The following is a 96,839-nucleotide window of genomic DNA, read 5'->3' as shown; positions in this document are numbered from 1 at the left end:
CTAAGGACGCGCAGAGTTAATGACAGTATCACTAACTTTAAATAAGTGGCGCGCTCAGGAGGATTCGAACCTCCGACCGCCTGGTTCGTAGCCAGGTACTCTATCCAGCTGAGCTATGAGCGCGCAAGATGTGAATTACATCACAAAAATTTTATTTCTGAACAAAAAAATTGACTCATGATCAATAAATGGCGGTGAGGGAGGGATTCGAACCCTCGATACGGCTATAAACCGTATACTCCCTTAGCAGGGGAGCGCCTTCGGCCTCTCGGCCACCTCACCGCATTTTCACATTCAATCTTACGAAAGAATATGGCGCGTCCTGGAGGATTCGAACCTCCGACCGCCTGGTTCGTAGCCAGGTACTCTATCCAGCTGAGCTAAGGACGCACATTGTTCTTTATTTGGATGCTAAACCAAATAAGCAAGAATGGCGGTGAGGGAGGGATTCGAACCCTCGATACGGCTATAAACCGTATACTCCCTTAGCAGGGGAGCGCCTTCGGCCTCTCGGCCACCTCACCGTCTTGCGGAGGCACATATTACTTTTTACCAAAAATATGTCAAACACTTTCTTGGTAAAAGCGACAAAAATCAAATCAACCGTTGGCTATTTAATCAAAGCGCTGTGAAATTAAACTTTTCTGTCATATCAGTGACTTCAAAGCATAAAAAAGGCCAGCAAAATTCGCTAGCCTTCCTTGTGATAATTAGTAGTTGCTAGGTGCAACACTACCATTACCTTTTTCAGCTTGAATGCGCATGTAGATTTCTTCACGGTGGACAGAAACCTCTTTCGGTGCATTCACACCGATACGCACTTGGTTACCTTTTACACCAAGAACTGTTACTGTCACTTCATCACCGATCATTAGTGTTTCGCCAACGCGGCGAGTCAAAATTAGCATTCTTTGCTCCTTGAGTAATCTCTGTATTATATTGCAACTGCGCTATTATCCACTAAAAGTTATATTTTCGTAAACTATCTATTAGTGCGCTCTCACCCTAAAGAGACATGTTTTAGGTGAAAAGCTAATAGCTCATCTGACGTTATATAGGCCTCATGTAAAATATTGGCTGCCTTATCAACATGTTGTGGCTGCATAACTAGCATTAACGATTGTTTATCAACCGAAAGGAAACTCACTTCGATCCCTTGTCCTGCAAGTAATTCACATGAGCGTTCAACTAATTCCTGAGCTAGTAAACCTACCGTGGTCAATAAACTAACGGGTTCACTATTACGGATTTTGTCATTGAAAACCAGAGCTAATTTAGCACAAGCGTCTCGTTTTATAATGACACCTGTCCATTCTGCCTCTTCGATCACACTCCACACTTCCACACCGAGCATTTGGCACTGCTTGGCTAAACTCGGGAAATGATCATGTTGCACAGTAATAAGCGCCATATCGCGTTGAATCGCAATGCCACATACTGCTTTATGACACTGCTCACCTTTGATTAGACTGCCTGCGTTTACATCAAAAGTAGACAATACGCGTAAAGGAACTTCATTTTCCCACGCATATTGCACACAAGGTAAATGCAGAACTTTAGCGCCTTTACGTGCCATTTCTTCCATTGACGGGAAATCAACGATCTCTAATTTTTGAGCCGTTGCAACCACACGTGGATCACATGTGTAAACGCCATCCACATCAGTGAATATTTGACACTCATCGGCTTTAAGAGCTCCCGCTAACGTCACAGCACTAGTGTCAGAACCTCCACGTCCTAAAGTGGTGATATCCCCATTCTCATTCACACCCTGAAAACCCGCTACCACCACAATATGATCTTGTGCCAGCAACTCGGTAATCGTTCGAGTATCAATCATTTTAATCGTCGCGTCATTGTGTTGATTATCGGTCACAATGTTCGCTTGAGCTCCGGTTAGTGAGCGAGCTGAATAGCCTAATTTATTGAGTGTCATCGCTAATAGCGCCATAGACACTTGCTCACCAGCAGAGAGCAAAACATCAAGTTCCCTTGCAGTTGGTACACTATCGATTTGTTGTGCTAAGCCCAACAGTCGATTGGTTTCTCCTGACATTGCAGAAACAACTACAACCACTTGATTACCATCATTCTTCGCCTTAATGATGTGTTCAGCGACGGTATGGATTCGTTCTATTGAACCCACCGAGGTTCCGCCAAACTTTTGCACGATAAGGGGCTTTTTCACCTATCTTCACCTTCCCAAGACCAAAGTCTCATTAGGACCAAATCGAAAGCAGAGCACTATGTTGAGTATCGATTCAGTAGTTACAAAAACAAAACCAAGCAGATAACTGGCTCGTATCCTATTGCGCCAATTAGACCACTTGGTTTGGTAAATAAAATTACGCCCAATCAAAAAACAGTGATTGAGCGTGACTTATTACAGCGGTTTATAGATGCTCAGCAATCCAAGCATCTACGGAAGCTAAAGCGCTAGGCAAGGCATTAACATCCGTACCTCCCGCTTGAGCCATATCCGGACGGCCGCCACCTTTACCACCCACTTGCAAGGCAACCATATTGACCAGCTCCCCTGCTTTAACTTTAGCAGTAAGATCTTTGGTCACACCCGCAATCAAACCCACTTTATCATCAGCCACATTACCCAGCATGATAATGCCACTGCCTAACTGATTTTTTAGCTCATCAACCATACCACGCAGCGCTTTGTTATCAGCGCCATTAAGTTGAGCAACTAGCACTTTCACACCCGCAATTTCTTTTACATTGCTGATCAGATTGGCACTTTCTTTCGCTGCAAGTTTATCTTTTAACTGCTGCAACTCTTTTTCCAAAGATTTCGCTTTAGCCGCCATTTCAGCCACTTTGACTTCATATTGAGCCTGCTGTTGATCCAATAGATCCAGCGCACCTTCACCCGTCACCGCTTCAATACGACGAATGCCAGCGGCAATACCGCCTTCAGAAACTATTTTGAATAGGCCGATGTCACCGGTGTTACTTGCGTGAATACCACCACACAGTTCGGTTGAGAAATCCCCCATCGACAATACACGAACTTCATCGTCGTATTTTTCACCAAACAGTGCCATAGCACCTTTGGCTTTTGCCGCTTCGATGTCCATAATATTGGTTTCAATCGTGTGGTTACGGCGAATTTGCGCGTTCACTAGACGTTCCACTTCTTTTAGCTCTACGGGCGTCATTGCTTCTAAATGAGAGAAGTCAAAACGCAAGCTTTCCGCTTTTACCAATGAGCCTTTTTGCGCCACGTGCGAACCTAATACTTGGCGAAGTGCAGCATGCAACAAATGTGTGGCGGAGTGGTTCAGTGAAATTGCAGCGCGGCGCTTAGCATCAACAATGGCTTTCGCTTCATCGCCTTTGGCGAGTACGCCCTCGATGAGTTCACCGTGATGAGCAATGGCGTTGCCGAGTTTTTGTGTATCTTCAACTTTAAACAAGCCCGTGGCCGTTTGAATAACACCCGCATCGCCACATTGACCACCGGATTCAGCGTAGAAAGGTGTTTCGCCCAAGATCAAAATCGCTTTATCACCCGCAGATAGAGTGTCAACTTCATTGCCGTCAACAAACATAGCGGCAATGCGGCTCTCGCCTTTTGTCGCGCTGTAGCCACAGAAAGCGGTATTGGTATCAACTTTAATGATTGCATTGTAGTCAGTGCCAAATTGGCCCGCTTCACGCGCTCGTTGACGCTGCTCTTCCATCGCTTTTTCGAAACCTAGTTCGTCAATGGTCAGCTCACGTTCACGTGCAACATCATTAGTTAAATCAGCCGGAAAACCGTAGGTATCGTAAAGTTTAAAGACAGTTTCACCATCCAGTACGCTACCCTCTAAATTATCGAGTGCATCATTGAGGATCGCCATACCGCGTTCAAGAGTGCGACCGAAGTTCTCTTCTTCAATGCGCAGCACTTTTTCTACAAGCGCTTGCTGCTTTTTCAGTTCTTCACCAGCCGTTCCCATCACTTGTGCTAATGGGCCAACCAATTTGTGGAAGAAGGCACCTTGTGCGCCCAATTTATTACCATGACGCACCGCTCGACGAATAATCCGACGCAGTACATAGCCACGGCCTTCATTCGATGGCATCACACCATCCACAATCAAGAAAGCACAAGAACGGATGTGATCAGCAACAACGCGTAGCGATTGATTGGAAAGATCGTCATAACCCGTTACATCAGCAGCGGCTTTAATCAAGGCTTGAAACACATCAATTTCATAGTTTGAGTGAACACCCTGCATGATCGCAGAAATACGTTCAATACCCATACCAGTATCAACGGAAGGTTTTGGAAGTGGCTCCATCGTGCCATCGGCATGACGGTTAAACTGCATGAATACGTTGTTCCAAATTTCAATGAAACGATCGCCATCTTCCTCTGCCGAACCTGGAGGACCACCCCAGATATGATCGCCATGATCGTAGAAAATTTCAGTACAAGGGCCACACGGACCCGTGTCACCCATTTGCCAGAAGTTGTCTGACTCATAAGCTTTACCACCCGGTTTATCGCCAATGCGAATAATGCGCTCAGCCGGAATGCCTACTTTTTTGTTCCAGATATCAAATGCTTCATCATCGGTTTCATACACGGTAACCAGTAGACGATCAGCGGGCAACTTGAGTGTTACAGTAAGAAACTCCCACGCGTATGCGATAGCGTCTTCTTTGAAGTAATCGCCAAAGCTGAAGTTACCCAACATTTCAAAAAAGGTATGGTGACGAGCGGTAAAACCAACGTTTTCCAGATCGTTATGCTTACCACCAGCTCGCACACAACGTTGCGCCGTTGTTGCACGTGTATAAGCACGCTTTTCTAAACCAAGAAAACAATCTTTAAATTGGTTCATTCCTGCATTTGTGAACAACAGGGTTGGGTCATTAGCGGGGACTAATGATGAACTATCAACAATTTGGTGTCCTTTACTTTCAAAGAACGAGAGGAACGCGCGGCGAACCTCATCAGTGCTCATAAACATGCAGCTCTTCCTGAAATACTCAAGTTAGAATTTTGCGTTATTGTAAAGCATGGACAAGAGTTCGACTAGTTTTCTTATAGAAAAGGCATGGCAGGAAATAAATTGCGGATCAGACGAAGAGTTAAGCTTCCGATGATGATAAAGCGTAGCTAATTTGCTCGAAGCTAAAACCTCGATACTGCAAAAAACGCACTTGTTTGGCATGTTCTTTTGAACCTTTTTCTGCTGGTTCTCTGAATTTTTTTTCAGCCACCGCTTTTGCCAATTCAAACCAATCTTGAGGCTCTTGATGTAAAGCGGTTTCAATATCATCGCTACTGACTCTTTTTTGGCTCAGCTCTTGTCGAATACGCCGCTCACCATGACCTTTAGTGACATGTTGTCTTATTTGACTTGCGGCATAGCGCAGTTCATCCAAATAATGGTTCTCAAGGCAGTAACTCATTGTTTGGACGATAATTTCCGTATCATACCCTTTACTAATGAGCTTTTGCTGTAGCTCATGCTCGCTATGATCTCGTCGGCTCAGTAATTGCAATGCGCACTCTTTGCACGATAACGTCGATTTGAATTTAGAGGAATACATACTGTCCCTATTGGTCATGGATAAAACAAAGCCCTGCATTGCAGGGCTTTGTTGAAATATAAACGTGGAGAATATTACAACTCTTCTTCTTGAGGCATTTCGCTCAAAATAGGTTCTTCAACAATTAACTCGGCTGGATTGAGCAGCATTTCACGTAACTTAGTATCAAGAGCCGTAGCTGCAGCTGGATTCTCTCTCAAGAATTTACAGGCGTTTGCTTTACCTTGACCAATTTTATCACCGTTATAGCTATACCAAGCACCCGCTTTCTCAACCAATTTATGTTTCACGCCAAGATCAACCAATTCACCTTCACGGTTAAAACCTTGTCCGTAAAGAATTTGAGTATCCGCTTGTTTAAAGGGAGCCGCGATTTTGTTCTTAACCACTTTAATACGCGTTTCGTTACCCACGACTTCGTCACCCTCTTTAATAGAGCCTGTACGACGAATATCTAAACGAACTGAAGCGTAGAATTTAAGGGCATTACCACCTGTTGTGGTTTCAGGGTTACCAAACATCACACCAATTTTCATACGGATCTGGTTAATGAAGATGCACATGCAGTTGGACTGTTTTAGGTTACCCGTTAACTTACGCATCGCTTGAGAAAGCATACGTGCTTGCAAGCCCATGTGGCTATCGCCCATTTCACCTTCAATTTCAGCTTTTGGTGTTAGTGCAGCCACTGAGTCAATGACGATAACATCAATGGCACCAGAACGAGCCAAGGCATCACAAATTTCAAGCGCTTGTTCACCCGTATCAGGTTGTGAAACCAACAGCTCATCGATGTTTACACCCAGTTTTTTAGCATAAATTGGGTCAAGGGCATGTTCTGCATCGATAAAAGCACAGGTTTTACCCACTCGTTGTGCTGCTGCGATCAATTCCAGCGTTAACGTTGTTTTTCCTGATGATTCAGGGCCGTAGACTTCCACGATACGTCCCATTGGTAAACCGCCAGCACCCAATGCAATATCCAAAGAAAGTGAACCGGTAGAAATGGTTTCAACATCCATTGTACGGTTGTCACCAAGGCGCATGATCGAACCTTTACCAAATTGCTTTTCAATTTGACCCAGTGCTGCGGCTAACGCCTTCTGTTTATTTTCGTCCATTACTTTCTCCAAACTGTCGCTGTGGGTAGCGGCTCGTTAAATTTTTTATCGACTCTTTAGTCGCCAATTGGGGTTAATTATACTGTTGATTCATACAGTGTCTATAGCTGTGTCGAAAAAATTTCGACTAGGTTCAATTTGGCTGCGATAAAAAGTGACTCACCACTTGTAATGCATGAGTAATCGCCTGCTTGCGCACCTGCGCGCGATCGCCTTTAAAACAAAGCGTCTCAGCACGTTCCCAGCCTTGTTTAGAAGCCCATGCAAAGCATACGCTTCCCACTGGTTTTTCTGCGCTACCGCCGTCAGGACCAGCAATACCACTGATCGCTACACCAATAGTGGCTTGGGAATGCAAAAGTGCTCCTTGTACCATTTCGCGCACCACGGGTTCTGAAACCGCGCCAAAATCCACCAGTGTCTGTGCTTTGACACCGAGCATCTCTTGTTTAGCAAGATTACTGTAGGTCACAAACGATCGTTCAAACCAAGCCGAACTTCCTGCAACCTCGGTAAGTGCAAATGCCACACCACCGCCAGTGCATGATTCAGCACTGGTGAGGATCTCTTTTTGTGCTAACAATTGCTGACCTAATTGTTCACTTAATGCAAAAATCGCTTTCATTACGCTCTCTCCAAAGCCACGTTATCTTGCTTGAACCTTTATAGCAGATTGAATCTCCAGAAAACAGAATGGGCACGCAAGCGTACCCATTCTGAATCGTTCGTCCGTTGTATTTAGATCTCAAACATTAAACTATCTGCGTCTAAGAATGGCCAACGAATGGTGTGCGGAGTGCTGCTCTCCCCACCAAAAAAGTAGCCCACTTGTGGTGTAGCAAAGGTTTTGTCGCCTCGTGTGAGTGGTTGTTCACTCAATGCTCTATGGGTTAATTTTGCTTCCCATAATTGCTCACTCTCCCAGCCGACTGGCGCGAGTTCCACTCGCACTTCCGCGCCAACAGGATTGACAGAGACCACTTCAAAAGGCAATGAAGCTTGGCTATTTTGTTTGTTCGATAGGCTCAACTCATGGCTGCGCACATACAACTTCCCTGATTGATTAATCGCGTGATCTTTCGGCGGTAAGATAAACGATTGACCATTGACCCACTGCTCGTTATTCCAGTTGGCTTGGAAGACATTCACATTGCCAAAAAAATCAAAGACAAAGCGACTGTTCGGTTGAGCATAAAGCTGCACTGGCGAGTCGATCTGTTCGATGCGGCCATTGCTCATCACGACCACGCGATCAGAGAGTTCAAGTGCTTCATCTTGATCGTGGGTGACAAATACGCTCGTAAAACCGAGCTCTTCGTGCAAGCTGCGCAACCAGCGGCGCAATTCTTTACGCACTTTGGCATCCAGTGCGCCAAAAGGCTCATCCAGCAGTAGCACTTCCGGCTTTGTTGCAAGAGCGCGAGCCAAGGCGATGCGCTGCTTTTGCCCGCCGGACAGTTGTTCAGGATAGCGCTCAGCTAAATGGCCAAGTTGCACAATATCCAATAGCTGTTTGACTCTTTTGGTGATTTCCGCCGCCGCTGGTCTATGACGGCGATCCATCACTTGCAAACCAAACGCGACATTGTCAGCCACCGTCATATGACGAAAAAGTGCGTAGTTTTGAAACACAAAGCCAACTCGGCGCTCGCGAACGTGGACATGAGTCACATCGCGATCTCTAAAATGAATCGTTCCGCTATCAGCACCTTCAAGGCCGGCAATAATGCGCAACAAAGTGGTTTTGCCTGAGCCTGAAGGACCAAGTAAGCCAATCATCTCGCCATCATCAATCTGTAACGAGAGCGGAGAGAGCGCTTGAAATTGACCAAATTGTTTGGAAATGTTGTCTAAACGTATACTCATACCGTCTCTTGCTCTCTGTTCGTTTTTGTCTGATTGTTGTGTTGACGCCATTCAACATAAGCTTTAAAAACTAGGGTTAATAATGCAATGAAAGCCAATAGCGAGGCGCTAGCAAACGCCGCTTCCGATTGATAATCTTCATACAGTAGCTGCACGTGTAGTGGTAAGGTATTGGTTTCACCACGAATATTGCCCGACACAACCGCTACTGCGCCAAATTCACCAATGGCACGCGCATTGGTTAAGATGACACCGTAAATCAGTGCCCACTTTATATTTGGTAAGGTGACGCGACGAAACAGTTGCCACCAAGATGCCCCCAAAATAACCGCCGCTTCTTCATCCGATCGGCCTTGCTGCTGCATCAGCGGGATCAGCTCACGCGCGACAAACGGGCAAGTCACAAAAACCGTGACCAATAAAATTCCCGGCCAAGCAAACATCACTTGCAGATCGCGCTCAAACAACCACTCACCTAACCAGCCGCTGCTGCCGTAAAGCAGTAAATACAGAAGGCCTGCAACAACCGGTGATACGGCAAACGGAATATCAATTAAAGTGGTTAATATTTTTCTACCCGGAAATTCAAAACGAGTCACAGCCCAAGCCAATAACACGCCAAACACTAAGTTAATTGGCACCGTGAGTAGCGCAACTAACAGTGTTAAACCAATGGCATGACGCGTATCGGGTTCAATTAAATGACTAATATAAGTCGATAAACCACTGGCAAAGGCTTGTTTGAAAATGCTCACTAGCGGGATAATCAGCAACAATGCAACCCAAAACAGCGCAAAGCCAATCAAACTCCACTTCACCCAAGGTGCTTCTCCGACTCGTAACGGTTGATGTGCTTTCATCATCGGTTCCTTAACGTCCATGAATTCGACGCAGGTATGCGCCTTGCCATAGATTGATCAGTAGTAGCAGCGATAACGATGCCATCAATACTACCGAGGCAATGGCACTCGCCGCCGGAAAATCAAATTCTTGTAAGCGTACAAAAATCATTAATGAGGTAATTTCACTGACGTAAGGCATATTGCCCGCAATGAAAATCACTGCACCAAACTCGCCCAAGCTACGCGTAAATGAGAGTGCAATACCAACCAATAGTGCTGGACGAATCGAAGGCATGATCACTTTCCAAAATACGGCGCTGTCTGATGCGCCTAACGTCATACCCGCTTCTTCCTCTTCTTTGGAGATCTCCTCCAAGACGGGTTGTACCGTGCGCACCACAAACGGAATACTGGTAAACGCCATCGCGACAACAATCCCCAAGGGGGTATAAGCCACTTTAATTCCAAGCTCGCCAAGTACGCTGCCCACCCAGCCATTGGATGAGTAAAGCGTCGCCAACGTGATGCCTGCAACGGCGGTAGGCAAAGCAAACGGTAAATCGACTAAAGCATCAAGAATACGTTTGCCATAAAAATCATAACGAACCAGCACCCAAGCGAGCAATAATCCTAGCAAGCCATTAAACAATGAGGCGATGAGTGCCGCGCCCACCGTTACTTTGTAACTGGCCAGTACACGAGGGTCCGCCACCACCTGCCAATACTCGGTGAGCGACATTTGGCTCGTCTGCATAATCAAACCACTGGCGGGCAATAGCAGCACTAAGCTGACAAAAAACAGCGAAGTACCGAGGCTAATACCAAATCCGGGTAGCACCCTTTTATGGCGTGGGCGAGATAAAGAAGCGGTGAAGGAATGGCTCATAAACCCTCGAAACAAAACGGATGCGTAAGAAAACCACCCACACTCAGCGCAGGTGGCGATGACGAATTAACGACGTTGAAGTTGGTCAAGCTTCGCGCCATTGGCAAAATGAAGTTTCATGGCACTTTCCCACCCGCCAGCAATGCTCTCAACTGTTAGCAATTCAACTTCAGGGAAGCAATCAGCAAATTCTGCGTTCACTTTTTCATCATGAACGCGGTAATTAAACCCAGCCAGCAAACGTTGCGCTTCTTCACTGTACAGATAAGCAAGATATTCGTTGGCTACCTCAAGCGTGCCTTTACGCTTGGCATTTTTTTCCACCACGGCCACGGGAAACTCGGCCAAGATAGAGGTCTTAGGCACCACTACTTGATATTCATCCACGCCATACTGCTGACGAATATTGTTCACTTCAGATTCAAACGTAATCAGCACATCGCCAATGCCACGTTCAACAAACGAAGTAGTCGCACCACGGCCGCCAGTATCAAATACCGCTACATTAGATAAAAATTGTTTGAGGAATTGATCCTGCTCGGCTTGGTTTTCTTTGCCAAAAGTCTTTTGTGCATAACCGACCGCGGCCAAATAGGTATAACGTGCATTACCTGAGGTTTTAGGATTGGGGAATACAGAAGCCACATCAGCTTTAGCGAGATCGCCCCAATCTTGAATATTTTTTGGATTCCCCTTGCGCACTAAAAATGCGGTCGTGGAATAGTAAGGTGAGCTTGCATTGGGCAATTTTTCTTGCCAATTAGCATCGATAAGCTTGCCGCGATCGTGCAGCGCCTGAACATCCGTTACCTGATTGAATGTCACTACATCGGCGGCTAACCCCTGCAAAATTGAGCGAGCTTGCGCAGATGACCCACCGTGCGACTGTTTGATCTCCACTGTTTGGCCTGTCTTTTGTTGCCAGTGTTTTTCAAACACTGGGTTATAAGAAGCAAACAGCTCGCGAGCGATGTCGTACGATGAGTTGAGAATGGTTTGATCCGCGGCCGAAACATTCAACGATCCTACGGCTAATAAGCTGGCTAAGGCTGACTTGATGAACTTCATATATTGCTACTCCCTAATCACTACGGCCAAAATGGCGTCCTTGGCAATTAGAGTATGAGGAAAATGAATTATAACAAAGAGGATAACTAGAACTTTTTGGAATAAACTCTAGCAATAAATTGTATGCCAATTACCAGCACGACTTTATAGTAGTGTTCGGTAAGGTGGATACGTCATCTTACTCTTCCGACTAAAAAATTAAGGACAACATGATGGCGGACTTTCCAACGATTGAAGCATATGTCGGGCAAACGCCTTTAGTTCGCTTGCAGCGACTGGCGGCTCACACCTCAAGCACCGTATTGGTCAAGCTAGAAGGCAATAACCCAGCAGGTTCAGTCAAAGATCGCCCAGCGCTCAATATGATAGTGCAAGCAGAGCGTCGCCAAGAGCTCCAACCGGGCGATACCATCATTGAAGCGACCAGCGGCAACACGGGTATTGCGCTGGCAATGGCGGCCGCCATCAAAGGCTACAAAATGATTTTAATCATGCCAGATAATGCCACCCAAGAGCGTAAAGACGCGATGAAAGCGTATGGTTGTGAGCTCATTTTAGTCAGCAAAGAGCAAGGCATGGAAGGAGCGCGCGATTTAGCATTAAAAATGCAAAGTGAAGGTAAAGGAAAAGTACTCGATCAATTCAATAACCCCGACAACCCGCAAGCTCATTTCGATTCTACTGGCCCAGAAATTTGGCAACAAAGCCACGGGGAAATCACCCACTTTGTCTCAAGTATGGGCACAACGGGCACCATCATGGGCACTTCTCGCTATCTAAAAACGCAAAATCCAGAGATAAGCATTGTCGGTTTACAACCAGCAGAAGGCAGTGCAATTCCGGGCATTCGCCGCTGGCCTCAAGCTTATTTACCCGGTATTTTTGAATCATCACGTGTTGATGTGGTACTCGATATCGAAGAGCAAGATGCCATCAATACGGCTCGTGCTTTGGCAACCCAAGAAGGCATTTGCGCTGGCGTCAGCTCTGGAGGCGCCGTTTTCGCTGCGTTACAAATCGCGCAACAAAATCCAGGAGCGGTGGTCGTCGCCATCATTTGCGATCGAGGCGATCGTTATCTCTCATCCGGTCTTTTTTCTTAGATCAAATCTCCACCCCAACGGGCTAATCAGTGCTGACGCGCTCATCACTCTTTAGCCCTTGGCTTTGCTTCCACATCAGCATCCCTTGATTGCTCAGCAATAGCGAAGTTTGTTATCCTCTCCAACTATTTAATTAAATGCATGTTCTGACGATTCTTTCTAACTCATGTCAGAGCTAAGGCCGCTGCCATTCCTGTAGGGTGGTCATTTTCACAGTCAGCCATTGATAATCGAGTGACGAATAACATGAGCAAATCCAGCGCATCTTCCGCCGAGTCTTCACCACAGCACACCCCGATGATGCGGCAATATCTGCAATTGAAAGCCGAAAACCCCGATATTCTGCTCTTTTATCGGATGGGCGATTTCTACGAGCTGTTTTACGATGACGCTAAACGCGCATCGCAATTGCTGGAAATATCACTCACCAAACGCGGTGCTTCTGCGGGTGAGCCTATTCCAATGGCGGGCGTTCCCTATCACGCCGTGGAAGGTTACTTAGCGAAATTGGTACAGCAGGGCGAATCCGTCGCGATTTGTGAACAAATTGGCGATCCTGCCACCAGCAAAGGCCCCGTTGAGCGTAAAGTGGTGCGGATTATCACGCCCGGTACGGTCACGGATGAAGCCTTGCTCTCTGAGCGAGTCGATAACTTAATTGCTGCCATCTACCACCACGATGGTCGCTTTGGCTACGCAACCTTAGACATCACTTCAGGGCGCTTCCAACTGAGTGAGCCAGAAACCGAAGAGGCGATGGCCGCCGAACTGCAACGCACCGCACCACGCGAACTGCTCTTCCCTGAAGATTTCACGCCAGTCACTTTAATGGGCAACCGCAAAGGAAACCGTCGCCGCCCTATTTGGGAATTTGAGTTAGAGACAGCAAAACAGCAGTTGAACCAACAATTTGGTACGCGTGATTTGGTCGGTTTTGGCGTAGAACAGGCTAAACTGGGCTTATGCGCCGCTGGCTGCTTGATTCAATACGTGAAAGATACGCAGCGCACTGCACTGCCTCATATTCGTTCACTGACGTTTGATCGCCAAGATCACTCAGTGATCTTAGATGCCGCCACGCGCCGTAATTTAGAGATCACGCAGAACTTGTCCGGTGGCTTTGATAACACCTTAGCGGAAGTGCTCGATCATTGCGCCACCCCAATGGGCAGCCGCATGCTCAAACGCTGGTTACACCAACCGATGCGCTGTATTGATACGCTGAATCAACGCCTTGATGCGATCGGCGAGTTGAAACAGCTTGCTCTGTTTAGTGAATTACAACCTGTGCTGAAACAGATTGGCGATATTGAACGTATTCTTGCTCGTTTGGCATTGCGTTCCGCTCGCCCAAGAGACTTAGCACGCCTGCGACATGCGATGCAGCAATTGCCGCAGCTCAGTGAAATACTGCAACCCTTATCGCAACCCCACTTAGTTCAGTTAACTCATCATGTACAGCCATTGGATGAGCTGTGCACACTGCTTGAGCGAGCAATCAAAGACAACCCACCAGTTGTGATTCGTGATGGTGGCGTGATTGCCGATGGCTACAGCGCCGAACTGGATGAATGGCGTGATTTAGCCAACGGCGCAACCGAATACTTGAATAAATTAGAAGCTGAAGAGCGCGAACGTCACGGCATTGATACGCTAAAAGTCGGCTACAACGCGATTCACGGTTTCTACATTCAAGTCAGCCGTGGCCAGAGTCACCTTGTTCCTCCCCACTATGTACGCCGCCAAACGCTGAAAAATGCCGAGCGTTATATTATTGCCGAGCTAAAAGCGCATGAAGATAAAGTGCTCAACTCGAAATCAAAAGCACTGGCAGTGGAAAAGCAGCTTTGGGAAGAGTTATTTGACTTATTGTTGCCTCATTTAGAGCAGATGCAAAACCTTGCATCTTCGCTATCGCAGCTCGATGTGTTGCAAAACCTTGCCGAGCGCGCTGAAAGCTTAGATTACTGTCGCCCGACCTTAAGTAAAGAGCCAGCGATCCATATCCAAGCTGGCCGTCACCCTGTCGTTGAGCAAGTGATGAATGAACCCTTCATTGCCAACCCAATTGAGCTCAATCCGCAACGAAAAATGTTGATCATTACCGGGCCTAACATGGGCGGTAAATCGACCTACATGCGCCAAACTGCATTGATTACTTTATTAGCGCATATCGGTTGCTATGTGCCAGCAGAAGCAGCACACATCGGTTCGATTGACCGCATCTTCACCCGCATTGGTGCATCGGACGATCTCGCCTCTGGTCGCTCTACTTTCATGGTTGAAATGACCGAAACTGCCAACATTTTGCATAATGCGACACAAAATAGCTTGGTATTGATGGATGAAATTGGCCGCGGCACCAGTACCTATGATGGGTTATCATTGGCTTGGGCAAGTGCACAATGGCTCGCAAGCCAAATTGGCGCGCTAACGCTATTTGCCACTCATTATTTTGAACTGACCGAGCTGCCAAACCAGCTACCTCACTTAGCCAACGTGCATTTAGATGCCGTGGAACATGGCGATAGCATTGCCTTTATGCATGCGGTTCAAGAAGGAGCGGCAAGTAAATCTTACGGCCTAGCAGTGGCAGGTCTTGCTGGCGTGCCTAAAACAGTGATCAAAAACGCGCGCGCTAAACTGTCGCAGCTTGAATTACTAAGCCAGCAACAACCTAATAGCAGTAAAAGCTCAACTGTAGATATTGCTAATCAACTCAGTTTGATCCCAGACCCAAGCGAAGTCGAACAGGCATTAGCAGCTATTGATCCTGACGATCTAACGCCTCGCCAAGCGTTAGAAGCACTTTATCGCTTGAAGAAACTAATGTAACAATCTGATATTAAAAATAAAAAAGGCATCGATTTTAAGTCGGTGCCTTTTGTGCTTTTATGCAATAGTTTTATAAATCAACGGTTTTATAAATCAATGGTTTTATGAATCAAGGTCTTGTTGAACCAACCTTTAGTCGTATTCAACATTAAACAGCGCTTCCATGTTCAAGCCTTGTTTAACCAAGATCTCTCTCAAACGACGTAGGCCTTCCACTTGAATTTGACGAACTCGTTCACGAGTTAAGTTAATTTCGCGCCCTACCTCTTCTAAGGTGGACGGTTCATAACCTAATAGTCCAAAACGGCGTGCAAGTACCTCTTTTTGTTTTGGGTTTAGTTCATCTAACCAATTCAGTAGTGATTCACGGATATCATCATCTTGCGTAGAAATTTCAGGATCAGAGTTGTTCGCATCTGGGATGATATCGAGTAGTGCTTTATCACCATCGCCGCCAATCGGTGTATCAACAGAACTGATACGCTCGTTAAGACGCAGCATTTTACTGACATCTTCTACTGGCTTATCCAGTTGGAACGCAATTTCTTCTGCGGTAGGTTCATGATCTAACTTCTGCGATAGCTCGCGAGCCGTACGAAGGTAGATATTCAACTCTTTAACGACGTGAATTGGCAAACGGATAGTGCGCGTTTGGTTCATTAATGCACGTTCAATGGTTTGACGGATCCACCAAGTAGCATAGGTTGAGAATCTAAAGCCACGTTCTGGATCAAATTTTTCTACCGCACGGATCAAGCCTAAATTACCTTCTTCAATTAGATCGAGTAAAGCTAAGCCACGATTACCATAACGGCGAGAAATTTTAACGACCAAACGTAAGTTACTTTCGATCATGCGTTTACGAGCAGCTTCATCGCCTCTCAGTGAACGACGAGCATAAAGTACTTCTTCTTGAGCTGTTAATAATGGAGAAAAACCAATCTCGCTAAGATACATCTGTGTTGCATCTAAGCTTTTTGTTGACGCATCAAACCCTTCTTTGGCATCTTCGATTTGAACATCGTCATCGCTTTGGCTTTTAGTGGTGGTGAGTTCTTCATCAACCTCAATCGAATCCATGATCTCTTGGTCTTCAAACTCTTCGACTTTCGTTACTGCATTGCTGATACTCATAGCGCCTCCCCCTGGCGAGCTAGCAAGACATTACTACTTTCTAATGTCGCTACATGACTCTTTCAAGTATGTTTACGGTAAGTAGCGTTTTGGATTCACCGACTTACCTTGATAACGAATTTCAAAGTGTAAACGAACACTACTGGTTCCTGAGCTACCCATGGTTGCTATTTTTTGGCCAGCTTTAACACTTTGTCCTTCTTTTACCAGTAACCGATCGTTATGAGCATAAGCACTGAGGTAGTTATCATTATGTTTAACAATCACAAGATTGCCGTAACCTCTTAATGCATTTCCCGAATAGACAACGGTTCCTGCAGCAGTTGATAAAATGGATTGACCACGCTGTCCTGCGATATCGATCCCTTTATTTCCTTGATCGCCTGCTGAAAAGTTTTTAATTATTCTCCCTTGTGTCGGCCATAACCATTTTGAAACTTTATCATCTTTTGGTTTAGCAAAGGTTACATTAGCATTAACATTTTGCTTACCTTTTGAATCAACATACTCTTTTGATTTCGATTGTTCAACTACCTTAGGAGGATCTTTCTTTGCGACTTTGGTCGAAGAACTTGCGGCATTAGATCCACTATTTTGATTAGAGTTTTTACTCACTCCGTCTACAACCATTGGGGGGGAAACTAAGCCAGCCATTGTGCTCGAAGGGGTTGCAGCCACAATGACTTCTGTTACACCATTACCACCATAAGCAGGAGGCGTGTAATTGGGGATCCATAATTTGAGTTTTTGACCGGGATGAATGGTGTAAGGTTTTTTTAAATTATTGAAACGGATCAAGTCGTTTACATTTTTATCTGTGACATAAGATATAAAATAGAGCGTATCGCCTTTTTGCACTTCGTAAAAACTGCCGCGATAACTACCACGAGGAATGGCATTATAGTCTTTATTGAGCCCAGAAACGGGTGCAGGAGTATGAGCAGCACATCCGATAAGGACGCTACTCATTAGCACCATTATTACTCTGTTTCTTAGGTTACTCATCATCACTAAGCTAAATCACCGGCAACTAAAGGAACAAAACGCACCATCTCAATGGTGTTAGAAATAAAATCATCGCCTTGGCGAACTATTTTCAATAACTGTTGCTCACTACTGCCGACAGGGATCACTAAACGGCCACCTTCCGCAAGCTGATCAAGCAGCGCATTTGGGACAAATTCGGCCGCCGCCGTAACAATGATCGCATCAAAAGGGGCTTTAGCATCCCAGCCCAACCAGCCATCACCATGCTTAGTCGAGACGTTATAAATATCCAATTGCTTTAAACGACGCTTGGCACCCCACTGTAATGACTTGATCCGTTCAATCGAATACACGTGCTCAACCAACTGGGCAAGCACAGCGGTTTGATAACCCGATCCTGTGCCAATTTCTAAGACCTTACTCTGCGGCTCAAGTTCTAAAAGCTGCGTCATTTTTGCCACAATGTAAGGTTGTGAAATCGTTTGTCCTTGGCCTATCGGCAAGGCATTGTTGTCATAGGCTTGATGCATCATCGCCTGAGAAACAAAGCTTTCTCTTGGCAAACAATGAATGGCATCCAAAACGGTTTGATCTTGGATACCATTCGCGATCAGAAATTCAATTAATCTGTCGGCATGTGGATTGGCCATTACCCTTTTTCCTTCAACCAGTTATCCATACTTGGCAGTGACTCATGAGCCGTGAGATCAACCTGCAACGGCGTCAAGGAGACATAGCCATGCTCAATCGCATAGAAATCAGTCCCTTGCCCTGCATCTTGCTCTTTACCCGGAGGACCTAACCAATAAATATCATGCCCACGAGGATCTTTCTGCTTAATCATACTTTCTGCGTGATGGCGAGCACCTAAACGCGTCACTTGAATACCCGCTAACTCCTCAAATGGACGATCTGGTACGTTCACATTCAATAATCGATTGGTTGGGATCGGGGCATTGAGATGCTGTTCGACCAACTGGCGTGCTATCTGGGCTGCCGTAGTAAAATTAGCCGTCCCGACCAGTGAAAACGCGATCGCTTGCACCCCAAGAAAGTGCCCTTCCATCGCCGCCGCAACCGTGCCCGAATAGAGCACGTCATCGCCCAAATTCGCACCATGATTGATGCCTGTCAGCACCAAATCAGGCAGATCATCTTTGAGCAGTTCATTGAGTGCAAAATGCACACAATCGGTTGGTGTGCCTTGCACTGAATAGGTATTGGGTGCAATGAGATCCACACGAAGCGGCTGCTCTAATGTCAGCGAATTGGAGGCTCCTGACCGATTACGATCCGGCGCGACAATCACGATCTCGGCGAGATCCGCCAGCGCGCGTGCTAGGGTATTTAAACCTTGCGCGTATACACCATCATCATTGCTTAATAAAATCTTCATCGAGTTTTTTCCTTAGAACTCGCGTTCAACCGCTATCTCTTCAACCAATTCGCGAATGACTGAGGTAGCAAAACTTCCTGCATCTAAATCAAAACGTAACGTCACATTGTCTTGTTCAACTGTCCAAGAAAGATTCTGCGGCTTAAGCATCAGCGCCCGGCGCTCATGACGCATACGATTACTGCGGATCAGTGCCATCAAGTCAGGTTCAGCATCAAGGTGAACTTGTTCTAAATCTAAAGCCTCGCCTTGCGTCGGTAGTGCGTTATCGCCCGCCAAAGCAGCACTTATTTGCACTTCATTCAATGCCAGTTTGTTATTGAGATCGGTAAGATTCGCCAAGGTGACTAAGGTCGTTTTCTCTCCCTCAAGTGCGATATCTCCTTCGATAAATTGATGTAACTTATCTTGCCCGATACGGGCAGAGACAATTTGGTTGAAAATCCACGAACGGGCCGCCGAGAGATACAAACTGCGCTGATTTTGGTTACGTGAACGCACGTTCTCTTTTCCCCAGCGACGCGCTTCACTGAGGTTATTGCCGTGATTGCCAAAACGTTGGCTACCAAAATAATTAGGCACACCGTGAGTGGCAATGTGCTCTAATCGCGTCACTACTTCGGCGGTGTCGGTGACTTCAGAAAGCGTGATTTCAAAATGATTGCCAACTAAATCACCGGGGCGCAACTTTTTATTGTGACGCGTAATTTCCAGAATTTCGATGCTCGGATATTGAGCCAAAAACTCGGTGAAATCTGGCGTCTCACCTTTTGGTAAATGTACACTGAGCCACTGCTGCGTAACCGCATGACGATCTTTCAGACCAGCCCAACTCACATCTTTTGATTTCACACCACATGCTTTAGCCAATTCATTGACCACAAAACTGGTATTTTCACCAGTTTTACGAATATGAACCATTAAGTGTTCACCACTTCCTGCCAGTTCGAATCCTAAGTCTTCAATCACTTTAAAGTGCTCTGGCTTGGCTTTTATTTTGGCTTTAGCGGCTGGTTTACCACAAAGGTAAGCCAATGAAGATAATATATCTGACATGTTTTCATCCGTCGCTGACGCGAGTTGGCGGTAATAATAAAAACAGCGACGCATGAGCCGCTATTGCGCGTTACTGAGCGTGCCATTCGTTGGCGGTAGTCCATCAATAACGTGTTTTTACATAGAAGGAGAGGTAAGTGAATTACCTCTTCAATTTGTTGGGTCGTTTTATTAAGGCAATATTATGCTTTGATCAACCGTGCATTTAATCTGTAGTACATTTGATCAATAAGACAACCGCTTCGCAAGCAATACCTTCTTTGCGCCCAGTGAAACCAAGGCGCTCGGTTGTGGTTGCTTTGACGTTAATATTATCTAGCGTCGTTTCAAGATCTTGCGCAATGGCAGCGCACATCGCTTCAATATACGGCGCCATCTTCGGCGCTTGCGCGATAATGGTGACGTCGGCATTTCCTAAACGGTAGCCTTGCGCTTTCACACGGCGATAGACATCTTTCAATAATTCACGGCTATCTGCCCCTTTCCATTTATCATCGGTATCGGGGAAATGGCGGCCAATATCACCTGCGGCAATCGCGCCAAGCAGCGCATCACTTAAAGCATGCAAGGCGACATCACCATCGGAATGAGCAATTAAGCCTTGTTCATAAGGAACGGCAATTCCCCCAATGATGACTGGGCCTTCACCGCCAAATTTATGAACATCAAAACCGTGGCCAATTCTAATCATGGTTATTTCCTATTGCGGCTAGTGAAGAAGTACGACCTAAATAAAACTCAGCTAAAGCGAGATCTTCGGGTTGCGTAATTTTTAGATTATCCGCCCGCCCAGCGACCAACGCTGGATGTAACCCTTGCCACTCCATTGCGGATGCTTCATCGGTGATGATGACTTGCTGATCTAACGCGTCCGACAAAGCCTCAAAAAGTGGCTTGGCTCTAAACATCTGGGGGGTGAGTGCGTGCCATAATGCGACGCGATCAACGGTATGATCAATGTTGTTTTCGCCATCAGCACGCTTCATTGTGTCTCGAACGGGTGCAGCTAAAATCGCACCTACCGGATGCTCTTTAGCCGTCGTAATCAATCGGTCAATATCTGCAAAAGTAAGACAAGGCCGCGCTGCATCATGCACGAGAACCCATTCACCTAGGGAATTAGCTAAAACATATTGCAGCGCCGAGAGCACCGAGTCGGCTCGCTCTTGACCACCGCTGACGCGAATAACATTGGGGTTAGTGGCTAATGGCAGAGCAAAATAGTAAGGATCATCGTCACTGACGGCGACAACAACGCGATCAATATTAGGGTGCGCGAGCAGCGTCGCTATTGTGTGTTCGAGAACGGTTTTGTTGTGTATGGTTAAATACTGTTTCGGACGATCTGCTTGCATTCGACTGCCAACACCAGCAGCCGGTACAATCGCGGTAAGAGAAAGCGTACTGTGCGGCATTTATTGACTATCCTCACCGACCAATCGATAGAAAGTTTCACCTGCTTTTATCATTCCTAATTCATGACGCGCTCGCTCTTCAATCGCGTCCAATCCTTGTCGTAAATCATCAATTTCGACGAACATTTCCGAATTTCGTAGCGTTAGGTTTTCGTTTACTTGTTGCTGCACGTCAATTTCATCGACAATGGTTCGATAATCAGCAATGCCATTTTTACCGAGCCACAAATCGTACTGTAATAAACCGAATAATAACGCCAATGTCACCGCAAAAAGTCGCATCACATCTATAACCATTCAAAACGTTCACTATGAAAGAGAACGTAAACGATAAACAAAGCGTGCTGTTTAAAAAAAGTGACGCTCTAACACAGCACGAAAATGATGGCTATTTATACCACAAGCCTTTATTTAACTCATCATTAGGAACGCAAATAAGCCGCCACCCAGAATTAAACGGTAAATGACAAACGGAGTCATACCCATTTTAGAAATCAGTTTTAAGAAGAAATGGATACAAATATAAGCACTGATAAAGGAGGTCAGGATACCCGTCGTTAAGAAACCAAAATGCACAGGTTCGCCACTGGTCACTAGCTTTAACCCTAAATAGCCACCCGCCAAAACAATGATAGGAATCGACATCAAGAAAGAAAAACGCGCGGCCGCTTCACGAGTAAAACCAAGATACAACGCCGCAGTGATGGTCGCTCCTGAGCGAGAGGTACCGGGGATAACCGCAACCGCTTGTGCCAAACCAATCATCAGCGATTTTTTCCAATCGGCTTGGTATTCATCATCCGCTAATGGCGCGTTTTTATCGACATACCACAGTAATAGACCAAAAATAATAGTGGTGGTTGCTATCACCCAAGCACTGCGTAGGTAGAGTTCAACAATATCTTTCATAAAAAAGCCGAAAATACAGGCAGGAATGGTTGCTAGTACGATCATCCATGCCAGTTTCGATTCTTTACTGCGCTCGCCTTTAAAAATCGAGGCAAAAAAAGCGCGCAGTAAAGTCACGACTTCTTTCCTAAAATAGATAACCACGGCAGCTAATGTGCCGACATGCACCGCCACATCAAAGGCAAGACCTTGATCTTCCCAGCCTAAAATGGCTGAAGGCAAAATTAAATGGGCGGAGCTGGAGATAGGTAAAAATTCGGTTAAGCCTTGAATCAAAGCCAAAAAAAACGCTTCTAAATAACTCATTACTGACTCTTATTAATTAATGTCGAACCAAAGTTTGACAGGGGTGAGCGATTCTAAGTTGATCGCCTGTTGCCATATTTGACGCACACTACGACCATCATTGGGAACGATCCGTTCCGGTGACAAATCGTAAAGTGGTTGTATGACAAATGGATATTTAAAGATATCACTGCGTGGCAGTTCAGGATCTTGCGCTGAAATTTCTTCACCAAACAAGATGATATCGAGATCTAAGGTGCGATCTTGAAATTTTTTCGCCTGCGGGTCGCGCCCCCATCGAGATTCAATCGCTCGAAGTTGCGCCACGAAATCACTCAACGAAAGCCTTGTTTCAAGCGCAACGACTAAATTATAAAAAGCCGCACTATTGAAACCAACCGATGCACATTCGTAAATGGTCGAGATCTGTAGATGATTTCCGATGGTCGACAATTCCTCGATGGCCGCTTCGATATGTTTGCGTCTTTCAATATTAGAACCGACGCCAACATAGACCGTCGTCATGCATGGCCTCGTTCAATGATAACGCCAACACTGGATGCCTGTGCTACCGCGCCGGGCTTTGCTAAGCGAATTTTAACCCAAGGAACGGAAAAACGCTGCATCAGAAGCTCTGCTACTTCTTCTGCAACACGCTCTACCAATAAAAAGCGACCATTTTCAATATGTGCGATCACCGCTTGACTCACTTGTGCGTAGTCTAATGCATCGCTCACATCATCACTTTTACCTGCGGGTTGATTGTCGTGCGCCATTTCGATGTCGAGCACCAACTTCTGCTTAATCTCTTGTTCCCAATCATACACGCCAATGGTCGTAATTACCGTCAGCTGTTCAATAAAGACTTTGTCCATTTTTGCGTCTCTTCCTCTAGAGGTCGGATACCCTAATTACGTAAAAAATCGTACTATTTTGCCTAATCGCGATATCATATACCCAAACTGAGTCGAGATGCGAAATCCAAAACATTTTTTTGCTTTTCATCATGGTTAACAATGGCTTGTGAACTTGCTTTAGGGCATTTCCACTGCAGAGGTACTTATGACACCACTCGCACTGATAATGATCATTTCTGCCTATTTACTGGGTTCGATCTCAAGTGCGGTGTTGATCTGCCGTTTATTACGCCTGCCCGATCCTCGCAATATGGGCTCAAATAACCCCGGTGCAACTAACGTATTACGCATTGGTGGAAAAAAAGCCGCCATCGCGGTACTGCTGTGTGACATGCTCAAAGGTACTATTCCAGTATGGGGCAGCTACTATTTGGGGATTGACCCCATTCTATTGGGCCTAGTCGCCATCGCCGCTTGCCTTGGCCATATGTATCCTATTTTCTTTCATTTTAAAGGCGGAAAAGGTGTTGCAACAGCACTGGGAGCCATCGCACCGATCGGTTTAGATCTCACCGCACTTATCATATTGACTTGGGTCAGCGTTGCATTTTTATTTCGCTATTCATCCTTAGCGGCTTTGGTTACTGTGCTGCTCGCGCCGTTCTACACTTGGTTGATCAAACCGCAATATACCTTACCGGTAGCAATGCTGTGCTGCCTTATCGTGTTTCGTCATCACCAAAATATTAAACGGTTATTGGCTGGCACAGAGCCGAAAGTGGGTGAGAAAAAAACGCTTGGTTCTTGAGCTAGCTTGGATGATGGATAAACCCGCTTGCAAATAACGTCAATGACGAATAAGTAAAAGGCCTCTTACGAAGCCTTTTTTGATTAAGCATGACCCGCTAATAAGGGAAGACTAGCTAAGCGCTTTTTTCAAGAAACGGGTCAACATGGCGGTAACGTATTCAGGTTGCTCTAAGTTACTGATATGTCCAGCATTAGCAATAACCTCTAACTCACTGCCGTGAATGGCATCATTCATTAAGTAAGCCTCAAGAGGCGGACGAGGCATATCTTCAGCGCCAGCTGCAATCAACACTGGCAACCTCAATTGCTCCACCTCTTCAATCATGTCACGACGACCGAAGATCATTTTCCCCAACCGAGCCACTTCCACCGCTTGTTGACCAGTAAGCGCCGATAAATGTTGCTTGAATCCAGCCACTAATGCCGGAGATTTCTGCTCGCCATCTTTTGCAAAAAACATCGGTACAACTGCATCAACAATCGGTGCTGGCACTTGCTGCATCGCCGCAATCGCATCGAGCATGGCAAAATATTTTGCATGGCTGACTTCAGGCTCTAGACCAACAAAGGTATCCATCATCACTAATGATTTCACGCGCGCAGGCGCAAGAACGGCTAACTCAGCCCCCCACATTCCACCTACAGAAAGACCAATGATAGAAAACTGCTCAATCGATAAGTGGTCCATCAAAGCCAAAATATGCTGAGCATAATCTTTTAGTGTGTTCATGGATGACGGTGCGAAATCTGACTGACCATGCGCCCATAAATCAGGCACGATACAGCGGTAGTGTTGACTCAACGCTTCCACCTGAGGTGCCCACATTGCGCTATCCCACAGATAGCTGTGACCGAAAACAAGCACTTCACCTTGCCCTTGATCCAAATAACGCATCTGGCAATCATCAATAACAAATGTCTTCATTGTGAATCCAATATTAGTAAAGTAGGTTGGCATTGTAGCATTGATATGAGCGATAACAGCTCAGAGCAGAATGTAAGCAATGGCTAATTAAAATCAATACAGAACGCCACAGAAACGGAAGTACCAAAGAACAAAACGGCCTCTAAAAAGAGACCGTTGCGACACCCGCTAAATAATGGGTTTAAGTTGATCAATCGGCCAGCGAGGTGTTGCCTGCACCGCTAAATCGACTGTTTCACCATTTTTTAAACGCTGCATACCCGCATAAGCAATCATTGCACCGTTGTCGGTACAAAACTCAGTACGCGGGTAATACACTTCACCACCAATTTTTTTCGCCAGTGCGCCAAGCTCTGCGCGTAACTGTTTATTGGCACTCACGCCACCGGCAATAACAATGCGTTTCATGCCAGTTTGCTCAAGGGCGCGTTTGCACTTAATCACTAAAGTGCCACACACCGCCTCTTGAAAGGCGTACGCAATATCCGCTCGAGTCTGATCATCATTCTCATTAGCTGCAATCGTATTGGCTGTAAATGTTTTTAAACCAGAGAAACTCATGTCTAACCCTGGTCGATCCGTCATCGGACGCGGAAACTTAAAACGCCCTGGCGTTCCTTTTTCAGCCAAACGAGCCAACAATGGCCCCCCGGGATAATCAAGCCCCATCAGCTTCGCGGTTTTATCAAACGCCTCACCGGCCGCGTCATCAATAGACTCTCCGAGGATCTTATATTCACCAATCCCTTTCACCTCTACCATCATGGAATGACCACCGGAAACCAGTACGGCCACAAACGGAAACGGAGGCGGATTATCTTCAAGCATCGGAGCTAAAAGGTGCCCTTCCATATGGTGAACAGGCACCGCTGGCACATTCCACGCATAAGCCAAACTACGGCCAATCGTCGCGCCAACAAGCAGCGCACCCACTAAACCAGGACCTGCGGTGTAAGCCACGCCATCAATATCCGCTGGCGTCAAATTCGCTTCAGCCATCGCTGCTTTTATCAGTGGAATGGTCTTTTTAACATGGTCTCTAGAAGCAAGCTCCGGCACCACACCGCCGTAATCGGCGTGCAGTTTTACTTGGCTGTACAATTGATGAGAAAGTAAGCCTTTCTCTTCGTCATAAATGGCGATGCCAGTCTCGTCACACGAGGTTTCAATACCAATAATGCGCATAATTTTCTCAGCACGCTTTCATCAACAATTGGAAATGGCCGCCATGTTACCCCGCCTTGGCTCCGTAAACAAATTTTGTACAGACTATAATCGACAAAGTGCTTTACAAAGCTATTGCGATCGGATTAAAATTCCGCACCATTTTTGATCAAGCTGATAACCGAGCAAACAGACAAGAAATCTTGTGGTTTAAGCCTCAAAATATCAGCGTTAACGAATAACCCCTGAGGTGAAAGGCATATGCCAATAGTTAAAGTACGTGAAAACGAACCGTTCGATGTTGCATTACGTCGTTTCAAGCGCTCTTGCGAAAAAGCAGGTATCCTTTCTGAAGTGCGTCGTCGTGAGCACTATGAAAAACCAACTACCGTTCGCAAACGCGCTAAAGCAGCAGCTCAAAAGCGTCACGCTAAGAAGCTAGCTCGCGAAAACGCACGTCGCGTTCGCCTGTACTAATAACTTTTTTCCATTAAGGAACGAGAGTTATGGCTCTAATTGATATCCTCAAAGAAGAGCAAAAATTAGCGATGAAAGCCAAGGATAAAGTACGCCTTGGCACTATTCGTTTAGCCTTATCCGCGATCAAACAACGGGAAGTCGACGAGCAGATCACTCTGAACGACGACGATATTCTTGCTGTGATGGTAAAAATGGTTAAACAGCGTCGCGACTCTGTCGCTCAATATGAAGCTGCCAATCGTCAAGATCTCGCAGATGCAGAGCAAGCAGAAATCACTATCCTTGAGGCATTTATGCCTCAGCCGTTGAGCGATGATGAAGTGAGCGCATTAATTGATGATGCGATCACCCAGTCCGCTGCTGCTGGCATGCAAGACATGGGGAAAGTGATGGCTGTCTTGAAACCGCAAATTCAAGGGCGTGCAGATATGGGTAAAGTCAGCGGATTAGTTCGAACTAAACTCGCTTAAATGCCCGCATCAAATTGCATCAAGCCGTGCTATCCTCTGGAGCGCACGGCTTGTTTGTATCTAATCATTCGTTTTAATCTTTTCTTTTAGGTTTTATGGCAGGACACATCCCTCGCAGTTTTATTGATGATCTCCTTGCTCGACTTGATATTGTCGACATCATAGACGCACGTGTGAAACTTAAGAAAAAAGGTAAGAACTACGGTGCTTGCTGCCCATTTCATAATGAAAAAACGCCCTCATTTAGTGTAAGCCAAGAAAAACAGTTCTATCACTGCTTTGGTTGTGGCGTGCATGGCAACGCCATCGACTTCATGATGGAATATGAACGCCTTGAATTCGTCGAGGCCATCGAAGAATTGGCTTCTTTTGTGGGGCTAGAAGTTCCCCGAGAGCAACGCTCTAGTGGCCATTTCTCATCAGCCCCTAAAGCCAATAGTGAAGAAAAACGCACCCTTTATGACTTAATGGGCAGCATTGCGCAGTTTTACCGCAACCAACTCAAAGTTCCGGGTAATCGTCATGCCATCGAGTATCTGAAAGATCGCGGTCTTTCTGGCGAAATCGTGCAGAAATTTGGTATTGGCTATATCGCTGACGAATGGGATTTAGTGCGCAAAAACTTCGGTCAGCAACAAGAAAGCCAAGAGATGCTCGTCACTGGCGGTATGTTGATCGAAAATGACAAAGGCAACCGCTACGATCGTTTTCGTGGACGTATTATGTTTCCCATTCGCGACCGCCGCGGACGAGTGATCGGCTTTGGTGGACGCGTTACGGGTGATGGAACGCCAAAATACCTGAACTCCCCAGAAACCCCCATTTTCCATAAAGGTAAAGAGCTGTATGGCCTATACGATGTCATGCAAGCCTATCGTGAACCCCCGCAAATATTAGTTGTTGAAGGTTATATGGATGTGGTGGCACTGGCGCAATATGGAGTGGACTACTCGGTTGCTTCGCTAGGAACCTCAACTACTGGCGATCACCTGCAACTGCTTTTTCGCCAAACCAATACGGTGGTCTGTTGCTATGATGGTGACCGAGCAGGGCGAGAAGCGGCGTGGCGCGCACTGGAAAATGCGTTGAGTTATCTCAAAAGTGGCAATATTCTTAAATTTCTGTTTTTACCTGACGGTGAAGACCCAGATAGCTACATCAGAACCCATGGAAAAGCGGCCTTTGAACAGTTAGTGCAAGATGCTGAACCCCTATCCAAATACCTATTCACCAACCTACTGTTACAAGTTGATGTCGGTAATAACGAAGGGAAAGCGGCGCTTGAGGCGCTGGCACTACCACTGATTAATAAAGTGCCAGACACATCTCTACAAGCGCAATTGCTCAAAATATTAGGGCAAAAAACTGGGATTTATAAAAAGCCATCACTGCCAGAATCAGACAAACACCGCTCACAACCACACAAAGAGCTCAAACGCACACCGATGCGTGAAGTGATCGCTTTGCTTATTCAAAATCCAAGCTATGCTGAAATGGTGCCTGATATTTCCAGCGTTCAATCCTTGCCCATACCCGGTTTAAGTTTATTAATTGAGGTACTTGAGAATTGTCAAGCGTACCCCAATATTACTACAGGCCAATTGCTTGAACACTGGCGCGGTAATAAAAACGAGACCCTTCTGTCTCGCCTCGCAAGTTGGGAAATTCCACTTGTTGAAGACAACCAAGAAGAACTATTTTTAGATTCATTGGACAAAATATTGGCTCAATGCATCGAAAAGCAAATTGAAAACCTGCAGGCAAAAGAAAGAAGCGTCGGTTTATCAGCCGAACAGAGACGGGAGCTTCAAGACTTAATGAAAGACTTGAAAGCGTAACCTAGTTTAAATAGTCAGCAATGAATAAATTTGTTAGTATATGTGGTTTGCATTTCGCATACTAATTCCTTCACCAGATATGAAGTTGGATACCGTCTATGGATCAAAATCCGCAGTCACAGCTAAAACTACTTGTCATTAAAGGCAAAGAGCAAGGCTATCTGACCTACGCCGAAGTAAATGACCACCTACCAGCAGAAATCGTAGATTCCGAGCAGGTAGAAGATATCATTCAGATGATCAATGACATGGGCATTAAGGTGGTAGAAACTGCCCCTGATGCCGATGATCTTGCTCTAAATGATGACAACGCAATCACCGATGAGGATGCTGCCGAAGCTGCAGCCGCTGCATTATCCAGTGTAGAAAGCGAAATTGGTCGTACTACCGACCCTGTGCGCATGTATATGCGCGAAATGGGTACCGTAGAACTGCTGACTCGCGAAGGTGAAATTGATATCGCTAAGCGTATTGAAGATGGTATTAACCAAGTTCAACGCGCAGTGGCTGAATATCCAGGCACCATTCCATACATCTTAGAGCAATTTGACAAAGTTCTTGCTGAAGAACTTCGTTTAACAGACCTGATCTCAGGTTTTGTTGATCCTGACTCAGATGCAACGAACGCCCCAACAGCGACCCATATCGGTTCAGAGCTTGCTAGCGCTGACCTTGCTGATGAAGACGACCTCGATGATGACGACGATGACGACAGCGAAGATACTGACTCTGAAGAAGATGCAGGAATCGACCCTGAGCTTGCGCTAGAAAAATTCACCGAACTACGCAACAAGTATCAAAATCTTCAACTCGCGAAAAATGAGCATGGCTATGACAGCAATAAAGCCGCCCAAGCCACCGAGTTGATGTTGGATATTTTCCGTGAATTCCGACTCACGCCAAAGCAATTTGACTACCTAGTCAACAAGCTTCGCACCTCTATGGATCGTGTTCGTACTCAAGAACGTCTGATCATGAGAGCTGCGGTCGAATACGGTAAAATGCCTAAAAAATCATTCATTGCCTTATTCACTGGCAATGAATCAAGCGATGCATGGTTAGATGAAGTACTCGCTTCAGAAAAACCTTATGCAGAAAAAATCAGACAGCAAGAAGAAGACATTCGTCGTTCAATTCATAAATTGAAAATGATCGAAGAAGAAACGTCTTTGAATGTACAAAACATTAAAGACATCAGCCGTCGCATGTCTATCGGTGAAGCGAAAGCTCGTCGAGCGAAAAAAGAGATGGTTGAAGCAAACTTGCGTCTGGTTATTTCTATCGCGAAGAAATACACCAACCGTGGCCTGCAGTTCTTGGATCTTATCCAAGAAGGTAATATCGGCCTGATGAAAGCGGTAGATAAGTTTGAATACCGCCGTGGTTATAAGTTCTCAACTTACGCCACTTGGTGGATTCGCCAAGCTATCACACGTTCAATTGCAGACCAAGCACGTACTATTCGTATTCCAGTGCACATGATCGAAACGATCAACAAACTGAATCGAATCTCACGTCAGATGCTGCAAGAGATGGGCCGCGAGCCTCTGCCAGAAGAATTGGCAGAACGCATGCAAATGCCAGAAGATAAAATTCGTAAAGTACTGAAAATTGCTAAAGAGCCAATCTCTATGGAGACACCTATCGGTGACGACGAAGATTCGCATCTTGGTGACTTTATCGAGGATACAACCCTTGAACTACCACTTGATTCTGCTACGGCCACCAGCCTAAGAGCAGCGACTCGTGACGTTCTTGCTGGCCTAACCCCTCGTGAAGCGAAAGTACTGCGTATGCGTTTCGGTATTGACATGAATACAGACCATACGCTAGAAGAAGTTGGTAAGCAGTTTGACGTAACGCGTGAGCGTATCCGCCAAATTGAAGCGAAAGCACTGCGTAAACTGCGTCACCCAAGCCGCTCTGAAACATTGCGCAGCTTCCTAGACGAGTAATCGCAACCTATCCAATCTAAAAGGTGAGCACAAGCTCACCTTTTTTGTATCTCATGGTTTAAGTGGATAAAAACTAAGCGCATTTACTCTATTTTGCGGGTAGACACTCATAACTGCATCCCCTATAATCACACACCTAATTTGGCCCCTTAGCTCAGTGGTTAGAGCAGTCGACTCATAATCGATTGGTCCCCAGTTCAAGTCTGGGAGGGGCCACCAAATTCTAGAAGGTTAGTAAGCGTAGTGTTTACTGACCTTTTTTTGTACCTGACGATTTTGGTTCAGGTAATGGGTCAGGTAAGCCCCGATCACGCACTCTTCTCTGAATACCAAAAGGCGCAGCTGGATAATATCAGCTACGCCTTTTATTACGCTCACTGTTAAATTAAGCCATCGGTAAATAGGCCTGTGCTTGCACAACAAGCCAAAGTTGATCCATTACCGACTGCGACACTACTTACTCGCGAGTGTTTCAAAAGCGGCTTCAGCATCAACGATTCCACCCGAGATCGATAGCGCACTGAATGGAACAAGCGTTTCAGGTGATGATGGTTTTTTCACTAACAGCTCAGGATAACGACGGGCGCTATCAAGTAATAGAGCTTTGAGTTCTACTGCGGAGAGCTCTGGATAGCGTGACCACACCATAGCGGCAACGCCTGATACTACAGGTGCAGCCATACTCGTACCACTATAAGTGGCGTAGTTATTGCTTGGCGTAGAAGAGAGAATGCGATAACCGGGTGCAAAGATATCAACCGATTTTTGGCCATAATTACTAAAACTGGCGACAAAATCTTCATTCGCGTATTTCGCTGATGCACCTACGTCTATCCAAGTTGAAATAGGTGACGATTCGTAAGTATCGGCAAAACGATTAGGGAAGCTTGGTTTACTATCATTATCACTTTGGCTATTGCCTGCAGAATGGATGATTAACACACCTTTGCTGGCCGCATAACGAAACGCGTGATCAACTACAAATTTACGTGGTGAATAGCTTTTACCAAAACTCATGTTGATGATTTTTGCGCCATTATCCACCGCATAACGCACAGCATTAGCAATGTCTTTATCGCGCTCATCACCATTGGGCACCATACGCAACGACATGACTTTCACATCTTCAGATAAGCCGTCAATTCCAATGCCATTGCGACGCTCTGCCGCAATAATTCCCGCTACATGCGTACCGTGTGATGCATCAGGCCCTTTTACATCATTATTTCCATACCCCTTTTCCCAAGGGTTGCTGATGTCATCTAAAACGATATCAGCACGAGGATCAAACTCAAGGTTGTAGTGATAATCCAACGCATTTTGGTATCGGCTACGTCTTGACTCAAGGTAGCCAAACGAATACCAGCCGTCAAATAGCGCTAATAAAGCTTGAGCAGCGGTGACAACTTCAGGGTTCGGATGTGACAGCAAAATGAGTAAACCTTCGGCAGTAAAATCTTGATGCTGAGTCAAGGTTGCGATTTGCGATTTATATTGATTCGCTTGCTCAATAGCATCAGTGACCTGCGCGAGCAGGGTTTGGTTACTCTGAACCTCGGCTAGATATTCCGTTTCTATTGCTTGGTAGTAAGCACGTTTTTGCTCAGGTATCCAATCATTGCCTTCTAATAAATCCAGGTATTTTTTGTACTCACGCGTCAGCTCTAATGTATCGTAATCCACATTGATACCAAGCGAGTTGCCTAAGAAATTCCAACCATACACATCATCAATATAGCCATTACCATCATCATCAATGCCATTGTTTGGGATTTCTCCCGCATTAACCCATAACTTGTTCTTTAGATCTTCGTGTTCAATGTCCACGCCCGAATCTAACACCGCCACGATAACAGGCTGAGGTTTAAGAGGGGGCATTAAGGATTCATACACATAATCCGATCCAACCCCTTGGATAGAGGAATAGTTAGGCGAGAGATTAAACCAATCCCCACGCTGTTCAGAACTCCCAATCATACGCATGAAAAACAAACGAGGCTGGGTAGCTTGTGGAGTATAGTCTTCAACAATATTACCTTTTATATCTTTAATAAAAGGCGAATTAATTGGGGTGGGTTCCACACTGACGTTTGCCGAAACCGATGCTGAAACGAGTATTGCTGCAGCAAGAGCAGAATATTTGTATCCTTTATTCATTTTATTACATCCTATTTAATACGCTTAGAAAGCGACCAAAAAGATAAAACGCAATACAATGAAAATCATTCACAACAACAATAAAACCATACAGCCATCTCACTATTGTGAATGCTTTGTGCTGAAAACTTGATCTAAGCACCATTGATACAATGGTGAATAGAAACTCACAAGATATTGATAAATCTATACTTTAACGACATAAGGACGATCATTAACAAGTAAAGTTCGATAGACGGCATCTCAACTTTCAGGCTTGAATCCTAGCGATGGAGTAGAGATAAACACCGTCTAGATTTTACTGGCTTGTAACTAAATCGAATAATCGAAAACGATGATCTCTTCGAGCAAAGGACGAAAGATATCCTTTAGCGCGTTATGCTCTGGATGAGGTAGGTAATTTTGGCGCCCTTGCTCATCGCTAAATGTCATTAAAACGCTGTGAGTATAACCTTGGTTTTTGCCTTCTGGGCTGTCATTCACGCCCCACTCAACGGTGGCGACCCCCTCGACTTTCTCTGGCATGGCTTCAAACAGCGACTTGAGCTGTTGGATGTTGGCAGGCTGAGCTTGTGGTTTGAATTTGATTAATAAGATATGGCGGATCATTGTTCGCTCCGTTTCTGTCCGTAGAATTTCTTTTCATAAAGAGGGATAACGCTGGCTCACTGGTGCTAACGGTGCTGCGCTTAAAACAATAAAACGGCACTCAAGGTTTGAAGCGCCGCTTTATTGATTAAATGGACTACAACCTTAACCAATATTGACCGATGAGCCACCAATAATTACGCCACCGCAGTCAACGGCATCGCCGACTCGCGCGGCGGGCTTGCCATCAATCATAACGCTACCCGAGCCCCCTTTAATTGCACGTGGGTGGCTTGGGTTGTTCGGCTTATCATGAGGCTCTAGCGGGTCGCCCTGCCTTGCCACCGCTTTGCCATCAATTTTTACCGTCGGTGACCCAGCGGTGATCGGCGTCGGAGGAAAACCATCATGATCGGATCCGATATCTCCTACTAATGCACCATTTGCCATTGATTTGCTCCTTATCAGATTCGTTGATTAAGCTTGTTGCGATGTTGTTTTTACCCTAAGGGTTTAGGTAGTTTATGCTTTTGCCGTGTAGGCTATGAATTTGCCATTAACTTCGATGAATTTCGCTATGCAGAAAGGCGACGTATTCATCAAAACCACAGTAAGACCAATAACGCACCACCATAAGTACAGATGAATTAGAACAGATTTATCGACGTTTCATCCAAAAACAGATTAGGCTTAATGTCTTTCACAAATTCAGCCACTTGTTTATCCATTTCCGCTTGCTCTTGCTCAGTCACGAGAACTTCAAACACTGGCTCACCATTTTCATCAGAAACGGGTAGACCATCTTTGATTAAACGTGTGCTGACAATAGAACTAGTCTCCTCTTCGCCCCCTAATGCTCCACTTAATTTATTATAGTAATAGGCTTTTTGAGGATTGGACCTAATCACTTTATCCCCTAGCTTATCTTCCTTACCCAAGTCATAGGCAAGAAATAAAACCCTAGCTGCGGTAGGATAACCAAGTTGAATAGCCTGATTAATCCACTTCAGAGCTCCCTCAACATCACCATCGTATAATTGAGTGTAATAAAGAGAAACCATTGCTGGTGCATAACCTTGATTAGCGGCAAACTTGAAATACGGTACCTTGTCTTCAAATGAATCCCAATAGATATTGTGATCTAAGAATCGATATCCCTCATTACGAGTTCCTCTAATAGCAATCTCTTGATATCGGCTCTGACGATAAAATGGAATATACTCCCACCAATCTCGGGTTGTAGAGCTATAAGCAAATTCAGCTTTGCCATTACCGTTTTCAGCCAGTACTTTCCATCCTTGCTTGGCTTTCGTTAACCATTTCTGATCACAGGGCCAACCAAGGAAATTACAAGGGTTGTTAGCATAAATATTCACATCACCCAGAACCCCCATCGCCCATGGGTCGCCCATCTCCGCCGCTTGTAAAAAGGTTTGTCCCGCCTCAAAATGCTGGCGGTTTTTGTACTGGGTCACCCCTAACCAAAATGTTGCATAAGCACTGCCCGCATCCGATTGCTGCTGAAAGATTTGCTGCGCTTGTTGATACTCTTTTTGATTGAACAGACGAATGCCCTGCTCGATAGGGGCATTCGCCCAAACGGCGCTGTGTAATAGAATCAGGCAGATAAAGATAATTTTTTTCATGTTTATTTCTCTGGTAACCAGTTAACAAGTCGGTAGCCACTCGCTTTTAAGTGTTCAAGTTGCGCCTTATCACTAGCAGGCAGTGCGGTATAGTCGGTACTTAAACGGGCACGGCGCTCTGAACTCAGGGTGGTTTTTTCTAAAATTTTATGTTGCTCGGTTAATCTCAACATCGATTTTCGAAATGTTCGATAATCACGGTGAACCTGATCCATATATGTGGCTTTATTTTTATCTTGCGGATTTTCATACGGTTGAGAAAAAGCTTTGCTAAAGAAATCACGTAAACTCAACACATTTTTTGCATAACGCGGCCACTGCTCTGCTTTATCCAATTGAGTCGGGTCGGCTAACCCCATGCGCTGCAGCGCATTTTCAAAACGGCGCATACCACTTTGATTGGCTTTTTCGCCTCCTAGCCAGAGTAATATTTGGTTGATCGCCTTACGCTGATTTTCATTGCGGGTGGCCGCATTACTCCGCTCAAGAGAAGTATCTTTAAAAAGGGTAAACACCGGAATATCATTGTAATGGACCAATACCGACAATAACTTGGCTAACGTTTCTGCGGGCATATTGGCAATCCACTGTTGGTTTTCTCGTTGGTGCTCCTTCGAAAGTAAAAAGTTCGCCACAAAATAAGCGTTATCTTTATCACTGGCTTGCTTTTCCATATTGCTGATGATGTTAAAGGGTAACATCATCACTTGCCCAACCGTAAGACCAAAAGCCGCCGCCACGGTCAATATTGTGTTAAACGCAGCAAAGGTATTCACCTCACCCGATTCATCAAAAAATTCAAAACGTTGGAAGCCCGAATTTTGCATCACCGCGAGTAAAGCGGCGAAAAAATCGTTCGCAGCCGCTGGGTTAAGTTCGGTGGCAAACTTACCCCCAATCCCCAGCCCGGTACTGGCACCCAGCGCCGTGATAAAAATAAAGCGGCCATTTTGAAAAGTGCATTGCAACACACCTTCATAGCCAATGCCTAGGCTCATTTTAAAATCTTGGCTGACTTTAAACAGGTTTTGCGGTGGCGATTTTTGATCTTTTGTCCAATCGTATTTGCAGCTCAACATACCGCCCGCTTCGAGCCCAGCAAAGGCAGAGGCTTCCGCCTTAATACCAGCTCCAATCGCATTGTCATTGCTGCCGCGTGTCCCCAATGATGATACAGCGTAAGAGCTGTAATCCGCTCTATTAGGTACCGTCCCCTTGATACCAAGTGGCTTGACTTGTTGGGCTCCAAATCCTGCACGAGCTTCTTCGATATTGCCAATATTCAGCTCCGTCCCCAACTTAAGGCTGGCTCCTAATACGCCATAGACTTTGCCCTCAATCACTAAGACGGCCGTGCCTATGTTTTTGATTCGACGTTCGTTACTCTCTCTGACACGATACGGAATATCTAATGGTAAGGATCCCGAATTAGGGAATCGTATCGTGAAGCAGCGCTCAGCACTGGCTAATGAAAAACCAGCATTCAGATCGATTTTCACTAGCGTAGAGGAATCGGCTTTGATCAGTTCATGATCAACTTTTGCCTCAGCGCTGTAAACATAACGGGCAAACTGTACACCACCGCTGGTTTCGTAAGCAGTATTAATGCCAAACATTTCATTTTCAAAACGTTTTGTTTGCCAAGGAAATACAATGTCTTCAACGTTAGCCCAAGTTGCGGTTTGCTCAAACTTCAGACTTTTCAATACCGATTCACTGCCCAGTGCCTTTTTGAGTCCTGCCGTGATTTTGCCTTTCTCCCGTGCAGCTAATGTCGCTAGGTTTAACGAAATCACCGAAGTACATTTTTTATTTTCAGCCACATTGGAAGAAAGCACTGGGCTATCAGACAATATATAAAGCGCGGTCTTTGGATCGGAAGAGAGGGCACATTCCACTACGGTTCGCTGATTAATACCACTATTGGCAAAAATCTGGTTATTGAGGTTTTGAGGTTGCCAGTGAGTTTCGCGGACCAATACCGTACGGGATGAATCATCCATAACAGGAACATCGCCGATAAAGGTAATGTCTCTTTTCAAGTAATCCCAGCGGGGGGCTTTGACCTTTGCTAAGAGACTTTCACGACGTTGCTGCGCCGCTTCCGCGTAGCGCAATAAACTTTTAACATATTGAGCGTACTGCGCATTCTCCCCCAACCGCTCAGCAAAATTTTCTACTCGCAGCGCGACCTCTTGCAGTAAAAGCAAGTTCAGTACATAAACGCAATAATATCCCATTGCACTATCAATGGGCGTCTGCCGCTCAATGCTATTCAACAGCTTTTGTAAATCAGCAATACTGGCGCGCTGCTCTTTAATCGCAATCCTTACTTGCTCTACCTGCTCCCAGCCTTTAAAGAGTTGATCTTCCGTTAAGCACTGCTCTTTAAGTACCGTTCCGGTCTGATTAAGCTGGTATACCGCAGCATAAAAATCAGGATTCTGCAGTCGGTTATCACTCTTAGTACTAGTGAAAAAGGCGCTAGGGTTCCAATAGCCTATTTGACTCATTAGACGATTTAAAACCGTATGCGCAGTGCCTTGCCAATACTGATAACTTTCATACGCGGTTTTTAATGAGGGTATCGCGGTAGAAATGGTTAAATCTGCACTGTCGATATCGTCACATAACCCAAGCTTTTTACGTTCTTTTTTGATGGTTTCTAATGCTTTATAAATTTCAAGATCAACGTTTGAGGTGTAATAGGCATGCTTATCAGAAAATTGGTAATGTTTACCTTGCTCCTCAAGGCTCGTTTTGGCAGCAAAATCCATCGCCTCTTTTTCAAAGCGTTGAATGCTTTTTTCGAGCTGCTTTATCAGAGACTTCTGTAATTTTTTGAGTTGTGCAACTCGGTGATTCTCAGCTCCGGCAATCGCATCTTTAGTTAACATTATTTCTCCCATCATTCCTCCGATGGGAAGCCAGTTTGAACCTTGGGAACGTTGTTCAATATCACGTAATGCGTCTTCATATCGTTCTTCAATTTTTTGCTGACGTGAATTGATACTACTGAGCCCTATACGCTCATTGTCTAAAGGAAATTGCAGGACATCGTTTTGGTAACAGTAGGATAAGGCCATGTGTTCCAACAGCGCTTCTCGGTAATCCTTGGCTTTTTGCTCATCAATATGCTTTAAAAACGCTTCATGGGCGATGCTATTGAATTGATCCATCACCCCCAGTTTAGTGAGCTGTTTAAGAACGGTTTCTTTATCCCCTTGCAAAGCGGCCTTACAACGCTGGTTATCTTCAAGCACATATTTTTTGGCCTCTTCGGTAAGTAATATCAGCATCTGCTTTCTGGTATTCGGATGCTCAGGAACATATAAAGCATCGACAAATTGCGGAACACTGCATTCAGAGAGAGTAAGCCGATCATTGGATAAGATTTGCTTAGCCTCTCGCTCACCACTAGCCAAATCGTAGACTTCCGGTAAAACCAAAGTATTACCGTTGTAAATGAGATCAATATCTTTGATCTGTTGGGCATTCAACCGCTGTAAAGTCTTGATATCGGTATTGTAACGTTTGGCTAATACAGAGAGCGTATCTCCGGGTTGAATTATATGGGAGCTCATTGCAATAATTCCTCAATAAGTGCGCTAGGAAGTGAAAGCGGAGTTTGCTGGCTATTGAAACGGGTATGTTGAACGTTCTCCATCCCGTACTCCTGAGAAATAAGCGGTGATAAATAAGCCGAACGAGCAGCGCCTAAAACAGCATTAGTGACCGCCTCATCACCATATTTTACGATAACTGATAGAGTGTAAGGAGAATAAAAGCGCAGCAGAAATAAACGCCCATCCGCGCTTAGCGCGGTAATGTTATTCTGCAATGAGGTGACAATATCGTTGAGCTCTTGGTTATCAGAATATACGAATATCACGGCGCTCGTTGCCCAAGTTTGGTCATTTTCCCACAACTGCCACAAAGGATCATCTGGTGTCACTTTGACCCAGATGGGGCTGTTTTCCAATTGTGGTTGCCACTCCGTTCCCAAATAAAGAGGCCCCCACTCGTTATTGTCTTGTGTACAAATTTGTTTGGCATCGGTCACTCTAAGTGCATCAACCACAAGCAAATATTGGTTATCATCGCTCTTCATCAGACACACTCACAATTAGGTTTTGGACAACTGCCATCAGCCTTCTTTTGACATAGCTCTGTGATGGGTAAATCTAATGTAGCCAACGCTGGTAATAGGCTGGTCATTGATGCAGAAATTGGAGCAAGCAATATTTCATCCGGCGCACTTGACGCTGCCAGCCCCATAGGCAACGCCGCTACAACACCGCCATAACCCGAGCCGCTGCCTGCGCTGCCGCCGGAGTTAAGGTTGATCGCAGGCCCGACTAGGTGCACGCCGCCGCCATCCACTTTGATAAAACTACCCGCAGCTTTAATGGTGATCTCATTACCCGCATCTAACACCAACTTATTGCCTGCTTTAAGGTGCACTTCATTTCCTGAGTCAAAAACCGTTTTTTCACCGATTTTTTGGTGCAGTGAACCACCCACTTCAAGGCTACGATCTAACGCTATTTTCTGACGGCTTTCGCCCTCGACCGTTAGGTGTTGGTTATTTTTGATGTGGCTGAACTGGTCGTTATCCACTGTCAGGTGTTTATCGTGTTTGATGTGTGTGGTGGCATCATTAAGCACTAGTGCTTCATAGTCTTTTTGCGCGTGCAGGTAGATTTTCTCTTGCCCTGCTTGATCTTCAAAACTCAGCTCATTAAAGCCTTCACCTTGGTGGGTTTCACTACGCAGTGCGGTTTTGGTTTTGTTATCTGGCAGTGTGTAGGGCGCTTTATTGGTGGCGTGATAAGCGCGGCCCGTGACGATGGGTTGATCCGGATCACTATTTAAAAAATCGACAATCACTTCATGGCCAATTCTTGGGATAGCCATCATGCCATATTGGCTGCCAGCCCAACCTTGCGACACCCTCACCCAACATGAACTGTGTTCATTGCCGTTGGAATATCTGTCCCATGGGAAATGCAGTTTAACGCGGCCATACTCGTCGCAGAAGATCTCTTCGCCATCGGGGCCAACCACATGGGCGATGCATGGGCCATCCACTTGCGGCTTCGTGTGTGGTGTTGCGCGCCACGTTACATCGGCCGGGATCAAGGTAAATTGGTTACTGTAGGTCGTTGCACCACTACCGCCAGACTCTTCTAATGCTTGCGGCTGCCGGCCTTGATGGTTTACTTGCACCACAACCCAATCTCGGTTCGCGCTGTCGTCTAAATGCTCGACCAAATCAAACAGGGTTCCGGCTTGCAAACGCGCTTCATTGCTTTGGCCTTGTGCGGTACGCGCCTGCCTTCTTAAGTACTCTAAACGAATTTGGTTAAACGCTTTACCGCTCTCATCGTCTTTAAATCGGCCCGGGAAATCAAAATGTTCATAGTGGGTCTGCTGGTAATCCATCGCGGTGCCGAGTGCACTTTGCTTAAAACCATAAGTCGGTTTTTTAAAGCTGTAATCCGCCAATTGGCTTTCCGCCACTTGCGATTGCGTGTGGCTGATTAAGTTGGAAATGTAAGGCGTGTCAGCGATACCACCAGACAGCACATTGTAAGGGATCGGTGTATCGAGCTTCGTTAAGCTTTGGCTGTCGTCACTGAAAAAGAGGGTGTGTTTACCTTCTTCATGCAGGAGGTGATAGACCAAGCCCTCTTCGGCGGCTAAGCGGTGTAAAAAGTGGATATCGGTTTCACGGTACTGCACGCAGAATTCGCGCTGAACAGATTCTCGTTTGAGCGAGAAGGCATAGTCGTCAATGCCCATCTCTTGCAGCACAATGGAAAGAATTTCAGGTACGGTTTTAAGCTGGAAGATGCGGCTATTTTGGCGCAGCGACAAGCGCTCTAATGCAGGCACTAAAGTGAGTGAGTAAAAGGTGTGATGATGACCAATATCGCCTTTACTGAACTGGCGCACGATGCCATGCACGCGCTGCACCACGCTACCATTCCGGAAAACCGTTAGCTGAGCTGTTTTGTCGACGACGTCGGCTGCACTCAAAATAGATTGACGGCTTGCGAGCTCAATGTGGTAACGAAACCCATAACAAGGCTCGCCATTGGACAGCACACTCTCCGATAAGGATTCTTGTCCTTGGTATTCTCGCACCACAAATGCATCGTCGGCGAGCCCGTCAACCTTTAACGTAAAATTCAGCGTGGCCATCTTCCATCCTCTTTACACTAGAAACAGCAAAGCCTTAAGCAAGTCACACTCATTGAATGCACTTTGCTTAAGGCTAAAAAGGTGGCTGGCCGGATTGGCTTTGCTTACGCAACATCAGCCAGCCACCCAAATCAAAGCTTACGCTTCTACTGGTTTGCGCCAGTCATCTGAACCTGAAGTACCCGCGTTCACGTGATCCCACAGGATTTTACGGTAAGACATAGAAACCGTAACGTTTTGCGTGAAGTCGCCGTTCGCAGGATCTTGGCAGTGTGGCATTTCGCAGTGAATATCGACGATAGACGCGCTTTCAAGTTTAGTGGTGAAGAAGTTCTCTTGTTTACCTTCGATAGACGTGCGGTACCACTTTAGCTCAACCGATTTCATCTTCTCGCCAGACGCCAAGGCGTTATAAAGAAGAGGAACCGCTTTATTTAGCGCAACGGTGAATTTGAATGGTTTGTGAACACGTTGACCAGAAGGCTGACCTGATTGTGGGTCAGTCGGTACTGTCACAACGTGGTCAAACATTTGAACCAACATTTGATCTTCATGACCTTCAACGAAAGCATCGCCGATAGAGTCAGTAGAAAGAGCGCCTGCAGTGATGAGACCCTGAGTTTCGCCTTCGATAGAGATATAACATGGAGTTGGCATGACTTAATCCTTATTCAGTAAGAAAAAGCGATGGAAATTGCATCGCGTTATGTAATGTTTCTTAAAGCAAAGGGAATGCCAAAACAAAAACAGTTAAATTTCAAACAATTAGATTATAAGCTTTCATTTTCGAGCAAGAACTTGCTCGTCCGGGTAGAAACTTGCTCGTATCAAGCAAGTTTTCGCTGCGATTTCGCAATACGTCACTCTGTATCGCTTTTCTTAATCTAGCCACAATCTGCGGTAGATAACCTTAGCCACCTCAACTAGAATGCGGATTGAACACATTTTTACTTTGGTTGTATGCTCAAACTATCCAACACTATTGAACTGGCAGACTGGGAAATCGAACTTACTGCGATTCGTGCAGCCGGAAATGGCGGGCAAAACGTCAATAAAGTCTCCAGTGCGATCCACTTACGTTTTGACATCAGACGCTCAACGTTACCGGACATCTACAAACAAAAATTACTCGAAAGACCAGATTCCAGAATGACCAAAGAGGGCGTTATTGTCCTCAAAGCGCAATCTCACCGCACCCAAGAGCTGAATAAAGAAGATGCACTCAAACGTCTCAAAGAGATTATTCTTTCTGCGATGGTGATAGAAAAACCGCGCCGGGCAACCAAACCGACAAAAAGCTCTCAACGTCGGCGAGTTGACGAGAAAAAACGGATAGCGGCCAATAAATCATTGCGCGGTAAAGTCTCTTTTTAAATGAATGGATTGGCAGCAAGGCAAAACAAAGAAGAAAAGAAATAAGCAACCTCGCGCTAAAAACAGCAACGGGAGCACGAAGCTCCCGTTTATTCCAGATCAGCAAAACAAAGGTTCAATTGACATTTTTATATTTTGTACCGCCCTTATAAGCTAGCACCAAATAAGCAACACCAAAACAAAACCAGTTCATTTTGTGAGCAGAAAATGATTTATTGTTGCTAAAAAATCATTGTTGCATCAAAGATTCTAGTTCATCTCCAATTTGAGACGGATTTCATTAAACTGTAAAAAAAGAGCAATCAATTACTCACTTAAGCGCAGCCAGATTGTCATCTTCCCTCTTTAGCATAAGCACAAAGCATAAAATGCGAGGTTGCTATGCTCACGATAAGCCCTTTTAAATTACCGAGAAAAACGCCGTTTGGACTAGGCGAACACTTCACTGAGTGGGCGACAGGCCTAACTCGTTTAGATAAGTTTTATGCACAACGCCCACCCCATTGCGATACCGCAACATTTTTGCGTTTTACGTTAGAGGTATTGGGTATTGACTACCAAGTGGTGAAAGGATCATTAGCTCAAGTTCCCACTCAAGGCGCGACAGTCGTTGTTGCAAATCACCCACTTGGTTGTGTGGAAGGCGTTATTCTGGCTGAGATGCTGCTTTCAATTCGCTCAGACGTGCAGATATTAGCCAATCACTATTTAAAAACCGTACCAGAGTTAGATTCGCTGTTCATTGGTGTGGATGTTTTTGAAGACAAAGCCGCGCAAAAAGCGAATATGCAAGCCTTGAGAGCCGCCAATAAACACCTTGCTCAAGGAGGGCTGCTATTGATGTTTCCTGCGGGCGAAGTGTCACAACTGGTTGATAGTAAAACGCAGAAACTAGAAGACAAACAGTGGAGCCGTTCAGTCAGCCGACTGATACAAAAGCATCAAGCGACGGCATTACCAGTGTTCATCAACGGGCAAAATTCGAAACACTTTTACATGGCTGGAAAAATCCACCCGCTACTAAGAACGTTAATGTTGGGCCGTGAACTGCTCAATAAAAAGCATCAGCGTATCGAAATCGCCATTGGCGATGCGATCAATCATAAAGAAATCCAACATCTGTGTGATGAGACGCTGGTCAGCTATTTAAGGCTCAACACCTACCTTTTAAGTCACATCAACCCAACCAAGCGCAATAAAACCAATGATGAGCCGTTACAACCCATTGCACAGCGGCTCCCCCTAAGCGCTTTGTTACACGATATTGAGCAGCTTTCTTTTTCTGATCATCTATTAAGGCATAACGAATTCGATGTGTATTGTACCAGCGCAGAAAACATCCCCTCGTTACTGCACGAAATAGGACGAGTGCGAGAGCACAATTTCAGGCTGGTAGGTGAAGGCACTGGCACCGCGCTCGATATCGATCAATACGATCGCAACTACCTGCATCTATTCATTTGGGATCGCGAAGCGCAGAAATTGGTCGGAGCTTACCGTTTAGGCTTAGTCGACCGTATTGTGCCTATAAGCGGTATTGCAGGTTTGTACTCACGAACGCTGTTTCAGTATGACCACCGCTTTCTCAATACCATAGGCAACGCGATTGAAATGGGGCGTTCAGTCGTCGACATCGAGTATCAAAAAAGTATGGCTCCGCTATTGCTGCTTTGGAAGGGAATCGCAACCTATGTGCACCGAAACCCGCACTATACGCACCTATTTGGCCCCGTAAGTATCAGCAATGATTACAGTGAAAGTGCGCGCCGTTTATTAGCCGATACAATGACGCAGCACTACTACAATAACCAACACGCCCATTTGGTAGAGGCAAGTAACCCACTCCCCAAGCAACAAGCTCCTTGGAATGCCAGTTTGCTGAGTGCATTGGCTGATTTACAGCTGCTTTCAAAAGTGATTGCCCGGTTGGATGAAGGGAAAAGCGTACCGGTGCTACTGCGTCAATACCTCGGTTTAAATGGCAAGTTAGTCAGTTTTAACGTAGACCCTGATTTTAATGATTCGTTAGATGGCTTGATTGTGGTCGATTTACGCAACGTTCCGGTGCGCAGCTTAAGCCGCTACATGGGCACTAAGGAAGCATACGAATACCTCACCCATCATACGCTTTAACTCTGTTGTTCGGGTTGTTTATACCTCCTCTTTTTAAGGGGAGGTATCCCTATAACACACTCCCCCAACCTAGCACTCCTTTTGAAGAAAACAGAGCTGAGTTTCGCATGTTGGATAGCACTATCAGGGGCGCTTTCAAATTAAAAATGGCTTACTCCCAACGCTCACAAAACTGATTCCCTCCCCTTCAAGGGGAGGGTTAGGGTGGGGTGAACACCCCCTCCTAGCCTCCCCCTAAAAGAGGGAGGAACAAAAGCGTTATGAGCTTCTACTTTGAAGCATTAAGTGGCAGAAGCGGGTTTGTGCTGAATCGCTTGTTTACATCACTTGAGCTAAGTGTTTGAGCAAAGAAAAACGATGATACTTTATTCTACTCACACAACAATATGCGCTCTAACCACCTTGTATCACTCAACCGTTACGGCTTTGGCCAGGTTACGAGGTTGGTCGACATCCGTACCTTTGATTAAAGCAACATAATAAGAAAGAAGCTGCATTGGAATGGTGTAGTAGATCGGCGCGGTAATTTCACTCACGTGTGGCATGGTGATGATTTTCATTGTTTCATCAGCCGCAAAGCCAGCGTCTTGATCGGCAAACACATACAGCAAACCGCCACGAGCACGTACTTCTTCAATGTTAGATTTTAGCTTCTCTAACAGCTCGTTATTTGGCGCAACCACGACAACGGGCATATCAGCATCAATCAGTGCTAATGGGCCGTGCTTTAATTCGCCTGCCGCGTATGCTTCAGCATGAATGTAAGAGATTTCCTTTAGCTTTAATGACGCTTCAAGCGCGATAGGATAAAACTCACCACGGCCCAAGAATAGAGTGTGGTGTTTATCTGCGAAATCTTCAGCCAGTGCTTCAATCTGCTTTTCATAGGCAAGGGCTGCATTAATTTGTGCAGGCAGTGCATGCAGAGCTTCAACAATTTCCGCCTCTTTTTCTTTATTAATGCACTGCTTTTGTTTACCAAGAGCGGTCACTAACATTAGCAAGGTTGCAAGCTGAGTAGTGAAGGCTTTGGTTGACGCCACACCAATCTCTGTTCCAGCGCGAGTCATGAATGCAAAGTCAGATTCACGAACCAGCGAAGAACCCGCTACGTTACAAATAGTCATCGCGGCCATGTAACCTTTTTCTTTCGCCAAGCGCAAAGCGGCTAAGGTATCTGCCGTTTCACCGGATTGAGAAAGCGTGATCAACAAGCTATTTGGACGAGTCACAAATTTGCGATAGCGAAATTCAGAGGCAATTTCCACATCGCAACTCACGCCTGCCAATGCTTCAAACCAATAACGCGCTGTCATGCCTGCGTTGTACGACGTTCCGCAAGCGACGATTTGTACATGTTCCACTTGGCTAAGAATTTCGGCAGCGTTCACGCCAATGCTTTCTGTCACTACGCTGTCTTTGGTGATGCGGCCTTCCATGGTGTTAATCAATGCCGTTGGCTGTTCAAAGATCTCTTTTTGCATGAAATGACGATATTTACCTTTATCGCCAGCGTCGTGCTCTGCGTTAGATTCGCTAATTTCACGCGTCACCTGTTCGCCGTTTGCAGCAAAAACCGTCACATCGCGGCGCGTAACTTCCGCAACATCACCCTCTTCAAGATACATAAAGCGGCGTGTAACATTCAGCAAAGCTAATTGGTCTGAAGCTAAGAAATTCTCACCGACACCAAAACCGATCACGATCGGGCTACCAGAGCGAGCAACCACAACACGGCTTGGATCTTTGCGATCAAGTACCACAGTACCGTAAGCACCCTCGAGTTGTTTAACCGTTTTTTGCACCGCTTCAAGCAGTGAACTGGCCGTGCGCAGTTCCCACTCAACAAGGTGAGCAATCACTTCGGTATCGGTTTGCGATTCAAAAAGGTAGCCGCGTTCACGCAGAACGTCACGTAGCGTTTCATGGTTTTCGATAATGCCGTTATGCACAACCGCAATATCGCCCGACATGTGTGGGTGAGCATTAATTTCGGAAGGTTCACCGTGTGTCGCCCAGCGTGTGTGCGCAATGCCAGTGCCTCCGGCAACATGTTGTTTTTCGACTGCATCGGCTAGCTCTTGCACTTTGCCTAAACGACGAACGCGCGTTAATTGACTCGCACTATCCACCACAGCAACACCGGCTGAATCATAGCCGCGGTATTCCAAGCGGCGTAGTCCTTCCACTAAAATTTCAGCCACATCTCGTTGTGCTACTGCACCGACGATTCCACACATAAGGTTTTTACTCCATTTTAGATTTATGCTTCATCCCTAAAGCCGCAAGCGAAGGCCTTTATTTAGGAATGGTTGAATAGGGGTTAATTAAGCTCGGATCACTCGCACTTGGTGCGATTCAATCAATGCGGCATCTTGAACGGTTAGATCGTTATCGGTCACTAACACGTCGATATGCTCCCAAGCGAGCTCAAGGTTGGGAATTTTTCGGCCGACTTTGTCTGATTCGATCATCACGATCACTTCTCGTGAGACTTCGGCCATCACTTTGCTCAGGCCAATCAGTTCATTGAAGGTGGTGGTGCCACGTTCAAGATCAATACCGTCAGCGCCAATAAACAGTTGGTCAAAATCGTAAGAACGCAGTACCGATTCAGCCACTTTGCCCTGAAAGGACTCGGAATGGGTATCCCAAGTACCGCCCGTCATTAATAGTGTCGGTTCACTTTCTAGTTCATTAAGGGCATTCGCTACGTGCAATGAGTTGGTCATCACCACCAAACCGCGTTTATCATTCAGTTGCTGAATTAATGCTGCCGTAGTACTACCACAGTCAATAACGATGCGATTGTGGTCTCGAATTAACTTAGCCGCCGCTTTAGCCAGCTTTATCTTTCGATTCGAAACTTTAGGATTAAACTCATCATTGACCACCTCTTTAGGCAGTGCAATCGCACCACCGTAACGGCGTAAGAGTTGACCGTTTTTCTCTAAAGAGGCCAAATCCTTTCTAATCGTCACCTCTGAGGTTTCAAACTGAGCAGAGAGTGCATCAACACTGACCTCACCCTGTTCATTCACAAGGTTAGCGATGGTGTGTCTTCTCAGTTGTGTATTTCGTTTCGACATTTATATTTTTCTTAAAGATTACGAATCGAAAGCAATATTAATCGAATCGAAACTTTATTGTCTATTTATTTCGATCTAAAAAATTAATAATTCACGCTAAAACCTTGTCCTAAGACAATTCTTAGGCAGTGATATTGAACTCATTAGGTGGTAGAATTCGCGCCGAAAAGAAAAAAAATTACAGAATTGACTGTTATTCTTTTGCAACTTAACCGATTTAAACTCAATAAGTGGCAAAATAACGCTATAAAATAGACAATGCTTGGTCATAAAATGACTAAACTGTTGAAAGACTTTCAGCTCTAATGTCACAAAATCACATTAATATTGTTGGGTAATAGATAAGAAAAATTGCCGCTTGTGATGACGCTAGAACACTCAACCAACTTCAAATTGTAATCATATTTACCGGAGAGAACCTTCCATGAAAAAGACCAAAATCGTATGTACGATTGGCCCTAAAACTGAATCTGTAGAGAAGCTTACTGAGCTAGTGAATGCTGGCATGAACGTTATGCGTTTGAACTTCTCTCACGGTGACTTCGTAGAACACGGCACTCGTATTGCGAACTTCCGTAAAGTAATGGAAAACACTGGTAAACAGCTTGCGATCCTTTTAGACACTAAAGGTCCTGAAATCCGTACCATCAAACTAGAAAATGGTGATGACGTTGATCTCGTGGCTGGCCAGGATTTCACTTTCACTACTGATGCAACCGTTGTAGGTAACAAAGATAAAGTTGCCGTGACTTACTTAGGTTTTGCTAAAGACCTTACTGTAGGTAACAAAATTTTGGTTGATGACGGCCTGATTGAAATGGAAGTGATTGCAACCACAGAAACTGAAGTGAAATGTAAAGTGCTGAACAACGGCGCGCTAGGTGAAAACAAAGGTGTTAACCTTCCTAACGTTTCAGTGAACCTTCCAGCTCTTTCTGAAAAAGATAAAGCAGACCTTAAATTTGGTTGTGAGCAAGGCGTTGATTTTGTTGCGGCTTCTTTCATTCGTAAAGCTGACGACGTACGTGAAATCCGCGAACTGCTAACAGCAAACGGCGGCGCAGATATCCAAATCATCTCTAAAATTGAAAACCAAGAAGGCGTTGATAACTTCGACGAAATTCTTGAGCTTTCTGACGGTATCATGGTTGCTCGTGGCGACCTAGGTGTTGAGATCCCTGCTGAAGAAGTTATCTTTGCACAGAAGATGATGATCGAAAAATGTAACCGCGCACGTAAAGTGGTTATCACAGCAACTCAAATGCTTGATTCAATGATCAAGAACCCACGTCCAACTCGCGCAGAAGCTGGCGACGTAGCCAACGCGGTAATGGATGGTACAGATGCAGTGATGCTTTCTGGCGAAACAGCAAAAGGTAAATACCCTGTTGAAGCGGTCACTATCATGGCGCAAATCTGTGCTCGTACAGACCGCGTTCTACAAGCTGAGTTGGGTTCTCGTTTAGACAGCCCACGCCTACGCATTACTGAAGCCGTATGTAAAGGTGCGGTAGATACTGCTGAGAAATTGGCGGCTCCACTTATCGTGGTCGCAACTGAAGCGGGTAAATCAGCTCGTTCAGTGCGTAAGTACTTCCCAACTGCGAACATCATTGCCGTAACCACTAACAAGAAAACGGCGGCTCAACTCGTTCTAACTAAAGGTGTAACACCGGTTGTTGTTGATACTATCGACAGCACTGATGCGTTCTACATCAATGGTAAAGAGATTGCACTGGCTTCTGGTCTAGGCAAGAAGGGGGACATCGTAGTGATGGTTTCTGGTGCACTTGTCGCTTCAGGTACAACCAACACAGCTTCTGTTCACGTTCTATAATAGAAACGTAAGCTAGAAATAAAAAAATCGGGGCAAGCCCCGATTTTTTTATTTCCGCTATTTACGCTTTACTTACCAAGCCCATCACTCTTTGTAGTATGCCTTAAGCAAGATCATCACTACTTTTACACAGTGAAACTCGATTTCGTCCTAAGGTTTTGGCCTCATATAAAGCAATGTCAGCGCATTTATACGAGCGTTTACCATCTGCGGTTAAGTCAGTAAAGCCAGCGCTGATAGTCACGGTGAGGCTTTGCTCTACCGCTACTCGTAATCGGTCTAGGACAGTCTCGGCTTCTTCTACAGAAGTATGCGGCATAATAATCGCAAACTCTTCACCGCCAATACGTGCCAGAAAATCCGTGGTACGCAATGTTTGGCTCAAAATTTCACCAACTTTAATAATGACGCGATCACCTTCATCATGTCCTTGTTCATCATTCACTCGTTTAAAGTAATCAATATCAATTAAGACGAGACAAACATGATGGCTTTCGGGATAACGTTGAATGATGTGCGTATGATGCTGCAATTCTGCTTCAAATTTACGCCGATTCCATAGCTGAGTTAACGCATCTTTTTCACTCAATTCTCGCAATCGGTTTTCTAAGACTTTGTACTGAGTAATATCGACTAAAGAGGTGATGTAATAACTGACTTTAGTCGCCTCTTTAATCGCTTGAATTCTCATGATGGCGGTTAGCGTCTCACCTTGTGTATTGACCATTTCTACTTCACCTTCCCAGAAATGTTGCTGCGATACCTCTTCAAGCACCTCGAGCATAAACTCCATACCATTTGGACTGAGCAGTAACTTTAATGCGTTACTGCCTTTTATCTCGTCAATAGTCAGACCGGTAATCTTTTCAAATTCGCCATTAACCATCATCACTTTGTGCTTTCTGTCTGAGATCATCACTGCAGACATACCATTCAAGGCCGCTCTTGCCAATTTGCTTTCAATACTTCGATGATGGTAATGCAACGCCATGGAAACCATGGGAAGCGCAAAAATGAGTATAACGAAGAAGACAAAAAAAGCTTCTTTGATTAAATCGTTGACGTCACGCTTCGCTCGATGATCTAATTGCTCATCGGTGAGTTGAATCATCAAAAAAACAGGTTTCAATGAAGCAAATTTAAGGGTTTTATAAACCGTAACCTTGCCATTTTCGAATACATAGCCAGAAGGAGTTGTCTGCATCTGCTGCCAAGTTTTCGGTAGCAGAAGTGCAAGATTCTCGTATTGATTGGACGGTAATAAGTCTCCAAATAATTTGGTTTTATCGTTGGAAGACCAATAGAAACCTGAATCGCCGATCAGCTCAGGAGTTAATTGTGGATCACGGACATGATTTAAACGCGAAGATTGTGACCAAATATCAACATCGAGGACTAAATAGCCTTTTCGCTCCCCTAATACGGTAACTGGCGTAATCACACATAGCATCGGCTGTATAGCCGCAGCACTTCGAGCACTAGCCAATGCAATGCCCCAAACCCCCACTTCTCCCTCTGACAGGTTTTCTGCAAAGGCAACATAACCATGATGTGACAGGTCTTGAAGATTTTTTGCACTAGAGGCTAAATGGTTGTCCGCAGAATAATCAATACGGAGTCGCTCATGCCCAAATAAATCCAAAAGTGTAATCGAACTATACCATGTTTGCTTTTCAGCAACCGAAGACCATATATTTTCAAGATGCTGCTGATTTATCTCTGAAGGAGAAAAAATAAATTCATACAAACTTTGGCTTCGACTAAGCAAATCAATAATGGAACCGACCTGAGCTTTCAACCCCCGATACTGTCGCTCACTTTCATTGAGTTGATCAAACGCCTCCGCTACCGTGTTTTGCGTTGCGTTGTCTTTCACTTCTTGGTAGCGCTGATAGTAATACCCAGTCACTATTGCGCTGAATAAGAAACAAATGATGAGAAGGATGCTGATTATTTTTGTGTATCTCATGACTTGTCTAAATATTAACCCTAAATAGTGATGAGCGGATTATAGCATCTTAAAAAATAGACAAAACAAAAAGCTACCGATTAATAATACAATCAATTTATGGAAGTAAAGGCTCGTTTTTATCCATTTTAAATTAACCAATCAATCAGTAGCTTAGGTAAGGGCTTAGTTGTTTAATTGGTAGACTACGTCCACCCTATCGCGAATAATAAGCGTCGAGTCTTGGTAACTATTAGATTCAGATTTTGCATCCATTGCCATAGCACGCATCATAATCGGCTGCACGCTGGGTGAGTTGTAGTCTATCTGCCACACATCACCTAATTTCAACTTAAATCCTTCCGCCAATGATAGTGCTTTGGTATTCGCATCTTGAATCGCCGCTAGCCGAGCTTGTTGCTGGTATTGATCTTGATTCCGAACTTTAAGTTGAATATTGTCGACTTGGTTAATGCCCTCACCGAGCGCTACATCAAGGTATTGATTAAGCTGGCTTAAATCTTCAACCTCAACCGTGACACTTCTTGTTGCTTGATAACCCACTAACTCAGGCTTACCGGACTTAGGGTAGTGATATTGAGGGGCAAGGTAGAGATTTGAACTCGATATTTGTTGGGAAGTCACACCGGATTCTTTCAAACGCGCCACAAATGCTTCTACCACTTTGTCGACCGCTCTTTTTGCCTGCTCCGCCGTCAGCGTCGATTCAACCACTTTAACTGAAAACTCAGCCATATCAGGTGCCGCAACGACTTCACCATAACCTGTCGTTGAAAGATGAGGAAAATTCATTTCCTGCGCCATAGAACCAAAACTGAGCAATCCAGATAATAGCGTTACACTTGTCATTAATTTCATGGGAGTTACCTTACTCAAATGGGTGAATACATCATAGGCGATACTCTACATAAGCACAGTTAATAGCTTATGAAATGACACAACTTTGACGTTGAACTTTTGTCATTGCGGCAACACTTGGCGAGCATATTGAACGATGGCCTGAGAAATTTCCTGTAATATTCCCGTTTCTAACTGCCAATGATGCCAATAAATACGGTTGGTTAAAATGAACCCTGGTGTAATGTCGGTAAGCGTGCCTATTTCGAGCTCTTGTGCTATCTGTAAGCGAGGGATCAAACAATACGCCGCACCGGATAGGGCTAATTTAACAAAAGCTTCTGAACTACCCACGGTATGGTTTATGACGGCATCTCTTGGCACATTGAAGTGATCATGCAAATATTTTTTATGCAGATCATCATACTGATCATACGATACCGCTGGTGCTTTTTTTAAAGTATGAAAGTTCACACCTTGAGAGAAATAACGCTGATAAAACTCCGGGCTGGCAACACACACATAGTCCATTCGGCCTAAGTAGTCAGCATGACAACCAGGAATGGCTTGCGATTCTAAGCTTATTGCGCCAGCTACTTCGCCATTTTTAATTTTTTCGATCGTACGTGACTCACCGAAAACCGTCAGGTTCAACTCAACTTGCCGCGTTTTCATCGTATTCGATAACGCAGGAAGTAACCAAGTAGCCAAACTGTCCGCATTAGTGGCAATAGCTATTGAAACAGGCCGCGTATTCTCCTCATTCATCAATTCAGGCACCAGTTCATTTTCAAGCAAACACACCCTACGATACAGCCCTAGCAATTTTTTTCCCACCAGCGTTGGCCTTGGTGGCTGCTCTCGAATCAGGACCGGTTGGGCGATAAATCTCTCTAATTGCTTGATTCTTTGAGAAATAGCCGATTGTGAAATATAGAGATTTTCAGCGGCTCGTTCAAAGCTTCCTTGTTGCAGTACCGCATCTAATGCCTCAATCCATTTGTAATCTAGCCCTCTCATCCAAGGCTCCTTTTTATAATTATTAGTATTACTAATATAATATTAAAATCATTAATTATACTTATTTTTATACTCTCGCTATTGTGCGCTCACTGTATTGAATTATTACGACGAGGTGAGCTGTGAATGTGTGGATTTTGCTACAAGGTTTTGGATTAGGTGCAACGATGATTATTCCTATTGGTGCACAAAATGCCTATGTGCTAAACCAAGGAATTAAGCGCAATCACCACTTAACAACGGCGACCATCTGTAGTCTACTGGATGTGATTTTTATTTCTCTGGGTATATTTGGTGGCGGTGCCCTACTCTCAAGTAACGAAATCTTACTGACCTCGGTTACCTTAGGCGGTGTTGCTTTTCTCTCATTTTATGGATTTATTTCTTTAAGGAATGCCTTCACTTCAACAAGCACTAATGAATCGGATGGCGAAGTGATCGCACGTGGTAAACGAACGGTTATTTTGGGCGCGTTAGCCGTTACTGTGCTTAACCCACATTTATACTTAGATACGGTTGTGATTTTGGGATCGATTGGTGGTCAGTTTGAAGGCCATGATCGCATCGCGTTTGCTCTAGGAACCATGATGGCCTCTTTTGTATGGTTTTATTCTTTATCAATTGGTGCTGCGAAACTGGGGCCGACGCTCTCAAAGCCTAACGTGAAGAAAGGAATAGACATGGCCGTGGCTGCAATGATGTTTAGCATCGCCTTTATCCTTGCAAAAGGGCTGGCAATTCAATATCTGGTGTAAGTGTATAACCAACAAAAAGAAAGGGCATGAACTGAATAATCATTTCATGCCCTTTTCACTTGATTGAAAATGAATTAATTCATTTTATTCAGATGAACATCCATTTGTGGGAATGGGATCTCAATACCTTCTTTATCTAACTCTTCTTTGATGGCTTGTAACAAATCAAAATAAACAGCCCAATACTCTGTCGTTTTCACCCAAGGACGAACCACAAAATTGACTGAAGAATCGGCCAAGGCCATTACACCGATAGTCGGTGCAGGATCTTTCAACAAACGAGGCTCTGCCGCGACTACTTTAGCCAGCACTTCCTTGGTTTTTTGCAGATTGGACTTATAAGAAACACCAATCACCAAATCAATACGACGAGTGTCATGGCGTGAATAGTTAACAATTGGGCCACTGATGATCGAACCATTAGGCACAATCACCATTTTATTGTCAGGCGTGCGCAGTACTGTTGAAAAAATTTGAATCGATTCAACCGATCCAGCAGTACCACTCACTTCCACGTAATCACCGGATTTAAATGGGCGGAATGCCACAATCAAAACGCCCGCAGCAAAGTTTGATAGGGAGCCTTGTAGCGCTAAACCAACCGCCAAACCAGCCGCACCGATAATGGCCACAACAGAAGCGGTTTGCACACCAATGCGACCTAAAGCGGCAATTAATACCACCACAAATAGCGTATAACGGACTAGACCATGAACAAACTCAACAACTGCTTTGTCCATGTCTTTCTTTTTCAGAGCCTTGGCAACACTTCCAGCCACAGCTTTAACAACAATGTTACCGATAAATAGGATCAGAATAGCGGAAATAATATTGACGCCGTATTGTATCAAAAGATCTGAATTATTGGTCAGCCAAGTATTGGCTTGCGCTAAACCATCGACTAATGGAGCTTCGATGCCCATTGATTCACCTGACATATTGCATTTCCTCTTTATAAAATCATTTTGAATGTTGTTACCACTGAACATCAAAGACAAAAAACGACTGACAGCAGAGTGTCAGTTTTTTGGCACAATATCTCACTTTGGTTATGTTGCAAAGTCAGTTTTATGTAAACACTGACAAAACAAATAGTTACTTGGAAGCATTGATATGAGCTTGTTAGAGGTTAAGCAATATTTTAACAATCCGCCAGTCATTTTGTCTGAATCTCGGCCATAAAAAAACCCGCTCATTGAGCGGGTTCATCACTTAGTCCAGATAAATGAACTTATAGTACGTCGATCGCATTAAGGTCAGCGAAGGCTTTCTCTAAACGAGCAACCATCGATGCTTGACCAGCACGTAGCCATACGCGTGGATCGTAGTATTTCTTGTTTGGCGCAGATTCACCCGTAGGGTTACCAATTTGACCTTGTAGGTAATCATGGTTTTCAGCTTCGTACTGACGGATACCGTCCCAAGTTGCCCACTGAGTATCAGTATCGATGTTCATTTTGATAACACCATAGCTGATTGACTCTTTGATCTCGGCTTCAGAAGAACCAGAACCACCGTGGAATACGAAGTTTAGAGAGTTCGCTGGAAGGCCAAATTTCTCAGAAACATACGCTTGTGAATCACGTAGGATAGTTGGAGTCAGTACCACGTTACCCGCTTGGTAAACACCGTGTACGTTACCGAAAGAAGCTGCGATAGTGAAACGGTGGCTCACTGCGCTCAATTTCTCGTAAGCGTAAGCTACGTCTTCAGGAGAAGTGTACAGCTCAGATGAATCCATGTCTGAGTTGTCAACGCCGTCTTCTTCGCCACCAGTACAACCCAGTTCGATCTCGATAGTCATACCCATTTTAGCCATACGCTCTAGGTATTTCGCACAAGTTTCAACGTTCTCTTCTAGAGACTCTTCAGAAAGGTCTAGCATATGAGAAGAGAATAGAGGCTTACCAGTTTGAGCGAAGAACTCTTCGCCTGCGTCTAGTAGACCGTCGATCCAAGGAAGTAGTTTCTTCGCAGCGTGGTCAGTGTGAAGAATAACAGGCACACCGTAAGTTTCTGCTACAGCGTGAACATATTTCGCGCCAGCAACCGCACCTAGGATTTGTGCACCTTGACCAGCAAGTTTAACGCCTTTACCAGCAAAGAAAGCCGCGCCACCGTTAGAGAACTGAACAACCACTGGCGCTTTAACTTTAGATGCAGCTTCAAGAACCGCATTGATAGAGTCAGTGTTCACTACGTTTACTGCAGGAAGAGCAAAGTTATTTTGTTTTGCAACTTCAAATACTTTCTGTACGTCATCGCCAGAAATTACGCCTGGTTTTACGAAATCGAAGATCTTAGACATGGATTTGATCCTATTTTTTCTATCGTTTTAAAAATAAAACAGTTAAGTTTAAATTCTTGCAAACGTTTGCTCACAACTGGCGTCATTCTATCAGAATAAAAACACACGTGCAGCAAACAAGAAAGCGGGAATCACTCCCGCTTTCATTAGTCATTAAGCTTTCGCGCGTGCTTCTAGCATTTCAACCGCTGGTAGTACTTTACCTTCAACAAACTCAAGGAATGCACCGCCGCCAGTAGAGATGTAAGATACGTCGGCTTTGATACCGAACTTGTCGATTGCCGCTAGTGTGTCACCACCACCAGCCACTGAGAAACCTGCAGATTTCGCAATCGCTTCAGAGATACCTTTTGTACCTGCTTCGAAGTTTTTGAATTCAAATACGCCAACAGGACCGTTCCATAGAATGGTTTTTGCGTTAGCGATGATTTCAGCCAGTTGTGCGGTTGAGTCTGGACCTAGGTCGAAAATCATATCGTCATCTTGAACATCCGCCACGTTTTTGATTTCCGCTTCTGCGTTTTCATCAAAGGCTTTTGCACAAGCAACATCTGTTGCTACTGGAATAGAACACTCTTTCATCAACTTTTTAGCCGTTTCAAGCAAGTCTGCTTCATATAGAGACTTACCTACGTTGTGGCCTGCTGCTGCGATGAAAGTGTTAGCAATACCACCGCCAACAACCAGTTGGTCAGCAATTTTAGATAGCGATTCTAGAACCGTTAGTTTAGTAGACACTTTTGAGCCACCAACGATAGCCACTAATGGACGCTCTGGGTTATCCATGGCTTTGCCTAGTGCTTCAAGTTCTGCTGCCAATAGTGGACCAGCACAAGCGATAGGTGCTTGCATACCAATGCCGTGAGTTGAGGCTTGTGCACGGTGAGCCGTACCAAATGCATCCATCACAAATACGTCGCAAAGAGCTGCGTATTTTTTAGATAGTTCTTCTTCGTTCTTTTTCTCGCCTTTGTTAAAGCGGACGTTTTCTAGAACAACAAGCTCACCTGCGTTTAGCTCTAGGCCATCTAGGTAATCTTTTGCCAGTTTCACTTCGCAATCTAGCGCGTCGTTTAGGTAATTAACCACTGGTAGTAGAGAGAACTCTTCCGCGTATTCGCCTTCAGTTGGACGACCTAGGTGAGAAGTAACCATCACTTTAGCGCCCGCCGCTAGGCAGTGCTGAATTGTTGGTAGCGATGCAAGAATACGTGCATCAGAAGTTACTTTGCCATCTTTCACTGGTACGTTTAGGTCAGCACGGATAAATACGCGTTTACCTGCTAGGTCCAGGTCGGTCATCTTGATTACAGACATGGTTTGTCCTCTCAAATATTAATAAATAAAGTTTTTGGAAACCCGGCAACCTTGCCGAGCCTATAAATTCTTCAAACTGGTTATCGATATGGAGATTTGAGTTATTTATTTCAAGCCTGAAAATAAATAAATCTCCATCATCCTGCTACTACTCGGATGCTTGCATTGCGAGTGCCGTATCCAGCATGCGATTCGCAAAGCCCCATTCGTTATCACACCAAACGAGCATTTTAACAAGCTGCCCGTTACTCACTCTTGTTTGTGAACCATCAACAATCGCACTATGGGGATCGTGGTTAAAATCGATGGAAACAAGCGGAGCTTCAGTATAGTCAACAATGCCACGTAATGTACACTGAGATGCGTTAACAATGGTTTGATTTACGTCATTAACTTTCACATTCGTATTAATTGTGACACTCAAATCCATCGCTGTGACATTAACTGTCGGTACGCGCACTGATATCGCTTCAAATTTGTTAGAAAATTTCGGAAAGATCCTTTCAATTCCTTTGTGCAACTTGGTGTCTACTGGAATGATGGATTGGCTTGCAGAACGTGTTCGACGCAAATCGGTGTGGTAGGCATCAATCACTTGTTGATCATTCATTGACGAGTGAATGGTGGTAATGGTTCCTGAATCGATACCAAACGCTTCATCAAGCACTTTAATAATCGGTACAATGCAGTTGGTGGTACAGGATCCGTTCGACACAATGCGATGTTCTGCGGTTAGCGTCTCATGGTTGACCCCATAAATGATTGTATTATCCAGATCATGTGAGCCGGGATGTGAAAAGAGTACCTTCTTTGCGCCTGCCTCAATGTGCTCCAAACCATCGGCTTTTGAGCCGTACACACCCGTGCAGTCGAGCACAATATCAACGCCTAAATCGCGCCATGGCAGAAGTTTGATTTCACTAAGGTGCAAAATTCGAATCGAGTCATACTCATCCAGCCCATGATGAACATAGATATGCTCTTGATCATTGGTGATCTTTTTACCAAATCGACCATGAGTAGTGTCGTATTGCAGTAGGTGCGCCATCGCATCAGGTAGCGCCAGCTCATTCACCGCTACCACTTTTATCTGCTGACTTTTTCCACTTTCATATATCGCACGCAGCACGTTGCGCCCGATACGTCCAAAACCATTGATCGCGACTTTAAGCATCATTCCATCGTCTTAACTTTTTTCGTGGTACAGATAGTAACCGATAGCGACCAAGAGCAACACCCCAAGCCATCAGTTGTCGCAAAAGATTCCGTTTCTAAACGGACTCAAGGTACAAGCAACGGCGGCTACGACAAGAAAGATGTCCATAAAAAATGGCTCACCAAACGGGAGCCATTTCATTTGCGGTATTGATGGTTTAAAAATTAACGTCAATACCTAACCAATAACGACGTCCATCTTCTACATAGCCATATTCTTGGTATGAAATTTCTTCATCGAGTAGATTGTAAATCGCACCTTTCAAGCTTACTTGAGAAGAAAGCGCGTAAGTGATGCCAGTATCGATGAACTGATAAGCTGGCTCAATCAAGCTGCTACGAGAAGGGCCAGTGACTGGGTTGCTCTCTTTTCCACGATAAGTCAGCTTCAACCAACTGCTCAAGTTGTCAGTCGCTTGCCAATCAATATCAGCGCTGAAGCGATGCTCAGGTTGTTGCTCAAGTGGCATACCTTGATATTTTCCGGTTTTTTGCTCTGAGTCAGTAAAGGTATAGCTCGCGTTGAAATAAACCGTTTCTGTGATAGGTAAACCGAGCGTACTTTCAACTCCACGCGTGTACGCTTCATCAACGTTCACTCGATAAGTGGGATCAGAACCCCACTCGTTCGGGCCTGCAGTACAGACGTTGCTTGGGCACACAACACGGGTAATTTTGTCTTTAAAATCATTATGGAAGAAAGTCAAACTCGCGTTAAGACCCGCTCCATTTTGGTACATCAACCCCAACTCTTTGTTGATTGAAGTTTCGGGTTTTAAATCTGGGTTGCCGTAGATATTACCGCCACCACTCACTTGCGCCCAATTTGGCGTGACTTCTCTGAGCTGCGGTGAACGGAAACCCGTTGCCACGCCACCTTTCAGAATCCACGCTGGATTGATGGTCCACACGCCATACGCTCTTGGGCTAAAATGAGAACCATAATTTTCATCGTGGTCAACACGGCCACCTAAGGTTAGGTTGAACGACTCGGTCATGCGCCACTCGTCTTCAACAAACGCCGCCCATTGAGTGCTTTCAATCTGAGTTAAATCAGAGGCTTTATTTGAGGTGAAATCTTCTAACTTTGAATGTGAAGCCTCAATGCCTACGGTTGCCGTATTGTTAGTCAATGGCACCACTAAGCTTGATTTAGCCACCGTATTGATGATCTCCATCTCACGGCTTTTATTGTTACTTACTTCACGTTGGACATAAGTATCTGACACACCATAGTCGCCCCAATCCCCTTGGTGAGAAAGGGAAATATAGGTTCTACGGTATTCGTTTAAGCTGTCTTCGCACCCACCTTTACAACCTGTCGTTGGCACGGATAACCCTACATTGCCTCGGCGATCTTGTGCGGAAGTACCCACTTCAAAAGTCAGATCATGTTGCTCATTAAGTTGGTAGTTCAACTTTGAAGTTAAACTTTTTAAGCTTTTGTCTTGGTAGCCACGTTCAATCTTATCTTCATCGCGCTCGGTGCTCTGTCCATAAACTTGCAGAGAAAGATTGTCGGCCAGTGGCCCTGTCAGGAAAAAGTTGACGCTGTTCTGATCGCCAGAATCGCGATTTTCTTGGAAAACCGTATCCAACTGAACACTGCCTGACCACTCTTGATTATCTTTTCGTGTGATGATATTGATCACACCACCAATGGCATCTGAGCCATATAAAGTCGACATTGGGCCACGAATTACTTCAATTCGTTCAATGGCTTGCAGTGGTGGCATCCATCCCTGCTCAATACCTGGGCCATCACTATTTGGTCGAGTTTGACGTGAAGATTGACGCTTACCATCGACTAACATCAAGGTGTAGTTTGAACTCATACCGCGCAAGCTGATGTCTGTTTTGTCACCACCTCCAGTCACCAACACGCCCGGCACACTGCGCAGTGCATCGGTTACATCACGATAATAACGTGATTGCAACTCTTCTCGTGTAATCACACTGATACTAGCTGGAGCCTGCGCTTGTGTTTGTTCAAAACCAGCCGCCGTCACCACTAATTTCTCATAAGATTGAATTTCTTCAGCGAACACGTGTGATGAGGTGAATAACCCGAGCGCCGCAGTAATTGCAACATTCAGCGGATTGAGTCTGGACATGTACCACTCCTTTAAATGATAATGATTATTAATTTCAGAGGTGGATTATTCATAATTTTGATGATTGAGATAGATAGACAGATGGAATGGTCGATACCGAATATGGAACACAGTGATGATTAGATTAAAAGGCCATTTTACTTATGCATGATTTCAGTGCGATCAAAGCTTTCCATGCTCTCTGTCAATACAAAAGCCTGACTGCGGCGGCGAAAGCGCTGGAACAGCCTAAGTCCACCCTCAGTCGACGTTTGGCGTCTTTGGAAAACGATCTCGGACAAGCCTTAATTGCTCGGCAAGGCAACCGTCTAACTTTGACTAAAGCTGGGCAAGTTTTTGCAGTCTATACAGAACAACTGCTTGAATTAGCAGAAAAAAGCCATGAAGCACTGCAAGAGTTTAATAACCAAATCAGCGGTGAAATGACCTTGGTGGTTCATCCGAACTTAATTCGTGGCTGGTTGAGCAACGTATTGGATGAGTTCATGCAAACCCACACCGAAATCAACATTCGACTCTACAGCCAATATGTGGCAGAAGAGTCACATATTGAGCCTGATTTACTGATTTGGATTGGCCCGTTTGCTCAACAAGGCTGGAGACGTGAATTGCTCGGCCATTGGCAATATTCACCTTATGCGTCGCCACACTATCTTGCCAATAACGACATGCCAGAGCATCCACAGGATCTAGTCAAACATCCTTGGATTGATTTTATCGCTTTTCGCCAAGAAGCCTTGGCTCTCATCCATCCTATTCACGGCAGCTATCTTTTACCTGCGCTCACAAGCCGCTTGCAGAGTGATAATTTAGCTATGCAAGCGGATGCGATAGCCAAAGGAAGAGGCATCGGCTTACTGCCGACATGGTTTGCCAAAGGCTTTGAACAAGCGCACCCAAACAGTGTGCAAGCATGTTTGCCAGAATGGTTGTCGCCACCCACTGAAATTAGTTGTCATTATCCAGCAGGCAGACATCCGCTCAAACTGCGTCTGTTTATCGACGCGCTACGTCAAGCCTGTCCTGAGGAATGGAAAGCACCATAAACATCAAGATCAAAAAAGCCCAGCGAATGACTCGCTGGGCTTTTGCATTAAAAACTAAACGACTTAAGCAAGCAACTCTTGTGCTTGTTTCACCACGTTTTCAGTTGTAAAGCCGAACATTTTGAACAGTTGATCCGCCGGTGCTGACTCACCAAAGGTAGTCATACCGATGATCTTGCCGCCAAAACCAACGTACTTGTACCAGAAATCCGCGATACCTGCTTCAATTGCAATACGCTTAGTCACGGCTGCTGGTAGTACGGCTTCGCGGTAGGCTGCATCTTGTTTATCAAACGCATCGGTTGATGGCATCGAAACTACGCGCACTTTCTTACCTTCGGCTGTAAGTTGCTCTGCGGCTTTTACCGCCAGTTCAACTTCAGAGCCAGTGGCAATCAGGATAAGCTCAGGCTGACCAGCGCACTCTTTTAGGATGTAACCACCTTTCGCGATATCCGCAACTTGCGCTTCGCTGCGTGGCTGCTGCGCTAGGTTTTGGCGAGAGAAAATCAGCGCTGATGGGCCATCTTTACGCTCAATCGCCAACTTCCATGCGACGGCTGATTCCACTTGATCACACGGACGCCATGTGCTCATGTTTGGTGTCAAACGCAGTGAAGCCACTTGCTCAACCGGTTGATGGGTTGGGCCATCTTCACCCAAACCAATCGAGTCATGAGTGTAGACTTGAATGTTCTGAATTTTCATCAGCGCGGCCATACGCATTGCATTACGGGCGTATTCCATAAACATCAGGAAGGTTGCGCCGTAAGGAACGAAGCCACCGTGCAGCGCGATACCATTCATGATGGCAGTCATACCGAATTCACGCACACCGTAGTGAATGTAGTTACCCGAGAAATCTTCCGCCGTGAGCGATTGAGAGCCCGACCACATGGTCAGGTTAGACGGTGCCAAGTCCGCCGAGCCGCCCATAAATTCTGGCAGCATTTTACCAAACGCTTCCAGCGCATTTTGTGACGCTTTACGTGACGCAATATTGGCTGGGTTAGCTTGAAGGTCAGCAATAATTTGACTCGCTTTCGCTTCCCATTCTGCTGGCAACTCGCCATTTACGCGGCGTTTGAACTCAGCGGCTTCGGCTGGGTAAGCGGCGGCGTACGCTTCAAACTTGGCGTTCCAATCGGTTTCTTTCGCCTGGCCAGCTTCTTTGGCATCCCACTGCGCGTAAATGTCGGCAGGGATATGGAAAGGTGCATGCGGCCAACCCAAGAATTCACGCGCCGCTTTGATTTCTTCAGCGCCTAAAGGGGCACCGTGACAGTCGTGTGAGCCCGCTTTGTTTGGCGAGCCAAAACCGATGATGGTTTTGGTGCAAATCAAGGTTGGACGAGGGTCTGCTTTTGCAGCCTCAATCGCGGCATTAATCGCTTCAGCGTTATGGCCATCAACCGCAGCAATAACATGCCAGCCGTAGGCTTCAAAACGTTTTGGCGTGTCATCAGAGAACCAGCCTTCCACATGACCATCAATAGAAATACCGTTGTCATCCCAAAACGCAATCAGTTTGCCAAGACCTAGCGTACCTGCAAGAGAACACGCCTCGTGCGAGATGCCTTCCATCAAACAGCCATCACCCATGAATACATAAGTGAAGTGGTCAACGATGTCGTGACCCGGTTTGTTGAACTGCGCCGCCAGTGCTTTTTCAGCCATCGCCATGCCGACCGCATTAGTAATACCTTGGCCTAGTGGGCCCGTGGTGGTTTCAATGCCCGGCGCGTAACCGTATTCTGGGTGACCCGGTGTTTTTGAGTGCAATTGACGGAAGTTTTTCAAATCATCAATCGACAGCGCGTAACCGCTCAGGTGCAATAAAGAGTAAATCAGCATTGAGCCGTGGCCGTTTGACAGCACAAAACGGTCGCGGTCAGCCCATTGTGGGTTTTGTGGGTTATGGTTTAAGTGACTACGCCAAAGAACTTCGGCGATATCGGCCATACCCATCGGTGCACCAGGGTGACCAGAGTTAGCTTGTTGAACACCGTCCATACTAAGAGCACGGATGGCATTGGCGAGTTCTTTATTAGAAACAAGGTTACGGGAAGACATGTCTGCTCCTGAGTGCATTAAGCGAATTCAAATTAACGGAAATGGGCTGAAAATAGCGCGGCTATTCTCTCAAAGCACTTTTCTCACTGCAAACGTTTTACTGGAGAAATAGTGCTCTTTAGCGCTTATTTTTAGGATAAAAAACCAAACTCCAATTTTTCATCTAAATTTAAGCAAACGTTTGGTTTACAGACAGGCGTAAAAATAACTTGTAATTCGACCATTCAAAACTAGAATAGACGTCTAGATGTAGAAATACCTACATAAACTAATGAATAACGATGGTGAGCGAAGCTTGCCATAGTCCAACGATTAAAAGTGGAGCTCACATGGTTAAGCACCTGTTTACTTCTGAATCCGTTTCAGAAGGCCATCCAGATAAAATTGCAGACCAAATTTCTGATGCAGTTTTGGATGCGATTCTAGAACAAGACATCAAAGCGCGCGTTGCTTGTGAAACTTACGTGAAAACCGGCATGGTCATGGTTGGTGGTGAAATCACTACCTCTGCATGGGTGGACATTGAAGAGCTTACTCGCCAAACCGTTCGTGAAATTGGTTACGTCAACTCAGAGATGGGTTTCGATGCCAATTCTTGCGCCGTTTTGAATACCATTGGTAAACAGTCACCTGATATCAACCAAGGTGTTGATAAGGCCGATCCTAAAGAACAAGGCGCTGGTGACCAAGGTATTATGTTCGGTTACGCGACCAACGAAACTGAAATCCTGATGCCGGCACCAATCACCTACGCTCACCGCTTGATGCAAAAACAAGCAGAAGTGCGTAAAAATGGCACGCTTTCTTGGCTACGTCCTGATGCGAAATCTCAAGTTACCTTCCAATATGACCAAGGTAAAATTGTCGGAATTGATGCAGTCGTTCTTTCAACGCAACATTGCGACTCTATCTCGACAGCTGACCTACGCGAAGGCGTCATGGAAGAGATCATTAAGCCTGTGTTGCCAGCCGAGTGGCTTAGCAAAGAGACCAAATTCTTCATCAACCCAACCGGTCGTTTTGTGATTGGCGGCCCAATGGGTGACTGTGGTTTAACTGGTCGTAAGATCATTGTTGATACCTACGGCGGCGCAGCGCGTCACGGTGGTGGTGCATTCTCTGGTAAAGATCCATCAAAAGTAGACCGTAGTGCAGCCTACGCGGCGCGTTATGTAGCGAAAAACATCGTAGCGGCAGGCCTTGCTGACCGCTGTGAAATTCAGTTGTCATACGCCATTGGTATCGCAGATCCAACCTCAATCATGGTCGAAACCTTTGGTACTGAAAAAGTATCACAAGAGATCATCATTGAAGCGGTACGCCAGCACTTCGACCTACGCCCATACGGCTTACAAGAAATGCTCAATTTACTGCAACCGATCTACAAGAAAACCGCCGCTTACGGTCACTTCGGCCGTGAAGAGTTTCCTTGGGAAGCGACTGACAAAGCCGCCATCCTGCGTGACTTTGCTGGCTTGAAGTAATTTTCAACCTAGTTTAAATTTGTAAGCCCTTGCTCATTCGCAAGGGCTTTTTTCTAGGAATGAATCTGTGCCTAATTTTGAGCTACATTACCGTGCGCAAGTAAAAGCAAAGCAGTGCATCACAACCGCTCGTCACTATTTTCAACACGACTTCCCTATGCCGAGTATCAACTATCAGTTGCGGGGAAAGGCGGCAGGTAAGGCTTATTTACAACGTTGGGAAATCAGACTGAATCCAGTGCTGTTTGCTGAAAATCAACGCGCCTTTCTCGATGAAGTGATCCCACATGAAATCGCCCACCTAATTACCTACCAGCGCTATGGTCGCGTTCCTCCACACGGTAAAGAGTGGCAGGCTGTGATGAATCAAGTGTTTCATTTACCAGCCAATACCACTCATCGCTTTGAAGTCTCTTCAGTGCAAGGTAAAACCTTTGAATATCACTGCGCCTGTGCACATTACCCGCTCACTGTCCGTCGCCACAATAAAGTGATGCGCAATCAAGCCATCTACCGCTGCCAACACTGTGCACAAACGCTCCATTTTACTGGCGTGCAGCTTTCCTAAATAAACTTGGGTTGCTGCTACTTGAATCTACAGCGGTGTGGTTACACCCATCTGCAATTAACAACAAAAACATCATTTATTATTCTTTAATCTGAGTGTTAGACTTATAAAAACCATACTTATATCAGTCTAAATGATGTCCTATTTTCGCTTATTGCTTGTGAATAGCAGCTTAGCTCTGTTCTCGTTTTGTGCACTAGCTGCGCCTCCCGCTTCCTTTTCTCAAGCTAAAAAAGAAGCATTGAAAATCTATCATGATCATCCAGTGAGCTTTTATTGCGGTTGTGACATAGCATGGCAAGGTAAGAAAGGCACGCCCGACTTACAAGCTTGTGGTTACCAAGTTCGCAAACAGCAAACTCGCGCCAGCCGCATTGAATGGGAACACGTCGTCCCTGCTTGGCAATTTGGCCACCAGCGTCAGTGCTGGCAACAAGGTGGGCGTAAAAATTGCACCAAAAATGATACTATTTTTCGTTCGATGGAAGCTGACCTCCACAACCTGACGCCGGCGATTGGCGAAGTCAACGGCGATCGTTCAAACTACAATTTCAATCAGTGGAATGGCGTAGAAGGTGAAAGCTATGGCCGTTGTGAAATGCAGGTCGATTTTAAACAACGCAAAGTCATGCCACCCGATAGAGCACGTGGCTCAATTGCTCGTACCTATCTGTACATGAGCCAAAACTATGGCTTTCAGTTATCCAAGTCCCAAACACAACTAATGCAAGCTTGGAATCGCCAATACCCAGCCGATGAGTGGGAATGCAAACGCGATCAGCGAATTGCCAAAGTTCAAGGCAACCACAACCCATTTGTGCAGCAACAGTGCCGTTCATGAGGTACTTTTTGTGGGCTATTTTCGTGATTGAAACTCGCCCTTGCCCCTTGTTTTTTCAGTGTAAAGCATCCATGTTAATGGCTATTCAACGTCAGGTAGGAACTATCCATGCGTATCCCTAGAATTTATCATCCGACTCCTCTTCAATCCTCAAGCATTATTGCTCTCAATGATGATGCGGCTGGGCATATTGGCCGGGTGTTACGCATGCAAGCGGGCCAAGAAGTACTGCTTTTTGATGGCAGTGGCGCGGAATTCCCAGCGGAAATTACCGAGGTCAGCAAAAAAAATGTGCTGGTCAATGTATTGAAAAGAGTCGAAAGCAGCTGTGAATCGCCTCTTAATTTACACCTTGGGCAGGTGATCTCGCGTGGAGACAAAATGGAGTTCACCATTCAAAAATCGGTCGAACTTGGCGTCAATACCATCACGCCTTTGATTTCTGAACGTTGCGGCGTGAAATTAGATGCCAAACGTTTTGAGAAAAAACTGGAACAGTGGCAAAAAATTGCAATCAGCGCTTGTGAGCAGTGCGGCCGCAATATAGTGCCGCTGATCCGCCCAATTATGCAGTTGGAAGAGTGGTGTGCCGAACCCAGTGATGCGCTCAAGCTCAACTTACATCCACGTGCGAAGTATTCGATTAATACCCTGCCTCAACCCATCAATAAAGTCCGTTTGTTGATTGGCCCTGAAGGGGGCTTATCAGAATCAGAAATTAGCATGACTGAACAGTACCATTTTGAAGAAACCTTGCTAGGCCCACGCGTACTGCGTACTGAAACTACGGCCTTAACGGCTATTACTGCTCTTCAAGTTCGCTTTGGCGATCTTGGCTAACCGGAGAAAAACAATGATTAAACTTGGTATCGTCATGGACCCTATCTCGTCCATTAACATCAAAAAAGATTCCAGCTTTGCCATGTTGCTAGAAGCGCAGCGTCGTGGTTATGAAATCCACTATATGAAGATGAATGATCTACACTTAGATCAAGGTGTCGCTTTTGCCGATACCAAAGTGGTGACATTAAAAGAAGATCCGAACGGTTGGTATGAGTTTTTATCTGAGCAAACTATTCCACTGGCTGATCTCGATGCAGTATTGATGCGTAAAGATCCGCCGTTTGACACTGAATATATCTACGCAACCTACATTCTAGAACGAGCAGAAGAAGCAGGAACATTAATCGTCAATAAGCCGCAAAGCTTACGTGACTGCAATGAGAAACTGTTTACGGCATGGTTCCCTGAACTAACGCCAACCACCATAGTGACGCGTAAAGCGGAAAAAATTAAAGCCTTCCGCGCGCAACATGGTGATGTGATTTTAAAACCGTTAGACGGTATGGGCGGGGCATCTATCTTCCGCGTTAAAGAGGGTGATCCAAACGTATCTGTCATTATCGAAACATTAACTAACCACGGCCAAAACTACTGTATGGCGCAAACTTTTGTACCTGACATCAGCAACGGTGATAAACGTATTTTAGTGGTCGATGGTGAACCAATGCCTTACTGCCTAGCGCGAATTCCGGCACAAGGCGAAACCCGTGGCAATTTGGCAGCTGGTGGCCGTGGTGAAGCGCGTCCGCTAAGCGAAACCGATAAAAAAATTGCTCAAACTATTGCCCCAACATTGAAAGAAAAAGGCTTAATCTTTGTCGGACTTGACGTTATTGGCGACAAGCTCACTGAGATCAACGTGACGAGCCCTACGTGTATTCGTGAAATAGAGGCCGCCTTTGATATCTCAATTACCGGTAAGTTGATGGACGCGATTGAGCGTCGAATCAACAAGTCATGCTGAACTGGGCAAACTCTTGCCCAGTAATTTGCGATAGGTTGGAGGCAGTATGAATCTTACAAATCATTTTTTAGTCGCCATGCCAAGTATGAGAGACCCTTACTTCAAGCACAGTGTTATTTACATCTGTGAGCACAATGAAGAGGGGGCGATGGGCTTGATGATTAATGTGCCGATTGATATCACCGTGGGCGGCATGTTAAACCAAGTCGATGTTGAGCCAAGCTACCCGAAGCTTCAACTTGATAGCCTAAAAAGGCCCGTATTGAATGGCGGTCCTGTTTCTGAAGATCGCGGTTTTATCCTACATCGACCGAAAGATCATTATGAATCCAGCATCCGTATGAGCGATGACATTGCCGTCACCACATCGAAAGATATTTTAGCGGTACTGGGCACGGATGCCGAACCAAGTCACTATCTTGTGGCTCTGGGTTATTCTGGCTGGGAGCCCGGTCAGCTTGAGTTAGAGCTGGCTGAAAATTCTTGGTTAACCATTGAGGCCGATCCAGAGGTTATCTTTAATACGCCCATTCACGATAAGTGGAATCAGGCGATTAAAAAACTCGGCATTGATCCCATCCAACTCTCAGCGCAAGCTGGGCATGCTTAACTTTTACGGCTCTAACCTTTACGGCTCTAACTAGGTAACGCGCCTTTTTAGAGCCTTCGTTGCAACATTCAAGATACTGATTATGACATCCAGAACCATTATGGCTTTTGACTTTGGCACCAAAAGCATCGGCAGTGCGATTGGCCAAGAAGTTACAGGCACCGCATCGCCACTTAAAGCCTTTAAAGCCAATGACGGAATTCCACATTGGGAAGAGATCGAAAAGCAGATCAAAGAGTGGCAACCCCATTTATTGGTGGTAGGGCTACCAACAGATTTGCACGGCAAAGCATTAGAAACCATTACCCCACGAGCCAAAAAATTTGCGCAGCGTTTACACGGGCGCTTTGGCTTAGCCGTCGAGATGCATGACGAACGGCTTTCAACCCGGGAAGCCCGCGCCGACTTATTTGCCATGGGCGGCTATAAGGCGCTGAGCAAAGGCAATGTCGATTGCCAATCAGCCGTAGTGATCTTAGAGAGCTGGTTTGAAGCGCAATGGGGCGCTTAACTTAACCTCGCGTAACTTAACTTTAATACAGCGGTGCAGAACAATCCCGAATCGAATTCGGGATTGTTCGTCTTGAACTGCAACTATTCCATATCAATCTGCACGTTATCCAATGTGCCACTGCTGATCCCTTCGCCACGCTTTGTTTTTAACATTAAACGCAAATCGTTAGCCGAGTCAGCGCTGTGCAGTGCATCTTGTTCACTGATTTTGTCATCAACGACCAGTTGATACAGTGCTTGGTCAAAAGTCTGCATCCCCACTTCTTTTGATTTGCCCATCGTCGCTTTCAATTCGTGCAGATCACCACGGCGGATCAAATCGGAAATTCGAGGGCTGTTGAGTAAAATCTCAAACACACCATGTCGTCCCTTGCCATTCTTATCGCGGATCAACTGCTGCCCCACGACGCCTTTGAGGTTCATTGATAGATCAAACAAAAACTGCTCTTTTTGCTCTTTAGGAACCAAATGCAAAATTCGCTCAAGCGCTTGGTTGGCATTGTTAGCATGTAACGTTGCCATACATAAATGACCTGTCTCGGCAAAGGTCATCGCATATTCCATCGTTTCACGTGAACGGATCTCACCAATTAAAATCATATCAGGGGCTTGGCGCAGCGAGTTTTTCAGAGCCACTTCGTAACTCTCGGTATCCAACCCCACTTCTCGCTGGGTCACAATGCAACGCTGATGCTCATGCACAAACTCAATCGGATCTTCCACTGTTAAAATATGCCCAGTTCGGTGCGAGTTACGATAGCCCGTCATGGCCGCCATGGTGGTCGATTTGCCCGACCCCGTCGCGCCTACCACCAGCACCAGCCCACGCTTTGCAATCGAGAGATCTTGCAACACACCCGGTAACTTTAATTCTTCAAAAGTGGGGATATGAGTTTCAATGCGGCGGATCACCGCACCGGGCAGCTCACGTTGGAAAAAAGCACTGACACGAAAGCGGCCAATCTCTCTCACCACTGCAAAATTGGCTTCACGTGTACGTCGAAATTCACGGCGGCGATCCTCATCCATCATGGCATCTAACAACGCCATCACCTGCGTTTGGGATAACTTTTCGCCATGAGCTCTTAACTCTCCATCGACGCGAAATAACACTGGCGCTCCTACGGTGAGGTACAAGTCGGAAGCTTTTTGAGTCAACATACCCTCAAGACATTGGTTCAGTTCCATGAGCTCTCTCTTAAAATGGTGATGAATTGACTTCCAGTTTTTTCTGCACTTCTTCTTGATCGACAATACCTTGCGCAATCAACTGTTTGGAATTCTGTTCCATGGTTTGCATGCCATGCGCCGCACCCGTTTGGATGATGGAATACATCTGCGCAACCTTATCCTCGCGGATCAAGTTACGAATCGCAGGAGTGGCAAGCATAATTTCATGACATGCGACGCGGCCTCCACCTAAACGTTTTAGCAGCTTTTGCGCAATCACGGCTCGCAATGATTCAGAGAGCATTGAACGAACCATCTCTTTATCACTACCGGGAAACACATCAATGATCCGGTCGATGGTTTTCGCCGCAGAGCTGGTATGTAACGTGCCGAACACTAAATGCCCGGTTTCAGCCGCGGTTAACGCTAAGCTGATGGTTTCTTGATCGCGCAGCTCACCGACTAAGATTACATCCGGATCTTCGCGCAGCGCCGAGCGTAGCGCCGCTTTAAAACTGTGGGTATCTCGGTGCACTTCACGTTGGTTAACCAAACATTTATTGTTGCTATGCACAAACTCAATGGGGTCTTCAATGGTTAAAATGTGTTTGTTGTGATGAGAATTAATGTAATCAACCATTGCTGCCAGTGTGGTCGACTTACCCGACCCTGTTGGCCCGGTCACCAGTACCAATCCTTTCTCATAATTGGCGATTTTATTAAAAATGTCAGGCGCTTGTAGTTCTTCCAAGGTTGGGATCACCGTAGGAATCGTCCGGAAAACCGCAGAGCAGCCACGAGATTGATGGAAAGCATTGACACGAAAACGCCCTACATTAGGCAGCTCAAATGAGAAATCCACTTCCAGTTTTTCTTCAAATTCACTACGCTGAGCATCGTTCATGATCTCAAAAATCAAACGATGCACGTCAGCATGAGTAAAAGCAGGCACTCCGAGCTTTCTTACTTCACCATCTATCCGTACCATAGGTGGAACACCTGCAGATAGGTGTAGATCCGAAGCGTTGTGCTTTACACTAAAATCCAGTAGCTCAGCGATATCCATTTAATTTCCTTAGTAAAGTTAGGCTATGAGTAGTATTCAACAAAACATTGAACAGATCACTTCACAAATTGAAAGTGCACAACAAAAGTGTGGACGCGCTCGAGAGAGAGTGCAACTTTTAGCGGTCAGTAAGACCAAACCTGTCGAGGCGATTCTAGAAGCAGCGCGCGCTGGGCAACGTTTATTTGGTGAAAATTATGTGCAAGAGGGCGCGGATAAAGTTCAATACTTCAATACCTTGCACCCCGAACTGGATTTAGAATGGCACTTTATCGGCCCAATTCAGTCCAATAAATCGCGCATTGTGGCCGAGAACTTTGCTTGGGTGCATACGGTGGATCGAAGTAAAATTGCCCAGCGTTTAAATGATCAACGCCCAGCAGGCATGCCACCACTACAGGTCTTGATTCAAGTCAACACCAGCGGCGAAAGCTCGAAATCGGGCATTGGTGAACACGAAATAGTTGAGTTGGCAGAGTTGATATCCGCGCTACCCAACCTCACGTTAAGAGGATTGATGTCTATTCCTGAGAATGTGCCCAATTACGCTGCGCAACTTGCCGCATTTCAAAAACTGGCGAGCTTACAAGCGCAATTGTCTGAACGTTTTTCAGGGTTAGATACGCTTTCAATGGGCATGAGTGGCGACATGCAAGCGGCGATTGAAGCGGGTAGCACTATGGTGAGGATCGGCACCGCTATTTTTGGTGCGCGTGATTACGCTTAGCACTGGCTTAACTATTAACCACACAGTAATCAATCAGCGACAAGCAATTAGAGGTCAGCAGATGCAGCAGAGAAACATCACTTTTATCGGTGCAGGCAATATGGCCAAAGCAATTATTGCAGGCTTAGTCGCCAGCGGTTATCCAACTGATAGAATTACCGCGACCGCACCGTCTGAAACAAGACGTAAACCACTGGAAAGTGCGTATGGCATTCACACCACCAGCGATAATCTTGCCGCAGCGCAGCAAGCCGATGTGGTGGTACTGGCGGTCAAACCGCAGTTGATGGCCAGTGTCTGTCAACCTTTGCAAGCCATTGATTTTAGAAATAAGTTGGTGATCTCCATTGCAGCCGGTGTTGCTGCGGCGCGCCTTAATGAGATGCTGGCGACCGAACTGCAACTAGTACGCGCCATGCCCAATACACCTTCGCTGATCAATCGAGGCATGAGCGGTCTATTTGCCGCTCCAAGCGTATCAGAGCAAGACAAACGCTTTACCGCACAATTGCTACAAGCCGTTGGTGAAGTGTGCTGGGTTGAAAACGAGCCCGCCATTAATGGTGTCATCGCCGCCGCAGGCAGTGCACCTGCCTACTTCTTTTTGTTTATGGAAGCGATGCAAAATGAAGCCATCGCTCAAGGCTTTGATAAAGAAACGGCCCGTTTGTTAGTACAACAAGCGGCGTTAGGCGCAGCCGAAATGGTGGTGGCAAACCCTGAGATTGAGCTCTCGACATTGCGTGAACAAGTGACCTCCAAAGGCGGCACCACCGCCGAGGCGATTCGCACCTTTAACGAGCATCAGCTTGCCAATATCGTTGCACAAGCGATGCAAGCGGCCGTAACTCGTGCACAAGAAATGGAAAAACTGTTTTAATCCTAGTGGCGTTTCACTAAGCTATAGCGCAAAAGCGCAAACGACACTCTACTCATATTAAGGGCTAGCTATGAATTCAATGAGTTTTTTGATCTCCACCCTGTTTGATCTGTACATCATGGTCGTAATTTTACGTATCTGGTTACAAGCAGCGCGTGCCGATTTCTATAACCCATTCTCCCAGTTTATCGTCAAAGCAACGCAACCTGTGGTTGGCCCACTGCGCCGCGCGATTCCATCCATTGGTAGCCTAGATTTGGCTACGGTTCTCTTTGCGTACGTGCTGTGCGTATTGAAATTTATTGCCTTAATGCTGGTGGCATCAGGTGGTGCGGTTAGTTTTAGCGTCTACTTTTTATTCTTAGGCTTACTCTCGTTAGTCAAAGCCGCTGGCGGTTTACTGTTCTGGGTACTATTGATCCGCGCCATTCTCAGTTGGGTTAGCCAAGGCCGCAGCCCGATTGAATACGTATTTCATCAATTAACCGAGCCGATGCTTGCGCCGATCCGCCGTATCCTACCAGCGATGGGTGGTTTTGATTTAAGTGTATTGGTGCTGTTTATTGTGCTGCAGTTTGCTAACTTCCTAATGGGCGTTTTTATTGGCCCAGTATGGTATCAGTTGTAATGTCATCTGCTGTTTGGCAAGAGGGAGAGGATCTAATCCTCAAGCTCTACATCCAACCCAAAGCAAGCCGCGATAGTATCGTCGGCTTGCATGGTGAGGAGCTCAAAATTGCCATCACAGCCCCGCCTGTTGATGGCAAAGCCAACGCGCATTTAACCAAATTCTTGGCCAAACAATTTAAAGTCGCCAAAGGTTTAATCGAGATAGAAAAAGGGGAATTGGGACGTCATAAACAAGTCCGAATTCATTCACCTCAAGTGATACCAGAGCCGATTGAAGCCATCTTGTGATGGCTTTTTATTTAGCCCACTCTGTTTTGTAAGGAGCACCATATGCGTAAATGGATGATAGCGTTTGTTATAGCCTTTATTTCGCTACCCACACTCGCCGAGCAGTTTCAAACCATCAAGAATGTTGAAGTTCACTACTCAGCTTTCAACTCAACATTTTTAACGCCACAAGTGGCGCGCAGTTATCAGTTAAAACGTAATGGTTACTCGGCTATTTTAAACATCAGCGTATTAGATAACTCGGCCTTAGGTAAACCAGCTATGGAAGCGACACTCAAAGGCAATGCGAAAAACCTAATCGGTCAGGTACGTGAACTTGAATTTAAACAATTCAAAGAGGGCAACGCGATTTATTACCTCGCTGAATTCCCCATTACCAATGAAGAGAATTTGAGTTTTGACATTGAGGTTGATGCGGGCTTAAAAGGCACCGGTAAGCTTAAATTCACCCAAAAATTCTACGTCGAAGAATAGAGAAATAGTGCAATGAAAAAAATAGTATTAGCCACAGGAAACCAAGGCAAAGTGCGCGAAATGGCTGATCTGCTGGTTGATTTCGGTTTTGATGTGGTGGCGCAAACAGAATTAAACGTCCCAGAAGCCGAAGAGACTGGCACCACCTTTATTGAAAATGCGATCATCAAAGCACGACATGCTGCCAAAATCACTGGCTTACCTGCGATTGCCGATGACTCCGGCTTAGAAGTGGATTATCTGCAAGGTGCTCCGGGGATTTACTCGGCGCGCTACGCCGGTGAAAATGCCAGTGACCAACAAAACCTAGAAAAATTATTAGCGGCAATGGAAGGTGTACCAGACGAACAACGCACCGCTCGTTTTCATTGCGTGCTGGTTTTCATGCGTCACGAAAATGACCCAACACCATTGGTCTGCCATGGTACGTGGCAAGGTCGCATCTTGCACCAAGCTCACGGCAGTAACGGTTTTGGTTATGATCCGATCTTCTTTGTCCCCGAAGATAACTGTGCTTCAGCAGAACTGCTACCTGCACGTAAAAAGCAGCTTTCACATCGTGGCAAAGCGCTAAAAATGCTATTTAAAACCTTAAGCGAGCAAAATTCATAATGTTGCAACCACCCGCGCTGAGTTTGTACGTGCACATCCCCTGGTGTGTACAAAAATGCCCCTATTGTGATTTTAACTCTCACGCGCTAAAGCACGATATTCCTGAACGTGCATACATTGATGCGCTATTGGAGGATCTCGATACCGATATCGCCAAATACCGCCTTGCAGACCATCCTCGCCCATTGCATTCCATTTTTATTGGCGGTGGTACACCGAGTCTTTTTTCTGCTGAAGGTATTGCTCGCCTGCTGCAAGGCATTGAAGCGCGTATTGCGTTTAAGCCTGGGATTGAAATCACCATGGAGGCCAACCCGGGCACGGTAGAAGCTGACCGTTTTGTTGGATATCGACAAGCAGGGGTGACGCGCATCTCGATTGGTGTACAAAGTTTTGAGCCACAAAAACTGGCACGTTTAGGGCGAATTCATGGTCAGCAAGAGGCGGTTAATGCCGCTCAATTAGCTCATCAAATTGGCTTAAACAGCTTCAACTTAGATTTGATGCATGGCTTACCCGATCAAAATTGTGAACAAGCGCTGGCCGATTTAGACAAAGCGATTGCACTAAACCCACCTCATCTTTCTTGGTATCAACTGACCATTGAACCTAATACGGTTTTCTACTTTAAACCGCCTATTTTGCCAGATGATGACGCACTGTGGGATATTTTTGAGCTGGGTCACCAAAAATTGGCCGCCGCTGGGTACGTGCAGTATGAAATTTCTGGCTATAGCAAACCCGGCTATCAATGCCAACACAACTTAAATTACTGGCGCTTTGGTGATTATCTGGGGATTGGTTGTGGCGCGCATGGCAAGCTCAGCTTTAACGACGGGCGTATTGTACGCACCACTAAGGTGAAGCATCCGCGTGGCTATCTCAATTTACTCAAACCTTACTTGGATGACGAATTTGAAGTCGCCGCTGCGGATCGCCCTTTTGAATTCTTCATGAACCGCTTTCGCTTGATGGAACCTTGTCCGAAACAAGACTTTGTTGAAACAACTGGATTAAGTTTAAGCGTGATTCAGTCAACGATAGATTGGGCACTAGCCGAACACTATTTAACGCAAACCGCAAGTCACTGGCAAATCACAGAAAAAGGAAAACTGTTTCTTAATGACTTGCTCGAAGCCTTTATGGCTGACGACTAAAAAGATAACCCCAACAGAGATTGGCTAACCTAATCGGTAGCCAATCTTTTGCCAAAAACACGGGCTGTCAGAAAATATTGAACTTAAAAGATAGAGCGACCAATACGCTCAGCCAAGAGTTCTAACATCTTAGTGCCCGCTAAAGAATTACCTGACGCATCAAGCTCTGGCGACCAAACCGCAATCGTCATCTCCCCAGGAACAACAGCAATAATACCGCCACCTACGCCCGATTTACCCGGCATGCCAACACGATAAGCGAACTCTCCTGCGCCATCATACAAACCGCAAGTCGCCAATAAGGCATTGATCTGCTTACTTTGTGTCGGCGTTACTATCGCTTCCTTGGTATGCACGGACACCCCTTTATTCGCCAGATAACTGAAGGTTTTCGCTAATTGAACACAGCTCATTTTAAGTGAACAAGCGTGAAAATAGTTGTGCAGCACCGGGATAACGTCATTATCGAAATTACCAAACGATCGCATCAAATAGGCGATGGCGGCATTGCGATCGCTGTGCATCATTTCTGAAGCCGCTACCACTTTGTCGTATACGATGCCCTCTTCACCGGACAACTGACGTACAAACTCCAGTAAGCGCTGCCGAGGGGCTGATAAACGGCTATGCAGCATATCCGCCACCACAATAGCTCCAGCATTGATAAAAGGGTTACGCGGAATGCCCTGCTCCATTTCAAGCTGGATCATCGAATTAAACGCTTGGCCTGAAGGTTCTTTTCCGACACGAAGCCATAGCTCTTCTGGTTTATAAAGCATCATAGCAAGCGTTAAGCTCAAAGCTTTAGAGATGGATTGAATTGAGAATCCTTCCGTGGCATCTCCAGCCGAAATCACTTCACCTTGATTGGTGTAAACCGCGATCGCCAGCTTGTTATTCGGTACTTTAGCTAAAGCAGGAATGTAATCGGCGACTTTTCCTTTGCCGATCAGTGGGCGAACCTCACACAAAATATCAGCAAGTAGATTGGGAGTTAGCTTCATGGGTGACCTTACCTCGGGTGAGAAATGTTTTTCTCTATTTTTATAATGATTTTCGTAGGGCGCTAAGGCCGAAAAAGCCAACATTACAACAATGTTGGCTTTTCTTTAATCGCTAATTTTGTTGCAGCAACAAAAGTGAGTCGTTACGCGGTGCGTTTATATTTTATATCCCACACACCATGACCTAAACGGTGACCACGCGCTTCAAATTTAGTCAAAGGACGCTCTTCTGGACGAGGAATATAGTCACCTTCTGCGGCAATATTGGCAAAGCCCGGCGCTTGATTCATCACTTCAATCATATGCTCAGCGTAGTTTTCCCAGTCCGTCGCCATATGAAAGATACCCTCTTCCATTTTTAGTTTTTGACGCACCATTTCCGCAAATTCTAACTGCACAATACGGCGCTTGTGGTGACGTTTTTTGTGCCAAGGATCAGGGAAGAACAGTTGCAGTGTATGCAGGCTACCATCAGGGATCATGTGTTCAAACACTTCCACTGCATCATGGCACATCACGCGTAAATTAGTCACGCCAGCATCACGAGCGGCTGACAAACAGGCGCCAACACCTGGGCTATGCACTTCAATACCAAAGAAGTTTTTTTGCGGTGCATTTTTAGCCATTTCAACTAATGAAGCGCCCATACCAAAACCGATTTCTAAAACCACCGGGTTATCGTTACCAAAAACCGCCGCCCAATCGAGCAATTGTGGCTGGAAATCAATACCCATTGTTGGCCAACATTCATTCATTGCCGCTTCTTGGCCTTTGGTTAATCGACCCTCACGACGAACGAAACTACGGATTCGACGCAGTATTTTGCCTTCTTCGGTATATTCGTTGGTGGTTACTTCACTCATTGATCTTGCCTGCACATTGATTAATCAAAGCGGGGATTATCCAAAGAATTATTCTCGGTGCAAGTGTTATCGAAATAAACTTGTTGGATAAATCCACACAATTTGTCCGTTTTACAACGTCACATTTATGTGGTGCAATTTTGCTCCACTAAAACTATAAACCAAAGAGCCTGTCGTGACACCTTTCGCTAACGCCATTTTAAAATGGTATGACGCCTATGGGCGCAAACATTTGCCGTGGCAACAAAACAAAACGGCCTACAGCGTTTGGCTGTCGGAAATTATGCTCCAACAAACTCAAGTCGCAACGGTAATCCCTTATTTCGAACGCTTCATGCAACGTTTTCCAACCGTGATTGATTTAGCCAATGCAGAACAAGACGAGGTACTGCACCTATGGACCGGCCTTGGTTATTACGCACGTGCGCGCAATCTACACAAAGCAGCCAAAATAGTGGCCAGCGAATATGGCGGTGAGTTTCCCCTTGATATCGAACAGATGAATGCTCTACCGGGTATTGGCCGCTCAACCGCTGCGGCGGTGCTTTCTTCGGTTTATAAGCAGCCGCACGCCATTTTAGATGGTAACGTAAAGCGTACTTTAGCCCGCTGTTTTGCTGTCGAAGGCTGGCCGGGGCAAAAAAAGGTTGAAACTCAGTTGTGGCAACATGCCGAACAAAATACGCCAGCGCAAGATGTTGATAAATATAACCAAGCCATGATGGATATGGGGGCGATGGTCTGCACACGCAGCAAACCGAAATGCACGCTCTGCCCAGTTGAATCTTTTTGCATCGCCAATAAACAAAATAACCCACTCGATTATCCGGGCAAAAAACCAAAAACAGACAAACCAACCAAGCAAACTTGGTTTGTGATGCTACACCATAACCATCAAGTATGGTTAGAACAGCGCCCTCAAAGTGGAATTTGGGGTGGATTATTTTGCTTCCCTGAAAACCCCAATAGCGCCATCGAAGATCAACTTGATCACAGAGCCATCAAAGAGAGCGCTATCCGCTCTATTCGCCCACTCATCGCTTTTCGCCACACGTTTAGCCATTATCATTTAGAGATCACACCGATCTTGGTGGAGTTATCTCAACAACCGAACATCATCATGGAAGCAAGCAAAGGTCTTTGGTATAACTTAGCCCAACCGGAACAAATCGGCTTAGCCGCTCCTGTAAAACAGTTGCTAGAAAGCCTTCCATTTGAAATTAACCCTTAAAACACCGAAGAGGAAGTGACCATGAGCCGCACTGTATTTTGTGCTCGACTAAATAAAGAAGCCGACGGTTTGGATTTTCAACTGTACCCAGGTGAATTGGGTAAACGTATTTTTGACAACATCTCAAAAGAGGCTTGGGCACAATGGCAGCATAAGCAAACCATGCTGATCAACGAGAAAAAACTCAATATGATGGACCCTGAACATCGTAAATTGCTGGAAACCGAAATGACCAACTTCCTATTTGAAGGAAAAGAGGTCCATATCGAAGGCTACACGCCACCAAGCAAATAAGAGATACCTTATTTATTTCGAGGATAATCAATGACATCATGGTAAACGCTCTGATGTCATTTTTGTATTGGGAAGATAATGAGAAAGCTGACTTACTTTTTTATTGCAATGCTACTGGCCGGTTGTAGCCGAGAATTAGTTGAACGCATATACAGCGTCGACTATGAGCCGACCAACCGTTTTGCCAAAAACTTAGCGCAATTACCCGGGCAATTTGTCAAAGATACCGCCGCCTTAGATGCACTGATCAGCAGTTTTTCTGGCAACATTGAGAAACGCTGGGGCAGTAAAGAGATCAAAGTCGCCGGTAAAAGCAACTATGTAAAATACATCGATAATTACCTGAGTCGTTCCGAAGTCAATTTCTCCACGGGAACCATTATTATCGAAACAGTTTCCCCAACTGACCCCAAAAAACATCTGCGCAATGCCATTATTACCACCTTGCTCACGCCTGATGATCCCGCACACGTTGACCTTTTCTCTTCACAAAATATCGAATTGAATGGTCAGCCATTTTTGTACAACCAAGTGCTTGATCAAGATAAACAACCGATCCAGTGGGGTTGGCGCGCGAATCGATTTGCTGATTATCTTATTGAAAATAAATTAAAAATTAAGAACGTTGATTTCAAAAAAGCCTACTATGTGGAAATTCCTATGGTAGCGGATCATGCCTCTAAACGAGGTTATAAATACGCCGACATCGTGCACCGAGCCTCGAAAAAATATAACATTCCCGAAGATCTGATCTACGCGATCATAAAAACGGAAAGTAGCTTTAACCCCTACGCCGTCAGTTGGGCCAATGCGTATGGCCTGATGCAAGTGGTTCCTAAAACCGCAGGTCGAGATGTCTTTAAACTGGTCAAAAATAAATCTGGTGAGCCCAGCCCTGAATATCTGTTTGATCCCGAAAAAAATATTGATACGGGAACGGCCTATTTTTATATTCTGAAAAACCGCTACCTCAAAGAGGTCAGCCATCCAACGTCACTCGAATACAGTATGATTTCGGCCTACAACGGCGGTACAGGAGGAGTACTCAATACCTTTAGCAAAGATAGGAAACGAGCGATGAGGGACTTAAATTCACTGCAACCCAATCAAGTCTATTGGGCGCTGACCCAAAAACACCCTAATGCTGAATCGAGAAGGTACTTAGAAAAAGTAACAAAATTCAAACAGGAATTTAACGCAGGTGGATAAAAAAGCGCAGCTTTGTCTAAATTCGCAGCAAACAAACCGTTTTTTCAAAATATTTCCAAAAAGCAGTTGACGATTGAAGGGAAAATCCGTTTAATAGCGCTCCGTTGCCCGGATAGCTCAGTCGGTAGAGCAGAGGATTGAAAATCCTCGTGTCGGTGGTTCGATTCCGCCTCCGGGCACCACAAATTAAATTGTTGGTGCTTTTGTTAAAGTAGCAGCAAGCAATAAATAAAGTGCGCCGACTTAGCTCAGTAGGTAGAGCAACTGACTTGTAATCAGTAGGTCACCAGTTCGATTCCGGTAGTCGGCACCATTTATTGCCTCGATAGCTCAGTCGGTAGAGCAGAGGATTGAAAATCCTCGTGTCGGTGGTTCGATTCCGCCTCGAGGCACCATTATTTGGTGCGAAGTCTTAGACTTACACAGATAATTCCCCCTTAGTTCAGTCGGTAGAACGGCGGACTGTTAATCCGTATGTCGCAAGTTCAAGTCTTGCAGGGGGAGCCACTTTTAAAGCCAAGTCTAACGACTTGGCTTTTTTATTACCTGTCATATTTATCCAATCCCCTCTACCTCTACAACGATTACCTCTACAACGATTAAATTATGGGTCAGTCCATTTTCCGTCAAAAACTAAAACCAGTCTGGTGAGTTTGCTCCTTTAGTGTAACCAAGCGGATAAACGTGTGTTTTTCAACGCGCTTTTATTCGCTATTTGCTCCATTCAAAGCTCCTATTTTCTTTTCAACGCCTCTTTCCCTATCTAATCTGACACTAATTTTTAACGAAAATGGGCAAAAACGAGTCACTAAGTATAGAAAAACAACAAACGACATTTTTTTTGCATTTTACTGTTGACGTTAAATGCGAAAAACCTTTTAATACACCCCGTCGCCCGGATAGCTCAGTCGGTAGAGCAGAGGATTGAAAATCCTCGTGTCGGTGGTTCGATTCCGCCTCCGGGCACCACAGTTTCTAAATTGTTGGTGCCTAGCACAGACAATAAATTTAAAGATAAAAATGTGCCGACTTAGCTCAGTAGGTAGAGCAACTGACTTGTAATCAGTAGGTCACCAGTTCGACTCCGGTAGTCGGCACCATTCTTTAAAACCTGTTCCCCCTTAGTTCAGTCGGTAGAACGGCGGACTGTTAATCCGTATGTCGCAAGTTCAAGTCTTGCAGGGGGAGCCACTTTTCATCAATAAGCACTGCTTATTGATTCGGCGCCGACTTAGCTCAGTAGGTAGAGCAACTGACTTGTAATCAGTAGGTCACCAGTTCGATTCCGGTAGTCGGCACCATTTATCTGCATAAGATAAGCAAACATTCTGTTCCCCCTTAGTTCAGTCGGTAGAACGGCGGACTGTTAATCCGTATGTCGCAAGTTCAAGTCTTGCAGGGGGAGCCACTTTCTAAAGCCAAGTTTTCAAACTTGGCTTTTTTTGTGTCTTGCGTATGCTCATAATAAAAAGAGCCAGTTTTCACCAGCTCAATCGATTGGAACGTTCGCGGTAATTCACGATAGCCGGTTACTTAAAACCCTTCTCTTTCTTAATCAAATCGTACGCATTTTGGATCTCTTGCGATTTTTCTTTCGCAACGTTCATCATCTCTGGTGGTAAGCCTTTGGCCATCAATTTATCTGGGTGATGCTCATTCATCAATTTGCGATAGGCACGTTTAATTTCTTTAGCATCCGCATCTTCACTCACGCCTAACACATCGTAAGCATCAGTGAGGCGTTCAGCTTGCGCGGCTTGTTGCCACTGCCCAGATTGCTGGTAGCCTTGCTGTTGGCCACCAAAATTTCCGCCTTGTTGAAAACGAAAGGCCGCTTCTTGCATACGCAAGCGTCTTTCCAGTTGATCGGATGAGAAACCTAAACTACGAGCGATTTTGTGCAGTACATTGCGCTCGCTAGGGTGAACATCCCCATCGGCAAACGCGGCTGATATTTGCAATTCGAGGAAAAATTGCAACAAGTCAAAGCGTCCACCCGTCGAAAGGCGCACACGCTCCAACACTTCCTCTAAAGGAAAGCCACTCTCTTTACCCTCACGAAACGCATCTTGAGCCGCTTTACGTTGCTCACCATGTAAGTTCATACGCTCCATCATGATGGTAGCTAGCTGGATCTCTTCTTTGGTAACTTGCCCTTTCGCTTTAGCAACATGGCCCATGACCGCGAAAGCGGCTTTAAAAAATTCGTCTTGTCGCTCAGTTTGGCTTGGCCCAGAACCAAATGAGCCAGTTTTAAACCCCGCTTGATTCAAACGACGAGCTTTATCAAATTGATGCCCGAGAAACAAACCAAAAAATGCGCCAAACGGTCCTCCAAATAAGAAGCCAAAAAAAGCGCCAAGAATTTTGCCAAAAATATGCATTATGTGCTCTCAATCTATGAATTTTTCAGGAGTAAAGCGGTCTGATAGTGCCGGGAGCTTCAATTTCCTTTATGATAAGAAACGTTTTATTTTACATTCGGCCATCCATCTTCCGAATCAATCAAGTTCAAACAGGATAGTACAACTCGATGTCATGTTTTTCCCGCACCTTGTTAGCCGCTTCAATTAGCGCAGCTCTTTTTGTGCCACAGACTCAAGCAGAAGCTATGTTAGACAATAGTGTGCAGGAAATGCCCGCTATAGATCAATGTTTGATCAACGAACCTGAAGCAGAAAACTCAAGTCAGCAACCGATTAATGTCGAGGCTGATACGCTAGAAGCCGTGAACGGTGAACGCGCAAACTACTCAGGCAATGTGGTCGTTGTTCAAGGTAAAAAACGCATTCTAGCGGATACCGTTACCCTGCATCAGAAAGATAATATTGTAGTTGCGCAAGGTAATGTCAACTTCAGTGACGGTGAAGTAAGGACCATTTCTGACAAAGCCACCAACAATCTTAATACAGATTTAATGACATTAGAGAACACAAAATATCAATTTTTGTGTGAACCCGGCCGTGGTGAAGCTGTGTATATTTCCAAAACAGGTAAGGCCGTTTATGAGATAGAAGATGGTTCGATTACCTCTTGCCCTGAAGGCAATAATGCATGGCGATTAAAAGCATCCAGCATTGATATTGACCAAAATGAAGAGCAAGCCACTTTTTATAATCCGCGCTTCGAGATTCAAAATATTCCGATTTTTTATCTGCCATTTCTTACGGTGCCGATTGGCGACACACGTAAAACGGGATTTTTATACCCTACCGTTTCTTACGGTTCTAGCGATGGTTTTGAAGCCCAAGTACCTATTTATTGGAACTTAGCGCCAAACTATGACCTAGAAACGACCTTTAAATATATGCAAGAACGCGGTACGCAATTAAACAGTGAATTCCGTTATCTGAATGATTTTGGTACAGGTAACATTAAATCTGAATATTTACCTGATGATCAAAAACATCCGGAAAAGGGCAGCCGCTGGGGCTTCCAATACCAACACAGTGGTATTTTCAACCAAGCTTGGAAGTTTGAAATTGACTACTCTCAAGTCAGTGACATTAGCTACTTTAGTGACTTAGACTCAGGTATCGGTAACCGAGAAGATGGTCAGCTTATCCAAGAAGGTAAAGCCACCTACCGGACCCACAATTGGGATTCATCGATACTGGTTCGCGACTTTCAGCTGCTTACAGAAGACAAAACTAGCACCAACCAACCCTATCGCTTGATGCCACAGATTGCGTTTAATTACTATGCGCCCGAATTATTACCGTATTTGAACTTTGATATGGTGAGCCATCTATCGCGTTTTGAAACCGATGCAAGAGGAAAACCTGCAGCCACCCGAGCGCACATTGAACCGGGCTTTACTATTCCTCTCAGTAACACCTGGGGCACTTGGACAACCGAAGCGCGAGTGCTTGGTACTTATTACCAACAAGATCTCAGCGGTGTTGACCTCAATTCGGATAATTATAAAGACCTAAAAGAGAGCGTTTCACGCATCATTCCGGAATTTAGAACTCATGCGGGATTAGTACTGGAAAGAGATACGGTTCTGTTTGATGATTATACGCAGACACTTGAGCCGCAGATTCAGTACCTGTACGTACCGAGAGAAGATCAGCGCAATATCGGGCTGTACGATACAACGCTACTGCAAACCGATTATTATGGTTTATTCCGCAGCCGTAAATATAGTGGTGTCGATTATATTGCCCCGGCAAATCAGATCAGCTACGGTGCCTCTTCACGGTTTTTCGACGATCAGTATAAAGAACGTTTAAATATCTCTTTTGGCCAGATTTTTTACCTCAAAAAAGATCTCAAGAATTCCTCCCCTAATGAGGGAGATAATTCAGCCAACACTTCCAACTATTCGGCTTGGGCCGTCGAAATGGACTTCAACTATGATGATTTACTCTTCTACCATGGCGGGGTTCAGTACGACATTGATAGCAGTAAGATGCAACTGGCCAACAGTACCCTAGAGTACAGAGTGGGTTCTGGATACATTCAAACTAACTATCGTTACGTCACCAAAGAGTATATTGATAATACCGTTGGCGATACAATTACCAATATTAATGCCATTACCAAAGATGGCATTTCACAAGCCGGTTTACTGGCTGGGTATCAGATCTCCAAAAAGTGGAATGCTAGCGGACAGTACTTCTACGATTTAACCACGGAAAAGAGCCTGGAGTGGCTGGCTAACCTAAGCTACACCTCAGATTGTTGGTATATTGGTTTTACTTATAGTAATCAACTGCGGAAATGGGATGGTGATTTTGTTACTGACCCTAATGCTACGCCACTCTACGAAAATAACTTTAGTTTGAACTTTGGTATTGTCGGTTTTGGCACCACGATTGGTGCAGGTTCCGGAATGACGGGCGTAGACAGCGCTGGAAATTCATTAAGTTATGGTCGTCCATTTTTCCTAAACAACTAATTTATTCGGCCTTTGCTTAAGCGTAAAGGCCCTTGCTCATTTTGATAGGACTACAAATGAAATTGTGGAAACACACACTGATTGGATTGATGGCAACATTAAGCCTAAACACCGCATACGCTGCTCCTGTTGAGCTCGATCGCGTCGCCGTCATCGTCAATAGTGGCGTTATTTTACAGAGTGACATTGATGGTGCATTAAAAACCTTGACCATTAATGCAAAGAAAAATGGTCAAACGCTACCCGAAGACACAGTGCTGCGTGAGCAAGTGGTTGAAAAATTGATTATTGATACCATTCAGCAACAAGAAGCACAACGCATTGGCGTGCGCATTGACGATAACCGACTCAGTGACGCTATCGCCGACATCGCGAAAAACAATAATCAAACCCTAGAACAGCTTAACGCTTCTGTTACTGCTGAAGGGCTGACTTATGCCGAATTTCGCGAACAAGTACGTAAAGAAATTGCAGCAAGTGAAGCGCGCAATGCTTTAGTTCGTCGCCGGATCAATATATTACCGGACGAGGTGGACAACTTAGCTAATATTCTTGCGCAAGAAACCAATGCAACGGTGCAATATAAAATCAGCCACATCCAACTGCGTGTTGACGACACTCAAGATAAGGCCGCAGTAGAACAGCAAGCCAAAACCTTAGTCGAAAAACTCAACCAAGGAGCGGATTTCAGCACCATGGCTTATACCTATTCAAAAGGTCCGAAAGCGCTGCAAGGTGGTGATTGGGGCTGGATGCGCAAAGAAGAAATGCCGACAATTTTTGCCGACCAAATCAAAATGCAAAACAAAGGCTCTATTATTGGGCCATTTCGCAGTGGCGTCGGTTTCCACATTCTTAAAATTGATGACGTCAAAGGATTAGAAACCGTCGCGGTCACGGAAGTTAATGCACGCCATATTTTAATCAAACCCACGGTTATTTTAAGCGATGACGGCGTACAAAAAGAGCTACATGACTTCATTCGTCGCATTAAGGCAGGTGAAGCGACCTTTGGTGAATTGGCGCAGCAATACAGCCAAGATCCCGGCTCTGCGGCGCAAAATGGCGAATTGGGTTATCAAACACCGGATCTGTACGTGCCGGAGTTTCAACATCAAATCGAAACATTATCGGTTGGGCAAATCAGCGACCCCTTTAAAACCGTTCATGGTTGGCATATTGTCGAAGTGCTTGATCGCCGTGAAGTCGACCGCACCGACTCCGCACTGAAAAACAAAGCTTATCGCATTCTTTTTAATAGAAAATTCAATGAAGAAGCCAGCGCATGGCTACAAGAAATGCGTGCCAGTGCCTTTGTCGAAATTATACAGGACAACCAAGATGACAATTAAACGCATCGTGGTTACCGCTGGCGAGCCCGCGGGTATTGGCCCAGATTTGGTGCTGGCCTTATCAAAAGAAGATTGGGCACATCAACTGGTGGTATGCGCGGACAAAAGCTTGCTTGCAGAGCGCGCTAAAGAGCTCAATATTGACGTTATATTGGAAGACTACTTAGTCACCTCCGCACCAAAACCACAGCAAGCGGGACGGTTAGTAGTGGATCATATTCCCCTCGGCGCACCGGTGATAACGGGGAAACTGAATGAAGCCAATGGACATTATGTATTAAATACATTAGAAAGAGCCGCTTTAGGCTGTATGAATGATGAATTTGATGCTATTGTCACCGGCCCTGTGCACAAGGGGGTGATCAACCGAGCTGGCGTTGCATTTAGCGGCCACACTGAATTCTTTGCTGAAAAATCTAATACTCCACTGGTGGTTATGATGCTCGCAACAGAAGGGTTGAGAGTCGCGCTAGTGACAACACATATTCCACTGGCTTATGTATCAAAGGCAGTAACGGTCGAGCGGTTAGAAAAAATCATCACTATTTTGCATAAAGATTTGGTGGAAAAATTTGCCATTGCTCAACCCAAAATTTATGTGTGTGGTTTAAACCCACACGCGGGAGAAGATGGCTGTCTGGGCCGTGAAGAGATAGAAACCATCACTCCAACACTAGAAAAAATTCGTCAGCAAGATGGCATTAATTTGATTGGCCCACTACCAGCCGACACCATCTTCAATGACAAATACTTGCAAGATGCCGATGCTGTTTTAGGCATGTATCACGACCAAGTCCTACCCGTATTAAAGTACAAAGGCTTTGGTCGTTCAGTAAATATTACTCTTGGTCTACCCTTTATAAGAACATCGGTCGATCATGGCACCGCACTCGAATTGGCAGGGAAAGGGCTTGCGGATACAGGGAGCTTTAGAACAGCACTCGCCTACGCGATTGACTTGGTAGAAAAGAAACCTAATTAATTTCGAGAAAACTATGAGAAATGATGTCCACTTAGGGCACAAAGCGCGTAAACGTTTTGGTCAAAACTTCCTAAACGATCCATACATTATTGATGGCATCGTCTCTGCGATTAACCCTCGTCCGGGACAAAATTTGGTTGAGATCGGCCCCGGTCTTGGAGCGATAACTGAGCCAGTCGGCCGCGAAGTGGATAAATTCACTGTTATTGAGCTAGACCGTGACTTAGCTGAGCGCCTGCGCAACCACCCAGAATTATCGAGTAAATTGACGATTCATGAAGGTGATGCGATGCGTTTTGACTTCACGCAGTTGGTGAAACCGAATAATAAACTGCGCATTTTCGGCAACTTGCCATACAACATTTCAACGCCATTAATGTTCCACTTATTTGAATTTCATAAAGATATTCAAGATATGCACTTCATGCTGCAAAAAGAAGTGGTCAACCGTTTAGCTGCCGGTCCCGGCAGTAAAGCTTACGGGCGCTTAACGGTTATGACGCAGTATTTCTGCAAAGTGGTTCCTGTGTTGGAAGTTCCGCCAACGGCCTTTGTACCGCCACCGAAAGTTGATTCAGCTGTTGTGCGCTTGGTGCCTTATGAAGTACTGCCGCATCCAACGACAAACATGAAATGGTTAGAGCGTGTCTGCCGAGATGGTTTTAACCAACGTCGTAAAACCGTACGCAACTGCTACAAAGGTTTGATTGAGGTGGAAACGCTAGAAGAACTTGGGGTCAACCCTGGCATGCGCCCGGAAAACCTAACACTTGAACAGTTTGTTGCTATGGCAAACTGGTTAGACGCTCATCACGCCTAATAACGATTGAGCGATAAACGGCCAATGTCTATCGCTCATCTATAAAAACAAGGAGTTAACATGGATATCTCTGAACCTTGTATCAAAATCCAAGTCCATACCCAGTATCTCCCCGAGCAGTCCAATCCCGATTTACACCGCTATATCTTTGCCTATGTGATCACCATCCGTAATCTCAGCAACCAGCAGGTACAGCTGATGAGCCGCCGTTGGTTAATTACCGATGCGAATGGCAAACAGATGTCTGTGGAAGGTGATGGCGTGGTCGGGGAACAACCGATTATCTTGCCCAATGATGAGTACCGCTATAACAGTGGTACGGCGTTGGAAACGCCAGTCGGTGTGATGCAAGGTCATTACATTATGTTAGATGAAGCAGACGCTGAATTTATTGTTGAAATTGAGCCGTTTCGTCTCGCTATTCCTAATGTTTTAAATTAAAAGAGGTAGCCGTGGCGAACTATATTGTCGGCGACATTCAAGGCTGTTTTGACGAACTACAGTGTTTATTGGCTCAAGTGCAATTCCAACCACAACAAGACACACTGTGGGTAGCTGGCGACTTAGTTGCAAGAGGCCCTAAATCTCTAGAAACGCTACGTTTTATCAAACAATTGGGTTGTTCGGCGCGTATCGTTCTAGGCAATCACGATCTTCACTTACTGGCCGTCTCGCTGGGCATCCACCCATGTAAACCTCGTGATAAAACCTTACCCATATTACAAGCGAACGATGCAACAGAGCTACTCACTTGGTTGCGCCATCAACCGCTCCTCGCTGAACATGCTGACTTTGTCATGTGCCATGCGGGGATTTCTCCTCTATGGGATCTTGAAACTGCACGTCAAGCAGCAAAAGAAGTCGAAAGTATTTTGCAAAGTGATCGTTGGCGTTGGCTTATCGAGCAGATGTACAGCAACACACCTGATATGTGGAGCTCGAAGCTAGAAGGGATTGATCGCTATCGCTATACCATCAATGCCTATACTCGGATGCGTTTTTGCTTTGCTGATGGGCGTCTTGATATGGCGTGCAAACTTCCCCCTCAAGAAATAAAAGATGAAGAATTGTTACCGTGGTTTGCCCTACCCAAACGCCTTAAACTCGATAAAACAGTCCTATTTGGCCACTGGGCTGCATTAGAAGGTTACCGCAGCGACGAAGTGATAGGGCTTGATACTGGCTGTGTGTGGGGAGGATGTTTGACCATGCTACGCTGGGAAGATAAACAGTATTTTGTTCAAAAAGCGCTTTAAAATAACTACTCCCAAAAAGCTGGCAACTATCGCCAGCAATATTTGAAAGTAAAAGCACTTCTAACTATTTTTTCTCAAGCACTACAAAATGCATGTCAAACTGGTTTCCGCTATCTTTCTTGTATTTTCGTTGTTCAGCTACTTTCCAATCGGCTCCCCATTCAGGGAATCTAGTGTCACCATTTATATCAGCTTCAATAAATGTCAAATACAATTTTCCAGCTAAGGGGAGAAAAGCTTTATAGATGGACCCACCACCGATGATCATTATTTCATCCACATTGCCAGCGGAACTGATTGCTTCTTCAACAGACGAGACAACTGTAACGCCTTCAATTTCTAGTGATAAATCACGGCTGATTACAATATTATGGCGTTCAGGTAACGGACGACCTATAGACTCATACGTCTTACGCCCCATTACAACGGGTTTACCTAACGTATGTTCTCGAAACCAAGCAAAGTCAGCTGGCAAATGCCAAGGCATCGAATTCTCGTTACCGATAACCCGAGAACTAGCATTAGAAAGATACATATCTTGAGATTTATCTATCTTACCGCCATGGGCCATAGCCGCGATCATGCTAATTAACACGTCAAATATACCTTAGAATTCTTGGAGAAAACGGATTATACCTAATTCCCTTATTAGTACAAACCATTGCCCTTACACTATGGGTTTGCGCCGATAGAATAACAAACCCGGCACCGCAAGGCCAACCGCTAAGCCCGCGATAATAAACATCGCTTTTAAAAAATTATCCATCAGTATCGCCAGCAGCTCTGGCGTAAAACCAAGATGGTTAATTTCAACCATTGCAATCATCGCTTTAAAGGCAAAAACCCCGGGAACCATTGGGATCAAAGCCGCTACCGTAAACACTTTAGGGTGAGCTAAAAATTTACGCGACCAACGCACGCCAATCATTCCAACGATAGTTGCAGCAAAAAAAGTCGCCCACTCAATGGGAATTCCAAATTGCATCATTAAGTAACGTGAGCCATGACCAATCGCACCACCTAACGCACAATATTTTAGGGCTGGTACAGGAACATTAAACACCAAAGCAAAACCAACGGCTGGGATTGCAGCAAAAAACATATCATTGGCTAAACCGAGTAATAAATTCATCCAATCCATCGCTACCACCCCCATACACCCGTCACGCTCATCGCCGCAACGATGCCTAAACTCGTTGCCAACGTAAGCAAACTTGCCATCACAAAACGGGCAATACCCATATTGATATAACCTTTAAGCATATCCGCGACCGCATTAATTAAAGGAAAACCGGGGACTAACATCAGTACAGAAGAAGCCATCACAATGGTTGGTTTATTGCCTAGTTGGTAGATGATAGCTTGCGCTGAAATGATCGAAGTAACAAATGAGGTCACCGTAAAGTTGACGAGCGGATTAAATTGGCGATGCCCAATCTCTTGGCGCACAATCATACCCGCCGCAGAAGCAATGAACGTCATCGTAAACACAGTCCAATCTCCGCCAGCTAAACGAGCAAATGCAGCACAAGAAAGACCAATCATCACCACAACCAACCAACGGTTGTAGCGTTCAGGGCTGATCTGATTGAGTTTTTTCTGCGCAAGGGAATAATCTAAAATCCCTTTTTCCATCATGATGCAGATGCGCTGGACTTGCGTCACTACCCGCATATTGATCCCACGATCAGGACAACGGCGCGCAGTCGTAATGCAATGGCCATCGTAAACCGTGGTTAGCACAAGTGAACTCGCCGAGAGCGATACTTCCACTTCAATCATGCCACACGCCGCTCCCATGCGACGCATAATATCGCCCACCAGTGTACTTTCCGCACCATGAGCCAACAACATTTGCCCTGCTTGAGCGATCAATCGAGAAACTGGTCTCTGTTTGGATGTCATGATTCCTTTCCGAACGTCCTAAAAGCCCAATAGTGTGCCCGAAATTGGGTGCTTTAAATATGATTTAGCTATAAAAAAGCCGCAATAATCATTGCGGCTCAATCAATTCTGGAAAATTAATCACGAACATAGATAACGTGACCGTCATCTTCTTCGTCGTCCCAATCATCCCAGTCATCACCATCTTCAGTGATCACATTTTGGCTGTTCATCTCATCTTTATGGTAATCATCCCACATGAAATCGACTTTCTGAGCTTCACTGAGCTCTTCCTGCTCACGAGGTAGCGTTTCCATATAGTCAGCCAACTCACGGCACAAATCCGCCGTACCTTGTTGGTTTACGGCCGAAATTTTGAAGTATCGACCTTCCCAAGCCAGCGCATCTAAGATCTCTTGGATCTTTTCATCGGCTTCTTCTTCAAGCATCAGATCAACTTTGTTGAACACCAACCAACAAGGTTTTTGTGACACTTTTTCACTGTATTGCTCTAGCTCATCAAAGATGGTCAGCGCATTTTGCGCAGGATCACTTTGATCAATAGGAAGAATGTCGATCATATGCAGCAACACTCGGCAACGTTCTAAGTGCTTTAAGAAGCGAATACCTAAACCAGCACCATCGGCCGCGCCTTCAATCAAGCCCGGAATATCAGCGATCACGAAACTTTTCTCAGGAACCACACTCACGACACCCAAACTTGGGATCAGCGTAGTGAAGGGGTAATCAGCGACTTTTGGCTTCGCTGCTGAAACAGAACGAATAAAGGTTGATTTACCCGCATTCGGCAAGCCAAGCATACCCACGTCAGCTAACAGTAAAAGCTCAAGGCGCAATTCGCGCACCTCACCTTTTTTACCCATGGTTTTTTGGCGTGGTGCACGGTTAACTGATGACTTAAAGCGAGCATTACCTAAACCATGCCAGCCACCTTTAGCGACCATCACTTTTTTGCCATGCTCTGCAACTTCACCCACCACTTCATTGGTGTGAATGTCAACCGCTCGAGTCCCAACAGGCACCTTCAAAGTAATGTCTTTACCGCGCTTACCTGTACAGTTAGCACCGCCACCATTTTGGCCGCGCTCAGCAGCGTAAAAGCGTTGGAATCGGTAATCAACCAAGGTATTTAAGTTTTCATCGGCTTGGATATAAACGTCGCCGCCATCGCCGCCATCGCCGCCATCAGGGCCGCCTTTCGTCACGAATTTTTCACGCCAAAAGCTCACGACACCGTTACCGCCATCACCCGCTTCGACTTTAATTATCGCTTCATCAACGAATTTCATTTGTTACTCCACGCTCTTTGCGTTGCGATATCATTGTCACACAATGATATAAATTCTAGCAGATACACATTCAGGATCGACCGTGATCATCCTTCGTTTTATCCACAATTGGAACACATAAGGAGAAACTCTAGTGATTAGAGTGTCTTCTTTTCTGTTCGGCTGATAAATAAAAAACCCCACCGTAACGGCAGGGCTTTTGAGTTCAGTTAGGTATAAATTTATTCAGCGTCGATGCTAACAAATTTACGGTTTTTAGGACCTTTAACTTCAAATTTCACTTTACCTTCAGTAAGAGCGAAAAGAGTATGGTCTTTACCGATACCAACGTTAGTGCCTGCGTGGAACTTAGTACCACGTTGACGAACGATGATGTTACCTGCAAGAACAGATTCACCACCGAAACGCTTAACACCAAGACGTTTGCTTTCTGAATCGCGGCCGTTACGAGTAGAACCGCCAGCTTTTTTGTGTGCCATTGCTAAACTCTCCTAAATTACTTAAGCGTTGATGCCAGTGATTTTCACTTCAGTGAACCACTGACGGTGGCCTTGTTGTTTACGAGAGTGTTTACGACGACGGAACTTAACGATTTTAACTTTATCGCCACGACCGTGTTGTACTACTTCAGCAGTAATTTTACCGCCTTCAACAAGAGGTGCCCCAACAGTGATTTGCTCACCGTTAGCAACTAGTAGAACTTTATCAAATTCAACAGTTGCACCAGTTTCAACGTCTAATTTCTCTAAACGAAGAGTTTGACCTTCGCTTACACGGTGTTGTTTACCACCAGATTGGAAAACAGCGTACATATTTTACTCCGCTCTTTCCGCACAGCCGTATGCTTTTTATTTGAGCAATTTGGGTGTGCGCTAAACTAATCATCAATAGGGCGCAGATTCTACGCGAATGAGTACCCCAAGACAAGCCATATTTTGAAAAAATTGGCGAAAAGCTAATCGCCAATGAAAAGTGGCGCAATCATGCCTTTAAGCCTTGTATTAATCAACGTTTTTTAGTGTATTATTCGAGAATTATAGAAGAACACAACACCTTATAGGTTCTAACTTCAGCCGGATTAACCATGGATTTTAAAGCTATCCAAACGCTTACTGCCGATGACATGGCAAAAGTGAATGAAACGATTCAAGCTCAGCTCAACTCTGATGTATCTTTAATCAATCAATTAGGATTCTACATCGTCAGCGGAGGTGGGAAACGCCTGCGTCCTTTGCTGGCTATTTTGTCGGCTCGAGCCCTTGGTTATCAAGGTGAAGCGCACACGACTGCCGCTGCATTTATTGAATTCCTCCACACGGCAACCTTGTTGCATGACGACGTTGTCGATGAATCGGATATGCGCCGTGGCAAAGCAACAGCGAACGCGGCATTTGGCAATGCAGCGAGCGTGTTAGTGGGGGATTTCATCTACACGCGTTCCTTCCAAATGATGACTACACTAGGATCGTTAAGGATCCTTGAGCTGATGAGCGATGCGGTGAACGTTATCGCTGAAGGCGAAGTGCAACAATTGATGAACTGTAATGATCCAAACACTACCGAGGAAAATTACCTACAGGTGATCTACTCGAAAACGGCGCGTTTGTTTGAAGCAGCGACCCAGATTGGTGCGATATTAAGTAACGCTTCTCCTGAAATTGAAACGGCACTACAGAACTATGGTAAGTACCTTGGCACAGCTTTCCAGCTCATTGATGACGTGATGGATTACACCTCTGATGGCAGTGAAATGGGCAAAAATGTGGGCGATGATTTAGCGGAAGGCAAACCAACACTTCCTCTATTGTACGCAATGCAGCATGGTACACCCGAACAAAAAGAGATGATCCGTGAGGCCATCGAAAAAGCCAATGGCATGGAACAGCTTGATGAGATTCTAGCGGCAATGAAACAGACAGGCTCGCTTGAATACACAACCAACAAAGCGCTAAAAGAAGCCGATAAAGCGATCAATGAGCTGTCTATCCTGCCAGAAAGTGAATATAAACAAGCACTGATAGCTCTAGCTCATATGGCTGTGAATAGGACAAAGTAGAACAGCAGCTAGCTTGGACGAAGAATCGATCTTTGCCTAGAAATGCACCGCTACAAAAAGAGCCTCAATTGAGTAATGCCGTTCACTTAAGAGTGAACGGCATTTTTGTTCTTAGCATACCGTTGTGGTCTAGGCTTAACTGTTCTAGGGAATGTTCTTTCCCTTCGCCCTTCAAGTATTAAGCTTTCAGCCATGTTGT

89 protein-coding genes and 14 tRNA genes are annotated in these 96,839 nt (G+C 45.3%); 46 read left to right on the top strand and 57 right to left on the bottom strand.

Annotated elements, in window-relative coordinates; all coding sequences use genetic code 11:
- Window positions 1–46: 46 nt before the first annotated feature.
- From EXZ60_RS13230 to cysP, 14 genes are all read right to left on the bottom strand, one after another.
- Window positions 47–123, bottom strand: a tRNA-Arg gene (locus tag EXZ60_RS13230).
- Between the two features lie 66 nt (window positions 124–189).
- Window positions 190–282, bottom strand: a tRNA-Ser gene (locus tag EXZ60_RS13225).
- A gap of 31 nt (window positions 283–313) precedes the next feature.
- Window positions 314–390: transfer RNA gene (locus EXZ60_RS13220), tRNA-Arg, on the bottom strand.
- Window positions 391–431: 41 nt separating this feature from the next.
- Window positions 432–524 (bottom strand) — tRNA-Ser (locus EXZ60_RS13215).
- A 186-nt stretch (window positions 525–710) separates the two neighbouring features.
- Window positions 711–908 (bottom strand): carbon storage regulator CsrA, encoded by a 198-nt coding sequence (gene csrA / locus EXZ60_RS13210; RefSeq protein WP_010320440.1) that lies wholly within the window; start codon window positions 906–908, stop codon window positions 711–713.
- Window positions 909–1,000: 92 nt separating this feature from the next.
- Complete coding sequence (locus EXZ60_RS13205) at window positions 1,001–2,188, bottom strand: aspartate kinase (RefSeq protein ID WP_194576747.1); 1,188 nt, start codon at window positions 2,186–2,188, stop codon at window positions 1,001–1,003.
- 205 nt (window positions 2,189–2,393) lie between these two features.
- A complete protein-coding gene (gene alaS, locus EXZ60_RS13200; RefSeq protein WP_277435817.1) occupies window positions 2,394–4,976 on the bottom strand; it encodes an alanine--tRNA ligase in 2,583 nt (860 codons plus the stop codon).
- A gap of 121 nt (window positions 4,977–5,097) precedes the next feature.
- A complete protein-coding gene (gene recX, locus EXZ60_RS13195) occupies window positions 5,098–5,601 on the bottom strand; it encodes a recombination regulator RecX (protein WP_017046721.1) in 504 nt (167 codons plus the stop codon).
- A gap of 35 nt (window positions 5,602–5,636) precedes the next feature.
- A complete protein-coding gene (gene recA, locus EXZ60_RS13190) occupies window positions 5,637–6,683 on the bottom strand; it encodes a recombinase RecA (RefSeq protein WP_277435816.1) in 1,047 nt (348 codons plus the stop codon).
- Window positions 6,684–6,816: 133 nt separating this feature from the next.
- On the bottom strand, window positions 6,817–7,308 hold the full coding sequence (gene pncC / locus EXZ60_RS13185; RefSeq protein ID WP_088720873.1) for a nicotinamide-nucleotide amidase: 492 nt from the start codon (window positions 7,306–7,308) through the stop codon (window positions 6,817–6,819).
- A 113-nt stretch (window positions 7,309–7,421) separates the two neighbouring features.
- On the bottom strand, window positions 7,422–8,549 hold the full coding sequence (locus tag EXZ60_RS13180) for a sulfate/molybdate ABC transporter ATP-binding protein (protein WP_017043744.1): 1,128 nt from the start codon (window positions 8,547–8,549) through the stop codon (window positions 7,422–7,424).
- Window positions 8,546–9,409 (bottom strand): sulfate ABC transporter permease subunit CysW, encoded by an 864-nt coding sequence (cysW, locus tag EXZ60_RS13175; RefSeq protein ID WP_017046720.1) that lies wholly within the window; start codon window positions 9,407–9,409, stop codon window positions 8,546–8,548. The genes EXZ60_RS13180 and cysW overlap by 4 nt, the downstream gene beginning before the upstream one ends.
- 10 nt (window positions 9,410–9,419) lie before the next feature.
- Window positions 9,420–10,277 (bottom strand): sulfate/thiosulfate ABC transporter permease CysT, encoded by an 858-nt coding sequence (gene cysT, locus EXZ60_RS13170; protein ID WP_017046719.1) that lies wholly within the window; start codon window positions 10,275–10,277, stop codon window positions 9,420–9,422.
- 66 nt (window positions 10,278–10,343) lie between these two features.
- On the bottom strand, window positions 10,344–11,345 hold the full coding sequence (gene cysP, locus EXZ60_RS13165) for a thiosulfate ABC transporter substrate-binding protein CysP (protein ID WP_277435815.1): 1,002 nt from the start codon (window positions 11,343–11,345) through the stop codon (window positions 10,344–10,346).
- A 212-nt stretch (window positions 11,346–11,557) separates the two neighbouring features.
- Here cysP and cysM point away from each other — a divergent pair, with 212 nt between their 5' ends.
- Both cysM and mutS read left to right on the top strand, forming a co-directional pair.
- Window positions 11,558–12,448, top strand: coding sequence for a cysteine synthase CysM (gene cysM, locus EXZ60_RS13160; RefSeq protein ID WP_026027976.1), 891 nt, complete (start codon window positions 11,558–11,560; stop codon window positions 12,446–12,448).
- A gap of 246 nt (window positions 12,449–12,694) precedes the next feature.
- Window positions 12,695–15,283: a DNA mismatch repair protein MutS gene (mutS, locus tag EXZ60_RS13155; RefSeq protein WP_277435814.1), complete on the top strand. Its 2,589-nt coding sequence runs from the start codon at window positions 12,695–12,697 to the stop codon at window positions 15,281–15,283.
- A 132-nt stretch (window positions 15,284–15,415) separates the two neighbouring features.
- Here mutS and rpoS read toward each other — a convergent pair whose 3' ends face one another.
- The 11 genes from rpoS to folB form a co-directional block, all read right to left on the bottom strand.
- Window positions 15,416–16,417, bottom strand: coding sequence for an RNA polymerase sigma factor RpoS (gene rpoS, locus EXZ60_RS13150; RefSeq protein ID WP_017047531.1), 1,002 nt, complete (start codon window positions 16,415–16,417; stop codon window positions 15,416–15,418).
- Between the two features lie 72 nt (window positions 16,418–16,489).
- A complete protein-coding gene (nlpD, locus tag EXZ60_RS13145) occupies window positions 16,490–17,422 on the bottom strand; it encodes a murein hydrolase activator NlpD (RefSeq protein ID WP_026028368.1) in 933 nt (310 codons plus the stop codon).
- A gap of 5 nt (window positions 17,423–17,427) precedes the next feature.
- Window positions 17,428–18,054 carry a protein-L-isoaspartate(D-aspartate) O-methyltransferase gene (locus EXZ60_RS13140; protein WP_094149297.1) on the bottom strand — a complete coding sequence of 209 codons (627 nt, stop codon included), beginning with the start codon at window positions 18,052–18,054 and terminating at the stop codon, window positions 17,428–17,430.
- Window positions 18,054–18,800 (bottom strand): 5'/3'-nucleotidase SurE, encoded by a 747-nt coding sequence (gene surE, locus EXZ60_RS13135; protein ID WP_010320454.1) that lies wholly within the window; start codon window positions 18,798–18,800, stop codon window positions 18,054–18,056. The genes EXZ60_RS13140 and surE overlap by 1 nt, the downstream gene beginning before the upstream one ends.
- A gap of 12 nt (window positions 18,801–18,812) precedes the next feature.
- Complete coding sequence (gene truD, locus EXZ60_RS13130; RefSeq protein ID WP_277435813.1) at window positions 18,813–19,910, bottom strand: tRNA pseudouridine(13) synthase TruD; 1,098 nt, start codon at window positions 19,908–19,910, stop codon at window positions 18,813–18,815.
- Window positions 19,911–20,061: 151 nt separating this feature from the next.
- A complete protein-coding gene (gene ispF, locus EXZ60_RS13125) occupies window positions 20,062–20,547 on the bottom strand; it encodes a 2-C-methyl-D-erythritol 2,4-cyclodiphosphate synthase (RefSeq protein WP_013857718.1) in 486 nt (161 codons plus the stop codon).
- A complete protein-coding gene (gene ispD, locus EXZ60_RS13120) occupies window positions 20,540–21,271 on the bottom strand; it encodes a 2-C-methyl-D-erythritol 4-phosphate cytidylyltransferase (RefSeq protein WP_010320457.1) in 732 nt (243 codons plus the stop codon). Before ispD ends, ispF begins: the two co-directional genes overlap by 8 nt.
- A complete protein-coding gene (ftsB, locus tag EXZ60_RS13115; RefSeq protein ID WP_026028366.1) occupies window positions 21,272–21,553 on the bottom strand; it encodes a cell division protein FtsB in 282 nt (93 codons plus the stop codon).
- Window positions 21,554–21,682: 129 nt separating this feature from the next.
- Window positions 21,683–22,486, bottom strand: a complete 804-nt coding sequence (locus EXZ60_RS13110; RefSeq protein WP_013857720.1) for an undecaprenyl-diphosphate phosphatase — start codon at window positions 22,484–22,486, stop codon at window positions 21,683–21,685.
- Window positions 22,487–22,498: 12 nt separating this feature from the next.
- Window positions 22,499–22,990 carry a 2-amino-4-hydroxy-6-hydroxymethyldihydropteridine diphosphokinase gene (gene folK, locus EXZ60_RS13105; protein WP_017047527.1) on the bottom strand — a complete coding sequence of 164 codons (492 nt, stop codon included), beginning with the start codon at window positions 22,988–22,990 and terminating at the stop codon, window positions 22,499–22,501.
- The gene (gene folB, locus EXZ60_RS13100; RefSeq protein ID WP_017047526.1) at window positions 22,987–23,340 is read right to left on the bottom strand and encodes a bifunctional dihydroneopterin aldolase/7,8-dihydroneopterin epimerase; all 354 of its coding nucleotides are present in this window, start codon (window positions 23,338–23,340) and stop codon (window positions 22,987–22,989) included. The genes folK and folB overlap by 4 nt, the downstream gene beginning before the upstream one ends.
- 187 nt (window positions 23,341–23,527) lie before the next feature.
- Between folB and plsY the strand changes: the two genes are divergently transcribed.
- A complete protein-coding gene (gene plsY, locus EXZ60_RS13095) occupies window positions 23,528–24,130 on the top strand; it encodes a glycerol-3-phosphate 1-O-acyltransferase PlsY (protein ID WP_017047525.1) in 603 nt (200 codons plus the stop codon).
- Window positions 24,131–24,241: 111 nt separating this feature from the next.
- Here the strand turns inward: plsY and EXZ60_RS13090 are convergent, their stop codons facing one another.
- Both EXZ60_RS13090 and tsaD read right to left on the bottom strand, forming a co-directional pair.
- A complete protein-coding gene (locus EXZ60_RS13090; RefSeq protein WP_094165895.1) occupies window positions 24,242–25,090 on the bottom strand; it encodes an alpha/beta fold hydrolase in 849 nt (282 codons plus the stop codon).
- Between the two features lie 135 nt (window positions 25,091–25,225).
- A complete protein-coding gene (gene tsaD, locus EXZ60_RS13085; RefSeq protein WP_017046706.1) occupies window positions 25,226–26,242 on the bottom strand; it encodes a tRNA (adenosine(37)-N6)-threonylcarbamoyltransferase complex transferase subunit TsaD in 1,017 nt (338 codons plus the stop codon).
- Window positions 26,243–26,482: 240 nt separating this feature from the next.
- On the opposite strand from tsaD, the gene rpsU reads away from it, so the two are divergent.
- The 5 genes from rpsU to EXZ60_RS13060 all read left to right on the top strand — a co-directional run bounded on the left by rpsU (window position 26,483) and on the right by EXZ60_RS13060 (window position 31,183).
- Window positions 26,483–26,698 carry a 30S ribosomal protein S21 gene (gene rpsU, locus EXZ60_RS13080; protein ID WP_004396009.1) on the top strand — a complete coding sequence of 72 codons (216 nt, stop codon included), beginning with the start codon at window positions 26,483–26,485 and terminating at the stop codon, window positions 26,696–26,698.
- A 29-nt stretch (window positions 26,699–26,727) separates the two neighbouring features.
- Window positions 26,728–27,171, top strand: a complete 444-nt coding sequence (locus tag EXZ60_RS13075) for a GatB/YqeY domain-containing protein (RefSeq protein ID WP_010318215.1) — start codon at window positions 26,728–26,730, stop codon at window positions 27,169–27,171.
- A 95-nt stretch (window positions 27,172–27,266) separates the two neighbouring features.
- A complete protein-coding gene (gene dnaG / locus EXZ60_RS13070) occupies window positions 27,267–29,009 on the top strand; it encodes a DNA primase (RefSeq protein WP_277435812.1) in 1,743 nt (580 codons plus the stop codon).
- Window positions 29,010–29,107: 98 nt separating this feature from the next.
- Window positions 29,108–30,964, top strand: a complete 1,857-nt coding sequence (gene rpoD / locus EXZ60_RS13065) for an RNA polymerase sigma factor RpoD (protein WP_013857727.1) — start codon at window positions 29,108–29,110, stop codon at window positions 30,962–30,964.
- 143 nt (window positions 30,965–31,107) lie between these two features.
- Window positions 31,108–31,183 (top strand) — tRNA-Ile (locus EXZ60_RS13060).
- 234 nt (window positions 31,184–31,417) lie between these two features.
- Here the strand turns inward: EXZ60_RS13060 and EXZ60_RS13055 are convergent.
- From EXZ60_RS13055 to EXZ60_RS13020, 8 genes are all read right to left on the bottom strand, one after another.
- Window positions 31,418–33,121, bottom strand: coding sequence for a S8 family peptidase (locus EXZ60_RS13055; protein ID WP_277435811.1), 1,704 nt, complete (start codon window positions 33,119–33,121; stop codon window positions 31,418–31,420).
- 312 nt (window positions 33,122–33,433) lie between these two features.
- Window positions 33,434–33,730, bottom strand: a complete 297-nt coding sequence (locus EXZ60_RS13050) for a Dabb family protein (protein WP_194663257.1) — start codon at window positions 33,728–33,730, stop codon at window positions 33,434–33,436.
- A gap of 144 nt (window positions 33,731–33,874) precedes the next feature.
- Complete coding sequence (locus tag EXZ60_RS13045; protein WP_017043423.1) at window positions 33,875–34,159, bottom strand: type VI secretion system PAAR protein; 285 nt, start codon at window positions 34,157–34,159, stop codon at window positions 33,875–33,877.
- Window positions 34,160–34,356: 197 nt separating this feature from the next.
- Entirely contained in the window at window positions 34,357–35,355 is a 999-nt protein-coding gene (locus EXZ60_RS13040) for a hypothetical protein (RefSeq protein ID WP_094151687.1), read from the bottom strand.
- 2 nt (window positions 35,356–35,357) lie between these two features.
- Window positions 35,358–38,939: a LysM domain-containing protein gene (locus tag EXZ60_RS13035; protein WP_277435810.1), complete on the bottom strand. Its 3,582-nt coding sequence runs from the start codon at window positions 38,937–38,939 to the stop codon at window positions 35,358–35,360.
- Window positions 38,936–39,466 (bottom strand): DUF4123 domain-containing protein, encoded by a 531-nt coding sequence (locus tag EXZ60_RS13030; protein WP_010318201.1) that lies wholly within the window; start codon window positions 39,464–39,466, stop codon window positions 38,936–38,938. Before EXZ60_RS13030 ends, EXZ60_RS13035 begins: the two co-directional genes overlap by 4 nt.
- Window positions 39,466–41,562, bottom strand: coding sequence for a type VI secretion system tip protein VgrG (locus EXZ60_RS13025; protein WP_277435809.1), 2,097 nt, complete (start codon window positions 41,560–41,562; stop codon window positions 39,466–39,468). Before EXZ60_RS13025 ends, EXZ60_RS13030 begins: the two co-directional genes overlap by 1 nt.
- Before the next feature lie 138 nt (window positions 41,563–41,700).
- The gene (locus tag EXZ60_RS13020) at window positions 41,701–42,219 is read right to left on the bottom strand and encodes an Hcp family type VI secretion system effector (protein ID WP_013857791.1); all 519 of its coding nucleotides are present in this window, start codon (window positions 42,217–42,219) and stop codon (window positions 41,701–41,703) included.
- Window positions 42,220–42,522: 303 nt separating this feature from the next.
- On the opposite strand from EXZ60_RS13020, the gene arfB reads away from it, so the two are divergent.
- Window positions 42,523–42,936 (top strand): alternative ribosome rescue aminoacyl-tRNA hydrolase ArfB, encoded by a 414-nt coding sequence (gene arfB / locus EXZ60_RS13015; RefSeq protein ID WP_017043428.1) that lies wholly within the window; start codon window positions 42,523–42,525, stop codon window positions 42,934–42,936.
- Between the two features lie 381 nt (window positions 42,937–43,317).
- Window positions 43,318–45,069, top strand: a complete 1,752-nt coding sequence (locus tag EXZ60_RS13010) for a GNAT family N-acyltransferase (RefSeq protein ID WP_277435808.1) — start codon at window positions 43,318–43,320, stop codon at window positions 45,067–45,069.
- A gap of 407 nt (window positions 45,070–45,476) precedes the next feature.
- On the opposite strand, the gene glmS is transcribed toward EXZ60_RS13010, so the two are convergent.
- Both glmS and EXZ60_RS13000 read right to left on the bottom strand, forming a co-directional pair.
- Window positions 45,477–47,309 carry a glutamine--fructose-6-phosphate transaminase (isomerizing) gene (gene glmS / locus EXZ60_RS13005; RefSeq protein ID WP_017045440.1) on the bottom strand — a complete coding sequence of 611 codons (1,833 nt, stop codon included), beginning with the start codon at window positions 47,307–47,309 and terminating at the stop codon, window positions 45,477–45,479.
- 87 nt (window positions 47,310–47,396) lie between these two features.
- Window positions 47,397–48,158 (bottom strand): DeoR family transcriptional regulator, encoded by a 762-nt coding sequence (locus tag EXZ60_RS13000; RefSeq protein WP_013857797.1) that lies wholly within the window; start codon window positions 48,156–48,158, stop codon window positions 47,397–47,399.
- 424 nt (window positions 48,159–48,582) lie between these two features.
- Between EXZ60_RS13000 and pykF the strand changes: the two genes are divergently transcribed.
- Entirely contained in the window at window positions 48,583–49,995 is a 1,413-nt protein-coding gene (pykF, locus tag EXZ60_RS12995) for a pyruvate kinase PykF (protein ID WP_026027602.1), read from the top strand.
- Window positions 49,996–50,098: 103 nt separating this feature from the next.
- Here the strand turns inward: pykF and EXZ60_RS12990 are convergent, their stop codons facing one another.
- The 3 genes from EXZ60_RS12990 to EXZ60_RS12980 form a co-directional block, all read right to left on the bottom strand.
- Window positions 50,099–51,964, bottom strand: coding sequence for a sensor domain-containing diguanylate cyclase (locus EXZ60_RS12990; RefSeq protein WP_019282286.1), 1,866 nt, complete (start codon window positions 51,962–51,964; stop codon window positions 50,099–50,101).
- 165 nt (window positions 51,965–52,129) lie between these two features.
- On the bottom strand, window positions 52,130–52,822 hold the full coding sequence (locus EXZ60_RS12985; protein ID WP_038169970.1) for an oxidative stress defense protein: 693 nt from the start codon (window positions 52,820–52,822) through the stop codon (window positions 52,130–52,132).
- Window positions 52,823–52,924: 102 nt separating this feature from the next.
- Entirely contained in the window at window positions 52,925–53,821 is an 897-nt protein-coding gene (locus tag EXZ60_RS12980; protein WP_017045436.1) for a LysR family transcriptional regulator ArgP, read from the bottom strand.
- A gap of 122 nt (window positions 53,822–53,943) precedes the next feature.
- On the opposite strand from EXZ60_RS12980, the gene EXZ60_RS12975 reads away from it, so the two are divergent.
- Entirely contained in the window at window positions 53,944–54,576 is a 633-nt protein-coding gene (locus EXZ60_RS12975; RefSeq protein ID WP_277435807.1) for a LysE/ArgO family amino acid transporter, read from the top strand.
- Window positions 54,577–54,650: 74 nt separating this feature from the next.
- On the opposite strand, the gene mscS is transcribed toward EXZ60_RS12975, so the two are convergent.
- The 5 genes from mscS to EXZ60_RS12950 form a co-directional block, all read right to left on the bottom strand.
- Window positions 54,651–55,514, bottom strand: a complete 864-nt coding sequence (mscS, locus tag EXZ60_RS12970) for a small-conductance mechanosensitive channel MscS (RefSeq protein ID WP_094128468.1) — start codon at window positions 55,512–55,514, stop codon at window positions 54,651–54,653.
- A 293-nt stretch (window positions 55,515–55,807) separates the two neighbouring features.
- A complete protein-coding gene (gene fbaA, locus EXZ60_RS12965) occupies window positions 55,808–56,884 on the bottom strand; it encodes a class II fructose-bisphosphate aldolase (protein ID WP_013857804.1) in 1,077 nt (358 codons plus the stop codon).
- A gap of 153 nt (window positions 56,885–57,037) precedes the next feature.
- The gene (locus EXZ60_RS12960) at window positions 57,038–58,201 is read right to left on the bottom strand and encodes a phosphoglycerate kinase (protein WP_026027969.1); all 1,164 of its coding nucleotides are present in this window, start codon (window positions 58,199–58,201) and stop codon (window positions 57,038–57,040) included.
- Window positions 58,202–58,349: 148 nt separating this feature from the next.
- A complete protein-coding gene (gene epd / locus EXZ60_RS12955; RefSeq protein ID WP_026027970.1) occupies window positions 58,350–59,375 on the bottom strand; it encodes an erythrose-4-phosphate dehydrogenase in 1,026 nt (341 codons plus the stop codon).
- Between the two features lie 199 nt (window positions 59,376–59,574).
- The gene (locus EXZ60_RS12950) at window positions 59,575–61,530 is read right to left on the bottom strand and encodes a ligand-gated channel protein (protein ID WP_094128465.1); all 1,956 of its coding nucleotides are present in this window, start codon (window positions 61,528–61,530) and stop codon (window positions 59,575–59,577) included.
- Between the two features lie 143 nt (window positions 61,531–61,673).
- Between EXZ60_RS12950 and EXZ60_RS12945 the strand changes: the two genes are divergently transcribed.
- Complete coding sequence (locus EXZ60_RS12945; RefSeq protein WP_017049521.1) at window positions 61,674–62,576, top strand: LysR family transcriptional regulator; 903 nt, start codon at window positions 61,674–61,676, stop codon at window positions 62,574–62,576.
- Between the two features lie 63 nt (window positions 62,577–62,639).
- Here EXZ60_RS12945 and tkt read toward each other — a convergent pair whose 3' ends face one another.
- A complete protein-coding gene (gene tkt / locus EXZ60_RS12940) occupies window positions 62,640–64,649 on the bottom strand; it encodes a transketolase (RefSeq protein ID WP_017049522.1) in 2,010 nt (669 codons plus the stop codon).
- Window positions 64,650–64,978: 329 nt separating this feature from the next.
- Between tkt and metK the strand changes: the two genes are divergently transcribed.
- The 7 genes from metK to ruvX all read left to right on the top strand — a co-directional run bounded on the left by metK (window position 64,979) and on the right by ruvX (window position 70,470).
- Entirely contained in the window at window positions 64,979–66,133 is a 1,155-nt protein-coding gene (gene metK, locus EXZ60_RS12935; RefSeq protein ID WP_026027375.1) for a methionine adenosyltransferase, read from the top strand.
- A gap of 67 nt (window positions 66,134–66,200) precedes the next feature.
- Entirely contained in the window at window positions 66,201–66,701 is a 501-nt protein-coding gene (locus tag EXZ60_RS12930; RefSeq protein WP_277435806.1) for a SprT family zinc-dependent metalloprotease, read from the top strand.
- A 133-nt stretch (window positions 66,702–66,834) separates the two neighbouring features.
- Window positions 66,835–67,542, top strand: coding sequence for a deoxyribonuclease I (gene endA, locus EXZ60_RS12925; RefSeq protein WP_277435805.1), 708 nt, complete (start codon window positions 66,835–66,837; stop codon window positions 67,540–67,542).
- A 108-nt stretch (window positions 67,543–67,650) separates the two neighbouring features.
- Window positions 67,651–68,382, top strand: a complete 732-nt coding sequence (gene rsmE / locus EXZ60_RS12920; RefSeq protein ID WP_088720814.1) for a 16S rRNA (uracil(1498)-N(3))-methyltransferase — start codon at window positions 67,651–67,653, stop codon at window positions 68,380–68,382.
- A 13-nt stretch (window positions 68,383–68,395) separates the two neighbouring features.
- Window positions 68,396–69,349 carry a glutathione synthase gene (gshB, locus tag EXZ60_RS12915; RefSeq protein WP_088720813.1) on the top strand — a complete coding sequence of 318 codons (954 nt, stop codon included), beginning with the start codon at window positions 68,396–68,398 and terminating at the stop codon, window positions 69,347–69,349.
- 46 nt (window positions 69,350–69,395) lie between these two features.
- Entirely contained in the window at window positions 69,396–69,959 is a 564-nt protein-coding gene (locus tag EXZ60_RS12910) for a YqgE/AlgH family protein (protein WP_017045507.1), read from the top strand.
- 82 nt (window positions 69,960–70,041) lie between these two features.
- A complete protein-coding gene (gene ruvX / locus EXZ60_RS12905; protein WP_017045508.1) occupies window positions 70,042–70,470 on the top strand; it encodes a Holliday junction resolvase RuvX in 429 nt (142 codons plus the stop codon).
- An 83-nt stretch (window positions 70,471–70,553) separates the two neighbouring features.
- Here the strand turns inward: ruvX and EXZ60_RS12900 are convergent, their stop codons facing one another.
- Window positions 70,554–71,660 carry a PilT/PilU family type 4a pilus ATPase gene (locus EXZ60_RS12900; RefSeq protein WP_277435804.1) on the bottom strand — a complete coding sequence of 369 codons (1,107 nt, stop codon included), beginning with the start codon at window positions 71,658–71,660 and terminating at the stop codon, window positions 70,554–70,556.
- Between the two features lie 10 nt (window positions 71,661–71,670).
- Window positions 71,671–72,708, bottom strand: a complete 1,038-nt coding sequence (locus EXZ60_RS12895) for a type IV pilus twitching motility protein PilT (RefSeq protein WP_013857819.1) — start codon at window positions 72,706–72,708, stop codon at window positions 71,671–71,673.
- A gap of 25 nt (window positions 72,709–72,733) precedes the next feature.
- Between EXZ60_RS12895 and EXZ60_RS12890 the strand changes: the two genes are divergently transcribed.
- The 7 genes from EXZ60_RS12890 (at window position 72,734) to hemW (ending at window position 77,476) form a co-directional block, all read left to right on the top strand.
- A complete protein-coding gene (locus EXZ60_RS12890) occupies window positions 72,734–73,435 on the top strand; it encodes a YggS family pyridoxal phosphate-dependent enzyme (protein WP_277435803.1) in 702 nt (233 codons plus the stop codon).
- Between the two features lie 61 nt (window positions 73,436–73,496).
- Window positions 73,497–74,315 (top strand): pyrroline-5-carboxylate reductase, encoded by an 819-nt coding sequence (gene proC, locus EXZ60_RS12885; RefSeq protein WP_277435802.1) that lies wholly within the window; start codon window positions 73,497–73,499, stop codon window positions 74,313–74,315.
- Between the two features lie 70 nt (window positions 74,316–74,385).
- On the top strand, window positions 74,386–74,943 hold the full coding sequence (locus tag EXZ60_RS12880) for a YggT family protein (RefSeq protein WP_277435801.1): 558 nt from the start codon (window positions 74,386–74,388) through the stop codon (window positions 74,941–74,943).
- Window positions 74,943–75,233, top strand: a complete 291-nt coding sequence (gene yggU, locus EXZ60_RS12875) for a DUF167 family protein YggU (protein WP_026028959.1) — start codon at window positions 74,943–74,945, stop codon at window positions 75,231–75,233. Before EXZ60_RS12880 ends, yggU begins: the two co-directional genes overlap by 1 nt.
- Before the next feature lie 42 nt (window positions 75,234–75,275).
- On the top strand, window positions 75,276–75,707 hold the full coding sequence (locus EXZ60_RS12870; protein WP_013857823.1) for a DUF4426 domain-containing protein: 432 nt from the start codon (window positions 75,276–75,278) through the stop codon (window positions 75,705–75,707).
- 12 nt (window positions 75,708–75,719) lie between these two features.
- Window positions 75,720–76,319 (top strand): XTP/dITP diphosphatase, encoded by a 600-nt coding sequence (locus EXZ60_RS12865; RefSeq protein ID WP_017042394.1) that lies wholly within the window; start codon window positions 75,720–75,722, stop codon window positions 76,317–76,319.
- The gene (gene hemW, locus EXZ60_RS12860) at window positions 76,319–77,476 is read left to right on the top strand and encodes a radical SAM family heme chaperone HemW (protein WP_277435800.1); all 1,158 of its coding nucleotides are present in this window, start codon (window positions 76,319–76,321) and stop codon (window positions 77,474–77,476) included. The genes EXZ60_RS12865 and hemW overlap by 1 nt, the downstream gene beginning before the upstream one ends.
- 83 nt (window positions 77,477–77,559) lie before the next feature.
- Here hemW and glsB read toward each other — a convergent pair whose 3' ends face one another.
- Window positions 77,560–78,480: a glutaminase B gene (gene glsB / locus EXZ60_RS12855; RefSeq protein WP_026028230.1), complete on the bottom strand. Its 921-nt coding sequence runs from the start codon at window positions 78,478–78,480 to the stop codon at window positions 77,560–77,562.
- 143 nt (window positions 78,481–78,623) lie between these two features.
- Window positions 78,624–79,343, bottom strand: coding sequence for a tRNA (guanosine(46)-N7)-methyltransferase TrmB (gene trmB, locus EXZ60_RS12850; RefSeq protein WP_026027213.1), 720 nt, complete (start codon window positions 79,341–79,343; stop codon window positions 78,624–78,626).
- Window positions 79,344–79,518: 175 nt separating this feature from the next.
- Here trmB and mutY point away from each other — a divergent pair, with 175 nt between their 5' ends.
- The 12 genes from mutY to EXZ60_RS12790 all read left to right on the top strand — a co-directional run bounded on the left by mutY (window position 79,519) and on the right by EXZ60_RS12790 (window position 83,485).
- The gene (gene mutY / locus EXZ60_RS12845; RefSeq protein ID WP_013857828.1) at window positions 79,519–80,574 is read left to right on the top strand and encodes an A/G-specific adenine glycosylase; all 1,056 of its coding nucleotides are present in this window, start codon (window positions 79,519–79,521) and stop codon (window positions 80,572–80,574) included.
- 21 nt (window positions 80,575–80,595) lie between these two features.
- Window positions 80,596–80,868: an oxidative damage protection protein gene (locus EXZ60_RS12840; protein ID WP_010320634.1), complete on the top strand. Its 273-nt coding sequence runs from the start codon at window positions 80,596–80,598 to the stop codon at window positions 80,866–80,868.
- 78 nt (window positions 80,869–80,946) lie between these two features.
- Window positions 80,947–82,077 carry a membrane-bound lytic murein transglycosylase MltC gene (mltC, locus tag EXZ60_RS12835; RefSeq protein ID WP_277435799.1) on the top strand — a complete coding sequence of 377 codons (1,131 nt, stop codon included), beginning with the start codon at window positions 80,947–80,949 and terminating at the stop codon, window positions 82,075–82,077.
- A 106-nt stretch (window positions 82,078–82,183) separates the two neighbouring features.
- Window positions 82,184–82,259 (top strand) — tRNA-Phe (locus EXZ60_RS12830).
- A 55-nt stretch (window positions 82,260–82,314) separates the two neighbouring features.
- Window positions 82,315–82,390 (top strand) — tRNA-Thr (locus EXZ60_RS12825).
- A 6-nt stretch (window positions 82,391–82,396) separates the two neighbouring features.
- Window positions 82,397–82,472, top strand: a tRNA-Phe gene (locus EXZ60_RS12820).
- A gap of 36 nt (window positions 82,473–82,508) precedes the next feature.
- A tRNA-Asn gene (locus EXZ60_RS12815) sits at window positions 82,509–82,584 on the top strand.
- Window positions 82,585–82,970: 386 nt separating this feature from the next.
- Window positions 82,971–83,046: transfer RNA gene (locus tag EXZ60_RS12810), tRNA-Phe, on the top strand.
- A gap of 55 nt (window positions 83,047–83,101) precedes the next feature.
- Window positions 83,102–83,177, top strand: a tRNA-Thr gene (locus tag EXZ60_RS12805).
- A gap of 15 nt (window positions 83,178–83,192) precedes the next feature.
- Window positions 83,193–83,268: transfer RNA gene (locus EXZ60_RS12800), tRNA-Asn, on the top strand.
- Window positions 83,269–83,302: 34 nt separating this feature from the next.
- A tRNA-Thr gene (locus EXZ60_RS12795) sits at window positions 83,303–83,378 on the top strand.
- 31 nt (window positions 83,379–83,409) lie between these two features.
- Window positions 83,410–83,485: transfer RNA gene (locus EXZ60_RS12790), tRNA-Asn, on the top strand.
- Between the two features lie 121 nt (window positions 83,486–83,606).
- Here EXZ60_RS12790 and djlA read toward each other — a convergent pair.
- Window positions 83,607–84,461, bottom strand: a complete 855-nt coding sequence (djlA, locus tag EXZ60_RS12785; protein WP_170889057.1) for a co-chaperone DjlA — start codon at window positions 84,459–84,461, stop codon at window positions 83,607–83,609.
- Window positions 84,462–84,610: 149 nt separating this feature from the next.
- On the opposite strand from djlA, the gene lptD reads away from it, so the two are divergent.
- From lptD to apaH, 6 genes are read left to right on the top strand one after another with little or no spacing between them, the layout of a single operon-like run.
- Window positions 84,611–86,980, top strand: a complete 2,370-nt coding sequence (lptD, locus tag EXZ60_RS12780; RefSeq protein ID WP_026028946.1) for an LPS assembly protein LptD — start codon at window positions 84,611–84,613, stop codon at window positions 86,978–86,980.
- Window positions 86,981–87,036: 56 nt separating this feature from the next.
- The gene (gene surA / locus EXZ60_RS12775) at window positions 87,037–88,332 is read left to right on the top strand and encodes a peptidylprolyl isomerase SurA (protein WP_017043799.1); all 1,296 of its coding nucleotides are present in this window, start codon (window positions 87,037–87,039) and stop codon (window positions 88,330–88,332) included.
- Window positions 88,322–89,314, top strand: a complete 993-nt coding sequence (pdxA, locus tag EXZ60_RS12770; protein ID WP_017043800.1) for a 4-hydroxythreonine-4-phosphate dehydrogenase PdxA — start codon at window positions 88,322–88,324, stop codon at window positions 89,312–89,314. The genes surA and pdxA overlap by 11 nt, the downstream gene beginning before the upstream one ends.
- Before the next feature lie 13 nt (window positions 89,315–89,327).
- On the top strand, window positions 89,328–90,134 hold the full coding sequence (rsmA, locus tag EXZ60_RS12765; RefSeq protein WP_013857835.1) for a 16S rRNA (adenine(1518)-N(6)/adenine(1519)-N(6))-dimethyltransferase RsmA: 807 nt from the start codon (window positions 89,328–89,330) through the stop codon (window positions 90,132–90,134).
- Window positions 90,135–90,194: 60 nt separating this feature from the next.
- Complete coding sequence (apaG, locus tag EXZ60_RS12760) at window positions 90,195–90,575, top strand: Co2+/Mg2+ efflux protein ApaG (protein ID WP_013857836.1); 381 nt, start codon at window positions 90,195–90,197, stop codon at window positions 90,573–90,575.
- 11 nt (window positions 90,576–90,586) lie between these two features.
- Window positions 90,587–91,390 (top strand): bis(5'-nucleosyl)-tetraphosphatase (symmetrical) ApaH, encoded by an 804-nt coding sequence (gene apaH / locus EXZ60_RS12755; RefSeq protein WP_170899352.1) that lies wholly within the window; start codon window positions 90,587–90,589, stop codon window positions 91,388–91,390.
- Between the two features lie 64 nt (window positions 91,391–91,454).
- On the opposite strand, the gene folA is transcribed toward apaH, so the two are convergent.
- The 6 genes from folA to rplU all read right to left on the bottom strand — a co-directional run bounded on the left by folA (window position 91,455) and on the right by rplU (window position 95,396).
- Complete coding sequence (gene folA / locus EXZ60_RS12750; protein WP_170889095.1) at window positions 91,455–91,925, bottom strand: type 3 dihydrofolate reductase; 471 nt, start codon at window positions 91,923–91,925, stop codon at window positions 91,455–91,457.
- Window positions 91,926–92,057: 132 nt separating this feature from the next.
- Window positions 92,058–92,531 carry a threonine/serine exporter family protein gene (locus tag EXZ60_RS12745; protein ID WP_228209182.1) on the bottom strand — a complete coding sequence of 158 codons (474 nt, stop codon included), beginning with the start codon at window positions 92,529–92,531 and terminating at the stop codon, window positions 92,058–92,060.
- A 2-nt stretch (window positions 92,532–92,533) separates the two neighbouring features.
- Complete coding sequence (locus EXZ60_RS12740) at window positions 92,534–93,295, bottom strand: threonine/serine exporter ThrE family protein (protein WP_277435798.1); 762 nt, start codon at window positions 93,293–93,295, stop codon at window positions 92,534–92,536.
- A 116-nt stretch (window positions 93,296–93,411) separates the two neighbouring features.
- Window positions 93,412–94,584: an Obg family GTPase CgtA gene (gene cgtA / locus EXZ60_RS12735; RefSeq protein ID WP_010320622.1), complete on the bottom strand. Its 1,173-nt coding sequence runs from the start codon at window positions 94,582–94,584 to the stop codon at window positions 93,412–93,414.
- 221 nt (window positions 94,585–94,805) lie between these two features.
- Entirely contained in the window at window positions 94,806–95,063 is a 258-nt protein-coding gene (gene rpmA / locus EXZ60_RS12730; protein WP_010320621.1) for a 50S ribosomal protein L27, read from the bottom strand.
- Between the two features lie 21 nt (window positions 95,064–95,084).
- Window positions 95,085–95,396: a 50S ribosomal protein L21 gene (gene rplU / locus EXZ60_RS12725; RefSeq protein ID WP_010320620.1), complete on the bottom strand. Its 312-nt coding sequence runs from the start codon at window positions 95,394–95,396 to the stop codon at window positions 95,085–95,087.
- A 272-nt stretch (window positions 95,397–95,668) separates the two neighbouring features.
- On the opposite strand from rplU, the gene ispB reads away from it, so the two are divergent.
- Window positions 95,669–96,640 (top strand): octaprenyl diphosphate synthase, encoded by a 972-nt coding sequence (gene ispB, locus EXZ60_RS12720; protein WP_094128145.1) that lies wholly within the window; start codon window positions 95,669–95,671, stop codon window positions 96,638–96,640.
- Window positions 96,641–96,839 lie beyond the last annotated feature (199 nt).

Origin of the sequence: Vibrio sp. 1151_11 (assembly GCF_029478525.1) — a bacterium.
GTDB lineage: Bacteria > Pseudomonadota > Gammaproteobacteria > Enterobacterales > Vibrionaceae > Vibrio > Vibrio anguillarum.
This window is presented reverse-complemented; position numbering and strand designations above follow the sequence as displayed.

Bases quoted from the DNA above. Each gene is read 5' to 3' on its own strand.
- EXZ60_RS13050 (WP_194663257.1), bottom strand. From the start codon at position 33,730: ATGATCCGCCATATCTTATTAATCAAATTCAAACCACAAGCTCAGCCT.
- pykF (WP_026027602.1), top strand. From the start codon at position 48,583: ATGAAAAAGACCAAAATCGTATGTACGATTGGCCCTAAAACTGAATCT.
- truD (WP_277435813.1), bottom strand. From the start codon at position 19,910: ATGCGTCGCTGTTTTTATTATTACCGCCAACTCGCGTCAGCGACGGAT.
- recX (WP_017046721.1), bottom strand. From the start codon at position 5,601: ATGCAGGGCTTTGTTTTATCCATGACCAATAGGGACAGTATGTATTCC.
- gshB (WP_088720813.1), top strand. From the start codon at position 68,396: ATGATTAAACTTGGTATCGTCATGGACCCTATCTCGTCCATTAACATC.
- ispD (WP_010320457.1), bottom strand. From the start codon at position 21,271: ATGCCGCACAGTACGCTTTCTCTTACCGCGATTGTACCGGCTGCTGGT.
- folK (WP_017047527.1), bottom strand. From the start codon at position 22,990: ATGACGACGGTCTATGTTGGCGTCGGTTCTAATATTGAAAGACGCAAA.
- rplU (WP_010320620.1), bottom strand. From the start codon at position 95,396: ATGTACGCTGTTTTCCAATCTGGTGGTAAACAACACCGTGTAAGCGAA.
- ftsB (WP_026028366.1), bottom strand. From the start codon at position 21,553: ATGCGACTTTTTGCGGTGACATTGGCGTTATTATTCGGTTTATTACAG.
- rpoD (WP_013857727.1), top strand. From the start codon at position 29,108: ATGGATCAAAATCCGCAGTCACAGCTAAAACTACTTGTCATTAAAGGC.
- rpoS (WP_017047531.1), bottom strand. From the start codon at position 16,417: ATGAGTATCAGCAATGCAGTAACGAAAGTCGAAGAGTTTGAAGACCAA.
- folA (WP_170889095.1), bottom strand. From the start codon at position 91,925: ATGTATCTTTCTAATGCTAGTTCTCGGGTTATCGGTAACGAGAATTCG.
- mutS (WP_277435814.1), top strand. From the start codon at position 12,695: ATGAGCAAATCCAGCGCATCTTCCGCCGAGTCTTCACCACAGCACACC.
- EXZ60_RS13090 (WP_094165895.1), bottom strand. From the start codon at position 25,090: ATGCCAACCTACTTTACTAATATTGGATTCACAATGAAGACATTTGTT.
- ruvX (WP_017045508.1), top strand. From the start codon at position 70,042: ATGACATCCAGAACCATTATGGCTTTTGACTTTGGCACCAAAAGCATC.
- proC (WP_277435802.1), top strand. From the start codon at position 73,497: ATGCAGCAGAGAAACATCACTTTTATCGGTGCAGGCAATATGGCCAAA.
- djlA (WP_170889057.1), bottom strand. From the start codon at position 84,461: ATGCATATTTTTGGCAAAATTCTTGGCGCTTTTTTTGGCTTCTTATTT.
- EXZ60_RS12880 (WP_277435801.1), top strand. From the start codon at position 74,386: ATGAATTCAATGAGTTTTTTGATCTCCACCCTGTTTGATCTGTACATC.
- metK (WP_026027375.1), top strand. From the start codon at position 64,979: ATGGTTAAGCACCTGTTTACTTCTGAATCCGTTTCAGAAGGCCATCCA.
- EXZ60_RS12990 (WP_019282286.1), bottom strand. From the start codon at position 51,964: ATGAGATACACAAAAATAATCAGCATCCTTCTCATCATTTGTTTCTTA.
- EXZ60_RS12890 (WP_277435803.1), top strand. From the start codon at position 72,734: ATGAGTAGTATTCAACAAAACATTGAACAGATCACTTCACAAATTGAA.
- glmS (WP_017045440.1), bottom strand. From the start codon at position 47,309: ATGTGTGGAATCGTCGGTGCAGTAGCACAACGAGATGTGGCTGAAATT.
- rpmA (WP_010320621.1), bottom strand. From the start codon at position 95,063: ATGGCACACAAAAAAGCTGGCGGTTCTACTCGTAACGGCCGCGATTCA.
- tkt (WP_017049522.1), bottom strand. From the start codon at position 64,649: ATGTCTTCCCGTAACCTTGTTTCTAATAAAGAACTCGCCAATGCCATC.
- trmB (WP_026027213.1), bottom strand. From the start codon at position 79,343: ATGAGTGAAGTAACCACCAACGAATATACCGAAGAAGGCAAAATACTG.
- surA (WP_017043799.1), top strand. From the start codon at position 87,037: ATGAAATTGTGGAAACACACACTGATTGGATTGATGGCAACATTAAGC.
- fbaA (WP_013857804.1), bottom strand. From the start codon at position 56,884: ATGTCTAAGATCTTCGATTTCGTAAAACCAGGCGTAATTTCTGGCGAT.
- pncC (WP_088720873.1), bottom strand. From the start codon at position 7,308: ATGAAAGCGATTTTTGCATTAAGTGAACAATTAGGTCAGCAATTGTTA.
- yggU (WP_026028959.1), top strand. From the start codon at position 74,943: ATGTCATCTGCTGTTTGGCAAGAGGGAGAGGATCTAATCCTCAAGCTC.
- ispB (WP_094128145.1), top strand. From the start codon at position 95,669: ATGGATTTTAAAGCTATCCAAACGCTTACTGCCGATGACATGGCAAAA.
- epd (WP_026027970.1), bottom strand. From the start codon at position 59,375: ATGCTTAAAGTCGCGATCAATGGTTTTGGACGTATCGGGCGCAACGTG.
- EXZ60_RS13040 (WP_094151687.1), bottom strand. From the start codon at position 35,355: ATGAAAAAAATTATCTTTATCTGCCTGATTCTATTACACAGCGCCGTT.
- rsmA (WP_013857835.1), top strand. From the start codon at position 89,328: ATGAGAAATGATGTCCACTTAGGGCACAAAGCGCGTAAACGTTTTGGT.
- pdxA (WP_017043800.1), top strand. From the start codon at position 88,322: ATGACAATTAAACGCATCGTGGTTACCGCTGGCGAGCCCGCGGGTATT.
- EXZ60_RS12985 (WP_038169970.1), bottom strand. From the start codon at position 52,822: ATGAAATTAATGACAAGTGTAACGCTATTATCTGGATTGCTCAGTTTT.
- EXZ60_RS12870 (WP_013857823.1), top strand. From the start codon at position 75,276: ATGCGTAAATGGATGATAGCGTTTGTTATAGCCTTTATTTCGCTACCC.
- recA (WP_277435816.1), bottom strand. From the start codon at position 6,683: ATGGACGAAAATAAACAGAAGGCGTTAGCCGCAGCACTGGGTCAAATT.
- EXZ60_RS13045 (WP_017043423.1), bottom strand. From the start codon at position 34,159: ATGGCAAATGGTGCATTAGTAGGAGATATCGGATCCGATCATGATGGT.
- mscS (WP_094128468.1), bottom strand. From the start codon at position 55,514: ATGTCAGGTGAATCAATGGGCATCGAAGCTCCATTAGTCGATGGTTTA.
- alaS (WP_277435817.1), bottom strand. From the start codon at position 4,976: ATGTTTATGAGCACTGATGAGGTTCGCCGCGCGTTCCTCTCGTTCTTT.
- endA (WP_277435805.1), top strand. From the start codon at position 66,835: ATGATGTCCTATTTTCGCTTATTGCTTGTGAATAGCAGCTTAGCTCTG.
- EXZ60_RS12945 (WP_017049521.1), top strand. From the start codon at position 61,674: ATGCATGATTTCAGTGCGATCAAAGCTTTCCATGCTCTCTGTCAATAC.
- nlpD (WP_026028368.1), bottom strand. From the start codon at position 17,422: ATGAGTAACCTAAGAAACAGAGTAATAATGGTGCTAATGAGTAGCGTC.
- EXZ60_RS12740 (WP_277435798.1), bottom strand. From the start codon at position 93,295: ATGACATCCAAACAGAGACCAGTTTCTCGATTGATCGCTCAAGCAGGG.
- rsmE (WP_088720814.1), top strand. From the start codon at position 67,651: ATGCGTATCCCTAGAATTTATCATCCGACTCCTCTTCAATCCTCAAGC.
- lptD (WP_026028946.1), top strand. From the start codon at position 84,611: ATGTCATGTTTTTCCCGCACCTTGTTAGCCGCTTCAATTAGCGCAGCT.
- hemW (WP_277435800.1), top strand. From the start codon at position 76,319: ATGTTGCAACCACCCGCGCTGAGTTTGTACGTGCACATCCCCTGGTGT.
- EXZ60_RS13030 (WP_010318201.1), bottom strand. From the start codon at position 39,466: ATGAAGAGCGATGATAACCAATATTTGCTTGTGGTTGATGCACTTAGA.
- EXZ60_RS12980 (WP_017045436.1), bottom strand. From the start codon at position 53,821: ATGAGAGGGCTAGATTACAAATGGATTGAGGCATTAGATGCGGTACTG.
- cysT (WP_017046719.1), bottom strand. From the start codon at position 10,277: ATGAGCCATTCCTTCACCGCTTCTTTATCTCGCCCACGCCATAAAAGG.
- EXZ60_RS13000 (WP_013857797.1), bottom strand. From the start codon at position 48,158: ATGTCGAAACGAAATACACAACTGAGAAGACACACCATCGCTAACCTT.
- cysM (WP_026027976.1), top strand. From the start codon at position 11,558: ATGGCGGACTTTCCAACGATTGAAGCATATGTCGGGCAAACGCCTTTA.
- rpsU (WP_004396009.1), top strand. From the start codon at position 26,483: ATGCCAATAGTTAAAGTACGTGAAAACGAACCGTTCGATGTTGCATTA.
- plsY (WP_017047525.1), top strand. From the start codon at position 23,528: ATGACACCACTCGCACTGATAATGATCATTTCTGCCTATTTACTGGGT.
- tsaD (WP_017046706.1), bottom strand. From the start codon at position 26,242: ATGCGCATTATTGGTATTGAAACCTCGTGTGACGAGACTGGCATCGCC.
- EXZ60_RS12840 (WP_010320634.1), top strand. From the start codon at position 80,596: ATGAGCCGCACTGTATTTTGTGCTCGACTAAATAAAGAAGCCGACGGT.
- cysW (WP_017046720.1), bottom strand. From the start codon at position 9,409: ATGAAAGCACATCAACCGTTACGAGTCGGAGAAGCACCTTGGGTGAAG.
- EXZ60_RS13180 (WP_017043744.1), bottom strand. From the start codon at position 8,549: ATGAGTATACGTTTAGACAACATTTCCAAACAATTTGGTCAATTTCAA.
- EXZ60_RS13020 (WP_013857791.1), bottom strand. From the start codon at position 42,219: ATGCCAACTCCATGTTATATCTCTATCGAAGGCGAAACTCAGGGTCTC.
- EXZ60_RS13035 (WP_277435810.1), bottom strand. From the start codon at position 38,939: ATGAGCTCCCATATAATTCAACCCGGAGATACGCTCTCTGTATTAGCC.
- EXZ60_RS12910 (WP_017045507.1), top strand. From the start codon at position 69,396: ATGAATCTTACAAATCATTTTTTAGTCGCCATGCCAAGTATGAGAGAC.
- mltC (WP_277435799.1), top strand. From the start codon at position 80,947: ATGAGAAAGCTGACTTACTTTTTTATTGCAATGCTACTGGCCGGTTGT.
- EXZ60_RS12895 (WP_013857819.1), bottom strand. From the start codon at position 72,708: ATGGATATCGCTGAGCTACTGGATTTTAGTGTAAAGCACAACGCTTCG.
- EXZ60_RS13055 (WP_277435811.1), bottom strand. From the start codon at position 33,121: ATGAATAAAGGATACAAATATTCTGCTCTTGCTGCAGCAATACTCGTT.
- arfB (WP_017043428.1), top strand. From the start codon at position 42,523: ATGCTCAAACTATCCAACACTATTGAACTGGCAGACTGGGAAATCGAA.
- EXZ60_RS12745 (WP_228209182.1), bottom strand. From the start codon at position 92,531: ATGGATTGGATGAATTTATTACTCGGTTTAGCCAATGATATGTTTTTT.
- EXZ60_RS13075 (WP_010318215.1), top strand. From the start codon at position 26,728: ATGGCTCTAATTGATATCCTCAAAGAAGAGCAAAAATTAGCGATGAAA.
- cysP (WP_277435815.1), bottom strand. From the start codon at position 11,345: ATGAAGTTCATCAAGTCAGCCTTAGCCAGCTTATTAGCCGTAGGATCG.
- EXZ60_RS13140 (WP_094149297.1), bottom strand. From the start codon at position 18,054: ATGGCCAATCCACATGCCGACAGATTAATTGAATTTCTGATCGCGAAT.
- cgtA (WP_010320622.1), bottom strand. From the start codon at position 94,584: ATGAAATTCGTTGATGAAGCGATAATTAAAGTCGAAGCGGGTGATGGC.
- folB (WP_017047526.1), bottom strand. From the start codon at position 23,340: ATGGACAAAGTCTTTATTGAACAGCTGACGGTAATTACGACCATTGGC.
- ispF (WP_013857718.1), bottom strand. From the start codon at position 20,547: ATGATTAGAATTGGCCACGGTTTTGATGTTCATAAATTTGGCGGTGAA.
- dnaG (WP_277435812.1), top strand. From the start codon at position 27,267: ATGGCAGGACACATCCCTCGCAGTTTTATTGATGATCTCCTTGCTCGA.
- EXZ60_RS13110 (WP_013857720.1), bottom strand. From the start codon at position 22,486: ATGAGTTATTTAGAAGCGTTTTTTTTGGCTTTGATTCAAGGCTTAACC.
- EXZ60_RS12865 (WP_017042394.1), top strand. From the start codon at position 75,720: ATGAAAAAAATAGTATTAGCCACAGGAAACCAAGGCAAAGTGCGCGAA.
- surE (WP_010320454.1), bottom strand. From the start codon at position 18,800: ATGAAGATTTTATTAAGCAATGATGATGGTGTATACGCGCAAGGTTTA.
- EXZ60_RS12960 (WP_026027969.1), bottom strand. From the start codon at position 58,201: ATGTCTGTAATCAAGATGACCGACCTGGACCTAGCAGGTAAACGCGTA.
- apaG (WP_013857836.1), top strand. From the start codon at position 90,195: ATGGATATCTCTGAACCTTGTATCAAAATCCAAGTCCATACCCAGTAT.
- EXZ60_RS13025 (WP_277435809.1), bottom strand. From the start codon at position 41,562: ATGGCCACGCTGAATTTTACGTTAAAGGTTGACGGGCTCGCCGACGAT.
- csrA (WP_010320440.1), bottom strand. From the start codon at position 908: ATGCTAATTTTGACTCGCCGCGTTGGCGAAACACTAATGATCGGTGAT.
- EXZ60_RS13010 (WP_277435808.1), top strand. From the start codon at position 43,318: ATGCTCACGATAAGCCCTTTTAAATTACCGAGAAAAACGCCGTTTGGA.
- EXZ60_RS12950 (WP_094128465.1), bottom strand. From the start codon at position 61,530: ATGTCCAGACTCAATCCGCTGAATGTTGCAATTACTGCGGCGCTCGGG.
- EXZ60_RS12900 (WP_277435804.1), bottom strand. From the start codon at position 71,660: ATGGAACTGAACCAATGTCTTGAGGGTATGTTGACTCAAAAAGCTTCC.
- glsB (WP_026028230.1), bottom strand. From the start codon at position 78,480: ATGAAGCTAACTCCCAATCTACTTGCTGATATTTTGTGTGAGGTTCGC.